Genomic DNA, 114,301 nt, shown 5'->3' on the forward strand with positions numbered 1-114,301 from the left:
CAATGACGGTGCGGGCAACCGCATGGAGCGGGCGGCCCCGGCGCGGTGCGAACGCCGGGGCCGCCCCTGGGGAGGGAGCTCAGGAGTGGTCCCTACCCCAACAGGCGACGGTGCGCCTGAGAACGTTACGGGAGAGTAAGCTCCCGGACACTCAATTCGCCCCCGGCGTACCGGGAACGCACCACCTTCTTGTCGAACTTGCCCACGCTGGTCTTCGGCACCGCGTCGATGACGGCCCAGCGCTCCGGCAACTGCCAGCGGGCCACCGACCCGGCGAGGAACTCCCGCAGCTCCTCGACCGACGCCGCCACCCCCTCTCGGAGCACCACCGTGGCCAGCGGCCGCTCACCCCAGCGCTCGTCGGGCACCCCCACCACGCAGGCCTCCAGCACCGCCGGGTGGGCCATCAGGGCGTTCTCCAGCTCGACCGAGGAGATCCACTCGCCGCCGGACTTGATGACGTCCTTGGCCCGGTCGGTGAGCGTGATGTAGCCGTCCGGCGAGAGGGTGCCGACGTCGCCGGTTCGCAGCCAGCCGTCGCGGAACTTCTCCTCGTCCGGCACGTCGTCGCCGACGTACCGCGCGGTCACCCACGGCCCACGGACCTCGAGCTCGCCGACGGACGCCCCGTCGGCGGGCAGCGGCTCGCCCAGCGGGCCGACGATCCGGGCCTCCACCCCGGCCGGCACCCGGCCCTGCGTGTAGCGGTAGCGCCAGGCCTCCTCGCCGGTCGCGCCGGCCGGCGGCCGGGAGACCGAGCCCAGCGGGGACATCTCGGTCATCCCCCAGGCGTGGATGACGTCGACGCCGTGCCGGTCGGCGAACGCGTGCATCAGCGCCGGCGGGCAGGCGGAGCCGCCGACGATCACCTCCCGTAGCGAGGAGCTGTCCACGTCGTGGGCGTCCAGGTGGGCGAGCAGGTCGTTCCAGATGGTCGGCACCGCCCCGGCCAGGGTGGGGCGCTCGGCGGCGATCATGTCGGCGATCGGCGCGGCCTGGAGGAACCGGTCCGGCATGATCAGCGACGCCCCGGAGAGGAAGGCCGCGTACGGCAGGCCCCAGGACATGGCGTGGAACATCGGCACGATGGCCAGCTCGCGGTCGGTCGGGCCGAGGCCGAACCCCTCCGGCATGCAGACCTGGAGCGAGTGCAGGTAGATCGAGCGGTGCGAGTAGGCGACGCCCTTCGGGTTGCCGGTGGTCCCCGAGGTGTAGCAGAGGGCGGCGGCGTCACGCTCGTCCACCTCGGGCCAGTCGAAGACGTCCGGGCGGTCGGCCAGCAGCGCGTCCCAGTGGTGCACGGCGATCCGGTCGCCGGCCGCCGCCGTGAGCGGAGCCGGGTCGCCGCCGCCGACCACCACCACGTGCCGCACCGTCGTCATCTCGCCGATGACCCGGGCCAGCAGCGGGATGAGCGTCGAGTCGACCAGCACCACCCGGTCCTCGGCGTGGTTGGCGATGTAGGCGACCTGGTCGGGGAAGAGCCGGATGTTGAGGGTGTGCAGCACCGCGCCCATGCTGGGCACCGCGAAGTACGCCACCAGGTGCTCGGCGTTGTTCCACATGAAGGTGGCGACCCGCTCGTCGCCGGTGACACCGCACTCGGCGCGCAGCGCGTGGGCCAGCCGGGCCGCCATCCGCCCGACCTCGGCGTACGTCATCCGGCGCGGCTCGCCGCCCGTCCAGGTGACCACCTCCGCCGTGCCGTGCACGGTGGTGCCGTGGTGCAGGATCCGGGAGACCTGGAGCGGGGCGTCCATCATCGTGCTACGCATGGGTAACAAAGTAGTGTCGGCGGTCACACGTTGGGAACCCTGGAAATCCGGTCGCCCCCGGACGGGCCCCGTAAATTGTCCGGGTGAGCATCTCCTGGGCCGATTCGTACGTGGGACAGCTGCGCGCGCTCGCCGGTGACCGGACGCTGATGTTCGTCGGCGCCCGCGCCGTGGTCCGCGACAACGCGGGGCGCCTCCTGCTGATCCAGCGCTCCGACAACGGGCAGTGGGCCCTGCCCGCCGGGGCGATGGAGCTGGGCGAGTCGATCGCCGACTGCGCCGTCCGGGAGGTACGCGAGGAGACCGGGCTGCGCGCGCTGCGGGTCAGCGCCTTCGCCCTCTACACGGGCCCGGACCGCACCCACACCAACATGTACGGCCACACGTACCAGATCTTCACGACCGCGTTCCGGGTCGACGAGTGGGACGGCGAGCTGACCCGGGTCACCGACGAGACGACCGACGCGGGCTTCTTCCACCGGGCGCAGCTGCCGGCCCCGCTCTCCGCGAGCGTCGCCGAAACCGTCGCCGACCTGGACGTCTTCGAGCAGACCAACCGGCTGATCCTCAAGTAGGCCGGGCGGCGTCTCACGGCCGGCCCCGCCGGCCCGGCTCAGAGCATCGTCTGGCTCTTCGCCTCCATCTCGGCGGCGGCCTCCTGCTTCGACTCCTTGGACAGGGGCTTGCCGCCGGGCGCCGGGCCCTCGCCGCCGAGGCCGTCCGTGCCGCCCGTGGCGCCGCCCGGGCCAGCGCCGCGCAGCTTCTCGTTCGGCAGCGCCAGGGTGACCAGCACCGCCACGATCGCGATCAGGCCGGTGGTCAGGAAGACCAGGTGCAGCGACTCGACGAACGCCGCCTGGACGGCCGCGCGCACCGGGGCGGGGAGCGCCAGGATGGTCGCCGGGTCGTTGACCGAGACGTCCGCCCCGCCGCTCGCCGCGACAGCGGCCTGCTGCTCCGGCGGCAGTACGGCGATCGCGCCCGGCAGCCGGTCGGCGAGTTCCGAGGTGAGCCGCGACGACAGCACCGCGCCGAGGATGGCGACGCCGAACGAGCCGCCCAGCGACCGGAAGAACGTCGCCGACGAGGTGCCGGCGCCCAGGTCACGCATCGACACGGAGTTCTGCACGGCCAGGATCAGCGACTGCATGCAGAGCCCCAGCCCGACCCCGATCACGACCATGAAACCGAAGGCCACCCAGAGCGAGGTGTCCACCTCCAGCCGGGTGAACAGCAGCATGCCGACCAGCAGCACCGCCGCGCCGGACACCGGGAACCACTTGTACCGCCCGATCCGGCTCATCGCCCGGCCGGTCAGCACCGAGGTGACGATGATGCCGGCCATCATCGGCAGCATCAACAGGCCGCTGCGGGTGGGCGAGGCGCCCCGCACGATCTGGAGGTAGAGCGGGATGAAGATGATCGAGCCGAACATCACCAGGCCGAGCACGAAGCCTGCCGAGTTGGCCAGCGCGAACGTGGCGCTGCGGAACAGCCGCAGCGGCAGGATCGGCTCGGCCACCCGGGCCTCCTGGAGCACGAAGAGCACGCCGAGCACCGCGCCCGCGACGAAGAGGCCGATGATCACCCCGGAGCCCCAGGCGTACTCGTTGCCGCCCCAGCTCAGCGCGAGCAGCAGGCTGCTCACCCCGGCGACCAGCAGCGCCGCGCCGAGCCAGTCGATCGAGTGGTCGCGCCGGGTGAACGGGATCAGCCGCAGCACCCGGGAGCACACGATGATCGCCAGGATCCCCAGCGGCACGTTGATGTAGAAGATCCACCGCCAGTCGGTCTCGGCGAAGTAGCCGCCGACCAGCGGGCCGGCGACCGAGGAGAGGCCGAAGACCGCCCCGAACAGGCCCTGGTAGCGGCCGCGCTCCCGGGGCGACACCACGTCCGAGATGATGGTGAACGCGAGCGTCATCAGGCCGCCGGCGCCGAGGCCCTGGACCCCCCGGGTGACGATGAGCTGGGTCATGTCCTGCGACAGGCCGGCCAGCAGCGAGCCGAGCAGGAACGTGCCGATGGAGAAGAGGAAGACGGGGCGTCGCCCGTACAGGTCGGCCATCTTGCCGTAGAGCGGCGTCGAGGCCGTGGAGGCGAGCAGGTACGCGGTCACCACCCACGAGTAGTGGTTGATCCCGCCCAGCTCGCCGACGATGGTCGGCAGCGCGGTGCCGACGATGGTCTGGTCGAGCGCGGCCAGCAGCATGCCGGTCATCAGGCCGAACATCAGCAGCCGGATCTGCCGCCCGCCGAGCGCCGGGGCTTCCGTGGTCATCCCGCCTCCTTTCCCCGCTCACCCGAAACATGCGTGCGGACCGGCGGGCACCTCGTCGGTCGTGAGGCCGGTGGCGGCCACCGACCTCACGACCAACGATCGGTCAGCGGGACGAGTGCGGGCCCTCGGCGAACTCTTCGACGATCTTGGCACAGAAGGCCGGCAGATCGTCCGGTTTACGGCTGCTGACCAGACCGCCGTCCGTGACGACCTGCTCGTCGACCCAGTCCGCGCCGGCGTTGACCAGGTCGGTGCGCAGGCTGGGCCAGGAGGTGAGCCGGCGGCCCCGCACCACGTCCGCCTCGATGAGCGTCCACGGCCCATGGCAGATCACCCCGACCGGCTTGCCGGCGTCGAAGAACGCCCTGACGAAGCGCACCGCGGCCGCGTCGGTCCGCAGGAAGTCCGGGTTCGCCACCCCGCCGGGCAGCACCAGCGCGTCGTAGCCGCCGGCGTCCGCGTCGGCCACGGTCACGTCCACGTCGTACGTCTTGGACTGGTCCAGGTGGTTGAAGGACTGGATGGTGCCGGGCTTGAGCGAGACCAGCTCCACCGTGGCGCCGGCCAGCTCCACCGCCTCGCGGGGCTGGACGTACTCGACCTCCTCGACGCCGTCGGCGGCCAGGAACGCGATCCGCTTGCCCTGAAGTGTCGTCGCTGCCATCTCGGTGTCTCTCCTCTCCGGGGGTACCGTCCGTCCCTTCCCGGGGCCCGGTGCCCGAAACCCCTCCCCGGCGGCGGCAGGTTTGGCCCGGATGCCCCGGGGGACCCGGGACGGCATGGCAGGAGGAGCAGCGGAACAGCGCCGGCTCGCCACGGTGGTGGAGGGCTGGCTGGGTCGTCCCGTCCTGGTGGTCGGCGACGCCATGCTCGACGAGTGGCGCTTCGCCGAGTCCGACCGGCTGTGCCGGGAGGCACCCGCCCCGGTCCTCACCCTGCGCCGGCGGATCTCCGCGGCCGGCGGGGCGGCGAACACCGCCGTCAACGTCGCCGCGCTCGGGGGTCGGGCGGTGCTGGTGGCGCCGGTCGGCGCGGACGTCGCCGGCGACGAACTGCACGACTGCTTGGACCGGGCCGGCGTCTGGGACCGTACGGTCAACCAGCCCGCACGCCCGACGCCGGTGAAGCGGCGCATGCTGGCCGGCAACCAGATCCTGCTCCGGGAGGACTCCGGCGACGCCGACGACGCGCTCGACGCCGACGGGGTGGGCCGGTTGCTCACCGCGCTGGACTGCGCCACCGAGGAGCTGCGCGCCGCGGGCGGCGAGGCGCCCACCCTGGTGGTCTGCGACTACGGGCTGGGCGCGCTGCCCGCACCGGTGCGCGCCTGGCTGGTGACGCACCGGGAGCGGTACGCGACGGTCGCGCTGGACGCCCACGACCTGGCCGACTGGCGTGGCCTGGCCCCGACCGTGGTGACCCCCAGCTTCGCCGAGGCGACCCGGCTGCTCGCCCGGGCCGCCGGTGCCCGCCCGGCAGCCGGTGCGGGACTGCACCTGGACCACCCGGACGGCGACCCGGCCGACGGCCCCTCCGAACTCACGGTGGGCGTCGCCCCGGGCGGCGGGCCGCACCAGGACGCCCACCGCTCCGCCGCGTCCGACCCGACCGACAACGCAGCGGACCCGGCCGGCGGCGCAGGCGACACGACGGGCCGCACCGGCGACACGGCGGGCCCGACCGACGGCGCAGCCGGCCTGACGGCGGGCCCGGCCGCGCTCGGGGCGACCGGCGAGCCGACGGCCGGCGAGGGCCGGGTGGCGATGACCGGGGACGGGCTCACCGTGACCGGTACCGGCGTCACCGTGAACGCCACGGCCGGCGCGGGCGTCGACCGGGCCGTGCTGGCCGAGTCCCGCCTCGCCGAGCTGCGCGCGCACACCGGCGCGGACGTGGTGGCGGTGACCCTGGACACCGACGGCGCGGTGGTCGGTGGGGCGGACGGCGAGCCCCGGCGCAGCCACAGCACCCCGGTGCCGGCCAGCCACGCGGTCGGGGCGGGCGACGCGTACCTGGCGGCGATGACGCTGGCGCTGGCCGCCGACGCGCCGCTGCCCACCGCCGCCCAGCTGGCCCAGCTCGCCGCGACCATCACCGTCTCGGACACCGGCACCTGCGTGTGCCGCCGGGAGGACCTGCTCGTCGCGCTGGACGCACCGGTCGACGGGGCGGGCCACCGGGCACTGGTCGGCACCGACGAGCTGGCCGCGCTCGTCGCGGAACACCGCCGGGCCGGCCGCGCGATCGTCTTCACCAACGGCTGCTTCGACGTGCTGCACCGCGGCCACGTGCGCTACCTGGAGCAGGCCCGCGCGCTCGGCGACCTGCTGGTGGTGGCGGTCAACTCCGACGGCAGCGTACGCCGGCTGAAGGGCCCGGACCGGCCGGTGAACCCGGTCGAGGACCGCATCGCCCTGCTCGCCGCGCTGGCGTGCGTCGACCACGTGGTGGTCTTCGAGGAGGACTCCCCGGCGGGGCTCATCGAGACGGTCTGCCCCGACGTGTACGTCAAGGGCGGCGACTACCCGCCGGAGATGGTGCCGGAGGCGCCGCTGGTACGCCGGCTCGGCGGGCAGGTACGCACCCTCGGGTACGTGCCCGACCGGTCCACCTCGGCGATCATCGACCGGATCCGGGCGCACGGCCAGGAACCCCAGGAGGACACCTCCCTGACGAGCAAGCCGTCGTGAGCCGCCCGCTCGACCTCGGCGCGGCCGGGGGGTTCCGCGCGGACCGGCTGCTCGACGTGCTGATCCCGACCCGCAACCGCCCCGCCGAGCTGGCGGTAACCCTCTCCGGGCTGGCCGCCCAGGAGGGCGTGCCCGGCTTCGGGGTGGTCGTCAGCGACCAGTCCGACGGCGACGCCACGTACCGGCACCCGGCGGCGGCCACCATGGTCCGGGTGCTGCGCCAGCGGGGGCACCCCGTGCTGCTGACCCGTCGGCTGCCCCGGCGCGGGCTGGCCGAGCACCGGGCGTACCTGCTGGCCGCGTCCGCCGCCCGGTACGTGCTCTGCCTCGACGACGACGTCTGGCTGGAGCCGGGGACGCTGCGCCGGCTGGTCACCGCCATCGAGGAACTGGGCTGCGGTTTCGTCGGCAACGCGGTGCACGGGCTGTCGTACGCCGACGACGTCCGGCCGGAGACGCACCGGCACTACGAGGAGTGGACCGGGCCGCCCACCCCGGAGCGGATCCGGCCGGGCACCCCGCAGTGGGACCGGGCGTCGATCCACTCGGCGGCGAACCTGCTGCACGTCACGCGCGAGCGGAACCTGCCGGCGGGTGCCTGGCGGGCGTACAAGGTGTCCTGGATCGGCGGTTGCGTGCTCTACGACCGGGCGAAGCTGGTCGACTCCGGCGGGTTCGACTTCTGGCGGCGGGTGCACGAGAAGCACCAGGGCGAGGACGTCGCCGCCCAGCTCGCCGTGCTGGCGCGCTTCGGCGGCGCCGGCGTCCTGCCCAGCGGCGCGTACCACCTGGAGTCGCCGACCACCGTGACCGACCGGGACGTGGAGGCGTGGGAGGTCGTGCTCGCCGAGGAGGAGACGGCCCAGCCGGCCTGAGTGCGGCGGCGTGGCGGCCCCGGAGCAGGCGGCGCGGCGTGCCGGAAGGCGCGGCGCGGCGGCTTGGAGCACGCGGCGCGGCGGCGCCGGGGGACGCGAGGCGTTCAGGGGGCGCCGGGCTCCGGGCGGAGCAGCTCGCGGGCCGCCTCCAGGACCTCGACCACCGGCACGTCGATGACGAAGGAGTCCCGGTGCGGGCACTCGCCGTCGCCGGGGCGGTGCGGGTAGATGCCCGGGGTGCAGTCCACCCCGCAGACCGGGCAGAGCACCGTCCACGAGCTGATCGGCCGGTGCCGGCCGCGCAGCAGGTTCGCCACCGTGATCAGGTTGCCGACCCAGTAGACGCCGACGGTCGCGGTGCCCACGGCGGCGGCCAGGTGCAGTGGCCCGGTGTCGTTGGAGACCACCAGCTCGCAGCCCGCGTAGCAGCCGGCCAGCCCGCCGAGGCTGAGCGTGCCCACCTGCGGCCGGACCGGCACCCCGGCCGCCGCGACCACCCGGTCCACCACCTCCTGCTCGGCGGGGGTGCCCGTCACCAGCACCTCGTACCCGTCGCCGACCAGCTCGCGGGCCACCTCGGCGAAGCGTTCGGCGGGCCACCGCCGGCGGGTGTCCGTGGCGCCGGGGTGCAACGCCACCCTCGGCCGCTCCGCCGGGCCGAGCACCTCGGCCGCCTCGGCCCGGTCGGCGTCGGTCACGGTCAGCGCCGGCACGATCGTGGTGGCGCCCGCGCCGACCAGGCCGACCACCTCCAGGTAGCGGATCACCTCGTGCTGGTAGTAGACGTACCGGATCCAGCGGTCCAGCGGCGGCGCGTCCTCGGCCCGCAGCCCCGCGGTGACCCGCGCGCCGAGGGCACCGACGAACGGGTTGGAGTTGGCGCCGCCGCCGTGCAGCTGCACCGCCAGGTCGAAGCGCTCCTCGCGGGCTGCGGCGAGGAAGTCGTCCGGCGCCGACTCCGGCTCGCCCGGATCGGGACCCCGGATCCCCGGCGCGGGCGGCACCACCAGCACGCGGTCCACCGGCCCGGGCCGGTCGCGCCAGAGCTTCGCGTGCCACGGCGCGCCGAGCAGCACGATCTCCGCTTCCGGGTACGCGGCCCGCAGCGCGTCCAGCGCCGGCAGGACGAAGATGAAGTCCCCGAGCGCGTTGGCGCGCAGCACGGCGATCCGCTCGACGCCGGGCACGCGCCCGGTGGCCGGGCCGAGCAGGTTCGGGGTGCCCACGCGGCTCGTTACGGCCGGTCGGTCTCGCCGACGGCGATGTCCGGGTGGTGCATCTCCCGGTCCGCGGCCGGGTCGACGACGCTCGGCGTACCACCGTCGGGGCCGGCGGATCGGGGGCCGGTGCGGCCGACGGTGATGGTGCGCGGGGCGGGCCGGGCGGCCCGCGGCAGCCGCACCCGGAGCAGGCCGTGGTCCATGACCGCGTCGATGCTGCCGGGGTCCACCCGGGACGGCAGGTCGACCCGGTACTCGAAGCCCCGGGTCTCGAAGCCGCCGGGGATGCCGTGGTCGGCGTTGACCTCGGCCTCGGAGCGGGCCCGGACGCAGAGTTCGCGGTCGTCCACTTCGACGGCCACCTCCTCCGGCGCCACCCCGGGCAGCCGCACGACGACCTCCCAGCCGTCGGCGGTCTCGGCCATCTCGACGTCCGGCGGCCCGGTCCGGCCGCCGACCAGCCGGCGTAGCTCCGAACGCAGGGACTGGAGTTCGCCCATCGGGTCCCAACCCTGCTGCCGGCCGCGCCAGCCCCGGCCGGCCCCGCCGCTCTGCTCGCTCATGCCGATCCTCCGCTGCGCTCGCTCATGCCCCGCCGAGTTCGATGATCCGCCCGCCGCGCTCGCTCATCGCGCCTCCCCGATCCGGTGGGTGGCCGCCGGGGGACGCAGTGAGCTGGGCGCGTCCAGCCCGGCCTCCCGGTCCACGCCGACGCCGAGCCGGTCGACCAGTTCCCCGCCCAGCCAGGCGCTGACGCCGAGGATGGCCAGCGCGACCACCTCGATGGCGATCAGCGCGCCCCCGGCGGCCCGGGAGTCGGCGTTGAGCCGGACCACCCAGATCGCGGCGAAGAGCAGGATCACCGCCACGTTGGCGGCGGCATGGGTCAACGCCACCCGCTTCGCGCGGGTGGCCGGCGGGATGGCCAGCAGGTCGAACGTCCCGGCCGCCGCGGCCAGCAGGCCGCCGATCAGACCGACGGTGATGTTCCAGTACGCGACCTCGCCGAGGAATTCCGGCCCGCCGACGGTGTCCACCAGGTCGAACAGGACCGCGGTGACCAGCAGGCCGACGGGGAACATGACAAGCATCGGGTGGACGGGATGACCCAGCACCTTGAGCCGGCTCTCCATCGGGCCTCCACTGCTCGGTCTCTCCGGGCGGGTCGGATGAGGCGGTACCCCCGCCCCGGAGGGACAAACCTCGCGCTGGTCGCGCTCTACGCTCACTGATGGCGGACACGCCGCCACCGGAGTCAACGCACGGGGGAGGATCACGTGACGGTGGAGATCACCTCGCACGAGGAACTGCGCGAGCTGCTGGGGGCGCCGATGCCGCGCGCGCTGACCAAGGAGCGGCCCGTCCTGCACGCCCGGGACCGGGAGTGGCTGGCCGCGTCGCCGTTCTGCCTGGTGGCGACGGCGGGCCCGGACGGCAGTTGTGACGTCTCGCCGAAGGGCGATCCGCCCGGTTTCGCGATGGTGCTGGACGAGCGGACCATCGCCATCCCGGAGCGGCCGGGCAACAGGCGCGCCGACGGCTACCGCAACATCCTGGACAACCCGCACGTCGGGTTGATCTTCCTGATCCCCGGCCGCACGGACACGCTGCGGATCAACGGCCGGGCCCGCCTGGTCCGCGACGCGCCGTGGTTCGACGACATGGTGGTGAAGGGGCACCGCCCGGTCCTCGCCGTGATGGTGGAGATCGAGCAGATCTTCTACCACTGCGCGAAGGCGTTCCTGCGCTCGCAGCTGTGGCAGCCGGAGAGCTGGCAGCCGGACGCGCTGCCGTCCCGGGCCCGGCTGATCAAGGAGGTCGAGAACCCGGCCGAGAGCCTGGCCGACCTGGAACGCCACTACGGTCCGCAATACGCCACCACCATCTACACCTGACGCCCCGCCCGCCCCGGGGCCTCGCCGCCGACGCCTGAGGCTGCCCCACCCGCTTTGGGGCCTCGCCGCCAGAGCCTGAGGCTGCCCCCGCCCGCCCGGGGCATCGCCACCGGCGCCTGAGGCCCCTGCCGCCGCCCCCGCTCCGGACCAATCCCCCTGGCTGCCCGCGCGGGTGCCCCGGGGCCACCCCGCTGCCCCCGCCAGGCGCCCTTTCCCGGCGATTTCCCTGGTGATCAGAACGCCATGGACGCTACCGGGCGCTCTTGACGTCCATGGCGTCCTGATCACCTTTGGCTGATGCCTCCGGAACGGCGTCGCGCGGGTGGGTGGCGCAGGCGTCGTCCTTCGTGGTGCACCCTGCGGCATTGCTAAAGACATCTTTATAAAGATAGCTTTAGCGTATGTCGCTGCCCGAGGTGAAGCTCTCCGACCCCAAGGCCCTGCGCGGCTACGCGCACCCGCTGCGGATGGCCCTCATCGGGCTGCTGCGCCAGCACGGCCCGCTGACCGCCACCCAGACCGCCGAGCGGCTCGGCGAGAGCGTGCCGAACTGCTCGTTCCACCTCCGGCAGCTCGCCAAGTACGGGCTCGCCGAGCGGGTGCCCGGCGCCGACGCCCGGGAGCGGCCCTGGCGGGCCACCGCGCACAACACCTCCTGGGACGACGCCTCCGACGACCCGCAGGTACGTGCCGCCACCGACGCCCTGAGCGCGACGCAGCTCGCCCTCTACACCCGCCGTGCCGAGGAGTTCCTCGCCCGGCGGGCCGACGAGCCGGTCGCCTGGCGGGCGGTCACCGGGTTCACCGACCGGCCGCTGTACGTGACCGCCGACGAGATGGGCCGGCTGACCGAGCGCATCGAGGCTCTGCTCGCCGAGTACGACGACCGGGTCACCGACCCGACGAAGCGACCGGCCGACAGCCGGAAGGTCACCCTCGTGCAGCTGGCCGTCCTCACCGACCCACCACCGACGGAACCCCCCGCCGAACCGCCTGCCGAGACGGCGTCCCCGCACTCCGGGACCGCCGGCCTCACCGCCGCCGGGACGGGCGCCCCGCGCGCCGGGTCCGCCGGCGAGGAGCCGGGCGACCAGCCGTGAGCGGCGGGGCCACCGTCGCCCCGGGCGCCGCCCCGCCCGGCGGCCCGACCCGACGCGGTCCGCTGCCGCGGCTGCTGCGCGAGCGCGTGTTCCGCCGGTACTGGTCCGCGCAGTCGGTGTCGTACTTCGGCGACGAGATCTCCACCCTGGCCCTGCCGCTGCTGGCCGTGCTGGTGTTCGACGCGACGGCCGCCGAGATGGGCTACCTGACCGCCGCCGCGCTCGCCCCGAACCTGCTCTTTCCGCTTCTCGCCGGCGCCTGGGTGGACCGGTACCCGCACAAGCGCCGGGTCATGATCCTCACCGACCTCGGCCGCGCGCTGCTGCTCGTCGCGGTGCCGGTCGCCCACCTGCTCGGCGTGCTCACGATGGCTCAGCTCTACGCGGCGGCCTTCGCCGTCGGCACGCTCGCCGTGTTCTTCGAGGTCGCCCGGGGGCCGCTCTTCGTGTCCATCGTGGCCCGACCCGACTACGTGGAGGCGAACACCCTGGTCAACGGCAGCCGGGCGATGTCCCTGGTGGCCGGGCCGAGCATCGGTGGCGTCCTCGTGCAGGTGCTCACCGCCCCGATCGCCCTGGTCGCCGACGCGCTGTCGTACGTGGTGTCCGCGTACTTCCTCGGGCGGATCCGGCCGACGGAGCCGGCGCCCGCGCGCGGCGGTGGCCTCGCCCTCGGCGCGGGGCTGGCGTTCATCGTGCGGACGCCGATGATGCGCGCGATCCTGCTCGGCACCACCACCGTGAACCTGTTCAACTTCATGTTCATCGCGCTCTTCGTGCTCTACGCGACGCAGGAACTGCACCTCGCGCCCGGCCTGCTGGGCGCGGTGCTGGGCGCGGGCGCGGTCGGCGGGCTGATCGGCGCGACCGTCACCGGTCGGCTGGTACGCCGCTTCGGCGTCGGCCCGGCGCTGGTCGCCTCGTTCGTCCTCTTCCCCGCTCCCCTGCTGCTCGTCCCGCTGGCCGGCGGGCCGACCCCGCTGGTGCTCGGGATGCTCTTCGGCGCGGAGTTCCTCTCCGCCGTCGGGGTGATGATGCTCGACATCGTGGGCGGCTCGGTGCAGACCGCGCTCACCCCGCAGGCGCTGCTGGCGCGGGTGACCGGGGCGCGGCGCACCGTCAACTACGGCATCCGGCCGATCGGCGCGCTGCTCGGCGGCGCGCTCGGCACCGCCCTCGGCGTACGGCCGGCGCTGTGGATCGCGACGGCGGGCGCACTCGCCGGGGTGCTGTGGGTGGCCTTCTCGCCGGTCCGCCACCTGCGTGGGCTTCCCGAGCAGGCCGACTGACCGGCCCCGGTCCCGGTGCCTGGTCGCCGTCCGATGTGGCGTCCCGGCAGGTCCGGCGGTTGAGGGCCCTCGCCGGGGGTAGGAGTCCTATTGACGAGGACGGCTCTCCCACCGACGAGAGCGGTTCGACCTGACGAGGAGGATTGCCCATGACCACGAAGGTCGAGAAGTCCATCGAAGTACAGGTTCCGGTCAGCACCGCGTACAACCAGTGGACGCAGTTCGAGGAGTTCCCCCGCTTCATGGGGGGCGTGCGTGAGGTGCGCCAGCTCGACGACAGGCGAATGCACTGGGTCGCCGAGATCGGTGGCGTCCAGCGCGAGTGGGACGCCAAGGTGCTGGAGCAGGTGCCCGACCAGAAGGTGGCCTGGGCGGCCACCGAGGGCGTGACCAACGCCGGCGCGGTCTACTTCCAGCCCGTCGACGCGGACCGCACGATGGTCCGGCTGCACCTGGAGTACGAGCCCGAGGGCCTGCTCGAGAAGGCCGGCGACAAGCTCAACATCATCGAGCGGCAGGCCGAATCCGACCTGCGGAAGTTCAAGACGTACATCGAGGAACGGGGCGTGGAGACCGGCGCCTGGCGCGGCACGGTCGACAGCGGCGTCGGTGTCGGCACGCCGGGCGTCGAGCACGCCGCCGCCACCCGCGGCGACAGCGGCAGCGCCGGCGTGTCCGGCAAGGCCGTGGCGGCGGGCGCCGCGGTGGCCGGGGCGGCGGCGGCCGGAGCCGCCGTGGCCGCGAAGCGGCGCTCCGACACCGACGAGGACGGCCGGCCGACCACCGCCACGACCGACACGGAGTACGTGGTGACCGAGGTCGAGGTCGTCCCGGAGCCCGGCACCGCCGGCTACCCGCACCGCACCCTCTGATTCAGCTCTCGTACGCCTGCCCCTGTCAGCGGACGGCCCGGGTCCTCGCGACCCGGGCCGTCCGCTCGTCCGCGACCTGGCGCACGCCCTGCCATCCGACCTGGCGCACGCCCTACCCCTTGAACCCGGCGCATGCCCTGCCTCCCCGGGCCCGGCGTGAGGTCGGGCCGGGTGGCCGTCAGTGCGCGTCCGCGGACGCCGTCCAGAGGTGACCGTCCGGGTCGGCGAAGGTGCCCGTGTAGGCCCACGGCTGCTGACCCGGCTCGACGACGACCTCCGCGCCGGCGGCCCGGGCCCGCCCGACGATCTCGTCGACCTCGGCCGGCGTCGCGGCGGGAAGGTTGACGACGCACTCGCTCTGCCCGCGCCCGGCCACCTCGCGGCCACCGATGGCCCAGCCGAAGCCACCGGTGGGCACCAGCATGACGCGCAGACCGTCGTTGACGGCGTACTGCAAGGGCTCGGGGACGCCGTCGTCGGCCAGCTCGCCGACGGCCTCCAGGCCGAGCCCCTCCGAGTAGAAGCGGTACGAGGTCCGGCGATCGGCGATCGGCAGGGCGACGACGACGGGTGCGTACTGCATGGGGCTACCTCCGGAGGGTTGACGACTGCGTACGGTCAGTATTCATTCCGTCGGCCGCAACTCGCGGTTCCCACCCGACGGTGGGCGCGTGAGTCGGGCGCTCCAGCCGGCCGGATTGTGCCGGACTCCCCCGACAGGAAACCGTGGACCGTCGGTGTACCCGCAGCTCCCGGCCCCGGTCGCAGCCGCCACCGGGCGGATCGCGTCACCGCCCGGTCGGCCCCTGTGCGGGGTCAGCGGCGGTCGTCGCGGGCGTGCCGGCCACCCGCCGGAACCTCAGCCTGCTCCGTGTGCCGGGCGGCCCGCTCGGAGATCAACTGCCCGAACAGCCCGCTGGGCCGGCCGCAGTCGCCGCACAGGAAGTTGTCGTCCAGCCGCCCGCCGCCGCAGTGGTCGCAGCGGCCCCGGTCGCGCGGGTCGTGGTACGCCCGCAACGCCTCCACCAAGGCGCGGGCGACGGGGGCGCTCAGCGCCAGCCGCGACTCGGCGCCACGCAGGCCGATCACCACTTCGCCCTGCGGCGGAGCGCCCGGATCGAGCGCGTCGACGCGGGCCACGAAGTCGCGGAGGGCAGCCAGGACGTCATCGGGTGCGGGCATGGCTCGACCGTACGACACCCGGCCGGCCGACGTGCGCTCCCCCGGGAGCCGGCCGGCCCGTCCCCGCGCTCACCCGCCCGGCGGGGAACATCCGAGTTGGAGCGGCCGATCTCACGCAGGTGCAGCGCCCCCGACCGCGATCGTCCCGCCTCAGGATCCCCTCCAGGACGCCGTCCGGTCGCTCACGCGCGTTAATGTGCCCCGTGATCGTATGGCTCAACGGCACCCACGGAGCGGGCAAGACGACGACCAGCGTCCTCGTGCAGCAACTGATCCCGGGTTCACGGGTCTTCGATGCCGAGAAGGTCGGCGAGACACTCATGGACATCACGCCGGGGCTGCCTGAAACTGACAACTTCCAGCACTGGCCGCCGTGGCGGCAGCTCGTCGTCGAGACGGCTCGTCGGGTGCTCGACTACACCGGCGGCACTCTGGTGATGCCCATGACTGTCCTGGTCGAGCAGTACTGGCGTGAAATCAGTACGGGCCTCGCCCGACATGACATCCCGGTAAGGCACTTCGTCCTCCACGCCGACGAAGACACCCTCCGCGGGCGTATCGAGGGGGAACACCCCGTTCCGTCCCCGTTCCGTCTCAAGTACCTTGAGCCCTACGCCGAGGCGGCCCGCACGTGGCTGCATGCCGAGGCCGAGGTCGTCGACACCACGCACCTCACTCCCGCCCAGGCTGCCCTGCAGATCGTCCTCCGCGCTACCGGGGGAAGCTCAGGCCCTGTCCTGCCGAGACCTGAAGACGGTTGCTGACGGCTGTTACCGCGGCGGTCGCGGCGCGGGATGCGGACCAGCACCAGGCCCCCTGATTTGTTTCACCTCCCCGCCGGACCGGGGCGCTGGCGGCGATGCAGGTGGCGGTGGGAACTAGTTTCAAGCGGCCCGCGAACGCAGATCGTCAGTTTGGAAGTCGGTTGCTGCCCGCCCTGGTCCGATGCCGCCACAGGGCCACGGCGACCAATCCGGCGGCGAGGACGGTCAGCATCGCACCGGTCGCGAGCCGCCAACGGCCCGGCCACTGCTCAGGCGTAGGTGCTGCTGTGGCAGGCGTCGGGGCCGCTGCGGGAGCGGACGGCGTATCCGGCAACTGGCGTATCCCGATACACAGCCCCGTGGCGCCGTCGATGGAATTCACCCGGTACCGGGTGCCAGCGCGGAAGTCGTAGCCGCAGCTGGCCTCGCCGCGGCTCACGGCCAGCCTGAGCGTGGCATCTGCCCCGGGATTACCCTTCTCGACCGACTCGACCGCGAGTTGGACGGCCCTGTCCGTCACCCCCGTGACAGTGCCGACGACGATAAGGTCCGCCCGCTCGTCCTCCTGATCGGGCCGCAAGGCGCACGAGCAGGCCCAAGCTGGCTTCACCGGTGAGGCGAGCACGGCGAGGCCGAGGCTGAGGGTGGCCAGGGCAACCAGAATCGTGGCGCGCAGCTTCATACGATCACCGACGTGCGTGAAGCCGTAAGCGTTCCATGCTGGCGTCTACGTTGACGGGATCTCCTCGTCGGTCTGGCCGTGGCGGCGGGCGCCAACGTCAAGGCGGTGCAGCGGATGCTCGGGCACGCCTCGGCGTCGATGACGCTGGACGTGCACGCCGGGCTGTTCGGTGACGACCTGGACGCGGTCGCCAACCGGCTGGACGAGGCGGTCGCGGTGCGGACCATCTGCGGACCGGCACCGTGATCGACCTCCGGGAAACGGCGAAGCCCAGGTCGTTGACCTGGGCTTCTTCACCGAGCCGCCTGACGGAATCGAACCGTCGACCTACGCATTACGAGTGCGTCGCTCTAGCCGACTGAGCTAAGGCGGCAACGATCGTCAAGTGTACGGCACGACCCGCCCGGCGGCCGAACCGGATCCCCATCCGGACATCGGGCCCCGAACCGTCGTCCGCCGGACAGCGTCCTCCGCCGGCCGGGACTACGCTGCGGCGGGTGAACGACGATCGCGTCCCCGACGTGGATCCGCAGGACGGCGCGGCGGAGAGTGCGCACACGAGCGAGGCGGCCGGCGGGCGGGCGGCGCGCCGGCCACGCGGCATCGACCCCCGGGAGCTGGGCTTCACCCCGCGCAAGCCCGTGCCGTGGCTCGCGCCGTTCCTGCTGATCAGCACCGGCATCCGTACGCTGCTGGCGATGCTCTTCGGGGCGTACCTGGACAAGCGGGAGCTACAGAACTCCCTCGACGCGGGCATCGCCCGGCAGGTCGGGCCGGACGGCGGTCTCTGGCTGGACTACGTGGCCGACCTGGGCGACGGCTTCAACGCCACCTACTCGGTCGCCTACCTGCTCGCCCAGCCGGAGCTGGAGGTCGACGGGCACCGGCTGCCCCGCGCGCAGACCCTGGTGATGGGCGGCGACCAGGTCTACCCGTCGGCGGCCTTCGAGGCGTACGAGGACCGGTGCAAGGGGCCGTACCAGGCCGCGCTGCCGGTCACCCCGCCCGAGCGGCCCACGCTGTTCGCGGTGCCCGGCAACCACGACTGGTACGACGGCCTGACCGCCTTCCTGCGGCTCTTCGTCCGGTCCCGGGACCGGCACTTCGGCGGCTGGGAGACCGGGCAGTCCCGCTCGTACTTCGCGGTGGAGCTGCCCGCCGGCTGGTGGCTGCTCGGCCTCGACGACCAGTCCGGCTCGTACCTGGACGATCCGCAGCTCACCTACTTCGACCGGGTCGCCGAGCGGCTGGGCCCGGAGAGCCGGGTGATCCTGGCCGTGCCCGCGCCGACGTGGGTCAAGGCCGTCGACCACCCCACGGCGTACGACTCGATCGACTACTTCGTCCGCACCATCGTCGCGCCCACCGGGGCGCAGGTGCGGCTGCTGATCTCCGGCGACCTGCACCACTACGCCCGGTACGCCGGCCCGGACCGGCAGCTCATCACCTGCGGGGGCGGCGGCGCGTACCTCTACCCGACGCACAGGCTCCCGGAGCGGATCGAGGTGCCGCCGCGCGACACCCTCGCCCGGCGGGCCAGCGTCTCCCACCCGTACGAGCTGGCCGGCCGCTACCCGGAGAAGGCCCGCTCCCGGCGGTACGCCTGGGGTATCTTCCCCCGCCTGCCGCTGCGCAACCCGGGCTTCACCACCCTGCTGGGCACCCTGCACACGCTGCTGATGCTGGCGATGGCCGGCGTCGTGACCAACCCGAGCGGGACGGACCAGCGGCTGTTCAGCGTGCCGCTGATGGCGATGCTGATCGTCACGATGCTCGCGGCGGCGTTCTTCGCCAAGCCGCCCAGTTCCGGCGGCAAACGGCACGCCCGGCACTGGATCCTCGGCGTGGGCCACGGGCTGGCCCAGATCGCGCTTGGCGCCGCCGGCACCTGGGCCTGGCTGGCCCTGCCGTTCTACGACTGGCCGTGGCCGCTGCCGGCCGTCGCGGCGGCGGTGCTCTACGGCCCGGTGAGCGGGCTGGTGGCGAGCCAGTTGGTGGCCGCGTACCTGCTGGTGGCCGGGGCGTTCGGGGTGAACCTCAACGAGCTCTTCGCGGGCCAGGGCATCGAGGACGCGAAGGCGTTCCTGCGGCTGCGCATCGACCCCGACGGCACCCTGACGATCTACCCGATCGCCGTCGACCGGGTGGCCCGCGACTGGCAGATCAACCCCGACCAGTCCCCCGGCTCCTCCTGGCTGGCTCCGAAGCAGCCGCTGCGCCCCCGCCTGGCCGAACCCCCCACCACCCTCCCCTGACCCCCCTCTCCCACCCCACCCAACCCTGCCCCCAGGGGGCAGGGCGCGTCGATCATGAGGTTGGCGGCACCGTTCGCGATCAACTCGCCGCCAACCTCATGATCGACGCGGAGAGGCCCGGGAGAGGGAGAGGGAGGGGAGGGGGCGCGGGAGGGTGGGGTTACGGGGGCGGGGACAGCGTTACCTGGCGGAGGATTTCGTCGACGACGTTCGTCAGAGGTGCGGTGGCGTCGATTGCGGTGCCGGTTTTCGGGGTGTCTGCCTTCGTCCGGTGCAATCGACTGATGAGTTCGCGTTCGGCCGGTCTTCCGCCCCACTCGTCTTCGGGTCGCCCGTCAAGCCGCCGGTTCAAGGTGTCCCAGTCGAGTTCGAGGACGAAGACGCCGTCGAACAAGTCGATAAACTTGTGAAAGTTCCGTGAGCCACCGCAGAAGAAGGTCACCGGCTCGTCGTGGTTGGCGACCAGGGCCCTCACGTCGTCCACGCGCCAGATGTGGTGCTCGTGCCCGAGACCGTCCAACGGTTCACCGGTCTCCGGATCGCCCTGATAAGCCAGTTCCCGGTCAGCGTTGATGGCGTGGTAGCCGCGCCGCTGCAGTTCCTTGCAGACCGAGGTCTTGCCCGTGCCGGAGACGCCTTCGATCAGATAGTTCCTCAGGCCCATCGCCGGATGGTAACGAGCAGGGTGAGACGAGTGCTGTCCCTCATGGTTGCTCGGTCATCTGAGGGATCGCCGCCATGAGCGGGAGGCACGCCGGTCATCGCGCTGCCCCCTCCGGGCCGGACAGGTCACGGCTCTCGTAGGCGCGGCGGGAGCCGCAGACGTCGGCGCGGGAGCACATGGAGCGCGAGCCGTCGGCATCCAGGCGGACGGTCACCGCGTCTCTCGGGACGCTGTGGCCGACCACGCGGCCCTCCCCCTCCGGCGTGGTGACGCGGGCGCCGATGGCCGGAGCTGACTCGGCAAACTTCGCGTACAACGGATGTTCGTACTTCAGGCAGCACATCAGCCGGCCGCACGCGCCGGAGATGCGCAGCGGGTTGAGCGGCAGGTCCTGGTCCTTCGCCATCCGGATGGTGACCGGCTCGAAGTCGGTGAGGAAGGTGGCGCAGCAGAGGTCCCGGCCGCAGGAGCCGATGCCGCCCTGCACCCGTGCCGAGTCCCGGGCGGAGAGCTGGCGCAGTTCCACCCGGCAGTGCAGGGTGGCACCGAGGTCCCGGACCAGCGCGCGGAAGTCGACCCGGTGCGGGGCCGTGAAGTAGATGGTGCTCCGCTCGCCGCCGCCCTCGGCGGCTCCCAGCACGTGGTCGATCGCCACCACCTTCATCGGCAGGGCGTGCTCCCGGATCAGCCGCTTCGCCGCGACCTTCGCCTCGGCCTTGCGGCGGCGCACCGTCTCGTCGCGGCGCAGGTCCTCCTCGCCGGCCAGGCCGGCCAGCCGGGGGAAGCCCTCGGTCTCCTCGGTGACCCACTGCGCCGCCCAGACGCACTCGGCCACCTCGGGCCCGTCGTCGGTGGGCACCAGCACCTTGTCGCCGACCTGGGGACGCAGCTCGCCCGGGTCCAGGTAGTAGAGGCGCCCGTACCGCTGGAAGCTGACCGCGCAGAGCATGCCCATGTCTCACACCCTACGACGCGCGGGCCGGGACGACCGGGCCGGCAGTCGCCGACCGACTACTGCACGTCCACACCGGCGCGTCACCAGCCGACCCGGGTGGGGGTGTCGTAGCGGGGGCGGTCGACCACCGGCGCCCGCCAGCGGGACTCGGCGAGGCTCGGCGCCCACTGGCGCAGCAGGGTCTCGGCCCCGTCGTACGCGACGCAAAGCACCGCCAGCACCCGCGCGGCGATCTCGGCGGCCGCGGTCCCGCCCGGACCCGCCGTTGACCGGTGCCCCGGTGCGCCGGCCGGCATCGACGTCGCGGCGACCACGGTCACCGCCTCGGCGCAGCGGAGGACGTCGGCGAGCGCCCGGGCCAGTGCGAGCCGGCTGCCCTCCACCCAGTCGGCGAGCGCGTCGGCGTAGCCGGCCGTCGACTCGAGCCGCCCGACCAGGCTCTCCGGCCCCTCGTCGAGGTGGCGCAGCAGGGCCCCCCGGGCCTGCCCGTACGACGACGCGGCCGGGCCGGACCAGAGCACCGGGTCGGTCAGCGCGGCGCAGGCGTCGTCGTAGCCCCGCATCAGGCGGCGCGCGGTGTGGCCGGCGGCGGCCAGCGGTGCCGGATGCAGGTCGAGGAAGTTGCGGACGGCCTCGCCGGGGAGCACCTGCATCCGGCGCAGCAGCGGCCACACGCGGTGCCCCTCGGGCGCCCCCGCGGCGAGCAGCGTGTCGACCCGGCGGAGCAGGTCGAGCCCGGGCTCGGCGAGCCGGTCCAGCGCGTCCATCACGCCTCCCCGGTCAGCCGGTGGCGGGCGTCGCGGTCGACGTCGGCGTAGTGGTCGGCGGCGGCCCGCACCGCCGCCGCGGCGGCGGCCAGCCGCTGGGCGGCGACGTGCGCCTCCCGGGCCCGGTCGCCGGTGGCGGCGGTCCACTGCCGGTGCAGGGCCCGCCCGATCTCGCCGGGCCGGCCGGGGGCGTCGACGCCGAAGGCGGCCTGCGCCGGATCGCCGGCGGTGACCGTGCGGGACACGGCGGTCATGGTCTCGCTCGCCTCGTCGAGCCGGGCGGCGAGGGCGCGCAGGCTCTCCATCTCAGGCTCCCGCCAGCGGCCGGTAGGCGGCGAAGGTCTCGTTGTGCAGCTTCTCCCGGGCCCACTGGGCGGCGTCGGCCGCCGCGGTGACCGCCGCCTGCACCGAGCCGGCGACGTCGCGGGGGTTGCGGGTGTGCAGCGGGCCGAGGAAGCGCACGTCGGTGATCCGCCCGCCGGCGGTGACCACCACCTCGACCAGCCCGTCGGGCGATCGCACGGTGACCTCGACGGTCGACACCGCCTGGTCGAACTCGGTCTGGAGGGACTCGATCCGGCGGTAGCGCCGCACCGCCTCCTCGATCCAGGCCTCGTCGATCTCCCCCCGCGGCATCGGCGGACTCCTCCCGGACCAGGACATCACTGTGCGTGCCGCCACCGTCACCGCGGCACACCGGACCGTACCGCACAGCAATTGCGCCTGTCGATGCCTGTGGACAACCGGTCCGGCCGGGGGGACCTCCGTGGGGTGGGTCGACCACCGAAGGCCCGGCTCGGGCGGGCCGCTCGGCGGGCTCAGCCCTTCCAGAGCGAGAGCATCATCGCCTCGACGGCGATCCGGGGCTTGACGTTCGCCTCGATCGCCGCCCGGCACTCCAGCACCGCCTCCAGGCGGCGCAGCGCCCCCTCGGCGTCCCACTTCTGCGCGCCCGCCCCGGCCAGCGCGGCGGTGTCGGTGTGCACCGGTGCCACGGGGGCGCGCAGCGCCATGGTGAGCGCGTCGCGGTAGAAGCCGGCCAGGTCGACCAGGGCCCGGTCCAGCGCGTCGCGCTGCGCCCGGGTGGCCCGGGACCTCTGCCGCTTCTCCAGGTCCTTGAGCTGCCCGGCGGCGCCCCGCATCGCGCCGGCCGCCCCCCGCCCGGTGCCGCCGGCGCCGAGCGCGGTCTCCAGCGCCGCCCGCTCGGCCGCGTCGGCCTCCGCGACGGACGCCTCGGCCTCCGCCTCAGCCGCCTCGATCAGCGCCGACGCCGCGTCGAACGCGGCACCCACGCCGGTCAGCCGGCGCGGCACCGCGAGCACGGCCTCCCGGCGCTTGCGCGCCTCCGGGTCGCGGGCCAGCCGGCGGGCCCGCCCCACGTGCCCCTGCGCGGCCGCCGCCGCCCACCGCGCCACGTCGGGCGCGACGCCGTCGCGGCGGACCAGCACCTCGGCCACCGCCTCCGGCGCGGGCTGCGCCAGCGGTACGACCCGGCAGCGCGACCGGATGGTCACCGAGATGTCGTCCGGGTGGGTGGACGGGGCGCAGAGCAGGAAGACCGTGCGCGGCGGCGGCTCCTCGATGGCCTTGAGCAGCGCGTTGCCGGCCGCCTCGGTGAGCCGGTCGGCGTCCTCAATCACCACCACCTGCCAGCGCCCGCCCGACGGGGTGCTGGCGGCGCGCAGCACCAGCGCCCGCATCTCGTTGACGCCGATGGAGAGCCCCTCCGGCACCACCATCCGGACGTCGGCGTGGGTGCCGGTCATCGTGGTGTGGCAGCCGGGGCACTCGCCGCAGCCGATGCCGTACGCGCACTGGAGGGCGGCGGCGAAGGCCCGTGCCGCCACCGACCGGCCCGACCCGGGCGGCCCGGTGAAGATCCAGGCGTGCGTCATCCCCGCCCCCGGGTCGACGGCGGCCGTCGGCTGGCCGCCGTCGGACTCCTCGGCGAGCGCGTCGGACCCGTCCCCGGCGGCGTCGGTCGTGGACGGGGCGGCGGCGCGCAGCACGGCGGACGCCGCGGCGGCGGCGCGGCGCAGCGTGTCGACCGCCTCGTCCTGCCCGACCAGGTCGGCGAAGACGTCGGGCATCAGGTCCGGTGCTCCATCGGTACCAGCTCCGATTCGGATAACTCCGGCTGCACCGAGGTGTCCGGCCCGTGCGCGGGGCGGGGGTGCACGATGCCACCGGGGGTGCCGAACATCTCCTCGATCCGCCGGGCCACCTGTCCGGCGATCTCCTCGACCGGGCGGGACGCGTCGAGCACCAGGTAGCGCTTCGGGTCGGCGGCGGCGAGGTCGAGGAAGGCGTACCGGACCCGCTCGTGGAAGGCGACGGACTCGGCCTCCAGGTGGTCGGCCGCCTCGGCGCGGGCAGCCACCCGGGCCAGGCCGGTGTGCGGCTCGACGTCCAGCAGCACCACCAGGTCGGGCTTGAGCCCACCGGTGGCCCAGGACGAGAGCCAGGAGACCTCGTCGGCGGGGAGCGTCCGCCCCGCACCCTGGTACGCCAGGGACGAGTCGACGTACCGGTCGCTGATCACCACCGCGCCCCGGACGAGCGCCGGCCGGACGACGGTGGCCACGTGGTGCGCCCGGTCGGCGGCGTAGAGCAGCGCCTCGGCGCGCGGCGACGGCACGTCGGAGCCGGGCGCGCCGAGCAGCAGCGACCGGATCCGCTCGCCAACGGCGGTGGCGCCCGGCTCGCGGGTGACCACCACGTCGCGCCCCTGCCCGCGCAGCCGCTCGGCGAGCGCGGCGAGCTGGGTGGACTTGCCGGCGCCCTCGCCGCCCTCGAAGACCACGAAGAGGCCGGCGGAGACGAACGGCTCGGCCGGCATCAGCGGGCGGCCCCGGATCGAGCCCCAGAGGTCGGCCAGGACGGGAACGCCCTTCTTGTCGTCCATCTGCCCGAACGCGCTGATCCCGGCGAAGATACCGGCGGCTCCGGCGGCGAGCAGCAGCATTCGGGTGGACGAGATCGAGATGCCCAGGTCCGCCAGCTCCAGCCGGCGCGAGCCGCCGACGCCGGCGAGCAGGCTGCTGAGGCCGATCGCGAGGATCAGCACCAGCCGGGTGCCGATCTGCACCACCGCGAAGACCCGGCCGCGCACCTCGTCGGCGATCTCCCCGCCGAGCAGGGTGGTGCCGGAGAGGAAGGCCATGCCGGCGCCCGCGCCGACCAGGATCGCGCCGACCATCGCCATGGAGAGGTGGATGGCGAAGGCCAGGGCCATCACCGAGGCGCTGGCCAGCACGATGCTCATGCCGAACCAGCGCCGCCGGGACATGTCCTTGACGATCATCGGGCCGAGCCCGATGCCCAGGGCGAGGCCGATGAAGATGGCACCGAAGAGCAGGTAGAAGGCGGCGTCACCGGCGCCGAGCGAGGTGGCGAAGAACTTGGCGGTGCCGATCACGATGCCGCCACCGGCGAACGCGCCGAAGATGCCGAGCACCAGGCCGCGGACCAGCGGGGTCTGGCCGATGTAGCGCCAGCCCTCCTTGAACTGGCGCAGCATGCTCTGCTCGGCGCCCTCCCGCTCTGCGGACTGCCCCTGGCTGATCTCCTTGATGCCGTACGCCACCACCAGCGCGGTGGCCAGCCGGGAGAACGCGTTGAACCAGAGCGCCAGGTCGGCCGGCGCGGCCCAGTCCGGCGTCGAGCCCCCCGTGGCCGCCCGCACGATGCCGTCGAGCGCGGCGAGGACCAGCGCGGCGAGGACCGGCGTGAGGCCGTACGTGGTGATCAGCGTGAGCTGGTTGGCGGCCTCCAGCCGGGCGCGCGGGATCAGGTTGGGGACCGCGGCCTCCTTGGCCGGGATCCACAGCAGCGTGAGCGACTCGATCAGGAAGGTGGCGATCGCCGCCCAGAGGACCACCGCACCGCCGGGGGCGCCGAGCAGCGCGGCGAGCGGGATCGAGGCGAAGAGCAGGAACCGCAACACGTCGCAGATGACCATGGTCCAGCGCCGGTCGAAGCGGTCGGCGAACACGCCGGCGATCGGACCCAGCACCAGCGCCGGCAGCAGCCGGATGGCGATCACACCACCGAAGGCGGCGCCCTGGGCGGTGCTCCCCTCGACCTGGGAGGCGGCGAAGACCGACGTGGCGAGCAGGCCGAACCAGTCGCCGAAGGAGGCCGCGCCGAGCACGATCCAGAGCCGGCGGAACGGGGTGATCCGCAGCACCGAGCGGATGGCGGCGTAACCGGAGTGGTCCGCGCCGGGCTTCTCGGCGGTGCCGCCGGGCTTGGACGAGGACGACGACACGCCGGGCGACTCGCCGTTGAACTGGCTTTCGATGGCCGTACCTCCACGTGCCGGCCCATCGCTGGGCAGTCCCGGTGGAACACTCTAGACCCGGCGGGGACCCACCCCGCCGCGACATTCTCCTGTTCGCCGAGCCTAGGCCGCCGCGACCACCGCCCGCAGCCCGGACAGACGCGAGGGTATTTCGCATTGCCTCCCAGACAGTTAGCGTGCACACGTGGCCATCGAAAGCGACAAACTTCGTGAGCGCCTCGACCGGGCGACCGCGCACCTCGACCCGCCGTACGCCGTCGTGGACCTCGCGGCCTTCGACGGCAACGCCGCCGCGCTGGCCGAACGGGCCGACGGCAAGCCGGTCCGGATCGCCAGCAAGTCGGTCCGCGCCCGGGACCTGATCGGCCGGGCGCTGGCGCGACCCGGATGGCGGGGCGTGATGGCCTTCACCCTGCCCGAGGCGATCTGGCTGGTCCGCGCCGGCGTGACCGACGACGCGCTGGTGGCGTACCCCACGGCCGACCGGGGGGCGCTCGCCGCGCTCGCCGCCGACCCGGCGCTCGCCGGGGCCGTCACGCTGATGATCGACGGCACCGACCAGCTCGACCTCGTCGACGCCGTGTGCCCGCCCGGGCGCCGCCCCGAGCTGCGGGTCTGCCTGGACCTGGACGCCTCCTGGCGACCGCTGGGCGGGCGGGTGCACGTCGGGGTGCGCCGGTCGCCGGTGCACAGCGCCCGGGCCGCCGGCGCGCTCGCCGCCACCGTCGCGGCCCGCGCGGGCTTCCGGCTGGTCGGGCTGATGGCGTACGAGGCGCAGATCGCCGGCCTCGGCGACGCGCCGCCCGGGCGGGCGGTGCTCGGCTCCGCGATCCGGCTGGCCCAGCGCGGGTCGTACCGCGAGTTGCTGGCCCGCCGGGGCGCGGCGGTGGCCGCCGTACGCGAACACGCCGACCTGGAGTTCGTCAACGGCGGCGGTACCGGCAGCGTGGCCGCGACCAGCGCCGACCCCGCGGTCACCGAGGTCACCGCGGGATCGGGCCTGTACGGGCCGACGCTGTTCGACGCGTACCGCGCCTGGCGCCCCACCCCGGCGGCGTCCTTCGCCTGCGCGGTGGTCCGCCGCCCGGGGCCCGGCCTGGCCACCGTGCTCGGCGGCGGCTGGATCGCCTCCGGCCCGGCCGAGGACAGCCGGCTGCCCCGGCCGTGGCTGCCGGAGGGCCTGAAGTTCATCGGCACCGAGGGGGCCGGCGAGGTGCAGACCCCGCTGGCCGGCGCGGCGGCCGGCGCGCTGCGGGTCGGCGACCGGGTGTGGTTCCGGCACGCGAAGGCCGGCGAGCTGTGCGAGCGCGTCAACGAGTTGCACCTGGTCGAGGGGGATGCGGTCGTGGCCACCGTGCCCACCTACCGGGGCGAGGGCCACGCCTTCCTCTGATCCACCGGCCCGGCGCACCCCGGGCCACCTCCGCCCTGTCCGGCCGCCCGGCGCACCCCGGGCCGTTCGCGCCCCGGCCGCCACCCGGCCCCAAGCGCCGGCACGGTCCCGGTCAGCCGGGCTGGTCGGCGCCGGCCGGGGCGTCGACCTGACGGTGCAGGTACTCCCGGATCAGTGCCTTCGCCTCGACCAGCACGCGGTCGTCGCCCTCGGGCAGCCGGCGGAACGCCAACTTGATCAGCGCGTCGGCCGCCTCCACGGCGATCTCCAGGTGGAAGCGGAGGTCGGGCACGTCCAGCCCGAAGCGCTCGGCGAGCACGCGGGCCAACTGGTCCGCGATCACTCCGTTGTTGTCCCGCTGCTCGTCGAGCAGGTGCAGGTCGACCACGTCGCCGAAGTGCAGGGTACGGAAACCCGGAACGGTGCGGTGCATCGTGATGTACTCGTCGATGCCCGCGTCGACCCCGTCCCACCAGTGGGTCAGGTCGTCGGAGGCGAACCGCTCGTCGAGCCGCTGGAGGTAGGACTCCATCGTGCGCAGGGTCAGCGCCTGCACGATCGCCCGCTTGTCCGGGAAGAACTGGTAGACCGACCCGATCGCCACCTCGGCACGCTCGGCGAGCAGGGTCGTGGTCAGACCCTCGTACCCCACCTCGTCGACGAGTTCGGCACAGGCGTCCAGCATCCGCTGGACCCGTGCGACACTTCGACCCTGCACCGGTACGCGGCGCAGCGGCCCGGCTGTGGCGGCTGGTGTGGACACTCGCCACCCCCCTTCGACGGATGAACATATCTGCACGTCACGGGTTCGTGACTACCGGTACAACGAGCAAACCTCGATTGCGGTATTTACCTGCGACAACGTTGCTGATATGAAGTCACTTCACATTCATGTCAAGGAGTGCGCATGGCCGGTACCGCACCGCCAACCCTGACAGCCTGGTCCAACTGGGCCGGCAACCAACGCGCCAACGCCAGCGCCATCCTGCGCCCCACCTCCCTCGCCGACGTCACCGAGGCCGTCCGCGCCGCCGCGACGACCGGGGACCGGATCCGGGCGGTGGGCAGCGGCCACTCCTTCACCGGCGTCGCGGTCACCGACGGACGACGCATGGAACTGACCGACCTGCACACCGGGGTACGCGTCGACGTCGATCGCCGACTGGTCACCGTACCGGCCGGGATCACCCTGCGCGCGCTGAACGAACTGCTCGCCGCACACGGCCTGGCCCTACCCAACCTGGGCGACATCGACGCGCAGACGATCGCCGGCGCGATCTCCACCGGCACCCACGGCACCGGCGCCGGGTACGGCTGCCTGTCGACGTTCGTCGAGGCGCTCACCCTCGTCACCGGCACCGGCGAGGTGCTGCGCTGCTCCGCCGACGAGCACCCCGACGTCTTCGCCGCCGCCCGGGTGTCGCTGGGCGCCCTCGGCGTGCTCGTCGAGGTGACCCTGCGCTGCGTGGACGCCTTCGTGCTGCGCGCCCACGAGCGGCCGGCGCCACTGGCGGCCGTGCTCGACGAGTTGCCCTCGCTGATCGACAGGCACGACCACGTCGAGTTCTACTGGTTCCCGTACACCGAGCGCGTGCAGGTCAAGGCCAACGACCGGGTGGCCGTCGACGACCGGCCGCTGCCCCGGTGGCGCGGCTGGCTGGACGACGAGTTCCTCTCCAACACCCTCTTCGCGGCGGCCTGCCGCCTCGGCCGCGCCGTGCCGGCGCTCGCCCCCCGCATCAGCGCCGTCTCCGCCCGCGCGCTCACCGAGCGCCGCTACACCGGCCGCTCCGACCGGGTCTTCTGCACCCCGCGCCGGGTCCGCTTCACCGAGATGGAGTACGCGCTGCCGCGCGACGCCCTGCGCGAGGCGCTCGACGCGCTGCGCCGGATCGTCGACGGGCTGCCGTTCAAGGTGCTCTTCCCGGTCGAGGTGCGCTTCACCGCCGCCGACGACATCTGGCTCTCCCACGGCTACGGGCGCGAGTCGGCGTACGTGGCCGTCCACCAGTACGTCGGCATGCCGTACGAGCCGTACTTCCGGGCCTTCGAGCAGGTCGCCGCGAGCCTCGGCGGCCGGCCCCACTGGGGCAAGCTGCACTGGCGCGACGCGGAGTCGCTCGCGACGGTCTACCCCCGCTGGGCGGACTTCCAGGCGCTGCGCGCCCGCCTGGACCCGCACCACCTCTTCACCAACCCCCACCTGACCCGAGTCCTGGGCTGATCCCCCTCCGCGCTGCCCGCGCGAAGCGCACTCGCCGCGATCTTGGTACGAATCGGCCCCTGCGGGGGCGCGCTCGTACCAAGATCTGTCCGTCGTCCACAGGGGCGGACGCGGGCGGTGCGGGGTGGGCAGAGTGCGGGTGTGGTCAAGTCTTCCAGGTCGTTGGCAGGGTTGGGGCGGGCGCTGCCGGCTGACGACGCCGACGAGTTGACCTGGTTGCTGTTCCGTCAGGAAGACGTGATCAGCCTCGACCAGGCACGGCGCCACCTGTCGCCGAAGGCGATCCGACACCGGGTCGCCACCCACCGTTGGCGCCAGGTGCACCGTGCCGTCCTCGTCGCCCACAACGGTCCGGTCGGTCCGGCACAGCATCGATGGATCGCCGTGCTCGCCGCCGGGCCGGCCGCGGTGCTCGGCGGGCTCACCGCGGCGCAGGCCTGGGGACTACGCGGCTACGACAGCCGGATCGTGGACGTGCTCCTGCCGGCCGCACACCAGAGCCGCGCCCTGCCGCCCGGCGTACGCCTGCACCGGACCACCCTGCTCGGCGACGAGGACGTGCTGCACGTCGGGCAGCCGCCCCGCACCATGCCGGCCCGGTCGCTGGTGGACGCGGCACAGTGGGCGGCGACCGACGAGCAGGCTCGGGCGGTCATCGCCGCCGGTTTCCAACAACGCCTCGTCGGCGGCGACGACCTGCACCTGATCCTGGACGGGATGCCCCGGGTCCGGGTTCGCAACCTGATCCGGCAGACCGCTGCGGACGCCGCCGGTGGCGCGCACTCCCTGGCCGAGCTGGACTTCCTCGACCTGATCCGGCGAGCGGGGCTGCCCGAGCCGTCCCGACAGGCCGTCCGGCGTGACACCTGTGGGCGCCGCCGCTACCTCGACGTGTGGTTCGGGCAGTGGCGGGTGCACGTGGAGATCGACGGCGGGCAGCACCTCGACCCGGGCACCGCCTGGGCGGACATGCGCCGGCAGAACGCCCTGTAAATCGACGGCGACCGGGTACTCCGCTTCCCCGCCTGGGCGGTACGCAACGATTCTCGGACCGTCCTCGCCCAGGTCCGGGCAGCCCTGCAAGCCGCCGGTTGGCCGGGCCAGTCCTGACCCGAATCCGCCCAGCTGCGCCGGATCTTGGTACGAACACGCCCTCCGCGGGGCACGCTCGTACCAAGATCTCTGGCGGCAGCAGTTGCCGGCTGGCGAGCCGGGCGGTCAGTCGGTGCTGGTGGTGGCCTTTCGGGGGGCCGCCTTCTTCGCCGGGGTCTTCCTGGCGGTGGTGGCCTTGGCCGTCGTGGTCTTCTTGGCCGCCGTCGACTTGGTCGCCGCAGCCGTCTTCTTCGCCGCTGTGGCCTTCTTGGCGGGCGCCTTCTTAGCGGCGGTCTTCTTCGCGGCGGTCTTCTTCGGCGCCGGCCCCTTCGCCCGCTTCTCGGCGAGCATCTCGGAGGCCTCCTCGATGGTCAACGCCTCCGGGGTCTGGCCGCGCCGCAGCGACGCGTTCGTCTCGCCGTCGGTGACGTACGGGCCGAACCGGCCGTCCTTGATGACCAGCGGCTTCTCGGTCAGCGGGTCGACGCCCATCTCCCGCAGGGGCGGCGCGGCGGCCCGGCGCTGGCGGGCCTTCGGGGCCGACAGCAGTGCCAGCGCCTCGTCCAGCGTGACGGTGAACATCTTCTCTTCGGAGTCCAGCGAGCGGAACTCGTCACCCTGCTTGACGTACGGGCCGTAGCGGCCGTTGTTCGCGAAAACCTCGGTGCCGTCCGGGGCCACCCCGACCAGCCGGGGCAGGCTGAGCAGCTTCAGCGCCTCGTCGAAGGTCAGCGAGTCCGGCGACTGCGAGCGCAGCAGCGACGACTTGCGCTCGCCGCTGGCCACGTAAGGGCCGAAGCGGCCCGACTTGAGCAGGATCGGCTCACCGGTGGCCGGGTCGTCGCCGAGCTTGCGCTCGCCCCCGCCGCCGAGGAACAGCTCGTGCACCTTCTCCGGGGTCAGCTCGTCCGGCGCCAGCCCCTCGGGGATCGGTGCCCGGTCGCCCTGACCGCCGCCCTCCTCGCCCTCGGCGGCCGGCGCCTGCTGCTCGCCCGGCACCGCCCGCTGGAGGTACGGCCCGTAGCGGCCCACCCGTACGACGACCTCGCGGCCCTCGTCGTCGGTGAACAGCGGGATCGAGTTGACGCTGCGCGCGTCGATCTCGTTGAGGTTCTCGGTGACCAGCTTCTTCAACCCGCCCGAGCGGGCGATGTCCTGGTCACCGGCGCCGTTGGCGCTGCCGAAGTAGAACGCGGTGAGGAAGTCGACGGCGGCGTGGTCGCCGCCGGCGATCTCGTCCAGCTCGTTCTCCATGCTGGCGGTGAAGTCGTAGTCGATCAGGCGCGGGTAGTGCCGCTCCAGCAGGCCGATCACGGCGAAGGCCAGGAAGGTCGGGATCATCGCCTGGCCGCGCTTGGTCACGTACCCGCGGTCCTGGATCGTCTGCATGATCGACGCGTACGTCGACGGGCGGCCGATGCCCAGCTCCTCCAGCGCCTTCACCAGCGACGCCTCGGTGTAGCGCGACGGCGGCTGGGTGTGGTGGCCCTGCGCGGCCAGCTCGTCGGCGGTGAGCGGCTGGTCCTTGACCAGGTTGGGCAGGCGACGCTCGGCGTCCTCGGCCTCGGCGTTCTCGTCGTCGCTGGACTCGACGTACGCCCGCAGGAAGCCCGGGTCGGTGATGGTCTTGCCGGTCGCGCCGAAGTCGGCCTCCTCCTGGGCGGAGGAGACGGCGCGGATGCGCACCGAGACGCTGGAGCCGACGGCGTCGGTCATCTGCGAGGCGATGGTGCGCCGCCAGATCAGCTCGTAGAGCTTGAACTCCTCGGCCGACAGCTCCTTTGCCACGTCGCCCGGGGTGCGGAAGTTGTCCCCCGCCGGGCGGATCGCCTCGTGCGCCTCCTGCGCGTTCTTCACCTTGCCGGTGTAGCGGCGCGGCTCCGGCGGCACGCTGCGCTCGCCGTACAGCTCGACGATCTGCCGGCGGGCCGCCGCGATGGCGGTCTCCGACAGGTTCACCGAGTCAGTACGCATGTAGGTGATGTAGCCGTTCTCGTAGAGCCGCTGCGCCGTGCGCATCGTCTGCTGCGACGAGAACCGCAGCTTGCGGGCCGCCTCCTGCTGGAGGGTCGAGGTGATGAACGGCGCGTACGGGCGGCGGCGGTAGGGCTTCTCCTCGACCCGGGTGACGGTGAACGGCCGCCCCTCCAGGCGGGCCGCGAGACCCCGGGCGCCGCCGGAGTCGAGGTGCACGACGCCCGCGCCGGCCCTCACCCGGCCGGTGGTCGGCTCGAAGTCCTTGCCGGTGGCGATCCGGTCGCCGTTCAGCGCGACCAGGGTGGCGTTGAAGGTGCGCGGCCCCTCGCCGGCGTTCGTAACGGCGAGCGTGGCCAGGATGTCCCAGTATTCCGCCGTGCGGAAGGCCATCCGCTGCCGCTCGCGCTCCACCACGATCCGGGTCGCCACGGACTGCACCCGGCCCGCCGAGAGCTTCGGCATGACCTTCTTCCACAGCACGGGCGAGACCTCGTAGCCGTAGAGGCGGTCGAGGATGCGCCGGGCCTCCTGGGCGTCGACCAGGTCCCGGTCGATCTCGCGGGGGTTGGCCACCGCGGCCTGGATGGCCGGCTTGGTGATCTCGTGGAAGACCATCCGCTTGACCGGCACCTTGGGCTTGAGCGTCTCCACCAGGTGCCAGGCGATCGCCTCGCCCTCGCGGTCCTCATCCGTCGCCAGGAAGATCTCGTCGACCTCCTTGGCCAGCTTCACCAGCTTGCTGATCTGCTGCTTCCGGTCGGCGGAGACCACGTAGAGGGCGTGGAAGCCGTTGTCGACGTCCACCCCGAGCCGGGCCCACGGCTCGCCCTTGTACTTGGCCGGCACGTCGGCGGCGTTGCGCGGGAGGTCCCGGACGTGGCCGAAGCTGGCCTCCACGACGTACCCCGGGCCGAGATAGCCCGAGATCGTCTTGGCCTTCGCCGGTGACTCGACGATGACCAGACGGGTGGTTCCAGCTCTGCTCGGCACGTCTCTCCCCGACCTCACTCCTGCTCGTAGCCACCGGCGCCCGGTTCGGGCCACTTTCGGCCCGCCGACCCCCGGCGGTCCGGATGTCCAACGTAACGCGCCGCCCGCGTTTCGGGTTTCGCGGGCGGCAAACCGTCCCGGCGGGGCGGCCTATTTCTCCGCCGACGGCGGGGCGTGCCGGACGGCGCCACCGTACACCGTGCGTGTGCCGCCGGGCGGGACACTGTGACGATGGCGGACCCTCGGCCGAGGCGCCACCCGGCCGTTTTCCAAAAATTGCGCACTTGCTGTCCCCCATCGGACAGGGCGCGACCGGCTCGACGGGGCGGGCGCCGACGGGCGGTCAGGAGCGGGCCGGCCACTCCGTCGCGGGGGCGGCGGGCGGCGGGTCGCCCACCAGCTCGGCCAGGCGGGCGAGCCGCCGTCGGCCGGTGATCCGGTACGCGGGCCCGCCCTCGCCGGGCCCGAGCAGCGCCCCGGAGACGCCGACCGCGTCGAGCGCCCCGCCGACCGGTGCCCAGCACTCCTCGTCCGCGGCGCCGAGCCGGAGCAGGAAGCCGGACGGCTCGACGGCCCCCGCGGCGGCGAGCCAGAGCCGCAGCCGCCGCCCGTTGAGGTGGAAGCCGGCGGGCGGGCGCTTGCCCGCACCGCGCAGCCAGGCCACCGCGAGCGGCTTCAGCGAGCGGGCGTACGAGGTGCGCACCGCGTGCCGCCCGTCGGTGGTCGCCTCCCAGGTGGCCGCCACCCCGCGCAGCGCCAGCTCGGCGACGAGGACGTGCACCCGCCAGGCCGCGTCGACCACCACCGAGAGCCGGGCCGTGCCACCCATCCGGACCGCCTCGCCCGGGCCGGCCAGCAGCCCGGCGAGATCGGCGACGGACGGATCCGCCGCCTCCGCGCCGAAGAAGGTCAGCTGCCGGGCGGATTCGTCGGCGTCGGCCGGCGGGGGCGGGGCGGCCCGGCGGGCGACCGGCGCGACCCGGTCCGCAGGCGCCGGGAAGAGCACCGGCAGCGCTTCGCCGCCCGACGGGTCACCGGTCCCGCTCAGCGACACTCCGGCACCTCGTCGAAGGCGCGTTTCAACTCCTCGGAGTTGAGCCGGCTGGTGTCGAGCGCGCTGGCGTCGTACTCCTTGTTCAGGGTGTCCACGGCGGCCCGGACGCCGTCGTAGAAGACGGTGGGCTGGCCGGTGCCCAGCCCGTCGATGGTGTCGCGGGCCCTGCCGTACGCGTCGCGCACCTTCGCCAGCGAGGCCCGGAAGCCCGCCGACACCTCCTCGCCCTGCTCGGCGTCGGGGATGCCGGCCTCCTCGACCTTGCGCCGGGCGGTCTCGCTGGCCTGCTCCGCGCCGCCGAAGAGCCGCACCAGGTTCTCCTTCGCCTGCGCCGGGGTGGTCTGGGCGGTCATCTGCTGGTCGGTGCTGCTGGTCAGCTTGCTGATCTCGGCCCGCCACGGGGTGAGCGCGGAGCAGACCGACGCCGCCCACGCCCGCGGGCTGGGGCCGCCGCCACAGCCGGCCAGCACGAGTACGAGCGTGGCCAGGACCACCGTGAGCTTTCCGGCGGCTGCCGCCCGGCACGTGCGCATGCGTTGCAGCGTACGGCCTCTGTCGAGTCCGGGCACCGGACAGGTTTGCCGGGTGTACGGGTGGTCCCCGGCCGGCCGCGCGGGCCGACCGGGGACCGGGATGCCGGACGGATCAGGCGTTGACCGTCTCCGGCCGCTGGTCCGGGCTGCCCGCGCCGCTGCCGGAGTCGGAGTCGGACATCGCCACGCCCTTGCGCTTGCTGAACACCACCGCCGCGGCGATGATCAGCGTCGCGGCGACGGCGATCCCCACCCGCAGGGCGGTGTTCCGCTCGTCGCCCACGCTCCAGGCCACCACGGCCGGCGCGATCAGCAGCGAGACCAGGTTCATCACCTTGATCAGCGGGTTGATCGCCGGGCCGGCGGTGTCCTTGAACGGGTCGCCGACGGTGTCGCCGATGACCGTGGCGGCGTGCGACTCGGAGCCCTTGCCGCCGTACGCGCCGTCCTCGACGAGCTTCTTGGCGTTGTCCCACGCGCCGCCGGAGTTCGACAGGAAGACCGCCATCAGCGTGCCGGCGCCGATCGCACCGGCCAGGTACGCGGCCAGCGCGCCCGGCCCGAGGCCGAAGCCCACCGCGATCGGCGCGAGGATGGCGAGCAGACCGGGGGTCATCAGCTCGCGCTGCGCGTCCCGGGTGCAGATGTCGACGACCTTGCCGTACTCGGGGCGCTGGGTGCCGTCCATGATGCCGGGCAGCTCGCGGAACTGCCGGCGTACCTCCATCACGACCGCGCCCGCCGAGCGGGAGACCGCGTTGATGGCCAGGCCGGAGAAGAGGAACACCACCGCCGCGCCGATGATCAGGCCGACCAGGTTGCGCGGGTTCGCCACGTTCAGCGAGTTGAGGATCTCGGCACCGACGTCGCCCACCCCGGCGTCCGCGTACGCCGTGCGCAGCGTGTCGGTGTACGAGCCGAACAGCGCCGTCGCGGCGAGCACCGCCGTGGCGATCGCGATGCCCTTGGTGATCGCCTTGGTGGTGTTGCCGACCGCGTCCAGCTCGGTGAGCGTCCGGGCGCCGTGCTCGTCGATGTCGCCGGACATCTCCGCCACGCCCTGGGCGTTGTCGGAGATCGGGCCGAAGGTGTCCATCGCGACGATCACGCCGACCGTGGTGAGCAGGCCGGTGCCGGCCATCGCCACGGCGAACAGCGAGAGCGTGATGGAGCTGCCGCCGAGCAGGAACGCGCCGAACACGCCGGCGCCGATCAGCAGCGCCGAGTAGACCGCCGACTCCAGGCCGACGCTGATGCCGGCGAGGATGACGGTGGCGGCGCCCGTCTGGGAGCTCTTGCCGATGTCCTGCACCGGGCGCCGGTTGGTCTCGGTGAAGTAGCCGGTCAGCGCCTGGATGGCCGCCGCCAGCACGATGCCGATGACGACCGCGCCGATGGCGACCACCCGCGGGTTCTCGTCGACGTCGGTCAGCCCGCCCTCCAGCTCGGCGAAGGTGGCTGGCAGGTACGCGTAGGTGGCGATCGCCACCAGCACCGCGGAGAGCACCGCCGAGATGTAGAAGGCCCGGTTGATCGCGGTCAGGCCGCTGCGGTCGGAGGCGCGCAGCCGGGTGATGAAGACGCCGACGATCGCGATGAGCACGCCGATGGTGGAGACGATCAGCGGGAAGACCAGGCCCTCCTCGCCGAAGGCGGCGCGGCCGAGGATCAGCGCGGCGACCAGGGTGACCGCGTACGACTCGAAGAGGTCGGCGGCCATGCCGGCGCAGTCACCCACGTTGTCGCCCACGTTGTCGGCGATCGTGGCGGCGTTGCGCGGGTCGTCCTCGGGGATGCCCTGCTCGACCTTGCCGACCAGGTCGGCGCCGACGTCGGCGGCCTTGGTGAAGATACCGCCGCCGACCCGCATGAACATGGCGAGCAGCGCGGCGCCGAAGCCGAAGCCCTCCAGCACGGTCGGCGCGTCGCTGCGGTAGAACAGCACGACCAGCGCGGCACCAAAGAGGCCGAGGCCGACGGTGAGGAAGCCGACCACGCCGCCCGTACGGAAGGCGATCTTCATCGCGGCCTCCCGGCCGCCCTCGCGCTCCCGGGCGGCGGCGGCGACCCGCAGGTTGGCCCGGGTGGCCAGCCACATGCCCGCGCCGCCGATGAACGCGCTGAACAGCGCGCCCACGACGAAGAAGACGGACCGGCCGATCTTCACCGCCGTCTCGCTGCCGTCGGTGCCGTGCACCGGCAGCAGGAAGAGCAGCACCACGGCGATGACCACGAAGATCGCCAGGGTCCGGAACTGCCGGAGCAGGTAGGCCGAGGCGCCCTCCTGGACCGCGCCGGAGATCTCCTGCATTTTGTTGGTGCCCTTGCCGGCGGCCAGTACGGCCTTCGTCAGCGCGCCGGCGAAGGCGAGCGCCACCAGCGCGATGACCGCGGCGATGACGACGTACGTGACGTTGTTTCCGGTGAGGGAGATCCCGCCGCCCTCGGCGGCCAAGGTGTCGGACATCTGTGTCCTCCTGTACCGAACGCTCGCGCCGGCCGGTGGAGACGCACCGGCCCGGCGCCTGGATGCGGAGTCGCAAGCGCGCGCCATCCCACCCCGAACGGACCAGCGAGGAACGACAGTTCGCGCTGGGTGCGGGATGGATCACTTGCTGACAACTCGCGTACTGTAGCCCTCCACAGTGTTGGAGGTCACATCGAGGGGGCACCGCGCCGCGATGATCTTCGTCGCTGTGTTATGAGGAAAAATCTGATATAGGAGCCCATCCATGCCGAAGAGGCCGCGCCCCGGTGGGACGCGGCCTCTCACGGCGTACGACGCCCTCGGCGAGGGCGGTGGAAGATCAGCTCAGCGGCCGACGGGCCAGACCATCCGCACCTCGGTGCCGATGCCCTCGTCGACCGGGCGGACCTGGAGGTCCTCGACGAAACCGGCCAGCAGCGCGAAGCCGACGCCGGTGGTGAGGTCGTCCTCGTTGAGCGACTCGTTGGCGAGCTGGTCGGCGTTCAGCGCGGCCAGGCCGAGACCGGCCTCGATCGGCGCGCGGTCGACGACGCGCACCGCGTACGCCCCCGTGTCGGACATCTCGACGAGCACGGGCTCGGACACGCCGTACTGGCGGTGCAGGGCGACCGCGCGGGTGCACGCCTCACCGATGGCCAGCCGCACCTCGTCGAGCAGCTCCTCGCGGACCCCGGCCCGCCGGGCGACCGCCACGCCGACCAGGCGCGCGGTGCGCACGTGCACCGGGGCCGGCGAGAAGGAGAGCTTGACCGTGGCCATCAGACGCCGGTGCCGGCCGAATCGGTGCCGATCGCCGCGTCGACCGTGGGATGCAGCGGGAAGACCTGGTCCAGGGCGGTGATCCGGAAGATCTTGAGCAGCGGCTCCTTGTCGCAGACCAGGGCGAACGAGCCGCCGGCCGCGCGCAGCCGCTTGAGCGCGCCGACCAGCACGCCCAGCCCCGTGGAGTCGAGGAAGTCCACCCGCCCCAGGTCGACCACGACGTGGCGGGCCCCACCGTCGATCAGCTCGAGGAGCCGCTCCCGTAGCCGGGGCGCGGTGTAGACGTCCACCTCACCGCCGACCTCGAGCACCGTGTGCTCGCCCACGGTGCGGGTCGCCAGCGACAGCTCCATCGGTCCTCCCTCGCAAGAGCCGTAAACTCTCCTGGGCATCTAACCATCCCCGCCGGATACCGGCTCTGCTCGGCGGCGGAGGCCTCCCCTTACCCCCGCCCCCCGCTTTCCATCTCCGAACACCAGTGCGAGAGTGCAGGACGTGACCTCCGAACCGGCGCGCCGCAACCCGGGGCCGTCGTCCGCAGCCACCGTAGTCGCAGGTGGCGGGCCCGGGCGAGCGCCGGCCGACCTGCTGGGCCGGCTGCGAGCCCGTACCGGCGCCGACCCGGTCACGCACGTCGAGCGGGTGCCGGCGCGGCCCGGCGAGCCCGCCCCGTGGCCGGACTGGGCACCGGAGGAACTGCGCGCGGCGTTCGCCCGGCGCGGCGTGGTCGCGCCCTGGCGGCACCAGGCGGAGGCGGCCACCCTGGCGTACGACGGCCGGCACGTGGTGGTGGCCACCGGCACGGCGTCCGGCAAGTCCCTGGCCTACCAGCTTCCCGCGCTGGCCACCCTGCTCGCCGACCCTCGCGCCACCGTGCTCTACCTGGCGCCGACGAAGGCGCTCTCCGCCGACCAGTTGCGCGCCGTCGCCGCGCTGGAACTGGAGGGGGTACGCCCCGCCTGCTACGACGGGGACACCCCGCGCGCCGAGCGGGAGTGGATCCGCAAGCACTCCCGGTTCGTGCTGACCAACCCCGACATGCTGCACCACGGCATCCTGCCCGGGCACGCCCAGTGGTCCGGCTTCCTGCGCCGGCTCACGTACGTGGTGATCGACGAGTGCCACACCTACCGGGGGGTCTTCGGCTCGCACGTCGCGCACGTGCTCCGCCGGCTGCGGCGGCAGTGCGCCCGGTTCCGGAGCACGCCCGTCTTCGTACTGGCCTCGGCCACCTCCGGCGACCCGGCGACGGCTGCCGGGCGGCTCACCGGGCTGCCCGTCACCGCCGTCACCGAGGACACCTCGCCGCGGGGCGGGGTGACGTTCGCGCTCTGGGAGCCGCCGCTGCTGCCGCCGGACTCCGCCGCCGACCAGCAGGCGGACCTCACCCAGGTCCGCCGCTCTGCGCTGCGGGAGACGGCCGACCTGCTCGCCGACACGGTCGCCGAGGGGGTACGCACGCTGGCCTTCGTACGCTCCCGGCGCGGCGCCGAGGTGGTCGCCGCGAACGCCCGCCGCGCCCTCGACGAGGCGGTGCCCGGGCTCGGCGACCGGGTGGCCGCCTACCGGGCCGGCTACCTGCGCGAGGAGCGACGGGAACTGGAGCGGGCGCTGCTGCACGGCGACCTGCTCGGGCTGGCCTCGACCAACGCGCTGGAGCTGGGCGTCGACCTGGTCGGCCTCGACGCGGTGCTGATCTGCGGCTACCCGGGCACCCGGGCCTCGCTGTGGCAGCAGGCCGGCCGGGCGGGGCGCTCCGGGCAGGAGGCGCTCGCCGTGCTGGTCGCCCGGGACGACCCGCTGGACACCTATCTCGTGCACCATCCCGAGGCGGTGTTCGGCCGGCCGGTGGAGGCGACCGTGCTCGACCCGGCCAACCCGTACGTGCTGGCGCCGCAGCTCGCCTGCGCGGCGGTCGAGGCGCCGCTGACCCCCGACGACCTGGCGCTCTTCGGCGACGGGGCGAAGGAGGCGGTGGACCAACTGGTGGCGGCGGGGGCGCTGCGGCAGCGGCCGACCGGCTGGTACTGGCGGCACCGGGAGCGGCCGGAGGTGGACCTGCGCGGCGAGGGCGGCGCACCGGTCTGCGTGGTCGAGGCGGCGACCGGGCGGCTGCTCGGCACCGTCGACGGCGGCTCGTCACACTTCCTGCTCCACCCCGGCGCGGTCTACCTGCACCAGGGCGTCTCGTACGTGGTCGACTCGCTCGACCTGGCCGACGGGTGCGCGCTGGTGCACCCCGAGGAGCCGGACTGGTCCACCCACGCCCGCGACGTCACCTCGCTGTCGGTGGTGTCGGTCCGCTCGTACGTGGACGCCGGTCCCGTCGGGCTCTTCCTCGGCGAGGTCGACGTGACCAGCCAGGTGGTGTCGTACCAGCGACGGCGCATCGCCACCGGAGAGGTCATCGACACCCGCCCGCTGGACCTGCCGGCCCGGGAACTGCGTACGGTCGCGGTCTGGTTCACCCTGTCGCCGCAGTCCCTGACGGCCGCCGGGGTGGAACCCGCCGACGTGCCGGGCGCGCTGCACGCCGCCGAACACGCCGCGATCGGCCTGCTGCCGCTCACCGCGACCTGCGACCGCTGGGACATCGGCGGGCTCTCCACTGCGGTGCACCCGGACACCGAGGCCCCGACGGTCTTCGTCTACGACGGGCACCCGGGTGGGGCGGGCTTCGCCGAGCGCGCGTACGGGACGGCGGCGGCCTGGCTGCGGGCCACCCGCGACGCGATCGCGGAGTGCGGCTGCGAGACGGGCTGCCCGTCCTGCGTGCAGTCCCCGAAGTGCGGCAACGGCAACAACCCGCTCTCCAAGCCGGACGCGGTCAGGGTGCTGGACGTGGTGCTCGCCAACCTGCCCGACGGCGTACCGGCCCCCCGCACGTCCGGCGACTCGTCCGGCGGCTCCTCCAGCGACTCGTCCGACCTTCGGTCCGGCGGTTCGTCCGGCGTTCCGTCCGGCGGCTCCTCCAGCGGCTCGCCCGGCGGTTCGTCCGGCGGTTCGTCCGGCGGCGATGTCGCGGTCCCGGGCCGCCGCGCGGTTCGAGGCGCCGTCCTGCCGGGCGGCCCTCCGGTTCCGGGGGAACGCGTCGCTCCGGACGACGTCGCCGCGGGCGGCCCCGGGGGTTTGGGTGGCTCCCCGTCCCGGGTGGTGGAGACCGGTTCGGGGGAAGCCCCGGTCCCGGGTGGTGGAAAGCAGGCATAGAACCCCTCCTCTCGGGGCAACGAATACGTGGGAGCGCTTCCATTTCTGCTCGCGGATCCTTGCCGTGTTTCCCGTCGAAGGAGGAGTCGTGGCCGACACCATCGCCGAGACCGTCGACCTGCTCTACACGATCGACCAGGAGAAACTCACTCCCGACCAGCAGATCGCCCTGGGCACCGCGCTCGCGAGCCTGGCGCAGGCCGAGCGCCTGGAACAGATCAACGAGCGGCTGCGCAGCATCCACCAGGTCCTCAACGCGTGGGCGCTCAAGGCCACCGTCGACGGAGGCCGGTGACCCCGCTCCGCACGGCCCAGCACGGCTGCGGCGGGTTCCGGTCGTGGCGGGGCTGCGGTGGCGGGCTGCGGTCGTGGCGAGGTCGCCCGTCGCGGGAGGGGTTCGGTCGCGACAGGGTTGGCGGGTTGCCGGTCCGGGGAGGGGTCGACCGTGGCGGGGTTGCGGGTCGATGCGGGGTCGCCGGTCGGACGGTACCGCCGGGCCGGCACGGTAGCGGGTCGGGCAGCGCGGCAGGGTCCGGATGGGGTGGCGGGGCCGGCCGGAACCGCCGTGTTCTGGCAGGTCGGGCCGCGTAGCCTGCGGGGAGGGACGCGTGACCTGTCGGCGGCGGCACGGGTGAAGCTGTGCGACACTCCGGCGACCCCTCGAAGGAGAATCATGCAACTCGACAACTTGCAGGCTCAGCAGCAGTTCCACATCCGGCAGCGGCTCCGGATGATGGTCAACCAGTACGAGGTCCACGCCGTGGCACCGGACGGCTCCGAAGGTGGCCTGCTGGCGTTCGCCCAGCAGAAGCGGCTCGCCTTCAAGGAGCAGGTGACGATCTACACCGACGACACGAAGCAGCAGCCGCTGCTCGGGTTCAAGGCCCGCCAGCGCCTCGACATCGGCGCCACGTACGACGTGACCGACCACGCCGGCAACCCGATCGGCCTGTTCCGCAAGGACTTCGCCCAGTCCCTGCTGCGGTCCACCTGGCACGTCGAGCAGGCCGGCCTGCCGCAGGTCACCGGCCAGGAGCGCAGCATGCCGGTGGCGCTGCTGCGCCGGTTCGTCGACTCGCTGTCCTGGCTGCCCTACCACTTCGACTTCGTCGCCGGCGGTCAGCCGGTCTTCTCCGTCATCAAGCAGTGGGGCCTGCGCGACCGGTACGTCGTCCAGATCCAGCACCCGCAGGTCGACCGCCGCCTCGTGATCGCGATGGCCGTGGCCCTCGACGCTCTCCAGGGACGCTGATCCGCCCGGGTCGGGGTGCCGGCTTCCGTCGTCCCGACCCGGTCGCGTCCTGCGCGGCCCTCGCCGTCGACCTGGCCCGAGGCTGGGCCCGCCACGCTGGTGGAGGCGATGTTCGGCCGGGCGGTCCCGGTCGAGCTGCGCCGCCTGCCGCTCAGCCGCGGACCGGGCCGGCGCGGGCGGTGGCCGACGCGACCCGCGCCAGGCCGGGCAGCGGAGTGACGGCCACCTCGGCGGTCACCAGGACGTCGAGTCCGTCGAGTCGACAGGCGAGCAGCCGACCACCGTTGGCGGCGGTGATCTCGGCAGCCCGGCCGCAGGCCGCCGGCTCGCCCAGGAGGGCCTGGCCGGCACCGGCCAGCGCGCCGAAGTCCGCCGCCACCCGGGCCTGCTGCCGGGCCGTCCGGGCCGCGCCGACGGCGGCACCGAACAACCCGACCATGACGAACGCCAGTCCCACGGCGAGCAGGCAGACGGTCGCCCCACCACGCTCCCCCGTCTGCCCCGCCGCGCTCCCCCGCACCTCCACCCCGCTCTCCCGCACCTGCACCGCGCCGCCGCCCTGCCGGTCACGGCCGCCGTCGCCCCGCCAGCCAGGGCCGCCGTCGCCCCGCCGGTGAGAGCCACCGCCGCCCTGCCGGTCGACGCCCCCGATTCGCCCGCTCACGATCCGCCCTCCGGCGGCTCGACGCCCGGGGTCGCGGGCTCCGCGGCACCGGGCCCCAGGGGGTCCGTTCCCACGACACCGGGTTCCACCGCCGCGACCGCCGTCGCGGTCACGGAGATCCGGGGCAGCCGGGAGCCGAGTGCGCGTACGGGCGCCCGGACGGTGGCGACTACCCGTTGGCCGTCGACGGTGACGGTCACCTCCGCTCCCGGCGGGGCCGCCCGGCTGGCCGCGTCCGCCCCGTCGGCGCCCCGGGAGGCGGCCAGCGCCGCCTCCCGGGCCGCGTGCAGGCAACCCGCCCTCGTGCCGACGGCGTTGACCGCCGACAGCCCGGCGAGCAGGAGCAGCAGGAGCGCCGGCAGGCCGGCCGCCAGTTCGGCCGTAAAGGAACCCCGGTCACGGCCAACCGACCGGCGCTCGGTCACTTGAGCGCCCGGTCGATGACGGCGGTCAACGCGGACTGCACGTTGCCCGAGGTCAGCACCTTCAGCAGGATCCCGGCGAAGGCGACCGCGGCCAGGGTGCCGACGGCGTACTCGGCGGTGTTCATTCCGGCGTCCCCGCGCAGGCGGGCGAGCAGTTTGCGCACGTTCTTGTCCTTTCTTGACGATGATCAGAGCACGTCGCCGAGGACGGCGACGATCACCGGCACCAGGCCGGCGAGAATGAAGGCCGGCAGGAAGCAGAGCCCCAGCGGCAGGACGATGAGCACGCCGGCGCGGCGGGCTGCCGCCTCCGCGGCCGTGGACCGGTCGGCACGGAGGTCATCGGCGAGTCGGGTCAGCGCGCCGGCCAGCGCGGCTCCGCTGTCGGCGCTGCGAAGCACGGCGGCCGTCAGCCGCTCGGCCCCCGGCACCGCCGCGAGCGGAGCCCACGCCTCCTCGGGGCCTCCGCCGAGCCGCAGCAACCGGCCGACCCGGGCGAGCCGGTCGGCGAGTGGCCCGTCGAGCGCCCCGGCTACGGCCAGGATCGACCTGTCCACGGGCGCTCCCGCCCGCATCGCCGCCGCCAGCAGGTCGGCGGCGAGCGGAAGATCGGCCGCCTCGCGCAGCCGCCGGTTCCGCACGGCCGGCGGCTCGATCCGACGAAGCAGCCGGTCGAGCAGCAGCGTCGTCGGCACGGCCGCCACCACCCCGGGCCAGCCGCCGACGATGACGGCCACGGCCACGCCGCCCAGAGCCGCGGCGACCCGGATGGCGTCCGGCCGCCGCCGAGGACGGACGTCGTCGGTCGTGTCGTCGTCCGGACCGACCGGTCGTCGGGGCGTGGCGGCCGGGTGCACGCCGACCGGTGCCCTGCGCAGCGCGCGCAGCCGGCGCAGGGGCCGCCGGCCCGCCGCGAGCATCGCGACGAGCAGGGCCACCGCAGCCACGAAGCCCACTGCCAGCGCCGTCCGAGGCATCAGTTCGCCCGTCCCGGCGACGCGCCGAGCCGCTCGGCCCAGAACAGTCCCGCGACCTGGAGCGCGATGGCGACGACCGCGCACGCACCACCGACGGGGGTGTGCAGCAGCACCGCCACCGGGTCGACGCCGATGCCGTAGCCGAGCCCGATACCGCCGAGCGGCAGGGCGGCGAGCAGCAGAGCGGTGGCCCGGGCCCCGGCCGCCTGGGCCTCCGCCGCGGCCAGTCCACGGTCGGTCGAGCGGGCGTCCGCCTCGATCCGCTCCAGCAGCTCCGCCAGCGGCGCGCCCGTCTGGTCGGCGAGGCGTACGGCCGCGCGGGCCAGTCGGTCCAGGCGCCCCGCCCCGCCCCGCTCGTCGCCGGCCCCCGCGTCGCCGTGGCCCCGGCTTCCGGCTGCCGCCGACCCGTCTTGTCGCTCGGGGGATCCGCGGTCGGTCCCCGTCGGGCCGGGGGTGAGGCGCTCGGCGGCGACCGGTACCGGCAGGCCGGCCCGCAGATCCGCGGCCAGCCCGCAGAGCTGGTCCAACCGGTGCCGCCGGGCCCGGACGGCGTACCGGCCGTCCCTGCGTCGGAGCAGCGCGCGAGCAGCCAGCGTGCCGTAGGCGCCGACGGCCACCGCCGCGACCGGGCCGCCCAGCAGCAGGCCGGCTCCGATGCCGGCCGACGCGGCGAGCAGCAGGGTGCGCCTGGGGGACGCCGCCAGTACGTCCGGTCGGAGCCACCTCGGTCGCCGGGCCCCGCCGGGCGGATCGGTCACCGTGCCGGGCCGACGCGCCGGGGCAGCCGCCGGGGCGGGCGTTCCGCCGGGGCGCCGGGCGTCCCGCCGCCCGGGCGGCCGGACCCGACCGGGGTCTCCGCCCCCGCGCGGCGCGTCCCGGTGGTCCAGGTGGCGCACGGGTCGGGCCGGGCCCGCGGGTCGCGTCAGCCTAGGGTCGCCGTCTCCTCCTCGTGCAGCGCCAGGGTCGTCTCCGGCCGGCCAGGGCCAGGGCGACCGGTCGACCACGTCCCGCGACGCCCACCGAGCCCCGCCCTCCGGCTCGCGTCCGCTCCCGGGAGTGCCGCTGACCGGGGCGTCCGGGCCTGCCGGCGGCTGCCGGAGGCGAACCCGGGACTCGACGCGCGGGTCGCGGCGGTCGACAGCCTGCGGGCGCGAAACGCCGCCGGCGGTGCGCGCGGTCGTGCCGTGCGCGTCCTGCCCGGCTGTCCGGCGCAACTCGGTGATCCAGGCGACGAGCGGGTCCTCCGCGCCGGCACGCGCGCTCCCGCCGACGCCAGCGGCCAGCACGCCCCGCCGGCTCCGGCCACCACGCACCGCCCCGGCCACCAGCACCGCCGCCAGGACAGAGAGCAGCGCCACCAGCGCGTACGGGGCGGTCACCTGGGCCCCGCCGATCCGGGCCACGGCTCGGTCAGGACCGGCGGCACCGGTACGCCCCGCTCCCGCAGCAGCTCGGCGAGCGCCGGTGCGGCGAGGTCGGGCCCACGCCCACGTACCCAGGCGGGAACCGCCGTGACCAGCCGGTCCGGGCCCTCCGGCAGGAGCAGGCAGACCGATTCCAGCACGCGCCCCTCGGTGCTGCGGCGCACCTGGAGCAGCACCTGGAGTGCGGCGGCCACCTGGGCGTGCAGCGCGGGACGGGGCAGCCCGCCGAGCATCCCGAGGGCCTCCAGCCGCGCCGGCACGTCCGACGGGGTGTTGGCGTGCAGGGTGCCGGCACCCCCGTCGTGGCCGGTGTTCAGGGCGGCGAGCAGATCGACCACTTCCCCGCCCCGGCACTCGCCGACCACCAGTCGGTCGGGCCGCATCCGCAGGGCCTGCCGCACCAGGTCGGTCAGCCCGACCGCGCCGGAGCCCTCCACATTGGCCGTCCTCGCCTGCAACCCGACGACGTGCGGGTGCCGGGGATGCAGTTCGGCCGCGTCCTCCACCAGCACGATCCGTTCGGTGGCGGGGACCAGTCCGAGCAGCGTGTTGAGCAGCGTCGTCTTGCCGGATCCGGTGCCGCCCGTCACCAGGTACGCCAGCCGGGCCGCCACCACGGCGGAGAGCACCGGCGCCACCGGTCGGGGAACCGTCCCCCGGCTCACCAGCTCGTCGAGGGTGAAGGGCCGCTGCCGGAAGGTACGCAGGGACAGGTAGGGCCCGTCGGTCGCCACCGGCGGCAGCACAGCGTGCAGCCGGGTGCCGTCGGGAAGCCGGGCGTCCGCGTACGGGGAGCCGTCGTCGAGCCGCCGGCCCGCGCTGGCGGTGAGCCGCTGCGCGAGCCGGCGTACGTCGTCGACCGTGCCGAGCGGCACCGCGACCTGGTGCAGGCCCCGCCCCCGGTCGACCCAGACCCGGACGCCGTTGACGAGCACGTCGGTGACCTCCGGATCGGCCAGCAACGGGGCGAGCGGGCCGGCTCCCACCAGGTCGTCGTGCACCTGGTCGGCCATCCTCAGCACGGCGGTGTCGCCGAGGACGGCGGCGGTGGGCTCCGCCCGTACCGCCGACACGATCGCGGCGGGGGTGACCGGGGCCGCGGCGGCCGCGATGCGCTGTCGCACCCGGGCGGCCAGGGTCTCGCCCTCGGACGACCCGGTCATGCCGCACCCGCCGCCGGGGCGCCGGTCAGCTCGGCGACGATCCGCTGGCAGAGCGCGGCCAGCGGGCCCCGGCCGTGCGCGGCCGGGGCCTCGCCCCGCTCCAACCCGCGAGCCAGCGCCGGTTCCGGGCGCAGCGTGCCGGCCAGCGGCAGCCCGAGCGCCCTGGCCACCTCCGCCGCTCCGAGGCGGCCCGGTGCCGGACCGCGCACGATCACCGACATCGCGGCGCAGTGCGGGGCGGCGGCCGCCACCACACGGGCCGCCGCGGCGGTGGCCCGCAGCTCCGCCGGAACCACCACGTAGACCTGGTCCGCCGCCTGCAGCGCCGTCACGGCCGCGTCGTCCAACTGTCGGGGCAGGTCCACCACCACGAAGTCCCGGCCCCGCCGACCGGCGTCGACGGTCGCTGCCATGGCCTGGGCGGGAAGGGCGAGCAGGTCGCCCCGGTCCCAGGAGAGGACCACCAGGTCGCCCCGGCTCGGCAGGGCCCGCACCAACGCCGGCGCGTCCACCCGACCGTCGGCACCGGTCAGCGCCGGCCAACGCAGCCCCTCCAACTGCTCCCAGCCGAGCACCAGGTCGAGCCCGCCGCCGAGCGGGTCGGCGTCGACGAGCAGGGTGCGCAGCCGGGCCCTGGCGGCGGTGACGGCAAGCCCGCCCGCCAGGATGCTCGCCCCGGCGCCGCCGCGCCCACCCAGGACCGCGACGATCCGGGCGCCGCCCCGCTCGACGCCCTCCGGCCCGCACTCGGCGAACCGGTCGACCAGCCAGGGCTCGGCCGCCGGGAGCGTCGCCACGTGTTCCGCGCCAATCAGCTCGGCGACCTGCCAGCCGGGGTCGAGCTCCCCGGACCGCCCGACCAGCACCATCCGTGGCCGCTGCGGCAGCCGCGCCCGCAGGCAGGGCTGGGCCTGGTCGGCGCCGACCAGCACCAGCGGGGCCGGCAACCAGCGGGTGCGGGCCGCGGCGGGGTCGGCGGCGAGTTCCACCTCGACGCCGCCCGCCGCGGCGAGCCGGAGCAGGTCGTCGAGCAGGTCGCCGTCCGAGGTGACGAGCAGCGGCAGGGGCCGGTGCGGCGGGACGGAGGTACGGGGTGGCATCGCGGCCTCCAGCGGTCGGGCTCGGGGTTGCTGACCCGAGACCCTGCTCCGACGCCAGCCGGAACGTCGCCCCGTCCCCACAGCCTGTGGACAACCGCGCGCCCTGTGGACAACGCCCGCCGAGCGAGTCGATCTGCTATGGACTCCGGCGGGCCGCGCGCGCCTCCAACTCCGGAATCACCCCGGCTACCGCGACGGCGGCGAGGGCTCCACGCGGGGCCGCACGGATCGATAGTCTGCGCTGCATGCATCGCAGTCGCGTGTACGCCGTCCTGATCGACACCCCTCGCGCGGAGGCGGCCCGGGCGGTGGCCTTCTGGTCGGAAGCCCTGGGTGCTCCAACCGAGTCCGACCCGTCGTATCCGCAGTTCATCGACCTGCACGACGCCCTGCCCGGACTGGTCATCGCCGTGCAGGAAGTCGACGACGAGCCCCGCTTCCACCTCGATTTCGAGACCGACGACGTCGAGGCCGAGACCGCTCGCCTGGTCGCCCTCGGCGCCACGCAGGTCGCGCAGTGGCAGGAGTGCCGGGTGCTGCGCGTACCCGGTGGGCATCTGGTCTGCGTGCTGCCGGTGGAGAGCCGGCCTGAGGTCTTCGACGCCGAGGCCAGAACCTGGCCGTGACACCTGTGCCGGCACACCGAGAGCCGCCCGGTGAGCCGGCCCGTCAACGAGCTGGTGCCGGACTTGGTTGGTTCACGGGATCGAACTGCAGCTACGCTTCCACTGCCTTCCTGACGCCTCGTTCACAAGCTGCGGGCGCTTCGTCCGGCGGCGTCCCTCGTATCGGCCTCGGGCGTCTGTCCGCGCTCGGCGTCCGAGGGCCGTCCATGTCCGGCCCTGCTGCGTCACTGTGGCTGTCGACAGCCGCCCACGCCGCGCCCGTACACGAAGATCAGGCTTGGTTGGCGGCTTTAGGATCATGTAATGACGCCCGCCTTCGTAGGTTGTCGGCTGTCGTCGGCTGGGCCGCTCTACCTCGCAGCGGGCATCGGGCTGTGGCTGCGCTGGGGTCTCGCAGTCTGGCTCCTCACGGGCGCAGGGATGCTCGCCATCCAGTGGTCCTATGGTTTCGGCCGGCGCGAGTCCTCCCCGCACGATGGGCGGGGAAGGGGACGACGATGGGCAGGAAACAGAAGTAGCCAGAGCCGCGGAAAAGGTTCTGAGGTGGTACCCGAAGTGGTGGTAGGTCAGAGCGTCGTTTCTGGCTGCCCTCGCCGGTGCGCTCCGGGCTGCTCGGGTCAACGACGCTCAATCGTTATACGCACACCCCGGACGACTATGCCGCCCGCGCCCTGGCGGCCTTCGACGGCTCCGCTGCCTCCCTGCTGCCTCCGGCCGAGAAACCGCCTCCGGAGAGCGTCCTCCATGGGGACGGAGACGACCTGCGACCTGGGTAGAAGCGCTCCGGGGGAAAGGGACGACCCCCGTCGGGGGGAGACGGGGGTCGTCGAAGGTTCGGCTCCGGGGGGGTCGAGCCGAACCCACTCAGCGGTCACGGGGGGTGCGACCGCCGAGGGTCTGCCAGTTGTACGAGATGTGAACACTCGTCGCATCAACAAGTCTGCCTGAGTGAACCTGTATACGTCGAGTGGTGCTGCCTCCACTCCCTGCGAAATAATGTTCGCAGAGTGTGACCATCATCACGATGAGCGAGGGTGGCGGAGGGCCGGCCCGCAGGTCCGAGGGGTCGCCGGGCCCCGGGCACCCGCCGACCATAGACCATCCGGCTAGACTTTCGCGCCGTGGGCCGAAGTGCCGCTTTCTTCGATCTGGACAAGACCGTCATCGCCAAGTCGAGCGCCCTGGCGTTCGGTCGGCCGTTCTACCGGGACGGTCTGATCACCCGGCGTGACGTGGTCAAGTCGGCGTACGCGCAGCTGATGTTCCGGCTGGGCGGCACCGACGAGCAGACCATGGCCAGGACCAGGGACTACCTCGCCGCGCTCTGCAAGGGCTGGCAGGTGGAACAGGTCCGCCAGATCGTCGCGGAGACGCTGCACGAGCTGATCAATCCGTACGTGTACGCCGAGGCCGCCGCCCTGATCGAGGAGCACCAGGCCGCCGGCCGGGACGTCGTCCTGGTCTCCGCCTCCGGCGAGGAGATGGTCCGGCCGATCGGCGTTCTGCTCGGCGTCACCGACGTGATCGCCACCCGGATGGGCGTGGTGGACGGCCGCTACAGCGGCGAGGTCGAGTTCTACGCGGCCGGCCCGAGCAAGGTCGACGCGGTCGGCGAGCTGGCCGCCGAGCGCGGCTACGACCTGGCCGACTCGTACGCCTACTCCGACTCGTACAGCGATCGGCCGCTGCTGGAGTGCGTCGGCCATCCCTCGGTGGTCAACCCGGACCGGCAGCTGCGCAGGCTCGCGGTCGAGAACTCCTGGCCGGTGCTGGAGTTCCGGCACCCGATCCCACTGGGGCGGCGACTGCGCGAGCGCCCGGCCGTTCCGGTCGCCGCCGCGGCGCTGGGCGTGGGCGTGGGCGTCGCCATCGGCATCGCCTGGTACGGCCGCCACCGTCGCACCCGCACCGCCCCCGCGCCCGCCTGAGCCTGCGAGACGACCGGCTGCCAGAGGCGGCCGCCAGGCTCAGGCCGCCGCGAGGACCTCGTCGCCGATCGTGGTGAGCTGGTCGGCGCCGACCTCCACCGCCGCCATGTAGTGGCGCAGCCAGGAGCGCAGCCCGTCCGGGGTGCCGGTGGCGAAGGCACCGGCCGAGCCGACGTACTCCGGCTCGCGCTCGTGGTGACCCACGTCCACGGCGAGCAGGCCGCGCGGGTCCAGCCCGCTGGACAGCAGCACCAGGCGGGCGGCGCCCCGGGCCACCACCCCGGACGGCCCGGCGAAGGGGCGCAGGTTCAGCAGCTCGCCGTGCACGACCGCGGCCAGCACCAGCGGCGAGACCTTCGTGCCGCCGGCGACGAGCCCCGCCAGCCCGTCCAGCCGGGCGGCGACGACCGGGTCGACCACCGGCCGGCCCAGCTCGGCCTCGCCGACGACGTCGCGGGCGGCGAGCACGTGCAGCCTGGCCAGCGCTTGCCGGGGCGCCTTCGGCCAGAGCTCGGACAGCCCCGGCAGCGCCCCGGCGACCCGCAGCGCGCCCTGCACCACCGGCTCGGTCACCGTCCCGGCGCGGACGGCTTCGCGCTCGCGGGCGTACCCCTCCAGGGCGGCGCTGGCCACCGCGGAGCGGAGGCTGACCTCGGCCGCGACCTGGCCGCCGTGCCGGCGCAGCGCGCGGTGCCCCAGGGCCCGGTCGAACCGCTCGCGGGCCCGCTCCACGGCGGGGGCGACGTCGGCGAGCGCGAGCAGCGGGGCGAGCGGGTCAGCGGTCACCCCGTCACGCTATCGACTGCCCGGCGCGACCCGCCGACGAGCCGCCCGGAAGCGACCACCGCCACCCCGCGATCCGTCGAACCGACGGGCCCGCCCGGACAAATGGCGTCGACGCGACGGCCCGCGTCGCCGTCCGGCGCGCGGTGGAGGCCGCTCGGCGCGCGTCGGCCGGACCGGCGGTCGCCCGTGCCGGCCGCCCCGACTAACCTCGTGCCCTAGAGAGACGCAGGTCACCCGAGCGACGAGGGAGCACGGCATGAGCGAGGCATTGGCCAATCTGCTGAACGAGACACGCCAGTTCCCGCCGCCGGCCGAACTCGCCGCGAACGCCAACGTCACCGCCGACGCCTACGCGGACGCGGACGCCGACCGGTTGGCGTTCTGGGAGCGGCAGGCCGGGCGGCTGACCTGGGCGCGGCAGTGGGACCAGGTGCTCGACTGGTCGAAGCCGCCGTTCGCGAAGTGGTTCGTCGGCGGGCAGCTCAACGTGGCGTACAACTGCCTGGACCGGCACGTCGAGGCCGGCCTGGGCGACAAGGTCGCCATCCACTGGGAGGGCGAGCCGGGCGACACCCGGACCATCACGTACGCCGACCTGCACCGGCTGACCTGCCAGGCGGCCAACGCGCTCACCGACCTGGGCGTCACCGCCGGCGACCGGGTGGCGATCTACCTGCCGATGGTCCCGGAGGCGGCGGTCGCGATGCTGGCCTGCGCGCGGATCGGCGCCACGCACAGCGTGGTCTTCGGCGGCTTCTCCGCCGACGCGCTGACCAACCGGATCCAGGACGCCAGCGCGAAGGTGGTGATCACCGCCGACGGCGGCTACCGCCGGGGCAAGCCGTCGGCGCTGAAGCCGACCGTGGACGAGGCGGTGGCGAACTGCCCGTCGATCGAGCACGTGCTGGTGGTGCGCCGCACCGGCGAGGAGGTGGCCTGGTCGGGCAAGGACCGCTGGTGGCACGAGACGGTCGAGACCGCTTCGGCCGAGCACGCCGCGCAGCCGTTCGACGCCGAGCACCCGCTGTTCATCCTCTACACCAGCGGCACCACGGCCCGCCCGAAGGGCATCCTGCACACCACCGGCGGCTACCTGACCCAGACGTCGTACACGGCGCACGCGGTCTTCGACCTCAAGCCGGAGACCGACGTCTACTGGTGCACCGCCGACATCGGCTGGGTGACCGGGCACTCCTACATCGTCTACGGCCCGCTCTCCAACGGCGCCACGCAGGTGATGTACGAGGGCACCCCGGACACCCCGCACAAGGGCCGGTTCTGGGAGATCGTCGACAAGTACAAGGTCAGCATCCTCTACACCGCGCCGACGCTCATCCGCACGATGATGAAGTGGGGCGAGGACATCCCCGCCGGCTACGACCTGTCCTCGCTGCGGCTGCTGGGCAGCGTGGGTGAGCCGATCAACCCCGAGGCGTGGATGTGGTACCGGCAGCACGTCGGCGGGGGTGCGCTGCCCATCGTGGACACCTGGTGGCAGACCGAGACCGGGGCGATCATGATCTCGCCGCTGCCGGGCGTGACGGCGACCAAGCCCGGCTCCGCGATGACGCCGCTGCCCGGCATCGTCGCCGACGTGGTCGACGACCAGGGCCAGTCGGTGCCGAACGGCGGCGGTGGCTACCTGGTGCTGCGCGAGCCGTGGCCGTCGATGCTGCGCACCATCTGGGGCGACGACAACCGGTTCATCGAGACGTACTGGTCGCGGTTCGAGGGCATGTACTTCGCCGGGGACGGGGCGAAGAAGGACGACGACGGGCACGTCTGGCTGCTCGGCCGCGTCGACGACGTGATGCTGGTGTCCGGGCACAACATCTCCACCACCGAGGTGGAGTCCGCGCTGGTATCCCACCCGTCGGTGGCCGAGGCGGCGGTGGTCGGCGCGACCGACCCGACCACCGGGCAGGCCATCGTCGCGTTCGCCATCCCGCGCGGCACCACGGACATCGCCGGCGACGCCGGCGAGAAGCTCATCGCCGAGCTGCGCAACCACGTGGCGAAGACGCTCGGCCCGATCGCCAAGCCCCGGCAGATCATGCTGGTGCCGGAGCTGCCGAAGACCCGCTCGGGCAAGATCATGCGCCGGCTGCTGCGCGACGTGGCGGAGAACCGCTCGCTCGGCGACGTCACCACGCTCCAGGACTCGTCCGTGATGGACCTGATCTCGTCCGGCATGGGCGGCGGCAAGTCCGACGAGGACTGACGCAGGCGTACGCCCCGATGGGTGGCGGTCCCACGCGGACCGTCACCCATCGTCGTTCTTACGGGTGTGCGACCGACCGGATGCGTGCTGTCACATCGGTCGGTCGGGTGAGCCGGGTGAAGCTGAACGGACACAGGCGGACGTCGACCCTGTCGTTCCCCTGTTTTCTGATTTAGGTTCACGCACGTCGGGTCGGTTCGATGGATGTCACATCGATGGAGGGCCGGCCGACTTCCTCCTCCCCCATGCCCGAGAAACGGAGCGGCATGAACAAAAACCCGCAATCCGGGTCGCGCCGACGCCTGCTCGTCGCGCTGCCCGCCATCGCCCTCGCCGCCACGTCACTGACCGTGACCGGTGGCGCGGCGGCGGCGGAGCCCGGCCCCGCCCGAGCCACGATCGGGGCGGACGAGCACTACATCAACTACGCCGAGCCAGCCGTCCAGCCGGACAGCGGCGGTCGCGAGGTCAAGGGCAAGGGCGGCGTCTACGCCCCGGCGGTCGAGGACGCGCGCGCGTACGACCGCAAGTTCGCCCGCGGCAACCCGGTCGCCGCCGAGCAGCTCGCGAAGCACGAGGCGAAGTCGATCAAGACGGGCAAGAGCCCGCGGCAGATCAAGAAGGCCCCGAGCACCCAGACCGCCAAGCTGCTGACCCTGCTGGTGGAGTTCAACGACCAGGCCAACGACGACTTCACCGGCGTCATGGTCCCCAGGACGGTCTTCGAGGACCGGACCTGCGTCCCCGGCACCGTGCAGAACGGGCCCAGGCACAACAACATCCCGAACCCGGCGAACCTGCCGCACGAGGACAACAACTCGATGTGGGTGCCGGACTTCTCGCCCACCCACTACGACAAGATGCTCTATTCGAAGAGGGGCATCACCGAGCGGGTCCGCAAGGACCTGAAGGGCCCGGACGGCAGGCAGGGCATCGACCTGACCGGCCGCACGATGCACAACATGTACCTGGAGATGTCCAAGGGCGCGTACACGGTCGACGGGCAGGCCAGCCCGTGGATCACCGTTCCGCACTCCGAGGGCTGGTACGCGGCCTCGCGCTGCTTCCAGGACGAGAACGGCAACTGGGTCCCCGGCCGTCAGCAGTCGATGAACGGCCACCCGGACAACCCGCAGGGCGCGGGCCGGCTCGCCACCGACGCGATCGACGCCCTCGCGAAGATGGACCCCAGCTTCCCGTGGGCCGACTACGACATCGAGGACCAGGCCGACCGCGACGGCGACGGCAACCTCTTCGAGCCGGACGGCGTGATCGACCACCTGGTGCTGGTGCACGCCGGGCAGGGCAAGTCCCGCGGCGGCGGCGCCGAGGGCACGTACGCCGTCTGGGCGCACTCGTCGACGGTGACCGGCGGCTACACCATCCCCGGCACCAACCTCCAGGTCTCGAACTACATCGTGCAGCCGGAGGACGCCGGCGTCGGCGTCTTCGCCCACGAGTTCGGCCACGACCTGGGCCTGCCGGACCTCTACGACACCTCCGGCAACGCCGACTCCGACGTCGACTTCTGGGACCTGATGGCCTCGGGCTCGCACTCGGGCGAGATCTTCCAGGCGCTGCCGACGCACATGGGCCTGTGGGACAAGTGGGTGCTCGGCTGGGCCGACCCGCTGACCCTCGCACCCGGCTCCGACCCGCGTTCCGTGCAGCTCGGCCAGACCTCGCGGACCCCGCGCGGCACCAAGGACGGCATCAAGATCGACCTGCCGGACAAGGTGATCACGCTGGCCACGCCGCACAGCGGCGCGAACATGTGGTACTCGGGCGCCGACCAGGACTGGGCGGACGTCAAGATCACCCGCCAGGTGGCCGTGCCGGCGGCGGCCGACGCGAAGTTCTGGATGTGGAACAACTTCGTCATCGAGGCCGACTGGGACTACGGCTTCGTCGAGCTCTCCACCGACGGCGGCACCACCTGGACCGAGCAGAAGGTCTACGACGCGGCCGGCAACCTCGTCACCACGAACGACGGCTACGCCGACCCGAACGGCCGGATGGTGGACTTCGGCAACAAGAAGTACGGCCTGACCGGTGACACGCACGGCTGGCGGCACGACTACGTCGACCTGTCGGCGTACGCCGGGCAGAACGTGCAGCTCCGGCTCCGCTACGCCACCGACGAGGCGTTCGCGGAGCGCGGCTGGTTCGCCGACGACTTCTCGGTGACCGGCGGCGGTACCACCACGTGGAGCGACGACGTCGAGGGCGGGGCCAACGGCTGGACGGCGACCGGCGGCAGCTTCGTCGACACCACCGGCCAGGGCTGGCACATCGACAGCGGCACCTCGACCCAGTCGCACTACTACCTGGCCGAGTGGCGCAACTTCGACGGCTTCGACAAGGGCCTGAAGTACACCTACGACACGATCTACTCGCGCGACGCGTGGAAGGTCGACCGGGTCGCCTACAACGCCCCGGGCATGTTGGTCTGGTACCGGGACACCGCGCTGGGCGACGTCAACCACACCACCGCGCAGATGACCGCGCTGCCCAGCTACGGCGCCAAGGGTGGTCTGCTGATCGTCGACTCGCACTTCGACCCGTACCGCCGCAAGGGCGAGGCGGCCGTCAAGGACCCGTCGGTGCTGGACAACCTGCCCAGCCGCCCGCAGTCCGCGAACGCGGCCTTCTCGCTGAACCCCACGTACCCCTTCACGGAGTGCCTGGAGGCGGCGGACGAGCCGTACAGCGAGTACTGCACGAGCTTCGGCCGGCAGGCGCCGGTGCGGGGCTTCACCGACGCGAAGGGCTGGTACCCGGGCATCGAGATGCGCGACGGCTCGCCGTACGCGCGGGACAACGACGCCTCCGTGGTCATCCCGTCGAAGGGCAACGCGCCGTACACGACCCGGGTCACCAACCCGGACGGTACGCCGGCGACGTCCTACTACGGGGTCAGCCTGGGCAGCGGCATCGTTCTGGGCACCGGGAACCCCGGCGACCAGGGCGTGTCCTACGGCGTCACCATCACCATCAAGCGCACCGCGCGGGACAACTCGTACGCCACGGTGTACGTCACCCCCGCGAGGAACTGACCCGAGGGTCGGCCGAGCGGTGACAGGCGGGGCCCGTCCGGGAGCACACTGCTCTCCGGGCGGGCCCCGCCCACGTGTTCGCGCAGGCCGCGCTCCCGCGGCCGGGGTCGAGCCGGCGGCCCGTCCCGTGACGGTTTCCGGGTTCCCAGCGCTCCCCTAAGGGGACCTCAGAATCACCATTACCGACAGTGATCGTGACCAAAACGTGACGTGAGAACGCGTCATCCGGGCGCGGCTTTTGGGCCTCATTTATGCGCATTTACGGGGCCCAGACGTGCGTTCTCCACCGGCAGTTGACCCGTGACAAGCACCCATGCGCTCTGTAAGGGTGAGTGCCGCATCACATGACTGGCACGGCTCGTACCGCGCTTGTCATGTAACAGATCCACAAAGGAGGAGGACCTTTGAGGAGACGAGTCACAGCCGGTCTGGCCTCGGCCGCGGCCGCGCTGCTGGCGGCGGGAGTCGTGTCGGCGCCGGCCTCCGGCGCACCGGCCGCGGACCCGGCCCCCGGTTCCGACAAGGCGAAGCACGGCAGGGACAACCTCCCCGATCCGAAGTCGGATCAGCAGCGGGAGCTCCGGAAGAAGGCCATCGCCGACCTGCTCTCCGGCAAGGCCAAGCTTCAGACGCGCAACGGCTCGAAGGTCATCCAGGTCAAGGACGACCTGTTCGTCGAGTACCAGCAGGCACCGAAGACCGACCCCATCTTCACGATGCTGGTCGAGTTCGGCGATCAGACCGACCCCCGGGCCGGTGGAGCTGCCGGCCCGGCGCGCAACCAGATCGCCGAGCCGGACCGCAACTGGGACGGCAACTCGACCGACGACAACAGCACCCTGTGGCGGCCGGACTTCAACCGGGCGCACTACCAGGACATGATGTTCGGTCCTGGCGAGTCGATGCGGGACTTCTACTACAAGCAGTCCGGCGGGCGCTACACCGTCAACGGCGACGTCAGCGAGTGGGTCAAGGTTCCGTTCAACGAGGCCCGCTACGGCAGCAACGCCATCCCCGAGTCCGACGGGTACTGGAACTTCGTCAAGGACAGCGCGACCGCCTGGTACCAGTCCCAGGTCGCGGCCGGCAAGACGCCGGAGCAGATCAAGCAGTACCTGGCCCAGTTCGACATCTGGGACCGGTACGACTTCGACGGCGACGGCGACTTCAACGAGCCCGACGGCTACGTCGACCACTTCCAGGCGGTGCACGCGGGCGAGGGCGAGGAGGCCGGCGGCGGCGCCCAGGGCGAGGACGCCATCTGGTCGCACCGCTGGGCGGCGTTCCCGAACCTGGCCGGCACCGCCGGTCCGGGCGCGAACAAGGCCGGCGGTGTCCAGATCGGTGACACCGGCATGTGGATCCGTGACTACACCACGGAGCCGGAGAACGGCGGCCTGGGCGTGTTCGCCCACGAGTACGGCCACGACCTCGGCCTGCCGGACCTCTACGACACCGTCGGCGGCGACAACGGCGTGGGCTTCTGGAGCCTGATGTCCTCCGGTTCGTGGCTGAGCCGCGGCAAGGACGACATCGGGTCGACCCCGGGTTACATGGACCCGTGGTCGAAGCTCTACCTGGGCTGGCTGAACTACTCGGTGGTCGAGGAGGACAGCGGCACCACCCGGGTCACGCTCGGCCCGGCCGGCGACAGCGACGGGCCGAAGGCCCAGGCGGTCGTGGTCAACCTGCCGGCGCAGACCCAGACCACCAGCTACAACACGCCGTTCGGCGGGTCGTACGAGTGGTGGGGCGGCAGCGCGGACGACCTGAACACCACGCTGACCCGTCAGCTGGACCTGACCGGCACGACGTCCGCGTCGATCACCGCGAAGGCCTGGTACGACATCGAAGAGGACTACGACTACCTCTACGCCGAGGTGTCGACCGACGGCGGTGCCACCTGGACGGCGCTGGGCAACTCGTCGGTCGACGCCGGTGAGACCGGGGTCGACGGCTCGACCAGCGGCGCCTGGGTGGACCTGGCCTACGACCTGTCCGCGTACGCCGGGCAGACCGTGCAGTTCCGTTACCGCTACCAGACCGACGGCGGCGTGCACCTCGCCGGCGCGTTCCTGGACAACGTGTCGCTGGTCAAGGGCGGCGCCGTCGCCTGGACCGACGACGCCGAGACGCTGGCCGCCGAGTGGACCGCCAAGGGCTTCACCCGGATGACCGGCGCGGTGACCGACTCGTACCCCCGCTTCTACATCGCGGAGAACCGGTCCTACGTCGGCTACGACGACACCCTGCGGACCGGCGGGTACAACTACGGGTTCAACAACACCCGCCCGAACTGGGTGGAGCGGTTCTCGAACCACCCGGGCATGCTGGTCTGGTACGTGAACTACGCGTACGGCGACAACAACACCTCGGAGCACCCGGGCTACGGCCTGAACCTCCCGGTGGACGTCCGACCGAACAAGATCACCGTCGACGGCCAGGGCACCATCACCAACCGGCGCAACGGCTTCGACGCCACGTTCAGCCTGTACGCCAAGCCGGCGCAGACCTTCCACCTCAACGGTGTCCCGGTCACGCTTCCGGCGCTCGCCCCGCAGCCGGTCTTCTCCGACAGCGGGCCGAACAAGTACTGGACGGCCGGCAACCCCTGGAACTCGGTGAAGGTGACCGGTTCCGGTACCCGGATCGAGATCCTGAAGCAGGGCAACAACCCGACCGACGACATGGTCGTCAAGGTCAGTAACTGACGATCGGGGCACTCGTGGGGCCGGTGGCGGTGACGCCACCGGCCCCACTTTTCGCGTACGCGATCACTCCTATCGAAAACCGTCTCTTTCTTCCACAGGGCGACCGTCCGCGCTGCTCACGCCGTGGATGAACGGCCGGGATGTGACGGTGAAAAGCATTCCCAACAAAAGTTTGCAACAAATCGACGCACGCATCTTCCCACGGGTCACACGAGTGTCTATGTTCACCATTGGTCCCACTAGTGGGACCGGTAGCACCGGCCCGTACCCCCGTTGGGCCGGTTCCCTCAAACCGGAGGTACCACGTGCGCAAAGTCGCAGTGGGTCTGCTCGGGCTTTCGCTGACGGCGACGGGACTGGCGTTCGGTTCGTCCGCCACCGCCGCGCCGCAGCCGAAGTTGCCGACGGCCGCTCCGTCGGTCGCCGAGCCAGCCCATGTCGACCACGACCTGCCGAACCCGCTGGAGGACAAGCGTCGCGCCCTGCGCCAGGAGGGCCTGAGCGACGTCCTCTCCGGCCGGGCCAAGCCGCAGAAGGTCAACGGCAGCACGGTCGTCAAGGTCGGCAAGACCCAGGCCGAGGGGGCTGCCGCCCGCTCGACCCGGGCCAACGCCGCCACCCAGACGGAGGACCAGTACGTCGAGCTCTCCCGGGAGAAGACGGACCGGATCTTCGTCATCCTCGCCGAGTTCGGCAACGAGCGGCACCCGAGCTACCCGGACCAGGACACCGACCCGGACACCGCGGGTCCGACCCGGTTCGACGGGCCGCTGCACAACGAGATCCCGCAGCCCAACCGGGCGGTGGACAACTCCACGGTGTGGCAGGCGGACTACAACGCCGACTACTACCGCAAGCTCTACTTCGGCACCAACCCCGGTGACGAGTCGGTGAAGCAGTACTACGAGGCCCAGTCCTCGGGTCGCTACAGCGTCGACGGCACCGTCACCGACTGGGTGAAGGTGAAGTACAACGAGGCCCGCTACGGCCGCTCCGGCGGCTACCCGTGCGCCTCGAACGTCTGCACCAACACCTGGGCGCTGGTCCGCGACGCCGCCAACCAGTGGGTCGCCGACCAGAAGGCCGCCGGCCGCACCGACGCCCAGATCGCCGCCGACCTGTCGGCGATGGACCAGTGGGACCGGTACGACCACGACGGCGACGGCGACTTCAACGAGCGCGACGGCTACATCGACCACTTCCAGATCGTCCACTCCGGTGGCGACGAGGCCGACGGTGACCCGTACCAGGGTGAGGACGCCATCTGGAGCCACCGCTGGTACGCCTTCGCGTCCGACCAGGGCTCGACCGGCCCGGTCGGCAACCCGCTCGGCGGCACCCAGATCGGCAACACCGGCCTCTGGATCGGCGACTACACCATCCAGCCGGAGAACGGCGGCCGGAGCGTCTTCTACCACGAGTACGGCCACGACCTCGGTCTGCCGGACGACTACAACGTCACCAGTGGTGGGGACAACAACAACGAGCACTGGACCCTGATGGCCCAGAGCCGGCTCGGCGCCAAGAACGACGCCGGCATCGGCGACCGTGGCGGCGACCTCGGCGCGTGGAACAAGCTCCAGCTCGGCTGGCTCGACTACGAGGTGGTCGTAGCGGGGCAGAAGCGGACCATGACCCTCGGCCCGCAGGAGTACAACAGCGACGAGGCGCAGGCCGTCGTCGTGGTGCTTCCGAAGCGTGACTACACGTTCGAGCACGGCGCGCCCTTCGAGGGCAGCAAGCAGTTCTTCTCCGGCAACGCGGACGACCTCAACAGCACGATGACCCGGACCCTGGACTTCACCGGGAAGTCGTCGGCGTCCCTGTCGATGAAGGGCCGCTACAACATCGAGGCCGACTACGACTACCTGTTCTTCGAGGCGTCGCTGGACGGCGGCCAGTCCTGGGTGACCCTGCCCGGCACGGCCAACGGCCAGCCGCTGAAGGAGATCTCGGCCGGCCGCTACGCGCTGGACGGCAGCAGCGGCGGCGAGTGGGTCGACGTCAACATCCCCATGGACGTGGCGGCGGGCAAGGTCGCGCAGTTCCGGCTGCGCTACCAGACCGACGGCGGCGTCTCCGAGGGTGGCTTCTACGGTGACGCGATCACCGTGACGGCCGACGGCCAGACCGTCCTCTCCGACGGCGCCGAGACCGGCGCCGCGGGCTGGACGCTCGCCGGTGGCTTCGAGACCGCCGAGAAGAGCTACACCAAGGCGTACGACAACTACTACATCGCGGGCACCCGGCAGTACATCTCGTACGACAAGTACCTGAAGACCGGCCCGTACTTCTTCGGCTACTCGAACACCCGCCCGGACTACGTGGACCACTACGCGTACCAGGAGGGTCTGCTGATCTCCTACTGGAACACCCGGTGGGCGGACAACGACACGTTCGTGCACCCGGGTGAGGGTCGCAACCTCATCATCGACGCGCACCCGCGGCCGATCTACAACCTGACCGGCCAGCCCTGGCGGGCCCGCGTCCAGGTCTACGACGCGCCGTTCAGCCTGAAGAAGGCCGACTCGTTCACGCTGCACCTCAACAGCCAGCCGCAGTACATCCGTGGCCAGGCCGCGCAGCCGCTGTTCGACGACACCCAGCAGTACTGGTTCCCGGAGCTGCCGAACCACGGCGTCAAGCTCCCGGCCACCGGCACCAAGATCAAGGTCCTGGAGAAGGACGGCGTCTACACCAAGATCCGTATCTCCTGATCCACTGATCACGCACCACCCGCACCACGCGATGCCCGGGCAGGTCACCTGCCCGGGCATCGCCCTTTCCCGGGCGGTCCCCGCCACCGGTGGGGTCGGCGTCGGGGGCGACCGGCGTCGGGGTCCTAGGCTGTCTGCCATGACCGAGCAGCGCGGCGGGCCCGTCGACGAGTCCTGCGTCCTCACCGAGGGGCCGTGGACGCACCGGTTCGTCGGCGCCAACGGCAGCCGCTTCCACGTGGTGGAGGCCGGCACCGGACCGATGGTGCTCTTCCTGCACGGCTTCCCGGAGCACTGGTGGGCCTGGCACGAGATGCTGCCGGCGATCGCCGACGCCGGCTTCCGGGCCGTCGCGGTCGACCTGCGCGGCTACGGCGCCAGCGACAAGCCGCCCCGGGGGTACGACGGCTACACCCTCGCGGCCGACGTCGCCGGACTGATCCGGGCCCTCGGCGAGCGCTCCGCCACGGTGGTGGGCACCGGCGTCGGCGGCATGATCGCGTGGACGGTGGCCTCGTTCCACCCGTCCCTGGTCCGCCGGCTGGTGGTGCTCGGCGCTCCCCACCCGCTGCGGCTCCGGGCCGCCATCTTCGCCGACCCGCGCGGGCAGTTCGCCGCCGCCACGCCCACCCTGAAGTTCCAGTTGCCCCGCTACGAGCACGTGCTGACCCGCGACGACGCGGCGGCCGTGGAGGAGATGCTGCGCCGCTGGGGCGGGCCGCGCTGGGTCGACGGGCCGGGCTTCGAGGCGTACGCCCAGCGGTGCCGGGAGGCCATGCGCATCCCGCAGGCGGCGTTCTGCGCCCTGGAGGGCTACCGCTGGGCGTTCCGCTCGGTGCTCCGGCTGCACGGTTACCGCTTCGTCCGGCTGATGCAGAAGCCGCTGATCACGCCGACCCTCCAGCTGCACGGCGCGCTCGACGAGGCCTCCCTGCCGCGTACCGCCCAGGGCTCCGGCCGGTACGTGGTGGCGCCCTACGAGTGGCGGCTCCTGGACGACATCGGGCACTTCCCGCACGTGGAGGCCGGCGACCTGGTGGTGGGCGAGGTCCTGCGCTGGGCGAAGTCCTGACTCAGACCCGCTGCTCGCGCAGGTCGGCGACCTCGGCGGCGGGCGCCCAGCCCTGGTAGACGCCGAAGTCGAAGACCTCCAGGCCCATCGCCCGGGCCACCGGCCAGCGTCCGCCCGTGTACTCCACCCGCAGCCAGCCGTCGTGCTCGCCGAGGACGATGAACGGCTGCCCCTGCCAGGTGCAGACGGTCCGCACGTACGCCAGGTCGTCGATCTCGGTGGCCGGCAGCACCCGGACGTACCGGCCGGGGCGGATCTCCTCGAAACCTTCGCCCGGCTCCGGCTGGTAGAGCCGGACGTCGTCGCCGTCCGGGCTCGCCTGGTATTCCCGGCCCTGCCAGCGGGCCACGTAACCGTCGCGCGTCACTGCTCACCGACCTGTCGCCACCGCAGCGCGTCCGTGTCGAGGATGGCGACCACCCGTTCGGTGCCGTCCGCGCCGATCCGCCACAGCTGCGCGCCGTGCGGCAGCCGGGCGCTGTCCACCTTGAACTCCGCCACCACGTCGCTGCTCTCGCCCGGCGCGAACCCGTTGCCCCGGAACGGCGGGCGCTCGATGACCCAGCCCTCCATGGCCCGCATGGCGGCCTCGTTCTGCCCGCCGTACGGGATCCGGTAGAGGCTCGGCCGATGCGCTGGCCAGCGCAGCACGTAGATCTCGCCGGCGTCCCGGGCGAAGGGGGAGTCCGGGTAGCCCAGGCCGAGCGCGTCGTGCAGCTGGGCCGGGGTGTTGAGGTGGGCCAGCTCGCCGGCACGGTGCACGAAGCCGGAGACCCGGTCGTAGCCCCGCTCCAGGTAGTACGCGAGCTGGCTGGGGGCGACCGCCTTCTGCATCACGATCGGGCGCGCCGGGTCGGGTGCGGGTGGGGCGTAGCGGGGGCGGCTGACCGGTTCCTCGGCGGCGGCCGGCTCGGCCTCGGCCCCGGTGTCGTCGCCGAGTCCCACCTCCGCCGCCCAGTTGGCCAGCCCGACGATCTGCTCACCGGGCAGCTTCGCCCCGACCGGGGTGCCCGGGTTGACCGCGAACGACCAGGACTCGTCCGGCCAGCGGCGGATCAACTGGACGAACTTCACCCCGATGGTCTCGACCGTCGCGTCGGTGTGGTCGGCGAGCCGCTCCGGCGAGGTGTGCACCACGACGAACGTCTCGCCGTCGAGTTCCTCCGTACGCCAGACGAAGCCGGGCTCGCCGGGCCGGCTGCCCGGCGCGGAGTCGGCCGCCACCGGCAACAGCACCCGGGCCAGCAGCAGGGTGGACAGGAACGTGTCGGTGCTGCCGGCGCCGGCGGCGTCGAGCAGGTTCTCCTCGACCTCGTTGGCCGGCTCGAAGTCGACCGGCCCGGGACCGGTGCCCGGCGACACGTCCCCGGCCCCGGTCAGGGGCGCGGTCGCCGGCTCGTCGGCGACCGGCTGACCGGGGTCCTCCGCCGGTCCGCCGCCGGGAACGGCGGCGTCGGTCGCGGACCCCTGCCGGACGGCCCCGTCCGTCTCCGGTGCGGGCGCGGCGACGCTGGTCGGCACCGTCGGATCCCCGGACCACGCGCCGGCGGGCGGCCCGGATCCGAGGGGCACGGTCGGGTCCCCGGGCCACGCCGCGTCGGCAGGCGGCTCGGGATCGAGGGGCACGGTCGGATCCAGGGACACCGTCGCATCGCCCGACGACACGACCGGCTGCGTCCGATCCAGGGACACCGTCGGATCCAGAGACACCGTCGCATCGCCCGACGACACGACCGGCTGCGTCCGATCCAGGGACACCGTCGGATCCAGAGACACCGTCGCATCGCCCGACGACACGACCGGCTGCGTCCGATCGAGAGACACCGTCGGATCCAGAGACGCGGTGGCGTCGCCGGACCACGACGGGGCGGTGGACCGCACGGTGTCGGCGGGCGACGACGGGTGGGCGGGCGCGGTCGGTGCGGGGTCGGCGGTGGCGGCGGTCACCGGTTCCCGGCGGCGCCGGACCGGCTCGAACAGCGAGACGGTCTCCTCGGCGGGCGGGGCCGGCTCGGGGGCAGGCGGTCCGGTGAGGTCCCGCGACTCGATGACGGTGCCCTCGATGACGATCGGCGTGAAGCCGCGCCGGGGAGCGGGCGGTCCGGACACCGGCTCCGCCTCCGCGACCGGCTCGGGCCCGACCGGTTCCGGGGTGGGCTGCCGGCGGGGCAGCGCCTGGGTGACGTCCTCGGTCGGCTCCGCTCGACGCCCGCCGTACGCCGGTGGTGGCGGCCCGGCCCCCGGGGCGGGGGCCCGGAGGTCCCGGGTGGCGTCCCCGTCGGGCCCGCGCGGCGGCAACACCTGCGTGGCCTCGCCCCCGGGCACCGTGAAGGCCCGGGTCGGTTCCCCGGCCGGCACCGTGAAGGCGTGGGTCGGTTCCGCGGTCGGCACTGTGAAGGCCCGGGTCGGCTCCCCGGCCGGCACCGTGAAGGCGTGGGTCGGCTCGGCGGCCGGCGCCGTGAAGGCGTGGGTCGGTTCCGCTTCGGTCGGGGCGCTCGGGATCGGGCGGGTCGGTTCCTCCGGTACCGGCTCGCCGAGCGGCCGGCGGCGGGGGAACGGCTGGCTGCCGGGTCCGAGGCGGGACGGCGGAGCCGCCCGCTCGCCCGAGCGCAGCGCCTCCTGCCGGTAGGCGGCCGCACGACCGGAGGCCGGCTCGAAGAACGACCGGTTCGGCCGCTCCGACGCCTCCCCCGCCGGGCGACCGTTGGTCGACGGCGAGGGGTGGGCGTCGGGCGTCGGCAGGCCCCGCGGGCGCTCGGTGAGCGGCGCGGGGCGCGGCGGCGGGAGCCGGTCGGGGGCCGCCACGGCGTCGAACCGGGCGGGTCCGCCGGCCGTCGGGTCGCCACGCCGCAGGTCCGGGTGCTCCGCCGGGAACGTGGGCGGGACGGACGGGTGGGCCGCGCCGGGTCGGGCGGGTGCGGGGATCCGGCCGGTGGCCGACGCGGCCGTGGGCTCGGGCCGGAGCGTGCCGTCGGGCCGGGCCACACGGGTGGTCGGCCCGGTCTCCGGCCCGCCCGGCGCGTCCTGGCCGGCGGTCTGGGCCCGCGCCCGGGCGGCCGTCTCCACGCGTTCCAGCCGGGCCCGCGCGCCCATGGTGCGGCCGGGCAGCCGGACGTCGCCCCGGGAGAGCTGGGCGACGAACCAGGCCGGCAGGTAGCCCTCGATGGGCAGCCCGGGATTCACGGCCAGCCACCACTCGTGGTTGGGCCAGCCGTCGGACAGATCGGCGTACGAGATGCGCCGGACGGCACCGCCGTGCTCGCCGAGACAGGCGCGCACCGCCGCTCCGGAGGTGAACGCCAACACGTGGGTGCGGCCGCCGGTGGTCCAGGTGCCCCAGCCCACCGGTGCCGTCCCCGCGAGCGCCTCGGCGGAGACCGGCAGCAGCAGTTCGCTCCGGGCCAGGACGCGGAAGTAGAGCTGTTGGTCGTTGGCGCGCAGCGCGTCCCGCATCGCCGCTTCGGCGTCGGTGGCCGGCTCCCACTCGGTCACGGCCACCCCTCCTCCCGCGAACAGGCCATAGGTATCGCGTACAACCTACAAGGTAGAAGCAAGATCACAATCGCTGGCCGGCGGCGGTCCGCCCGGTGCCGCCGGAGGCGCTAACATCCCGTTCCGGAGTCGACACGATACGGAGGCGGTCGATGTCCCGGTCCCCCTCGCGCCCGCTCCTCACCGCCCTGACGACGGCGTTGCTGACCGCCGTCCCGGCCGCCCCCGCGATCACCGGCCGCCCGGCCGGGCCCGCCCCCGGCCCGGTGCCGGCCGGCTGGTCCGCATCCGCGCCGACCGTCGCCCGCGCGACCCCCGGCTGCGCCTCGCCCCTCGCCCCGGTCCGGCCGGTGTCCGCGCGCCCCTGGCCCCAGCAGCGGTACGCCCCGGAGCGGCTGGCACCGCTCGCCACCGGCGCCGGGGTGACGGTGGCGGTGATCGACTCGGGGGTGGACCGGCGGCACCCGCAGTTGGCCGGCCGGGTGCTCGACGGCACCGACCTGCTCGACCCGGGCGGCGACGGCAGCCGGGACTGCGCCGGCCACGGCACCGGTGTGGCGAGCATCATCGCCGCCGGCCCCCGCGACGGTACGGCGTTCCGGGGGCTGGCCCCGGGTGCCCGGATCCTGCCGGTACGGGTCAGCGAGCAGCAGGTGGTCGAGGGCCGGGAGTCGGGGCGCACGGTCAGCGCCGGCGACTTCGCCCGCGCCGTCCGCTGGGCGGTCGACCACGACGCCGACGTGCTCAACCTCTCCGTCGTCCTGTACGCGGACGACCCGGCGGTGCGGGCCGCGATCGGCTACGCGGTCGACCGGGACGTGGTCGTGGTGGCCGCCGCCGGGAACCTGCACGACGCCGGTGATCCCCGGCCCTACCCGGCCGCGTACGACGGGGTGCTCGGGGTGGGCGCGATCGGGGCGGACGGGGCACGGGCGCCCTTCTCTCAGACCGGCTCGTACGTCGACCTGGTCGCCCCGGGCAGCGACGTGCTGATGGCCGCCCCCGGCGAGGGCCACCACCGGGCCGAGGGCACCAGCTACGCGGCGCCCTTCGTGACGGCCACCGCCGCGCTGCTGCGCCAGTACCGGCCGGAGCTGACCGCGGCGCAGGTGGCGCAGCGGATCGTGGCGACCGCCGATCCTGCCCCGGGCGACGGTCGGGGTGGCGGGTACGGCGCGGGGGTGCTGAACCCGTACCGGGCGGTCACCGAGACCGGGGGCGGGACGCCGGAGCGGGCGCCCCGGGTCAGCGCGCTCGCGGACGGCCGGCCCGAACCGGCGGTGCTGGCGCAGCGGGCCCGCCGGGCGACGGCCCGGGACCGGGCGCTGCTGGTGGCGGGGGCAAGCGGAACGGTGGTGGCCCTGGCGGCGCTGCTGGCGCTCGTCGTGCCGCGCGGGGCCCGGCGCCGCTGGCGGCCGGCCGACCACGCCTGACCCGGCCGGCGGTCGACAGCGAACCGGCCGACCGCCGCCGCCACCTCGACGACCTGCTGGTCAGCGCCCCACAACGGCCGGTGGTGGCGCCGACCGGCTCACGGTCGACGCCACCACCGGGTGGGCTCACTGGAACAGGCCGACGTTCTTCTTCTCCGTGTCGAGGTAGTCGGTGGCGGAGTCGTCCACCGCGAGCTTGATGTCGCGCAGCATGGCCTGGAGGTCCTGCGAGGCCGAACGCCAACGGCCCTGCCGCTGCTCGTAGGCCTGGCGGGCCTCGCCGGACCAGCTCGCCACGAGCGGGGCGGCGTCCCGTTCGAGCTGCCCGAGCTGCGAGTCGAGCGCGTTCAGCGCCTTCTGGATGTCCGCGCTCGCCTGTTGCAGGGCGGCGAAGTTGACGACCAGTACACCGTGGTCCATCGGATGTCTCCTCCCCCGAGACCGGGTCAGAGCGGCAGCTGGATGCCGCCGCGGTTGGTGGTGGACACCCGGCTGGCGGCCTCGGTGTCCGAGACGTCGTACTGCTGGCCGGCCCTGCGGACGGCGCCGGCGGTCTCCCGCAGGGCCCGCTGCAGCGCCGCCTGGTCCTGTGCCCACTGCTGCTTGACCTGCTCGAACGAGCGCCCGCCGGCACCGCGCCAGGCCTGCTGCAACACCTCCAACTCGGCCATCAGGCTGCTCAGCATGGACTGCAGGGACTGGTCGACCTGCTCGAACTTCGCGGCGGTCTGCTGCATCACCGCTGCTTCTGCCTGGGTCTGGGACACCCGGGACGTCACCTCGTCTCATCGATCGTGGCTGGCCGTCGGCTCGCGCCGCCCGGAGGTCGAACACGGCGGGCGCGGGGGTCAGCGAAACTCGTCGCTGACGGTAGCGGTCCGGTCGTGTTTCTGCTACCCCGTGGCCATCCCCTGTGGACGACCGCGGCCCCCACTGCGCGGGGTGCGCCCCCTACGATGGGCGTCGTCGATGTCGCGGCGAGTGACCGGTCGAGGAGGCGCGGTGACGGTGACCACCGGCGCGGGCCCGCACCGGCCGGCCCCGGGCCACGATCCCGGCCCGACCGCCGCGGCCCTCGTACCGGCACCGCCCGGGTCGGCCCGCCCGGCCGGCCCGATCGGCACCGTGGCCGGCGCACCCGCACCCCCGGTCGCCCTGTCGCCGTCGCGGCACCCGGCCGCCCGGCGGAGGGGCGCCGGTCTCCGGGCCGGTCAGGTCGTCGCCACGCAGGTGGCGGTGGCCGCCGTGGTCGCGGCCGCCGGCCGGGGCGTGCTGCTGACGTTGGCCGCCGTGGGGGTGGCCGCGCTGCTGCTGCCCCTGGCCTGGGTGCGGCTGCGGGGGCGGTGGCTCTTCGAGTGGCTCACCACGGGCCTGGGCTACGCCACCCGCCGCCGGGCCCTGCCTCCGGCCGCCGGCCCGGCGGCCCTGCTGGACCTGGTCGACCCGGGCGCGGTCGTGCGCCCCGCCGAGCTGGCCGGCACGCCGGCCGCCGTGCTGGACGACGCCGCCGGCATGGTGGCCGTGCTGGAGGCCGGCGATCCGGCCGACCTGCTCGGCGACGCTCCCCGCGCGCTGCCCGTCCCGGCGTCGCTGCTGCCGGCCGCCGCGCCGGACGGCCCCCCGGTGCGGCTCCAGCTCCTGCTGACGGGCTCACCGGCGCCGACCGTGGGCGCGGGTGGCGGTGCCGTCGCCACCTCGTACCGGCAGCTCACCGACGGGCGGATCGCCGGCCGGGAACGGGCCGTGCTCGCCGTGCGGGTGCTGCGCGTCGAGGGCTGGACGGCAGAGGAGCTGCGGCGGGCGCTCTCGGGAACGGTGCGCCGGATCACGCGCCGGGTCGGGCCCGTCACCGCCCGCCCGCTGGGCGAGCACGCGACGCTGCGGGTGCTGGCGGAGCTGGCCCACCACGACGACCATCCCGCGCAGGAGTCCTGGCAGGCGGTCCGGGCGGGCGACCTGCTGCAGACCACGTTCCGGCTGCGCCGCTGGCCCGACCCGCGTACCGACGCCGGCCGGCGGCTGGTGACCCGGCTGCTCGCGCTGCCCGCGACGGCGACCACCGTCTCGCTCGGCGTGGGGCCGTGGGCCGGTGCCGACCCCGCGTCGGCGCCGACCGAGCTGGCCGTACGACTGGCCGCCGCCACCCCGGCGGAGCTCTCGATCGCGGCGCAGGCGCTGCGCCGGCTGGTGGCCGAGGTGGGCGGCGAGGTGCACCGGCTCGACGGCGCGCAGCTCGACGGGTTGGCCGGCACGCTGCCGCTCGCGGCGGCGGGCGCGGCGGGTCCCGGTCCGGCGCCCGACGGCCTGGAGCTGACCCTCGGCGAGGCGGGACTGATGGTCGGCACGAACCGGCACGGCGGCGCGGTGACCGTCCGGCTGTTCCGGCCGGAGAGCACCCGGGTGATGCTGGTCGGCGGGATACGCGCGGCGCAGCTGGTGGCGGTGCGGGCGATGGCGCTCGGGGCCCGGGTGGTGGTGCAGACCGCCCGCCCGCGCGGGTGGGAGCCGTTCGTCCGGGGCGTCGGCACCCCCGGCGCGATGATCCCGGTGGTGCCGCCGGGCCGTCCGGTGGGCGAGCCGGGCTCGCCGCTGCGCCCGCTGCTGGTGGTGGTCGACGCCGGCCCCACGCCCGCCGAGACGGACCCGGGGTCCCCGTGGCGGACCACGCTGCTGGTGCGCGACGAGCTGACCCCCGCCGACGCCGACGCGTTGGGCCGCGCCGACCTGGCCGTGCTGCAACCGCTCGACCCGGCCGAGGCCGCCGTGGCGGGCGCCGCGCTGGGGCTGGGCGGGTCGGCGGAGTGGCTGACCCGGATCCGGGACGACATGGTCGCGGTGGTCAACCGCCGGGCGCTGCGCTGGGCGCTGCTCTCCCCCACCCCGATCGAGTCGCAGCTGGTCGGCCGCCCGTCCCGCCGCTGAGCACAGGCGACGGTCGCGCGCCTTCCGCACGTTGTCCGTCCGTGGCACGATCCCGGCCATGGGTTTCCTCAAAGGGCTGTTGATCCGGCTGGGCAGCACGGCGCTCGCCTTCTGGCTGGCCACGCTGCTCATCCCGGGCATCACGCTGGACTCGGCGTCCGCCGGCGAGGCGGTCGTCACGCTGGTTCTCGTCGCGGTGATCTTCGGCGTGGTCAACGCGGTGCTCCAGCCGATCATCAAGACCGTCGGCTGCGGCTTCTACCTGCTGACCCTCGGGTTGATCGCGCTGGTGGTCAACGGGCTGCTGTTCCTGCTCACGAGCTGGATCGCCGACCAGGCCGGGCTGCCCTTCCACGTCGACGGCTTCTGGCCGGAGGCGGTGCTCGGCGCGCTCTTCGTCGGCATCGTCACCTGGATCCTCGGCGCCGCTCTGGACCGGGACTGACCCGGACCGACCAGCGGGCGGGCCGCGAAGCAGGTGGGCGGGCCCGCGACCAGAGGGCGGGAATTGGCCACTGATCGGGCCGGGCGGCCGGGTTAGCGTCGCGGGCATGTTCACCCTGACCCGCGACGACGGCTACCTGCTCAGCACCGACCCCGCCCGGATCGACCTGGGCCTGGTGCACCACTGGCTCTCCACGGACGCGTACTGGGCGATCGGGCGGGACCGGGAGACGGTGGCGCGGGCGTTCGCCGGGTCGGTGCCGTTCGGCGTCTACCGCCCGGAGGACGGCCGCCAGGTCGCGGTCGCCCGGGTGGTCACCGACCGGGCCACCTTCGCCTGGCTCTGCGACGTCTACGTCGACCCCGGCGAGCGCGGCCGAGGGCTGGGCACCTGGCTGGCCGGGGCGGTCCGCGACCACCTCGCCGCCCTGGGCGTACGCCGGATCCTGCTGGCCACCGCCGACGCCCACGCGGTGTACGCCAAGGTCGGGTTCACCCCGATGACCGATCCGCACCGCTGGATGCAGCTCGACCAGCGCAACCAGCCGGTGAGCCCGGTCACCGGCAAGGAACCCGGCGGCCACCCGGCCCTTACGGTGGAGGCGTGACGCCACTCCGCCTCGGCTACCTCTACGGCTTCGTCGCGTACCTGCTCTGGGGGTTCTTCCCGCTCTACCTGCGGCTGCTGCGCCCGGCCGGGTCGATCGAGATCCTGGCCCACCGCATCGTCTGGTCGGTGGCGTTCGTCGCCCTGCTGCTGGCGGCGATGCGCAACGTCGGCTTCCTGAAGGCGCTGCTGCGCCGGCCCCGGGCGCTGGCCGGCATCGGCGTCGCCGCCGCGCTGATCGCGGTGAACTGGGGCACCTACATCTACGGCGTGAACTCCGACCGGGTGGTGGAGACGGCCCTCGGCTACTTCATCAACCCGCTGGTGGTGGTGCTGCTGGGCGTCACCGTGCTGCGCGAGCGGCTACGGCCCACGCAGTGGGTGGCGCTCGGCATCGGCGGGCTGGCGGTGGCCGTGCTGACCGTCGACTACGGTCGGCTGCCATACCTGGCGCTGGTCCTGGCGTTCAGCTTCGCCGGGTACGGCCTGGCCAAGAAGCAGCTCGGGCTGCCCGCCGCCGAGGGGCTCTTCGTCGAGTCGGCGGTGCTGGCGCTGCCCGCGCTGGCGTACCTGGGTTGGCTCACCGCCGCCGGCGACGGCACGTTCGGGCAGGTGTCGGTCGGGCACACCCTGCTGCTGGTGTCGGCCGGGGCGGCGACCGCGATCCCGCTGCTGCTCTTCGCCGGGGCGGCGAACCGGCTTCCGCTCACCGGTCTCGGCATGATCCAGTACCTCGCCCCGATCCTCCAGCTCGGCTGTGGGGTGCTGATCTTCCACGAGCCGATGCCGCCGGCCCGGCTCGCCGGCTTCGCCCTGGTCTGGGCCGCGCTGATCGTCTTCACCGTCGACGCCGTGCGCCACTCGCGCCATGCCCGCGCCGCCACCCTCGCCGCCCGCCGGGCCGAGGCCGCCGCCGCGCCCCGCTGACCCGCGCGGGTCAGCGGACGTCGTAGACGAGGACGGGGGTGCCGTCGGCGCGCAGCAGCTCCAGCCGGACCAGCTCCGCGTCGGTGAACCGGGTCGCGCCGGTGATCCGCAGGTCGTCGCCGGGCGCGGCGAGCCAGGACCCGACCTGCTCCGTCGCGCCGCCCGGGCCGTGCGCCACCAGCCGGAAGGTGTACGCCTTGGCGTAGCCGGCCTTCGCGTCGTACCCGCAGCGCATCTTCACCTCGGTGCCCCATTCGGTGCCGTTGAGGGCGATCTCGGCGTGCACCGGCACCGTCCCGGCGACCGGCTGCATGGCGACCATCCGCACCTCGACCGGGGTCGGGCCGGCCGCCTCCCGGGGCAGCAGGACGGCGGTGCCGGCGCCGACGACCAGGGCCAGCGCGACGGCCGCGAGCGCGGTGAGGGCGTACCGGCGGCGGGTGGCCGACCGCTCCCGGCGGCGGCGCTCCCGCGCGGCGGCGAGCAGTTCGGGCACCCTGGGATCCTCCGGCGGCGGCAGGAACTGCTCCAGCCCGGCCGGGTCGAGCCGGCCGAGCAGCCCGGGCAGGACGGCGATCTCGGCGACCGCCTGCCGGCAGGCGGCGCAGCCGGCGAGGTGCCGCTCGTAGGCCACCCGGTCGGCGGGGGCCAGCGCACCCAGCACGTACGCGCCGTCGTCGTGCGCGAACTCGCACCGGGTCATTCCGTCACCCCCATCTCGGCCAGGACCAACCGTAGTGAGCGCAGGGCGTAGTGGGTTCGGGACTTGACCGTGCCGGGCGGTACGCCCAGCCGGGAGGCCGCCTCCGCCACCGACCGTCCCTGGTAGAAGCACTCGACCAGCACCTCCCGGTGGGTGGGGCTGAGCCGGTTCAGCGCCTCGGCGACGGTCCACGCCTCCACCGCGCGTTCCGCCTCGTCCACGGCCTCGGGGGGCTCGGGCAGCTCGTCGGTGAAGATCTCGCCGACCCGGGCGGAGCGGCGCCGCCAGGCGTCGATGGCCAGGTTGCGGGCGGTGGTGAAGAGCCAGGACCGGACCGAGCCGCGCGTCGGGTCGAGCGACTCCGGGTGCCGCCAGGCCCGCAGCAGCGTCTCCTGCACCAGGTCCTCGGCCCGCTGCCGGTCGCCGTTGACCAGCCGCAGGGCGTGCGCGTACAGCGCCTCGGCGTGCTCGTCGTGCAGCGCGCGGAGCAGGTGGGCGTCGTGGTCGCTGATGGCGGTCTCCTCGCTGTCGGCGCGAGTCCGGCGGTGGCGTTCGCACGGGAATACGCGCCGCCGCCCCGAACGGTTCAGCCGCAGGTCACCGTGGGATTCCCGGCCGAGGTGTTCACGCCCGGTTCACGCCGCCGCCGACGCTCGCTCACCGCGCCCTCCTAGCGTCCGGCGGGTATGCACGCCAGCGGCTGGTCCGGCGTGCACCGACCCCATCAGGAGGCTCCTTCCATGAGCGACCGTCCCCGGCTGCTCCCGTTGCTGGGCGCCACCCGCCACGGCAGCCGCGACGCCATGACCTGTCTCTACCGGTGCGGCAACGCGTGCGACCACCCGGTGCCCAACACGTCCGACAACGCGTACTTCGGAGACGTGGTCAACGCGGAGGTGTCCCGGCGCGGCGTGGTCCGGGCCGGCGCGGTCGGCGCGCTGGTCCTCGGCTTCGGCGGCGCGGTGGCCGGCGCCGCCCCCGCCGCGGCCGCCCCCGCCACCCCCGTGGTCCCGGGGGCGGCCGGCTTCGACCGCCCCGCCGGTGGCGTCGGCAGCGGCGCGCTGACCTTCAAGCCGGTCCCGCCGAACACCCTCGACAGCCTCGTCGTGCCCAACGGGTACGACCACGCGGTCGTCCTGCGCTGGGGCGACCCGGTCGTGCCGGGCGCCCCCGAGTTCGACGTACGCGCCCAGACCGCCGCCGCCCAGGCCGGGCAGTTCGGCTACAACAACGACTTCGTCGGGGTGCTGCCACTGGACGGGCGCCGCCGGGCGCTGCTCGTGGTCAACCACGAGTACACCAACGAGGACCTGATGTTCCCCGGCTTCACCAGCCAGGACGCGCTGAGCGTCGAGCAGCTGCGGATCGCGATGGCCGCGCACGGCATGTCCGTGGTGGAGCTGGAGCGGGTCGACGGCACCGGGCAGTGGCGGCCGGTCACCAAGGGCCGGCGGCAGTACAACCGGCGGGTCACGGCGCTGGCCACGAAGTTCGAGCTGACCGGGCCGGCCGCCGGCTCGGCGCACCTGCGGACCGCCGCCGACCCGAAGGGCCGTACGGTCGTCGGCACGCTGAACAACTGCGCCGGCGGGGTGACCCCGTGGGGCACCGTGCTCTCCGGCGAGGAGAACTTCAACCAGTACTTCGTCGGCGGCGACGCGGTCGCCGAGGAGGTCAAGCCGAAGCTGGCCCGGTACGGCATCACCACCACCACCCGTTACCCGAGCGGCAGCCGCAAGTGGGAGCGCGCCGACGAGCGGTTCGACCTGGCGAAGCACCCGAACGAGGCCAACCGGCACGGCTGGATCGTGGAGATCGACCCGTACGACCCGGAGAGCCGCCCGCGCAAGCACACCGCGCTGGGCCGGTTCAAGCACGAGGGCGCGAACGTCATCGTCGCCAGGAGCGGGCACGTGGTCGCGTACATGGGCGACGACGAGCGGTTCGACTACCTGTACAAGTTCGTCTCCGACAAGAAGTTCATGAAGGGCAACTCCTGGGTGGCCCGCCGGCACAACCTGACGCTGCTGGAGTCGGGCACGCTCTACGTGGCCAAGCTCGACGAGACGAGCGCCGGCGAGATCGACGGCTCCGGCAGGCTCCCCTCCGACGGGGCGTTCGACGGCCGGGGCCGGTGGATCAGGCTGGTCAGCGGCAACCGCTCGTACGTCGACGGGATGACGGCCGCCGACGTGCTCACCTTCACCCGGCTGGCCGGCGACAAGGTCGGGGCGACCAAGATGGACCGCCCGGAGGACGTCGAGCCGAGCCTGCTCACCGGCAAGGTGTACGTGGCGCTGACCAACAACACCGACCGGGGCAAGGCCGGCAAGCCGGCCGCCGACGAGGCCAACCCGCGCAACCTGAACAAGCACGGTCAGGTGCTGGAGCTGGTCGAGGACCGCGGCGACAACGCGGGCGAGACCTTCGCCTGGTCGCTGCCGATCGTCGCCGGTGACCCGGCGGACCCGTCGACCTTCTTCGCCGGGTACGACAAGACGAAGGTCTCCCCGATCTCCTGCCCGGACAACGTGGCGTTCGACGCCACCGGGAACCTCTGGATCTCCACGGACGGCAACGCGCTGGGCAGCAACGACGGCCTCTTCGCCACGGCCGTCGAGGGGCCGGAGCGGGGCCACCTGAAGCAGTTCCTCACCGTGCCGGTGGGCGCGGAGGCCTGCGGCCCCTTCATCACCGGGGACAACCGCTCGGTCTTCGTGGCCGTGCAGCACCCGGGCGAGCTCAGCGGCGCCTCCGTCGAGAAGCCGGCCTCGAACTGGCCGGACGGCGACTACGCCAAGCCGGGCGTGGTGGTGGCCTGGCGCCTGGACGGCGGGCCGATCGGCAGCTGACCACTCCTCGGGCGGTCGGCGCCGGACCGCCGCCGGGGCCCTCTCCCAGCCGGGGAGAGGGCCCTCGGTCGTTGCGACCCGACGTGACCGGCGCCGGGGCAGCGGGGCACCGGGCAGCGGGACACGGCAGCGTGCCCCGGAGCGGCCCGCCCGGCCGGTGGCGGGCGGGTCAGCTGTCGGCGGCCAGGTTGTCGGCGATCGTCCGGGCGACGGTGAGCAGCTTCGCCCGGACCACGCGGGCGGAGGTCATCATCTCGCCGGCCGGCAGCGCGCAGGCCAGCACGACCCGCCGCTCCATGTCCTTGTCGGGGCTGACCAGCACCGCCGCGCAGGCCACGCCCTGCCGGAACTGCCCCAGCTCCAGCTGCATGCCCCGCCGGTCCCCGGCGGCCAGGTCGACCTCGAACGCCTCGGCCGTGGTCAGGGTGGCGGAGGTGAACGGACGCATGCCGTAGTCGCGCAGGTAGCGGAAGCGTTGCTCGGCGGTCAGCGTGGCGAGCAGCGCCTTGCCGAGGGCGGTCGCGTGCGCTCCCTCGTCGAACCCGGGCACCATGTCCTCCAGGTACGGCGAGCGCGGGCCCTCGGCCACGGCCGTGACCGCCACCTGGCCACCCACGAAGCGGCCCAGGTAGTGGCTGTAGCCGGTGTCCAGGGCGGCCCGGCGCAGGCTCTCCCCGACCGCCGGCGGCCCCCGGAAAGCCGTCACCAGCTCGCGGTAGCGGTCGGCCACCTCCAGACCCACGATGTACGTGCCGTCCTCGCGCCGGATCACGTAGCCCTCGTAGGCCAGGGTGCGGACCAGGTGGTAGGTCGTCGCCACGGTCAGCTCGCAGCGCCGCGCGATCTGCTTGACGGTGAGCCCCTTCGGGGCGCGACCGACCGACTCGAGCACGCGTAGCGCGCGGGACACACTCCGGATGAGATCCGAAGGTTCCGCCAAGGGGTCGCGCACAACCACCTCCGCCGCCGGGGACTTACACCATATGAAAAACAGGCCCGGTGCGAAATGCCTGTTCGGGTGGAGGATGCCAGATCGTCATGAACGCGGCGTTGCTCGACAGGCACGTTCCGTGACGCAAACGGCGCTCGCGTAGGTTTGCCGGACCATGACCGACATCGCGTTGCAGCCCGCCCCGGGCGTCACCCCGCCCCGGCCAGGCCGGGCCGTGACCGGGGCCGTCGCCGTCACCATCGCCTGCGTCCTGCCGGTCTTCCTGCTCGGCGGGCTCGCCGTGCAGATGGGCGAGGACCTGGGCTTCTCCCCGGCCGGGCTGGGCCTGGCCGTGTCGGTCTACTTCGGGGTGGGCGCGCTGGCCTCGGTGCCCTCCGGCGTCCTCGCCGAGCGGCACGGGCCGACGGTGGTGGCCCGCGCCGGCATCCTGCTCTCCGCCGCCTGCCTGCTGGCCGTGGCGGGGCTGGCCCGTTCGTACCCGGTCCTGCTCGGGCTGCTCGCGCTCGCCGGCACCGCCAACGCCCTCGGTCAGCTCGCCAGCAACGCCACGCTCGCCCGGCACGTGCCGGCCCGCAGACAGGGGCTGTCGTTCGGGGTGAAGCAGGCCGCCATCCCCGTTGCCACCCTGCTGGCCGGGGCCGCGGTGCCGACCGTGGCGCTGACGGCCGGCTGGCGCTGGGCGTTCGTGGCGGCGGCCGGCGCGGCCCTGGCGGCGCTGCCGGCCGTACCCGCTCGGGAGCCGCGCCCCGCCCGGACGGCCGCCCCCACCCGCGCCGGCCGCGCCACCGCGGCCCTGGTCGTGGTCGGTGCGGCCGGGACGTTCGCCGCGGCCGCCGCGAACGCGCTCGGCACCTTCGTCGTCGACTCCGCCGCCGGCCGGGGGCTGTCACCCGGGCTGGCCGGGCTGACCCTGACCCTGGGCAGCGCGGTCTGCGTGGCGGCCCGGATCGTCGTCGGCTGGCTCGCGGACCGCCGCGCCACCGGACACGTCGCCCTCATCGCCGGCATGCTCGTGGTCGGCGCGGCCGGGCTCGGCCTGCTCGCGGCGGCCGGGCCGGTGCCGCTGGTGGCCGGCGTGCTGCTCGGCTTCGGTCTGGGCTGGGCGTGGCCGGGCCTGATGACCTTCGCGGTGGTCCGGCTGCACCCGCAGGCCCCGGCCGCCGCCACCTCGGTCACCCAGACCGGGGTGTACGCGGGCGGCTGCCTCGGCCCGCTCGGCCTCGGTGCCGTGGCCGCGCACGCCGGCTACCCGGCGATGTGGCTCGTGGCCGCCGGGTCGATGCTGCTGGCCGCCGCCCTGATGCTCGCCGGCAGCCGGCTGCTCGCCCGCCGCTGAGCCCTGCCGGGCCGACCTGTCGGCACCGGGGGCTAGTTTGCCTGTCATGAACTCCTGGCACCACGCCCAGTCGGCCGCGCGCAAGTGGGGAGGCATTCCGGAGGACTACCTGCCGATCGAGGAGTTCATCGACTCCTCCAAGCAGATCATCGGCGACGTCCGGCACCGCGCGATGTACCACCACACCGCGGGCATCTACCTCTGCCAGCGGATCTTCGGCGACACGTTGCAGGTCGGCCGCAGGCGCGTACCGGTCCGTCTGATCGCCGAACGACACGTGCTGGAGGACCTCGGCTGGCTGCCCAGCCCTGCCGACTACTTCTCGGGAATGCCGATCCGTCCCTGGATGTCCGGCGCCCAGCGTAAGAACCTGCCCCTCTCCACCCTGCTCGGAGACGACACGTGAGTCACATCAGCTTTCTCGGCATTCCGGTCGAGGGCGACATCACCCCGGCCCGCCGGGTTACGCAGCGCCCCCTGGAGGAACTGCGGCCCCTGCTGCGAGCCCTGCTCGACGACGACGTCGTCACCGAGTTCGGCTGGCGGCAGTACTCCCCCTACTTCAACGACGGGGACACGTGCGACTTCAGCGTCGAGGGGTTCTGGATGCGCACCACCGGCGACGGGCCTCGGGTCGACCCGAAAGACCTCAGGGTAGGCAAGTACGCCGAACCCCACCCCAGCCTCGGGGGTTCGCGGTGGGTCTCCGGTAGGCGCGGGCCCTACCAGGGCCGCGACGAGGCCCGCCACCAGCGCGCGTACGCCCTCGCCGTGGCGCTCGAGGAGGGCTACTTCGACAACGTCCTGCTGGATGCCTTCGGCGACCATGCCGAGGTGACGGTGCGCCGGGAGGGGATCCAGGTCCGGTACTACGTGCACGAGTGAGCGACCGACGGGCCGCCCCCGCAGCGGGACGGTCCCCGGGGTGTCAGCTGGTGCGGTCGGCGATGTAGTCGCAGAGGGATTCGAGGGCGCGGCGGGCCGGGCCCTGCGGAAGCGGCGAGAGCTGCTCCCGGGCGTCCTCGGCGTAGCTGCGGACCGTCTCCCGCGCCCGCTTGAGCGCCGGGCTCTCGCGCAGCAGGCCGAGCGCCTCGGCGTGCAGGTCGTCGTCGGTCAGCGGGCCAGTCGCCAGGATCTCCCGCAGCCGCACCGAGGCGGCGTCGGCGTCGTCCGAGCCGAGCGCGTAGAGCACCGGCAGGGTCGGCACGCCCTCGCGCAGGTCGGTGCCGGGTGTCTTGCCCGACTCCACCGACTCCGAGGCGATGTCGAGCAGGTCGTCGGAGAGCTGGAAGGCCACGCCGATGGTCTCGCCGTAGCCGGCCAGCGCCTCGATGTGCTCCGGGGCGGCACCGCCGAACATGCCGCCGAAGCGGGCCGACGTGGCGATCAGCGAGCCGGTCTTGCCCGCGATCACGTCGAGGTAGTGGGCCACCGGGTCGTCGCCGGGGCGGGGGCCGACGGTCTCGGCGATCTGGCCGTGCACCAGCCGGGCGAAGGTGCGCGCCTGGAGGCGTACGGCCTCGATGCCCAGGTCGGCGGCGATGTCGGCGGCGCGGGCGAAGAGGTAGTCGCCGACGAGGATGGCGACCGAGTTGGTCCACCGGGAGTTGGCGCTCGGCGCCCCCCGGCGCACGGCGGCCTCGTCCATCACGTCGTCGTGGTAGAGCGTCGCCAGGTGGGTGAGCTCCATCACCACGGCGGCCGGTACGACCTGCGCCCTGGTCGGGTCGCCGAACTGCGCGCCCAGCGCCACCAGCAGCGGCCGGAACCGCTTGCCGCCGGCCTCCACGAGGTGCCGGGCGGCCTCCGTGACGAACGGGTCGGCGCTGGCCACGCTCGCCCGCAGCTCGGACTCGACGCCCTCCAGCAGACCCAGCACGGACGCCTCGACGCGGGGATCGGCGAGATAGAGGCCGAGCGCGCCGAACTGACTCGTGCTCACCCTGGTCCGACGGCCGCCGGACCCGGAGGCACCTGAACGCTCGCCAGCCGGATTCACCACGCCATCAACCATGCCACACCCCTCCGACCTGCCCGGGACGGGGGATACGGCGCGGGGGCCGGCACGCCGTGGCGTACCGGCCCCCGCGGGCGTGAGCGTCGGTCATCTGACAAATTCGGCGGCGCCGGTGGCCAGGTCGAGCAGCGGCGCGGGCGCGACACCGAGCACCAGCGTGGCGAGCACGCCGATCATCAGCGCGGCCGAGGTCAGCCCGCCGGGCACCGCGACGGTCGGCGTCGACTCGCCCGGCTCGGAGAGCCACATCATCACCACGACCCGCAGGTACGGGAAGGCCAGCACCATGCTGGTCAGCACGCCGGCGATCACCAGCCACGCCTGCCCGCCGTCGAGCGCCGGGCCGAAGACCGCGAACTTGCTCGTGAAGCCGCTGGTCAGCGGAATTCCGGCGAAGGCCAGCAGGATGAAGGTGAAGATCCCCGCGTAGAACGGCGAGCGCCGTCCCAGCCCGGCCCAGCGGGACAGGTGGGTGGCCTCCCCGTCGGCGTCGCGCACCAGGGTCACCACGGCGAACGCGGCGAGCACCGAGAAGCCGTACGCGACCAGGTAGAACATCGTCCCGGAGATCCCGTCGGCCCCCGGCGCCAGCACGCCGACCAGCAGGTAGCCGGCGTTGGCGATGGAGGAGTACGCCAGCAGCCGCTTGATGTCGGTCTGGGTGACCGCCAGCACCGCGCCGACCAGCATGGTCAACACCGCCACCACGCCGAGGACCGGGGTGAAGTCCCACCGGGCCCCGTCGAAGGCGACGTGGAACACCCGCAGCAGGGCGCCGAACGCGGCGACCTTCGTGCAGGCGGCCATGAGGCCGGTGACCGGGGTCGGCGCGCCCTGGTAGACGTCCGGGGTCCAGACGTGGAAGGGGGCCGCCGCCGCCTTGAAGAGCAGGCCGATGGCGAGCAGCGCCATGCCGGCGAAGAGCAGCACCGGGCTGGCCGGGGAGTTCGCCACGGCGGCGTCGATGGTGGCGAAGTCGACACCCGCCTGCCGACCCGGGACGCCCGACGTGAAGCCGTAGATCAGGGCCACGCCGAACAGGAAGAAGGCCGAGGCGTACGCGCCGAGCATGAAGTACTTCAGCGCGGCCTCCTGGCTCAGCAGGCGCCGGCGGCGGGCCAGCGCGCAGAGCAGGTACAGCGGCAGCGAGAAGACCTCGAGCGCGATGAACATGGTCAGCAGGTCGTTCGCCGCCACGAAGATCAGCATGCCGCCGATCGCGAACGTGGTCAGCGGGTAGACCTCGGTGAGGCCGTTCTTGCCCTCGGCCTGCCGGCGGTCGTCGGCCGACTCGGCGGTGACCGCGGCCTGGGCGACGAACGCCCCGCCCCGCTCCACCGAGCGCTCGCCGATGAGCAGCAGCGCCATCGCGGCGAGGACCAGGATCGCGCCCTGGAGGAAGAGCGTCGGCCCGTCCACCGCGATCGCCCCACCGATCGTGATCTTCCGCTCGTCGGCCGCCAGCACCACCATGGTCAGCGCGGCGAGCACCGCCAGCAGGGCCATCGACAGCTGGACCACGTGCCGGAGCCGGCGGGGCACGAACGCCTCGACCAGCACGCCCAGCAGCGCGGCACCCAGCATGATCAGGGTCGGAGCGAGCGCCGCGTAGTCGATCGACGGCAGTTTCAGCTCAGTCACTGCGCAAACCTTTCGTTCGCGACTGCGGGGCTCGCAAGCTCACTCCTCGCGCTCACTTTGCCGCCTCCTGGACGGTGCCGCCCGAGGTCGGGGCGGGGTCGGTCCGGCCGACGTCCTGCATGGTCGCCTGCACGGCCGGGTTGATCACGTCGGTGACCGGCTTCGGGTAGAAGCCGAGCAGCACGATCAGCGCGATCAGCGGGGCGACCACGACCTTCTCGCGAAGGTTCAGGTCGCGCTTCATGCCGTCGATCTGGGTCAGCGCCGGGTTGAGCGTGCCCTGGGTGGTGCGCTGCACCATCCACAGCACGTACGCGGCGGCCAGGATGATGCCGAGCGTCGCGATCACCGCGACCGGCTTGTTCACCGTGAACGTGCCGATCAGCACCAGGAACTCGGAGACGAACGGCGCGGTGCCGGGCAGCGCCAGCGAGGCCAGACCGGCGAAGAAGAGCACCCCGGCCAGGAGCGGCACCAGCTTGCCGGCGCCGCCGAAATCGCTGATCAGCGCCGAGCCGCGCCGGGCGATGAGCATGCCCACCACCAGGAAGAGCAGGCCGGTGGCGAGCCCGTGGTTGACCATGTAGAGCACCGCGCCGGTGCCGGCCTGGGTGGTGAAGGCGAAGATGCCCACCCCGATGAAGCCGAAGTGCGCGATCGAGGTGTACGACACCAGCCGCTTCAGGTCGTTCTGGCCGACCGCCAGCAGCGCGGCGTAGATGATGCCGATCACGCCCAGCGCCAGCGCCCACGGCGCGAACCACTTGGCCGCGTCCGGGAACAGCGGGAGGCAGTAGCGCAGGATGCCGAAGGTGCCGACCTTGTCGAGCACACCGACGAGCAGCGCCGCCGCGCCCGCCGGGGCCGCGCCACCGGCGTCCGGCAGCCAGGTGTGGAACGGGAAGAACGGCGCCTTGATCGCGAAGGCGAGGAAGAAGCCGAGGAACAGCCAGCGCTCCGTGCCGGTGGAGATGTCCACCTGGGACAGTGCCTGCCAGTCGAAGGTCTTCCCGCCGACGACCCAGAGGCCGATCACCGCGGCGAGCATGAACAGACCGCCGACGAGCGAGTAGAGGAAGAACTTCACGGCCGCGTACTGCCGCTGGTGACCGCCGTAGCTGCCGATGAGGAAGTACATCGGCACCAGCATGACCTCGAAGAACACGTAGAACAGGAAGACGTCGGCGGCGGCGAAGACGCCGATCATCGTGCACTCGAGGACGAGCAGCAGGGCGAAGTAGACCGGCACCGACCGCTTGGACGACTCGGCGTCGTGCCAGGACGCCAGGATCACCAGCGGCACGAGCACCGCGATCAGCATCAGCATCACCAGCGCGATGCCGTCGGCGGCGAAGGTGAAGTTGACGCCCCAGTTCGGGATCCACGCGTAGGACTCGCGGAACTGGAAGCGGTCACCGCCGACCTTGAAGGTCACCCACATGACCACCGACAGCGCCAGCACCAGCAGCGACCAGCCGAGCGCCACCTGCTTGGCCAGCTCCGGCCGGCTGCGCGGCAGGAAGGCCACCACGAGGGCGCCGACCAGCGGTGCCACGGTGAGCACCGAGAGGAACGGGAAGTCGGACATTATGCGGCCTTACCTCCGTCGTCACTGCGCGGTCCGCCGGTGACGGCCGCCTGGAAGAGGTCGATCACGCCAGCCACCCCGCCTCGACGGCCAGGAACGCCGCCAGGACCAGCAGCGCGCCGGTCAGGATCGAGGTGGCGTACGACCGGACGAAGCCCGTCTGGAGCCGCCGGAGCCGGCCCGAGCCGCCACCGATCCCCGCCGCGAGGCCGTTGACCAGCCCGTCGACGCCCCGGTTGTCCAGGTAGACCAGTGCCCGGGTGAGGAAGATACCCGGCTTCTCGAAGACCGCCTCGTTGACCGCGTCGGTGTAGAGGTTCTTCCGGGCGGCGGTGACCAGCACGCCGGCCGGCTGCGGCGCGGTGGCCGTGCCGTTGCGGAACAGGAACCAGGCCAGGCCCGCGCCGAGGACGGTGACCAGCAGCGAGAGCACGGTGATCACCGTGTGCGAGAGCACCGCGTGGTGCCCCTCCTCCTGCGCGCCCAGCCCGGCGGTGGCCTCCAGCCAGTCCGGCACCGACGTGGCGAGCAGGAAACCGGCCCCGACCGAACCCGCGCCGAGCAGGACCAGCGGGATGGTCATCAGCTTCGGCGACTCGTGCGGCTGCTCGATGTCCTCCGTCCAGCGCTTCGGCCCGTGGAAGGTGAGCACGAAGAGCCGGGTCATGTAGAACGCGGTGAGCCCGGCGCCGAGCAGCGCGGCCATGCCGAAGAGCCAGGCCGTCCAGTCGTCCCGCTCGAACGCGGCCACGATGATCGGCTCCTTGGAGAAGAAGCCGGAGAACGGGAACATGCCGATGATGGCGAGCCAGCCCATCATGAAGGTGATCCAGGTGATCTTCATGTGCTTCGACAGCCCGCCGAAGCGGCGGATGTCGACCTGGTCCTTCATGCCGTGCATGACCGAGCCGGCGCCGAGGAACATGTTGGCCTTGAAGAAGCCGTGCGCCAGCAGGTGCACGATCGCCAGCGCGTACGCCGCGCCGCCGAGACCGACGCCGAGGAACATGTAGCCGATCTGGCTCACCGTCGACCATGCCAGCACCCGCTTGATGTCGTCCTTGGCCGCGCCGATGATGCAGCCGATCAGCAGCGTCAGCGCGCCGACGCTCACCACCACCAGCTGGAGGGTGGAGTTGGCCGAGAAGATCGGGTTCGAGCGGGCGATCAGGTAGACGCCGGCGGTGACCATGGTGGCGGCGTGGATGAGCGCCGACACGGGGGTCGGGCCCTCCATCGCGTCCGGCAGCCACGCCTGGAGCGGGAACTGGCCAGACTTGCCGGTCGCGCCGAGCAGCAGCAGCAGGCCGAGCACCAGCACCGTGGTCGCGCCCAGTGCGCCGACGGAGTTGAAGACCTCGTCGTACTGGGTGGTGCCGAGGGTGGCGAACATGATGAAGATGCCGATCGCCAGGCCGGCGTCGCCGACCCGGTTCATCAGGAACGCCTTCTTGCCGGCGGTGGCGGCGCTGGGCCGCTCGTACCAGAAGGAGATCAGCAGGTACGACGCCAGACCGACGCCTTCCCAGCCGAAGTAGAGCATCACGTAGTTGTTGCCGAGCACCAGCAGCAGCATGGCGGCGACGAACAGGTTGAAGTAGGCGAAGAACCGCCGACGTCCCGCGTCGTGCGACATGTACTCGACCGCGTAGAGGTGGATCAGGAAGCCCACCCCGGTGATCAGCAGCACGAAGACGGCGGCCAGCGGGTCGAAGAGCAGACCGAAGTCCACCCGCAGGTCGCCGACCGTGATGAAGTCCCACAGGCTCAGTTCGACCGACTTGTTCTCCAGTCCACGCAGCTGGAGGAAGTAGGTCAGGCCCAGCACGAACGCGGCGCCGATGGCGGCCACCCCGAGCCAGTGCCCCCAGCGGTCCGCCCGCCGGCCGAGCAGCAGCAGGACCGCTGCGCTGACCAGCGGAATCGCCACCAGCAGCCAGACGCTGCCCAGCAGCCCGTCCGCCGTCGCGTAGGCGACGGTGCCCACCGGCTCAGCCGGGGCGTTCGTCAGAATCGTTCCCACCGCAGGACCCCTCAGTACTTCAGCAGGTTGGCGTCGTCGACGCTCGCGGAGCGCCGGGTCCGGAAGATCGCCATGATGATCGCGAGCCCGACCACGACCTCGGCCGCCGCCACCACCATCACGAAGAACGCCATGATCTGGCCGTTGAGGTCACCGTTGATCCGGCTGAAGGTGACCAGGGTCAGGTTGGCCGCGTTGAGCATCAACTCGACGCACATGAACAGCACGATCGCGTTGCGCCGGATGAGCACACCGACGGCGCCGATGGTGAAGAGCACCGCGGCCAGCACCAGGTAGTAGTCCGGCGTCACTTGTCCGTCCCCTTCAGGGTGGTCTCCCGGTCGGTGAGCTCGCGCACCGGCAGGATGTCCGGGGTGCTCCGCTCGCTCAGCCGGCCGTCGGGCAGGCGGGCCGGGGTGGCCACGGAGGAGGAGGTCGCGAAGACACCCGGGCCGGGCTTCGGGCCCGGGTAGTTGCCCGGGGCGAAGCGCGCCCGCATCGTCGTCGGCTGGTCCCGCTTGTCCTCCTTGCGCCGCTCGACGTGGGCCAGCACCATCGCACCGACCGCGGCCGTGATGAGCAGCGCCGAGGTCAGCTCGAAGGCGAAGACGTACTTGGTGAAGAGCAGCCGGGCGATGCCCTGCACGTTGCCCTCGGCGTTGGCCTGCTCCAGGCCGACCGCCGTGGTGCCGTCCAGCGCGCGCCACAGCCCGCCGCCGACCAGGCCGGCGAAGCCGAGCCCGAGCACCGCCGCCGCTACCCGCTGGCCCCGCAGCGTCTCGATCAACGAGTCCGAGGAATCGCGGCCGACCAGCATCAGCACGAACAGGAACAGCATCATGATCGCGCCGGTGTAGACGATGATCTGCACCATGCCGATGAACGGCCCGGCCTGGAGGACGTAGAACACGCCCAGGCAGAGCATCGTCAGCACCAGCCAGAGGGCCGAGTGCACGGCGTTGCGCGCCGCGACCATTCCGATCGCGCCGATCAGCGCCAGGGGGGCCAGGATCCAGAACGTCACCTGTTCCCCACCGGAGACCCCGCCCGCCGCGGCGAGCACCGTCTGCGTGGTCATGCTCCGTCCCCCTTGGCGGCCGCTGCCCGCTGGGCGTGCTGCTCGGCGCCGGGGAAGGTCACACCGGGGTGCTCCTCCACCTGGTACCGGCCCGGGTTGTTGGCCGAGTGCTCCGCGCCGGCCGAGGTGCCCGGGTTGGTCAGCGCGCCGACGTAGTAGTCCTTCTCGCTGTCGCCGAGCCGCATCGGGTGCGGCGGCTGCTCCATGCCGGGCAGCAGCGGCGCGAGCAGCTGCTCCTTCGTGAAGATCAGATCCTGCCGGCTGTCCCGGGCCAGCTCGTACTCGTTGCTCATGGTGAGCGAGCGGGTCGGGCAGGCCTCGATGCAGAGCCCGCAGAAGATGCAGCGCGCGTAGTTGATCTGGTAGATGCTGGCGTACCGCTCACCCGGCGAGAAGCGCTGCTCGTCGGTGTTGTCGCCGCCCTCGACGTAGATCGCGTCCGCCGGGCAGGCCCAGGCGCACAGCTCGCAGCCGATGCACTTCTCCAGCCCGTCCGGGTGCCGGTTGAGGATGTGCCGCCCGTGGTAGCGCGGCGCCGACACCGGCGGCTTGAACGGGTAGTCGGTGGTGACGACCTTCTTGAACATGTGCGAGAAGGTGACACCGAATCCCTTGAACGTTCCGGTGATCGCGCCCACGTCACACCTCCCTGGAGTCCGGGCCGGCGGCGATGTTGGCCGGCTCCCGCTCGGCGACCACGCGCCTCGTGCGCGGGCTCGGTGGTACCTGCAGGTCCATCGGGGGCAGCGGGAAGCTGCCGTACGGCCGGTCGTTGACCTGCTCCTGGACCGTCGGCTTCGGCTGCGGCTTGCGGCTCGGCCAGAGCAGCGTGGCGAGCAGCAGGATGCCGGCGGGGATGCCGACGGCGATCAGCTTGCTGCGCGAGTCCCAGTCCTCGATCGAGCGCAGGCCGGCCAGGACCAGGATCCAGACCAGGTTGATCGGGAGCAGGACCTTCCAGCCGAGGCGCATGAACTGGTCGTAGCGCAGCCGGGGCAGCGTGCCCCGCAGCCAGACGAAGACGAAGACGAGCATGACGACCTTGGCGAAGAACCACAGCATCGGCCACCAGCCGGAGTTGGCGCCGGCCCAGATGGTGGTGATCGGCGCCGGGGCCCGCCACCCACCGAGGAAGAGCGTCGTGGTGACCGCGGACATCGTGACCATCGCGACGTACTCGCTGAGCATGTAGAGCGCGAACTTCAGCGAGCTGTACTCGGTCATGTAGCCCGCGACCAGCTCGGACTCCGCCTCGGGCAGGTCGAACGGCGCCCGGTTGGTCTCGCCGACGGTGGAGATGAAGAAGATGATGAAGCTCGGCAGCAGCAGGATCGCGTACCAGCCCGGGGCCGGGACCTCGAGGCCGGCGATGCTCAGCCGGGTGCCGTCCCCCTGGGCGGCGACGATCCCGCTCGTCGACATCGTGCCGGCGGTCATGAAGACCGCCACGATGCTCAGGCCCATGGTGACCTCGTACGAGATCATCTGGGCGCTGGAGCGCAGGCCGCCGAGCAGCGGGTAGGTCGAGCCGGAGGCCCAGCCGCCCAGCACGCTGCCGTAGACGCCCAGCGACGAGCAGGCCAGCAGCACCAGCACCGCCACCGGCACGTCGGTGACCTGCAACGGCGTCCAGTGGCCGAAGATGCTCACCATCGGGCCGAACGGCACCACCGCCAGCGCGGTGACCGCGCAGATCACCGAGATGGTCGGGGCGAAGAAGAAGACGACCTTGTCGGCCGCCCTCGGCAGGATGTCCTCCTTGAATGCCATCTTGAGACCGTCGGCGAGGGTCTGGAGCAGGCCGAACGGGCCGGCCTGGTTGGGGCCGGGCCGCACGGCCATGCGGCCCACGACCCGCCGCTCGAACCAGACGCCGAGCAGCGTGGCGAGCAGGCCGAAGACGAAGGCGAAGACGACCTTGATGAGGACCAGCCACCACGGGTCCCGGCCGAAGTCGGCCAGCGTCGGGTCCTGGGCCAGGTAGACCGCGTTCACTGGTGTACACCCCCTGCGTTGAGGAGCGGGCCCGGACGGTCGGCCACGTCGGCGGCGACCGCGGCGGCGGAGATCCGCACGACCGCTCCGGACGTCGCGCCGAGGCTGCGTCGCACGGTCGCGCCGGGCGAGTTGGTCGGCAGCCAGACGACGCCGTCCGGCATCTCGGTGATCGCCGCCGGCAGGGTCAGCGCCCCCCGGTCGGTGCCCACCGTCACCGGGTCGCCGTCGGCGACGCCGAGCGCCTCCGCGGTGCCCTTGCCCAGCCGGACCACCGGCGGGCGGGCGGTGCCGGCGAGGTGCTCGTCGCCGTCGGTGAGGCTGCCCAGGTCGATCAGCTGGTGCCAGGTGGCGAGCACCGCCTCACCGGCGCCCGGCTCCCGCACCGTGGCCGGCTCCACCGACGGGGCGGCGGGACGGTCGGTCCGGGTCCGCGGCAGCGCGCCCAGCTCGCGGCGGACGCTGAGCACGTCACCGGTGCCGAGCTGCACGTCGAGCTGCGCGGCGAGCGCGTCCAGCACGCGGCCGTCGGTCATCGCGGCGGTGTGCAGCACCGCCTCGAAGGTGCGCAGCCGGCCCTCCCAGTCCAGGAAGCTGCCGGCCTTCTCGGCCACCGGGGCGACGGGGAAGACCACGTCGGCCCGGCGGGCCACCGCGCTCATCCGCAGCTCCAGGCTGACCAGGAACGGCACCTCGTCCAGGGCCGTCTCGGCCAGCCGGGGGTCGGCCAGGTCGGCCGGGTCGACCCCGGCCACCACCAGCGCGCCGAGCTGACCGCCGGCGGCGGCGGCGAGGATCGCGTCGGTGTCCCGGCCGGCCTGGCTCGGGATCACCCCGGCGGGGATGTCCCACGCCTCGCCCAGCTCGGCCCGGGCGGCCGGCTCGTTGACCAAACGGCCACCCGGCAGCAGGTTGGGCAGGCAGCCCGCGTCGACCGCGCCGCGGTCACCCGCGCGCCGCGGCACCCAGGCCAGCTTCGCGCCGGTACGCCGGGCCACGTCGGCCGCCGCGGAGAGGCCGCCCGGCACGCTGGCCAGCCGCTCGCCGACGATCAGGATCGCGCCCTCGGCGCTGAGCGCCTCGGCGACCGTCGCGTGCTCGGCGAGCACGGTCGCCTCCTCGCCCGGCACCACCCGGGCCAGCTTGGCGCCGAGCTTCTCCAGGCCGCGGGTGGCGAACGGCGCGATCGCGTACACCGTGAGCTTCTTCTTCAGGTACGCCTTGCGCAGCCGCAGGAAGAGGATCGGGCACTCCTCCTCCGGCTCCAGCCCGACCAGCACCACGGCCGGCGCCTTCTCCACGTCGGCGTACGTGACGTCGGTGACCCCGGCGACCGAGCTGGCCAGGAAGTCCGTCTCCTCGCGGGAGACCGGCCGGGCCCGGAAGTCGATGTCGTTGGTGTTCAGCGCGACCCGGGCGAACTTCGCGTACGCGTAGGCGTCCTCGACGGTCAGCCGGCCGCCGGTGAGCACCGCCGTGCCCCGTCCGCCGTCCCGCGCCGCGCGCAGCCCCTCGGCGGCGACGGCCAGCGCCTCGCTCCATGCCGCCTCACGCAGCTCGCCGGTCTGCGGGTCGCGGACCAGCGGGGTGGTGAGCCGGTCGAAGGCGCGGGTGTACTGGAAGCCCCACCGCCCCTTGTCGCAGTTCCACTCCTCGTTCACCGCCGGGTCGTCGCCGGCCAGCCGGCGCAGCACCTTGCCCCGCCGCCAGTCGGTGCGCTGGGCGCACCCGGCCGAGCAGTGCTCGCAGACGCTCGGGGAGGAGACCAGGTCGAACGGCCGGGCCCGGAACCGGTACTGGGTGCCGGTCAGCGCGCCGACCGGGCAGATCTGCACCGTGTTACCGGAGAAGTACGAGTTGAAGGGCACGTCGCCGGAGTCGGCCGCGGTGTCGGCGTGGCCGGGGCAGCCCGCGTCCGGGCCGGCGCCGTAGTCCTCGTCCCGGTAGATGTTGATCTCCTCGGCGGACGACCGGCCCATCAGGTCGATGAACTTGTCGCCGGCGATCTCCTCGGAGAACCGGGTGCAGCGCTGGCAGAGCACGCAGCGCTCGCGGTCGAGCAGCACCTGCGTGCTGATCGGCAGCGGCTTCGGGTACTCCCGCTTGTGCTCGTGGAACCGCGAGTCGGCGCGCCCGGTGGACATCGCCTGGTTCTGCAGCGGGCACTCGCCGCCCTTGTCGCACATCGGGCAGTCGAGCGGGTGGTTGAGCAGCAGCAGCTCCATGACCCCCTCCTGCGCCTTCTTGGCGACCGGGGAGGTGAGCTGGGTGCGCACCACCATGCCGTCGGCGACGGTCTGGGTGCAGGAGGCGACCGGCTTGCGCTGCCCCTCCACCTCGACCAGGCACTGCCGGCACGCGCCGGCCGGGGCCAGCAGCGGGTGGTCGCAGAACCGGGGGATCTCGGTGCCCAGCTGCTCGGCGACCCGGATCAGGAGCGCCCCCTTCGGGGCGGTGACCTCGACGCCGTCGATGGTGAGCGTGACGGTTTCCGGGGCCTTGACGACGTCAGTCATTAGTGGGCTCCCACCAACTGCTTGTCGGACAGCTTCGGCGCCGTGCGCCCCTCGATGTAGTCGAGGTAGTCCTGCTTGAAGTACTTCAGCGACGAGGTCACCGAGCTGGTCGCGCCGTCACCCAGACCGCAGAACGAGCGGCCGAGGATGTTGTCGCAGGTGTCCAGCAGGGTGTCCAGGTCCTCGTGGGTGCCCTGACCGGCGAGGATCCGCCGGTAGACCCGGACCATCCAGTAGTTGCCCTCGCGGCACGGGGTGCACTTGCCGCACGACTCGTGGTGGTAGAACTCCAGCCACCGGTAGGTCGCGTAGACCGGGCAGTCCTGGTCGGAGAAGATCTGGGTGGCCGTGGTGCCGAGGATCGAGCCGGCCGCCGCCACCCCCTCGAAGTCCAGCGGCACGTCCAGGTGCTCGGCGGTGAGCAGCGGCGTCGACGAGCCACCCGGCGTCCAGAACCGCAGGTTGTGGCCAGGCTGCATGCCGCCGGCCAGCTCGATCAGCTCCCGCAGGGTGACGCCCATCGTGCACTCGAACTGGCCCGGGTTGGCGATCCGGCCGGAGAGCGAGTAGATCATCGGGCCGGACGACTTCTCCGTGCCCATGGTCTTCCACCAGTCGGCGCCGCCCAGCACGATGTAGGGAACGCTCGCGATGGTGCCGACGTTGTTGACCACCGTCGGGCTCGCGTACAGGCCGTGGGTGGCCGGGAACGGCGGGCGCAGCCGGGGCTGGCCCCGGAAGCCCTCCAGGGAGTCCAGCAGGGCGGTCTCCTCGCCGCAGATGTACGCCCCGGCGCCCGAGTGCACCACCAGCTCCAGGTCGAACCCGGAGCCGAGGATGTTCCGGCCGAGGTAACCCTTGGCGGTCGCCTCCCGCACGGCGTTGCGCAGCCGGCGCGCGGCGTGCACCGCCTCGCCCCGGATGTAGATGTAGGCGCGGTTGGCCCGGATCGCGTACGACGCGATGATCACGCCCTCGACGAGGGCGTGCGGGTCGTGCGTCATCAGCGGGAGGTCCTTGCAGGTGCCCGGCTCCCCCTCGTCGGCGTTGACCACGAGGTAGTGCGGCTTGCCGTCACCCTGCGGGATGAAACCCCACTTGAGACCGGTCGGGAAGCCGGCGCCGCCGCGACCGCGCAGGCCGGAGTCCTTGATCAACTGGATCAGGTCGTCCGGGTGCGCCTTGAGCGCCTTGCGTAGGGCCGCGTAGCCGTCGAGCTTCTCGTAGGTGCCGATCCGCCAGGCGTCCGGCGACAGCCAGCGCTTGGTGAGTACCGGCGTCAGCTTGGCCAGGGTCTCCGGCCGGGGAGTGGTCACTTCTGGACCCCCGTCTCGCTCGCGACGGCGGAACCGGCGCCACCGGTGCCCGTTCCCGCCTCGGCTTCCTTGAGGTTGCGCTCCTGCGACCCGGCCTCGTCGCCGGCGGGCTTGCCGTCACCGGCAGGCGCGTTGGCCGCCACGCCGGCGGCCTCCGCCTCCTGCGCGTCGCGGGGGGCCGGCGCCGTGGTGTCCACCGGAACCTTGGTGCCGGGCGCGTCCGGCACGGCGGTCGCCGCGTCGGGCTGCCGGGTCTCGGCGGCCCGCACCTCGGGCGACTTGGCGTCCGGCGCCTTCACGTCCCGGGTGGTGCTGCCGGCCGCCTGCGCCGGGGTCGCCGGCTCGCCGGTGCCCGCGTTGCCGGCGGCACCCGGGCGCGCGGCGCCACCGTTCGACGGGGCCGGCGGGGTGCCGGCCGGCTTCGCGGCGGCCTTGTCCGCCTCGCTGCGGGCCTTCGCCTCGGCGGCGGCCTTGTCGGCCTCGGCCTTGCTCCGGATCGGGGTGTTCGGGTCGAAGCCCGGCACCGAGATGCCGTGCTCCTGCGCCAGCCGCAGTCCCCGCAGGGTGGGCTCCCCCGGCCCGCCGTCGGCGACCGCGCCCTCCCGTTCGTCGGCGAAGCCGGCGAGCTGCACCGCCATCTCCTTGAGGGTGCAGAGCCGGGCGCCCCGGGTCGGCATCGGCCGGCCACCGGCGCGCAGCTCGTCGACAACGCCGCGCGCGGTCTGCGGGTCCACCCCGTCGAAGAAGTCGTAGTTGACGGTCATCACCGGGCCGTAGTCGCACGCCGCCAGGCACTCGGCGTGCTCCAGGGTGATCTTCCCGTCGGCGGTGGTCTCGTCGTGCCCGACGCCGAGGTGCTCGGCGAGGGTGTCGTAGACCTCCTGGCCGCCGAGCACGTTGCACATGGTGTTGGTGCAGACGCTCACCAGGTAGTCGCCGGTCGGCCGGCGCTTGTACATGGTGTAGAAGGTGGCGACCGCCCCCACCTGGGCCTTGTTCAGGCCCAGCACCTCGGCGCAGAACGCCACGCCGGCCGGGGACACGTAGCCCTCCTCGGCCTGCACGAGGTGCAGCAGCGGCAGCAGCGCCGACCGGGACCGGTCGGCCGGGTAGCGGGCGATGATCTCCCGTGCCCGCTCACGGGTCTCGTCAGTGAAAACGCTCATCAGCGTCGCCTTCCGTTCACGACCGGGCACGCCTCTGCCCGCGACTGCGGGGCTCGCTCCGCTCTCTCCTCGCGCGGGCGACTGGGGCTCGCAAGCTCACTCCTCGCGCTCACCGGTCACACCCCCCCATGACGGGGTCCAGCGATGCCCCACCGGCGATCACGTCGGCGATCAGGCCACCCTCGGCCATCGCCGGGAGGGCCTGGAGGTTGACGAAGCTCGGCTCCCGGTAGTGCACCCGGTAGGGCCGGGTGCCACCGTCGGAGACGGCGTGCACGCCCAGCTCGCCGCGGGGCGACTCGATGCCGACGTAGACCTGGCCCGGCGGCACCCGGAAGCCCTCGGTGACGAGCTTGAAGTGGTGGATCAGCGACTCCATCGACTGACCCATGATCTTCGCGACGTGCTCCAGCGAGTTGCCCATGCCGTCGACGCCGATGGCGAGCTGCGCCGGCCAGGCGATCTTCTTGTCGGCCACCATCACCGGGCCCGGCCTGAGCCGGTCCAACGCCTGCTCAACGAGCTTGAGCGACTCCCGGATCTCGGCGAGCCGGACCAGGTAGCGGCCCCACACGTCGCCGTCGGTGTGCGTCGGCACGTCGAACTCGTACGTCTCGTAGCCGCAGTACGGCATGGTCTTGCGCAGGTCCCAGGCGAGGCCGGCGGAGCGCAGCACCGGGCCGGTCACGCCGAGCGCGAGACAGCCGGTCACGTCGAGCACCGCGACGTTCTTCGTCCGCTCGAGCCAGATGGGCTGCCCGGAGAGGAGGTTCTCGTACTCCTTGAGCCGCTTCGGCATCAGCTTCAGGAACTCGCGGATCTTGACGATCGCCTCGTCCGGCACGTCCTGCGCCACGCCGCCCGGCCGGACGTACGCGTGGTTCATCCGCAGACCGGTGATGATCTCGAAGATCTCCAGGACGTACTCACGCTCGCGGAAGCCGTAGAGCATCATGTTGATGGCGCCCAGCTCCATGGCGGTGGTGGCCACCCAGACCAGGTGCGAGGAGATCCGGTTCAGCTCCATCATCAGGACCCGGATGGTGTTCGCCCGCTCGGTGATCTGCTCGGAGACCCCGAGCAGCTTCTCCACCGCCAGCGCGTATCCGGTCTCGTTGAAGATCGGGGCGAGGTAGTCCATCCGGGTCACGAAGGTGCTGCCCTGGACCCAGTTGCGGTATTCGAGGTTCTTCTCGATGCCGGTGTGCAGGTAGCCGACGACCGAGCGGGCCTCGCGGACCGTCTCGCCCTCCAGCTCCAGGATCAGCCGGAGCACGCCGTGCGTCGACGGGTGCTGCGGACCCATGTTGACGACGATCCGCTCGTCGTTGATCGGGTCGGTCCCCGAGACGACGCTGTCCCAGTCGCCACCGGTGACGGTGAAGACCTTCCCCTCGGTGGTGTCGCGCTCGGTGGCGTAGTTCGACGTGGTCACTGGTAGGACCTCCTCCGGTCCGGCGGCGGGATCTCAGCGCCCTTGTACTCGACGGGTACGCCGCCGAGCGGGTAGTCCTTGCGCTGCGGGTGCCCCTCCCAGTCGTCCGGCATGAGGATCCGGGTCAGGTTGGGGTGACCGTCGAAGACGATGCCGAACATGTCGTACGCCTCGCGCTCCTGCCAGTCCGCCGTCGGGTAGACCGACGTGACGCTCGGCAGGTGCGGGTCCTCGGCGGAGACCGCGGCCTCCAGCCGTACCGTGCGGCGGTAGGTCATCGAGGTGAGCTGGTAGACGACGTGCAGGCGGCGGGCGTCGGCGCCGAGGTAGTCCACCCCGGAGACCGAGGAGCACAGCTCGAAGCGGAGCGCCATGTCGTCGCGCATCACCTGGCAGACCTCGGCGATCCGCTCGGGGCGGATGTGCAGGGTCAGCTCGCCCCGGTCGACCACGACCTTCTCGACGGCGTCGGCGAAGGCCGGGTACGCCTCCTCCAGCGCGTCGCGGACCTCGTCGAAGTAGCCCCCGTACGGCCGGGGCGCGTCCTCGATGGTCCGGCGCTGGCGGACGAGGCCGCCGAAGCCGGACACGTCCCCGGAGCCCTGGTTGCCGAACATGCCCCGGCCGGCCGGGCTGGCCGGTGGGTACTCGGCGGGTGCGGTGCTGCTGGCACCGGCCGGCGTGACCGGCACCGGCACGCCGCCGTCGTCTTTCCTGTCCTGAGGCGCGGTCACTTCTGGACACCCCCGTGCTGGTGCAGGTGGTTCTGGGCCTTCATCCAGTTCTCGATCCGCAGCTGCTCCTCGCGACCCTCACGGACCGCCTTGGTCCACTCGGCCCGCCGGGCCTTGTCGCTGCGGTACGACGACGGCATCGAGCCGTAGGGGACGACCGGGACGTCGCCGCGCTCCCGACGCGCCTCGAGCATCTTGCGGCCGTTCGGGCCGAGCGGCTCGTGCCCGATCTTCTCGCGCAGCTTGAGGACCGCGTCGATGAGCATCTCGGGCCGGGGCGGGCAGCCGGGCAGGTACATGTCGACCGGCACGATGTGGTCGACGCCCTGCACGATGGCGTAGTTGTTGAACATGCCGCCGCTGCTGGCGCAGACGCCCATCGAGATGACCCAGCGGGGCTCCGCCATCTGGTCGTAGATCTGGCGCAGCACCGGGGCCATCTTCTGGCTCACCCGGCCGGCCACGATCATCAGGTCGGCCTGCCGGGGCGAGGCCCGGAAGACCTCCATGCCCCAGCGGCCCATGTCGTAGTGCGGACCACCGGCGGCCATCATCTCGATCGCGCAGCAGGCCAGACCGAAGGTGGCCCCCCAGACCGACGTCTTCCGCGACCAGTTGACCAGCTTCTCCACCGAGGTGAGCAGGACACCGGCGGGAAGCTTCTCCTCGATACCCATCTGAGGTTCCTCCCTCAGTCCCAGTCCAGGCCGCCGCGCCGCCAGACGTAGGCGTAGGCGACGAAGACCGCGACGATGAACAGGACCATCTCCACGAAGCCGAAGATCGGCAGGGCGTCGAACGAGACCGCCCAGGGGTAGAGGAAGATGATCTCGATGTCGAAGACGATGAAGAGCATCGCCGTCAGGTAGAACTTGATCGGGAACCGGCCGCCGCCGACCGGCTGCGGGCTGGGCTCGATGCCGCACTCGTACGCCTCGAGCTTGGCCTTGTTGTAGCGCCGGGGACCGGCGAAGCGGGCAGCGCCCACGGAGAACAGCGCGAACCCCGCGGCGAGGGCGAACAGCCCGATGATCGGTGCGTAAGGCGAGAGCGACATCGTTTTCTCCTGCTCGTCCTTCCCTGCCCTGGTCCTTGTCAAAAATCACACTATTCACGTCCCTCGCGACGGTCGTCGGCGGGGGTCGATCTCCCCTGTCCACACCTGCGGTCATCACAGACCGTGGACGGGGCCGTCACACAGGGCTGCCTTCGTTCGCGACCACAGGGGCTCGCAGGCCCACTCCTCGCGTTACACGGCCGGTGCCACCTTCGTCATCGTGTTGATGACGCGGTCCATCGCGTCCCCGTCCCGGGGGTCGGTCAGGTTGGCCAGCAGCTTGAGCACGAAGCGCATCAGCATCGGGTGCGGCATGCCGTGCTTCGTGGCCATCCGCATGATCTCGGGACGGCCGATGAGCTTCACGAAGATGCCGCCGAGCCGGTAGTAGCCGCCGAAGCGGGTCTTCAGCTCCGTCGAGTACGCCGTCAGCGCACGCTCCCGGTCCGCGCCGGCCGGGCGCGCGAGCGCCTGCACGGCGACCTCCGCGGCCAGCTCGCCGGACTCCATCGCGTACGCGATGCCCTCGCCGTTGAACGGGTTGACCATGCCGCCGGAGTCGCCGACCAGCATCACGCCGCGGGTGTAGTGCGGCACCCGGTTGAAGCCCATGGGGAGGGCGGCGCCGAGGATCGGGCCCTCCGCGTTCGCCTCGTCGGTCATGCCCCAGTCGGCGGGCGTGTTGGCCAGCCAGTCGGTGAGCAGCCGGCGGTAGTTGGTCTTGCCGAACGCGGACGAGGAGTTGAGCACGCCGAGGCCGACGTTGACCCGGCCGTCGCCCAGCCCGAAGATCCAGCCGTACCCGGGCAGCAGGTTGTCGCCGCTGTCCTTGCTGCGCAGCTCGAGCCAGGACTCCAGGTAGTTGTCGTCGTGCTTGGCGGGCGAGCGGTAGTAGCGCCGGACGGCGACGCCGATCGGCCGGTCCTCGCGCTTGGCCAGCCCGAGGGCGAGCGGGAAGCGGCCGGAGACCCCGTCGGCCGCGACGACCAGCGGCGCGTGGAAGGTGGCGGGCTCCTTGCCCGGGCCGACCTCCGCCTCGACGCCGGTGACCCGGCCGTCCGGGCCCAGCACCGGGCCGGTGACGTTCACGCCGGTGCGCAGCTCCGCGCCGGCGTCGACGGCGCGCCGGGCGAGCAGGTCGTCGAAGTCGAGCCGGGTGCGCACCAGGCCGTAGTTGGGGAAGCTCGCCAGGTCGGGCCAGTCCAGCTCCAGCCGGACGCCGCCACCGATGACCCGCAGGCCCCGGTTGTGCAGCCAGCCCGCCTCGGGCGAGGTGTCCACGCCCATCCGGATCAGCTGCCGCACCGCGCGCGGGGTCAGCCCGTCGCCGCAGACCTTCTCCCGGGGGAACTCGGTCTTCTCCAGCAGCAGCACCCGTACGCCGTGCCGAGCCAGGTGGTACGCGGTAGCCGACCCACCGGGACCGGCGCCCACGACGATCACGTCGGCGTCATGTTCCACCGCGGCCATCCCGCGCCTCCTCCCGCATGCTCGTGAAATGCTTCACAAGCCAGACGGTGGGAGTCTATGACCGACGTCATGACCACGCCGGATCAGGGGTACCTAACTTGCCGGGGACACGTCGGCCGAGGTCGGAGGCGGGGTGCCGGGGCGGGCCTCAGTGCCGGGCGGAGGCGGCCGGGTCCAGGCCGGCGTCGTGCCGGATCGTCTCCGGCAGGTGCTCGCGAAGCGCGCCACCGGCGGCGCGGTCGAGGGCGGCCAGCACCTCGGCCACGACCTGACGGACGTCGGCGGGATCCGCGCCGGCCAGCTCCTTGAGCTGGGCGATGAGTTCGGTCGCGTCGTCGTCGGTGGCCTCCGCGCCGACCGCCTGGTGTCGTCCCGTCATGGGGGCGAGCTTACGGAACAAAGTGGAGCAAAAACGGATACTTGCGAAAAAGGTCCCGAATCGGCCTAGGCGCGGACCGCGCGGTGCAGCGCCGCGATCCCGCCGGTCAGGTTGCGCCAGGCCACCCGGCCCCAACCCGCCGCGCCGATCCGCGCGGCCAGGGCCGGCTGGTCGGGCCACGCCCGGATCGACTCCGCCAGGTAGACGTACGCGTCGGGGTTGCTGGAGACGGCGCGGGCCACGCTCGGCAGCGAACGCATCAGGTACGACAGGTAGACGGTGCGGAACGCCGGGTTCACCGGGGTGCTGAACTCGCACACCACCAGCCGGCCGCCCGGCCGGGTGACCCGGGCCAGCTCCCGCAGGGCGGCGTCGGTGTCGTTCACGTTGCGCAACGCGAAGGAGATGGTCACCGCGTCGAAGCTGGCGTCGGCGAAGGGCAGCTTCAACGCGTCCCCGGCCAGCAGCGGCACCTGGGGACGGGTGCGCTTGCCGACGCGCAGCATGCCGAGGGACAGGTCGGCGCCCACCGCGTACGCGCCCGACTGGGCCAGCTCCTCGGTGGAGACGCCGGTGCCGGCACCCACGTCGAGCACCCGATCACCCGGCCGCAGGTCGAGCGCGGTGCGGGTGGCCCGGCGCCAGAACCGGTCCTGCCCGAAGGAGAGGACGGTGTTGGTCAGGTCGTAGCGAGCCGCCACGCCGTCGAACATCGCGGCGACCTCGTGCGGCTGCTTGTCCAGGTTGGCGCGCTGGCCCTGCGGGGTACGGCTCACCCCTCCACTCTGCCAGCCCGGCCCACCCGGGCGGTGGGTGGGTCGACCGCCGGTCATGAACGCCACACGTGAGGCGGCGGCGGGGAAAGCCGGGCCGGACAGGCAAGGGGCGGGATGGTCGCCCATCCCGCCCCCTGTGTGGTCGTACGTCAGTCGGTCGACTTCTCGTCGCCGGGCGCCACCAGGACGACCCTGCGCCGCCGGGAGAGCAGCAGCAGTGCGCCGCCGGCCAGCAGCACGGCCACGCCGATGCCGCCGATCAGGCCGACCTGCACGCCGGTCACCGGCAGCCCGCCGTCGCCGCCACCGCCACCGCCGCCCGGGGTCGTGGTCGGGACCGCCGTGGGACCGCCGGTCGGGGTCGCCGTCGGCGCCACGGTCGGCGTCGGCGTCGGCGTCGGGCTCGGCTGCGCCGAGAGGTCGACGAAGGCCTCGAAGACCGTGTGGTTGTCTGCCATGTCGATCTCGGAGAAGGCCTTCCGCTGCGCCTGGCCGGCGACCCGCGGCTCCTCCTCCGGCTCGCCCTCGGCGACGTCCAGCCCGTACGCGAAGAGGTCGCCCTCGCGCAGCACCGGCTCGGTCACGTCGTCGCCCACCTTCACCGTCACGTCGGCGGTGTAGTACTGCCCACGGCGGACGATCGCCCCGGCGTCCTCGCAGAACGCCTGCTCCTTGCCGAGGAACACCTGCGTGACGCAGCCCTGCGGCAGCGTCACGAAGCTCACACCGGGCGGGAGGGTGATGCCGTAGAAGACGCCGGTCGCGGGCCGGCTGCCGTCGTTGTAGACCGCCCAGTCCAGTCCGACGGTCTCGCCCCGGCGCACCGGCTTCAGGTCCGGCTCGTCGGCCACCGCGCCGTTGACCACGACGCCTGCCTGGACGTCCTGCACCCAGGCGGTGAGGTCGTAGCCGGGCTTCGTGACGGTCACCGGCACCACGACCTTGTCGCGAACCTTGCCCCCGGGCGTCGCGGTGACGACGTGGACGACCAGCTTGCCGCCGTCGCCCCGGCCGCCCGTGCTGAACAGCGGAACGCCGAAGTCCTTGCTGGTGCCGGCGGGCAGGTCGCCGAGGGAGCACTGGTAGAGGTGGGCCTCGATGGCGCGGCACCCCTCGGGCACCAGGAAGCCGACGCGCTTGTCCTTGAGCTGCCGGGTGTTCACCCGGTACGAGACGTCCTCCGCCGTGGCCGTGCCGGCGTTGGTGACGGTGAACTTGAACGGCTTGCTCCGGGCCGCGTCGACACCCTTCGCGAGCTGGGTGCTGATCGGGATCACGGCGAGGTCCGGCCCGTCGGCGGCCTGGGCGGGAACGGCGACGGTGGTCAGACCACCCGCCGCGAGGAGTGCCACGGCACCGGCGCGGGCCAGGGCCGAGCGATGGAACAGGGTCATCGGTCCCCCGGGGGGTTAGGGAAGAAACGGATGGTTGCGGAACCCGGGCGGACGCTATCGAAGGTCGATGCGGCACGCCAGCAGGGAGATCGTGTTTCATCCGTCCGGCCGACCGGGTCGGACGGACGGGCCCCACGCACAGCGGGGGCGGGATGGTCACCCATCCCGCCCCCGCTGCCGTGCGTTATGTGAACGACCCTCGCGGGTCGGTGGAGGACGACCGTCAGGCCGTCGGCTTCTCGTCGCCCGGGGTCACCAGGACGACCCGGCGACGCCGCGCCACCATGAACATGGCCGCGCCCGCGACCAGGACCACCGCGCCGATGCCGCCGATCAGGGTGGTCTGCGCGCCGGTGACCGGCAGGCCGCCGTCGTCGTCACCGCCGCCGCCCGCGCCGCCCTTGGCCGCGACGATCACCGCGTAGCCGTCGGAGTTGTCGGTGGCGTCCACATCGGTGGCCTGCAGGCCGGTGACGTTCTGCGGCAGGGTCGCAGTCGCCCGCATCCGGCTGGGCGCGGTGCCGACCGGCTCGACGCTGACCAGGCCGCCCTTGAGGGCGCCCGGCTTCACGTCCGCCGCCACGTCGAACAGGTGGTAGAAGCCGTAGGCCGAGTAGAGCTTGTCGTCGTCGTTGGTGTCCTCGTCCTGCGGGATCAGGCCGAAGTTGGCGTAGGTGCAGGTGAAGGTGGACTTGTCGGCCGCGTACTCGCAGCTCGGCTCCACCTCGGTCGGGGTCACGCCCTTCGGCAGCTTGACGCTGATCTTGAGACCGGCGGCGGCCACGTCACCCTGGTTGCTGATGAAGTAGGTCAGCGCCGACCGGCCGCCCGCGTGCAGGTCGCCGGAGTAGACCGGATTGCCGTCGACGACCTTCACGGCCTGCTTGACGTCCTCGGCGACGACCGAGAGGTCCGGCCCGCTGGCGTCCGAGAGGTCCAGCGTGGCGGTCTTGGTGTTGTTCGCCGCGTTGGTGTCGTCCTTCGAGACGAGCTTGAAGGAGAGGGGGGCCTGGTAGGTGCCCTTCACCTCGTTCTTGAACAGGACGACCGGCAGGTCGGTGGTCTCGCCCGGGCCCGGCAGGCCCTTCTCCGTCGCGTAGCAGACGAAGGCGGTCGGCTTCTCGTCGGTGCCCTCCACGTCGCAGCCGTCCTCGACGGCCGGCCAGGCGATGACCTTGTCGAAGTCGACCTTGGACACGTCCACCCGCACGGCCAGCTCGCTCGGGGTGTTCTTGCCGAGGTTGGTCACCTTGGCGTAGGCCAGCTTGCCCTGCGCGTTGGCGGCGACCCGCGTGCCGGCCACGTCGATCGCGAGGTCCGTCTCCGTGCCCGAGGCGTGGGCCGGGCTACCGAGAGCGGTCAACGCGCCGGAGGCGAGCAGCGCGCCGGCGCCGATACGCGCCAGCGAGCGGTTACGGAAGATCATGGAAAGGTTCCCCCCGTTGGGGTGAAGGAAAGGTACGGCCGCGGACGTTAGCGGTAAGCGATCACGCTCGCCACCCCCCAGGTCGGGCGTGTTGAACAGTGCGGCTAAGAATCACTTAAGGAATGCCCGGATTGATATGTCTTGCTGGCCCGGCCACGTCGCAGCCGGCTCCGAATGGCAACTTAATTGAGATCAACGGCCCCCGGGAATTCACCCGATCGGTTAGCCGGCGAAGCCATTCACGGTCACGCTCCGTACGCTGACGATCCACACAGCGGCCGACGTACGGCGACACCCCACCGCCGGGCGACGGTGGGGTGTCTGGGTATTGCGGATGGCTGCGGACGCCCCGCTCAGCGGGCGTCGACCAGCGGCAGGGACTTCCCGGCGCCGCCGCCCGGCATGGCGATCGAGGAGAAGTGCGAGACGACCCGCTCGTCGGTCGGGTCGTCGGCCGGGGTGTGGTGCACGGCCAGTCGGTTGTAGAGAGTGTCGCGCTGGGCGGGGATCCGGTCCGCCGAGCGGATCATGCCGATCAGCTCGTGCAGGTTGGAGCGGTGCCGCGCGCCGGCGGAGGAGATGACGTTCTCCTCCAGCATGATCGACCCGAGGTCGTCCACGCCCATGTGCAGGGCGAGCTGCCCGACGTCCTTGCCGGTGGTCAGCCAGGACGCCTGGAGGTGCGGCACCGTCTCGAAGAAGAGCCGGGCGACCGCGACCAGTCGCAGGTACTCCAGGGTGGTGGCCTGGGTCCGGCCCTTGAGGTGGTTGTTCTCCGGCTGGTACGTCCACGGGATGAACGCCCGGAAGCCCCTCGTGCGGTCCTGCACGTCGCGGATCATCCGCAGGTGCTCGATCCGCTCGGCGGCGGTCTCGCCGGTGCCCATCATCATGGTGGCGGTCGACTCGACACCCTGCCGGTGCGCCAGCTCCATGACCTCCAGCCAGCGCTCGCCCGACTCCTTCAGCGGCGCGATCGCCTTCCGGGGGCGGGCGGGCAGCATCTCCGCGCCGGCGCCGGCGATCGAGTCCAGCCCGGCCGCCTTGATCCGGGCGATGGCCTCGTCGAGGCTGACGCCGGAGACCTTGGCCATGTGCAGGATCTCGCTGGGGCCGATCGAGTGGATCGCCAGCTGCGGGTAGGCCTTCTTGACCGAGGAGAACAGCTCCTCGTAGTACTCCACGCCGTAGTCCGGGTGGTGCCCGCCCTGGAGCATGACCTGGGTGGCGCCCAGCTCGACCGCCTCGCCGCAGCGGCGCAGGATCTCCTCGGTCGGGTGGGTCCAGCCCTCCCGGTGCTTCGGGGCCCGGTAGAACGCGCAGAACTTGCACGCCGTCACGCAGACGTTCGTGTAGTTGATGTTGCGGTCGATCAGGTACGTGACGACGTTGTCCGGGTAGCGCCGTCGGCGCACCGCGTCGGCGGCCTCGCCCAGGGCGTGCAACGGCGCCTCGGTGTAGAGCAGCAGGGCCTCCTCGGGCGTGATCCGCCCGCCGTCCGCGCCACGCTGCAGGATGTCGTCGATCTCCCGGCTCACACTCACCCCCCGAGCCTACGTCGCCCGCCCAGGCAGCCGGCCGATGGCCGCCGAACGGCCCGCCCGGCGGCCCGTCGGGTGTGACGGTGTTCACCCTCGCCGGTGGTGCGGCGCCGCCCGTCCGACGACGGACGACGCCGCACCCTCCGGTCAGAAGACGCGCGGGATGCTGCTGGGCGTCCAGCCGCTGCCCACGGCACTGGTGCTGGTGGCGTAGAGCTTGAAGTCGGCGCTCAGGTCCCCGGTCGACTGGAAGCCGAGCATGACGCCGGCGGAGTCCTGGCCGATCAGGTCGGTGCGGCCGTCGCCGGTGACGTCCCCGACCAGGATGCGGGGCCGGTTCGTCGTGCCCCAGTTCGTGCCCACGTACGGGTAGGGCCCGGAGAACAGCAGCCCCTCGCCGGTCATCGCCCCAGACGACCGGTACGCCCGCAGCCGTCCGTCCGCGAGCTGGGCGACCAGGTCGGTGGTGCCGTCACCGTCGAAGTCGGCCGGCAGAATCCGAGGAATCGAGGAACTCCGCCAACCGGTGCCGACCACCTTCGCCACGAGCGTCGTCGGGAAGAGCCTCATGTCCATGGAGAGATTCCCGCTGGACGGGTAGCCCTTCATGGTGCCGTCGGCGTGCTGGGCGATCAGATCGGTCCGCCCGTCGCCGTTGAAGTCGCCGGTCAGGATCCGCGGCACCTCCGTGGTGGTGAAACCGGTGCCGACATCTCTCGTCGCCCCGGCGAACAGCCGGGAGTCGGCGGAGAGATCGCCCGTTGACGTCCAGACCCGTAGCGTGCCGTTGGACAGTTGACCGAGAAGGTCGGTGCGGCCGTCGCCGTTGAAGTCGCCCGGGATGAGCCGGGGGATCGAGCCGATGCTGAAGCCGGTGCCGACGATCGCGGAAGCCCCGGCGAAGAGCCGGTAGTCGGCGGAGAGGTCGCCGGTCGACTCCCAGGCGGTCAGAGTGCCGTCGCCGCTCTGCGCGATGATGTCCGCCCGGCCGTCCCCGGTGAAGTCCCCGGTGAGCGCCCGCGGCCGGTTCGCCCCGCCCCAGTTCGTCCCCACGTAGCGGTAGGGCGACGGGAAGAGCGGGGCGGTGCCCGAGAGGTCCCCGCTCGAAGCGTAGGCCCGCAGCCGGCCGTCGGCGAGTTGGGCGAGCCCGTCGGTGCGGCAGTCGCCGGTCCAGTCGCCCAGGATCACGACACCTGCCTGGTCTGCCGGGCCGTGACTCGCGCCACCGGCACTGCAGTTGTTGGGCGTGTTCTGACGGATCCAGCCGGCCAGGTCGTCGGTGCGGGTCTCGGTGGCGTCCCGCCGGGTCTCCGTCTCGGCGAGGCAACCACCCTGCCAGGAGGTGGCATGTACGGCAACCAGCTCGGGACTTCCGTTCACCACCCGCACCGCCGGCCCTCCGGCGTCACCCTTGCAGGTGGTCGGCCCACCCTGCCCGTTGCTGATCGCGACCGAGGTGGCCGAGACGGTGCCGACCGTGACCGGCACACCGTGCAGCTTGTCGGGCACCCACTCGGTGGCGGTACGGCCGAAACCGAGCGCCTGCAACGTCTCGCCCGGCACGGGTGCCCCGGTGGCGAGCGCGACCGGGGTGACGCCGACCACCGGCAGCGTGAGCCGGAGCAGCGCGAGGTTCCGATCCGGGTGCGACACCACGAGGTTGGCACGCTGCACCCGGCCGTCGTTCGTGGTCAGGTCCAGCCGGCCCACGGTGACCGTGGTGGGCCACGCGGGCGCGCTCGCAGTCGAGCGCGGGCCCGCACCGGGGGGAAGGCACGAATGGGCCGTCAACACCCACTGGGGCGCGACCAGCGCCCCGGAGCAGGCACCCAACTCGCCGAAGCTGACCTTCGCCGCGAAGGCGTACGCGCTGTCCGTGACCGGGCTGCCCCCGCTTACCGCCCGGGCCGGCGCACCTGCGACGGCCCCTGCCGTCAACGCGGCAGCGACACCGATGACGAGGGCTCTTCGCCGTCGTCGTATCTGCTGATCCATCGACACTCCATTCCTCGGGCACGGCGGCCGGCCGCCCGCGTTGTGGCGCCGGCCATCTCGACCCGCCGGTCCGCCCGGGGCGCACCGGCCGGCCGCGTCACCTGCCAGTGACGGACTGGAATATAGATGTTGGGCGGTCGCCGCACCGCCCCGCTCGACCGCCGCGATCCGGCCCTCCCCGACGCGCCGATCGAACCATTAACATTCGTGGATGATTCTCAGAGCGCCTTCCCCCACCCGTCCTCCCCTACGTCGCCGGGTGCTGCTGGGCCTCGTACCGCTCGGCGCCGCCGCGCTGGCCGTCGCGACGGCGGGCCGACCGGCGCGGGCGGCGACGACGCCCCGGGCGCCGGAGTGCCTCGCCGACCTGACGGCGGCCTGATGGCCACCATCCCCTGGCTCGCCGACGTGCTCCGCGCCGCCGGCGTCACGGTGGTCGAGCACGGCAACTGGCTCGGCCGGGTGGCCGGCAGCTCGTTCAACCCGATCGGCGTGCTCTGGCACCACACCGCCGCCACCTCCAGCGCCGGCAATCCGCACCCCGCCCTGCACATCTGCATCAACGGCCGGTCCGACCTGCCCGGCCCGCTCTGCCAGGCCCTGGTCGACCACCACGGCGTCTTCCACGTCATCTCCGGCGGGCGGGCCAACCACGCCGGCGTCAGCCGCGGCAGCGGCCCCATCCCGGCCGGCGACGGCAACACCCTGATGATCGGTTGGGAGATCGACTACAACGGGGTCAACCAGGCCATGACCGGCGCCCAGTACAGCGCCTCGGTGCTCGCCACCGCCGCCGTGCTGCGGCGGCTCGGCCGGGACGCCAGCCACGCCCGGGGCCACCGGGAGACCAGCACCAGCGGCAAGATCGACCCGTCGTTCATCGACCTGGACTCGATGCGCGCCGACGTGGCCCGCCAGCTCACCGGCAACCCGCCCCTCGACCTCACGGAGAACGACATGAAGCTGATCCAGTCACCCGGCCGCGGCATCGCCCTCGTCGGCCCCGGCTACTTCCGCCAGCTGCGCAACGACGAGGAGGTGCACGCCGCCGTCGCGCTGGCCGGCAACCCGCTGGTCGGAAACGACCGCCAGTTCGACCTGTGGCGCAGCATCGCGTACGACGGCCAGGTCAAGGCCCCGAGCTGAGCACGGGAGTGTGGGGGTCGGCGGGTCCGACGCGGTGCCGGCGTCGAGCCCGCCGACCCGGTTCCGCCCCGCCGGACGGCGGGCAGACCGGTCAGGCGTCGTAGTCGACCGTGAGCCGGTCGGTGGTCGGGCTGGACTGGCAGGTGAGGACGTAGCCGGCGGCCACCTCGTCCGGCTCCAGCGCGTAGTTGCGGGCCATCGTGACCGCGCCGTCGACCACCTTGGCCTTGCAGGTCGAGCAGACCCCGCCCTTGCAGGCGTAGGGCAGCTCGCCGCGCACCTTCAGCGCCGCGTCCAGCACCCGCTCGTCGCGCCGCATCGTGAAGCTCGACGACCGGCCGTCCAGCAGGATGGTCACCTCCGCGCCGCCCCCCGGCTCGTCGGCCGGGCGTCGCGGCGGGGCCGGGGCCTCGGCGACGTGGAACAGCTCCGTGTGCACCGCCGACTCCGGCACGCCGCGCGCGGCGAGCACCTCCCGGGCGTCCACCACCATGTCGTACGGGCCGCAGAGGAACCACTCGTCGACGGTGTCGCCGGGCACGACGGTGTCCAGCAGCCGGCCCAGCCGGTCGGCGTCGATCCGGCCGGAGAGCAGCGGCGACTCGCCCTGCTCCCGGGAGAGCACGTGCACCAGGTGCAGCCGCGTCGGCCACCGGTCCTTCAGGTCGGCCAGTTCCTCGGCGAACATCACCGTGTTCGCCGTGCGGTTGCCGTACACCAGCGTGAACGTGCTGGCCGGCTCGACGGCGAGCGCCGTCGCGACCAGCGCGAGCACCGGGGTGATGCCCGAGCCGGCGACCACCGCGCCGTAGTGGCGGGCCCGGTCCGGCGCGAGGGCCGTGGTGAAGTGCCCGAGCGGCGGCAGCACCTCGATCGTGTCGCCGCCGCGCAGCGCGCCGCAGGCGAAGGCGGAGAACGCGCCGCCGGGGATCTCCCGCACGCCGATCCGCAATCGGCCGTGCCGGGCCAGGTCGTCGGGCGTGGAGCAGATGGAGTACGACCGCCGCACGTCCTCACCGGCGGCGCCGGGGCGGCGGACGGTGAGGTGCTGACCGGCGGAGAACGCGAACGTCTCCCGCAGCTCCTCCGGCACGGCGAAGGTGACCGCCACGGCGTCGTCGGTGAGCCGGTCGACGGCGGCGACGCACAGCGGGTGGAAGACCGGCCGGCGACGGACCGGGCGGGTGATGGTGACAGTCACAGCGCCTTCAGGTGGTCGAAGGGTTCACGGCAGGAACGGCAGCGCCAGAGCGCCTTGCACGCGGTCGAGCCGAAGCGGCTGACCTGCTCGGTCTCGGGCGAGCCGCAGCGCGGGCAGCGGACGGCGAGGGTCAGCGGCACCACGTTGTCGGCGCGCACGGGCGCCGGCGGGGCGATGCCGGCGGCGGCTAGCTTGGCCCGGCCGGCGTCGGAGATCCAGTCGGTGCTCCACGCCGGGCTGTAGACGGTCCGCACGTCGGCGTCGGGACGACCGGCGGCGGCCAGCGCCCGCCGGATGTCGGCGCGGATCACGTCCATCGCCGGGCAGCCGGTGTAGGTGGGGGTGATGGTCACGACCACCCGGCCGGTGGCCGGGTCCTCGTCGACCGCCCGCAGGATGCCGAGGTCGTCGATGGTGACCACCCGGATCTCAGGGTCCACCACCGCCGCCACGGCCTCCCGCGGAGTCACCGCTCTGGCCTTCCGTTCACGACCGCAGGGCTCCGCTGCGCCGCACTCCACGCGCTCACCAGTTGGCTCCGGGGTGGGCGCGGTGCAGCACCTGCATCTCGGCGAGCAGGTAGGACAGGTGCTCGGTGTGCACGCCGTCCCGCCCGCCGGCCGGCGCCCAGCCGGACTCCGGCCGGGACAGCGTGGCCTCGTCGAGGACGGCGGCGACGGTGGCGTCGAAGTCGGCCCGCAGGGTGGCCGGGTCGACCGGCGCCGCCGGGTCGGGGGCGAACAGCTCGTGCACGTACGGCCAGACCTGGTCGACGGCCGCCTGCATGCGCCGGCGCGACTCCTCGGTGCCGTCGCCGAGCCGCCGCACCCACAGCGAGGCGTGGTCGAGATGGTAGGCCGACTCCTTGCGGGCCTTGGCCCCGATGGCGGCCAGCCGCTCGTCGGCGCACCCGGCCAGCGCGGTGTAGAGCGGGAGCTGGTAGGCCGCGAGGAAGAGCAGCTTCGCCATGGTGACCGCGAAGTCACCGTTGGGCAGCTCCACCAGCAGGCAGTTGCGGAACTCGCGGTCGTCGCGGAGGAACGCCAGTGCGTCCTCGTCCCGGCCGGCGCCCTCCAGCTCACCCGCGTACGACAGCAGGAGCCGGGCCGCGCCGAGCTGGTCGAGGGCGATGTTGGCCAGCGCGATGTCCTCCTCCATCTCCGGCGCGCGGGTGGTCCACTCGGCCAGCCGCTGCGCCGCGACGAGCGCGTCGTCGCCGAGGGCGAGGGCGAAGTCGAAGGGGCCGTTCACGCCGCCACCTCGCTCCGCTCGGCGGCAGCGCGACGCGCCCCGGTGCTGAGCCGAATGGTTCGCTCGCTGCGCTCGCTCACAGGTGGGCCACCCCGTCCGGCACGTCGTAGAAGGTGGGATGGCGGTAGACCTTGTCGGCCGCCGGGTCGAAGAAGGCGTCCTTCTCGTCGGGGCTGGACGCGGTGATCGCGCCCGCCGGCACCACCCAGATGGAGACGCCCTCCTGGCGGCGGGTGTAGAGGTCCCGCGCGTTGCGCAGGGCCAGCTCGGCGTCGGGGGCGTGCAGGCTGCCGACGTGGGTGTGCGACAGCCCGCGCCGAGCCCGCACGAAGACCTCCCACAAGGGCGAAGGACCGCTCACGCCGCGCTGGTCCGTTCGCTCGCTGCGCTCGCTCACGCCGCTACCTTCTCCTTCTTCTCCACCCGCTTGGCGGCGTACGCCGCGGCGGCCTCACGCACCCAGGCGCCGCCGTCATGGGCGCGGCGGCGGTGCTCCATCCGCTGCCGGTTGCACGGGCCGTTGCCCTTGATCACCCGCATCAGCTCGTCGTAGTCGGGCTGGGTGAAGTCGTACGACTGCCGGGACTCGTTCCAGCGCAGGTCAGGATCCGGGATGGTCAGGCCGAGGATCTCGGCCTGCTGCACGCACATGTCCACGAAGCGCTGGCGCAGCTCGTCGTTGGAGAAGCGCTTGATCTTCCAGGCCATGGACTGCGCCGAGTGGGTGGAGTCGGTGTCCGGCGGGCCGAACATCGCCAGCGACGGGTACCACCAGCGGTCGAGGGCGTCCTGCGCCATCGCCTTCTGCTCGGGCGTGCCGTGCGCCAGCGTGTGCAGGATCTCGTAGCCCTGCCGCTGGTGGAACGACTCCTCCTTGCAGACCCGGATCATGGCCCGCGCGTACGGCCCGTAGGAGCAGCGGCAGAGCGGGACCTGGTTGACGATAGCGGCCCCGTCCACCAGCCAGCCGATCGCGCCCACGTCGGCCCAGGTCAGGGTGGGGTAGTTGAAGATCGAGCTGTACTTCTGCCGACCGTTCAGCAGCAGCTCGACCAGCTCGTCGCGGCTGATCCCGAGGGTCTCGGCGGCGGCGTAGAGGTAGAGGCCGTGGCCGGCCTCGTCCTGGACCTTGGCCAGCAGGATCGCCTTGCGCTTGAGCGAGGGGGCGCGGCTGATCCAGTTGCCCTCCGGCTGCATACCGATGATCTCGGAGTGGGCGTGCTGCGCGATCTGCCGGATCAGCGTCTTGCGGTACGCCTCGGGCATCCAGTCGCGCGGCTCGATCTTCTGGTCGGCGTCGATGACCTCGGCGAAGTACGCCTCGAGATCCTCGTCCGGGCCGGGGGCGCCGCCCCGGCGGCCACGTGCGGCGGCCTCCCGCAGGGCCGCCTCCGCCGCCTCGACCTCGCCGAGCAGGCCGCCGCCGGGCGCGTCGTCGGCGGAGAAGTCGTTGCCATACATGGGGTCAAGTGTTACAGCTCGCCTCTCGGGACACCAGAGGGTGTAACAGGTTTCCGGAGACACTTTCGGGACGGGGCGGAGACTCCGGCAGCCGGGCAAACTATGACTTGGGTCACTATGGAAAGGTGAATCCTCTCAACAGCCGCATAGCGGCTCGATATCCCGCCTACATGGCAAGTTGCCAGGTGTCGGGTTCTGGCGCGCCGCCGAACCGCACGTAGACTTCCCCCGTCACACCGATCGGCTGCCGACGATCGCCCGAGAAACACGGAGGGCGGATCCCCCGGCCCCCGGCGAGCCGCCGATCCGTCCGACAACCAGCCGGTCCCCCCGGCCTGACATCTGGAGCTCATCCACTCATGCGATCCCGCGTGACCCTGGTGCTCGCCGTCGTGGCGGTCCTCCTCGGTGGCGGCCTGCTCGTTCCGGCCGCGTACGCCCGACTCGCCGGCGACGACGCCGCGAGCGGTGGAAGCGGCGGCGGGAGCGTCGCGGCCCCCGCGCCCACCCCACCCCCGCCGCCGACCCTGGCCGCCGGCCCGGTCGCGGTGGACTTCAAGGGCGAGTTCTTCTCGTGGGCCCTGATGGACCGGGAGACCGGCGAGATCTCCGGGTCGAAGAACCTGGCCTCGACCAGCTCCACCGAATCGATGATCAAGGCCTGGTTCGCGGCGGACTACCTCCGCCAGCTCGGCGACAAGCCGCTGCCGGCCGAGCGCAAGAAGCAGATCACCACCGCCATCCGGGACAGCAACGACGACGCCGCCAACGCCCTCTACGGCGCGGTGGGCCGGGCCGCGACGATCAAGCGGATGGTCAGCACCTGCGAGCTCACCGACACCAAGCCGGGCAACGTGCCCGGCTACGTGGGCTGGTGGAGCTTCACCCGGATGTCCCCGCGCGACGCCGTCCGGCTCGGCGACTGCATCGCCGACGGCACGGCCGCCGGCCCCAAGTGGACGAAGCTCCTGCTGGACGAGATGAGCAAGGTCAGGGGCAGCACGGCCGCCAAGGACCAGAAGGCCCGCTCCGGCGGCGGCCGGTGGGGCATCATCGACGGCCTCCCCCAGTCGATCCTCAGCCAGGGCCCGGTCGGCATGAAGAACGGCTGGACCCCGCTCAACTACGACGGCAACTGGCACGTGAACTGCCTCGCGGTAACCGACAAATGGAGCCTCGCGGTGATGCTCCGCTACCCGCAGAAGAGCGGGCTGAACTACGGCGCGCAGGTCTGCGCCTCGGTCGCCAGCCAGCTCGTCACCCCGCAGCCGGGCGCCGCCCTCAAGGTGCCGCAGCAGCCCGCCGGGAAGCTCTGATGGCGCGACAGCGCCGGGCAGCCGAGCCCGCCGACGCCTCCCCCGGCAAGCTGATCGCCATCGCGGTGGTCCTCATCGGCCTGGTGCTCGTCTCGCTGCGGCTGCTGCCGGGCTCGCCGTTCGAGTCCCGCGCCGCCGCCGAGTGGGGCGCCCCCGCCGGCCCCGCCGAACGCGCCACGGGAGCCCCGGGCGACCGCAGCTCGCGGCCGTCGCCGTCGCCGAGCCCCACGCCGGAGCCGCTGCCGTTCCAGGCGAAGGACCTCGACCTGGACATCGAGGGCTGGTACTCCTGGAGCGTCCTCGACCGCCGCAGCGGCGAGATCGCCGGCTCGGACAACATGGACGAGACCAGCACCACCGCGTCGCTGATCAAGGCCTGGATCGTCGCCGACTACCTGCGCCGGGCAGACGTCGCCGGCCAGACCCCGAGCGACGCCAGACTCGCCGACGCCACGAAGATCATTCGGGACAGCGACAACACCCGGGCCGAGCAGTTCTACAACACCGTCGGCCGGTCCGCCTCGATCAAGCGGCTGATCTCCCTGTGCGACCTGACGGACAGCAAGGTCGCCCCGGACGGCGGCTGGAGCCGTACCGCCCTCTCGCCCCGGGACACCGCCCGGATGGGCGCCTGCATCGCCGACGGCCGCGCCGCCGGACCCGAGTGGACCAAGTGGCTGATCGACGAGATGCGGCTGGTCCGGGGCGCCGGTGACTTCGGCATCCGCAAGGCGTTCCCGGCCGCGGAGCGCAAGACCATCGCCATCAAGAACGGCTGGATCGACCGTACGCGCGAGCAGGAGATGCACATCAACTGCCTCGCCATCGGCGACACCTGGACGATGGGCGTGATGGTCCGCTACCCCATCGGCAAGGGCTACGAGTACGGCATGAAGAACTGCCAGAAGATCACCGAAGCCCTCCTCCGCCCCACCACCTAGACCCGCCGCCTCCGGTCGGCCAGCGGGTCAGCCCATGAAGAAGGCGGGGCCGGAGGCGGGCAGGGGCGGGGCGGCGTCGATGGCGGCGGCGCGACGCGCGAACTCGCGCAGACCGGCCACTTGGCGCTCGCCGAGGGAGAAGTCCAGCGCCCGGAAGTACGTCGCCAGGGTCGCCGCGTCGAACGGCTCCCAGCGCGCGGCCGCCTCGGCCACCTGGTCCAGTTCGGCCAGGCAGAGGTCCCGGGAGCGCAGGAACGCCTCGTGCACCTCCTTGACCAGGCCCGGGTGGGCGGCGGCGAAGTCGCGGCGTACCGCCCAGACGGCGAAGACCATCGGCAGGCCCGTCCACTCCCGCCACG

The 114,301-nt window shown here is 73.0% G+C and carries 100 protein-coding genes, 1 tRNA gene and 4 pseudogenes (1 of these 105 running past the window's edge); 38 read left to right on the forward strand and 67 right to left on the reverse strand.

Annotated features, from left to right (window positions below; translation table 11 throughout):
* Positions 1-125: 125 nt before the first annotated feature.
* Entirely contained in the window at positions 126-1,760 is a 1,635-nt protein-coding gene (locus DER29_RS09535; RefSeq protein ID WP_199729425.1) for a fatty acid--CoA ligase, read from the reverse strand.
* 98 nt (positions 1,761-1,858) lie between these two features.
* Here DER29_RS09535 and DER29_RS09540 point away from each other — a divergent pair, with 98 nt between their 5' ends.
* Entirely contained in the window at positions 1,859-2,350 is a 492-nt protein-coding gene (locus DER29_RS09540; protein WP_121397023.1) for an NUDIX domain-containing protein, read from the forward strand.
* Positions 2,351-2,388: 38 nt separating this feature from the next.
* Here DER29_RS09540 and DER29_RS09545 read toward each other — a convergent pair whose 3' ends face one another.
* The gene (locus DER29_RS09545; protein WP_121397024.1) at positions 2,389-4,056 is read right to left on the reverse strand and encodes an MDR family MFS transporter; all 1,668 of its coding nucleotides are present in this window, start codon (positions 4,054-4,056) and stop codon (positions 2,389-2,391) included.
* Positions 4,057-4,159: 103 nt separating this feature from the next.
* Entirely contained in the window at positions 4,160-4,720 is a 561-nt protein-coding gene (locus DER29_RS09550) for a type 1 glutamine amidotransferase domain-containing protein (protein WP_121397025.1), read from the reverse strand.
* A 115-nt stretch (positions 4,721-4,835) separates the two neighbouring features.
* Here DER29_RS09550 and DER29_RS36210 point away from each other — a divergent pair.
* The 3 genes and pseudogenes from DER29_RS36210 to DER29_RS09560 all read left to right on the forward strand — a co-directional run.
* Positions 4,836-5,645, forward strand: a pseudogene (locus DER29_RS36210) (PfkB family carbohydrate kinase); the annotation flags it as partial.
* Positions 5,646-5,756: 111 nt separating this feature from the next.
* Positions 5,757-6,746, forward strand: a pseudogene (rfaE2, locus tag DER29_RS36215) (D-glycero-beta-D-manno-heptose 1-phosphate adenylyltransferase); the annotation flags it as partial.
* The gene (locus tag DER29_RS09560) at positions 6,743-7,621 is read left to right on the forward strand and encodes a glycosyltransferase family 2 protein (protein WP_121397026.1); all 879 of its coding nucleotides are present in this window, start codon (positions 6,743-6,745) and stop codon (positions 7,619-7,621) included. The pseudogene rfaE2 and the gene DER29_RS09560, both read left to right, overlap by 4 nt.
* A gap of 104 nt (positions 7,622-7,725) precedes the next feature.
* On the opposite strand, the gene DER29_RS09565 is transcribed toward DER29_RS09560, so the two are convergent.
* The 3 genes from DER29_RS09565 to DER29_RS09575 form a co-directional block, all read right to left on the reverse strand.
* Positions 7,726-8,847: a glycosyltransferase family 9 protein gene (locus DER29_RS09565; protein ID WP_121397027.1), complete on the reverse strand. Its 1,122-nt coding sequence runs from the start codon at positions 8,845-8,847 to the stop codon at positions 7,726-7,728.
* Between the two features lie 8 nt (positions 8,848-8,855).
* Positions 8,856-9,404: an Hsp20/alpha crystallin family protein gene (locus tag DER29_RS09570; protein WP_121397028.1), complete on the reverse strand. Its 549-nt coding sequence runs from the start codon at positions 9,402-9,404 to the stop codon at positions 8,856-8,858.
* A 63-nt stretch (positions 9,405-9,467) separates the two neighbouring features.
* Positions 9,468-9,974 (reverse strand): DUF2231 domain-containing protein, encoded by a 507-nt coding sequence (locus DER29_RS09575; RefSeq protein WP_121397029.1) that lies wholly within the window; start codon positions 9,972-9,974, stop codon positions 9,468-9,470.
* Between the two features lie 144 nt (positions 9,975-10,118).
* Here DER29_RS09575 and DER29_RS09580 point away from each other — a divergent pair, with 144 nt between their 5' ends.
* The 4 genes and pseudogenes from DER29_RS09580 to DER29_RS35135 form a co-directional block, all read left to right on the forward strand.
* Positions 10,119-10,736 carry a pyridoxamine 5'-phosphate oxidase family protein gene (locus DER29_RS09580; protein WP_121397030.1) on the forward strand — a complete coding sequence of 206 codons (618 nt, stop codon included), beginning with the start codon at positions 10,119-10,121 and terminating at the stop codon, positions 10,734-10,736.
* A gap of 401 nt (positions 10,737-11,137) precedes the next feature.
* Positions 11,138-11,836: a helix-turn-helix domain-containing protein gene (locus tag DER29_RS09585; RefSeq protein WP_121397031.1), complete on the forward strand. Its 699-nt coding sequence runs from the start codon at positions 11,138-11,140 to the stop codon at positions 11,834-11,836.
* Complete coding sequence (locus tag DER29_RS09590) at positions 11,833-13,125, forward strand: MFS transporter (protein ID WP_370040055.1); 1,293 nt, start codon at positions 11,833-11,835, stop codon at positions 13,123-13,125. Before DER29_RS09585 ends, DER29_RS09590 begins: the two co-directional genes overlap by 4 nt.
* Positions 13,126-13,274: 149 nt before the next feature.
* Positions 13,275-13,724 (forward strand): annotated as a pseudogene (locus DER29_RS35135) (SRPBCC family protein); the annotation flags it as partial.
* Positions 13,725-14,175: 451 nt separating this feature from the next.
* Here DER29_RS35135 and DER29_RS09600 read toward each other — a convergent pair.
* Complete coding sequence (locus DER29_RS09600; protein ID WP_121397033.1) at positions 14,176-14,580, reverse strand: VOC family protein; 405 nt, start codon at positions 14,578-14,580, stop codon at positions 14,176-14,178.
* Positions 14,581-14,813: 233 nt separating this feature from the next.
* Positions 14,814-15,179, reverse strand: coding sequence for a hypothetical protein (locus DER29_RS09605; RefSeq protein ID WP_121397034.1), 366 nt, complete (start codon positions 15,177-15,179; stop codon positions 14,814-14,816).
* 203 nt (positions 15,180-15,382) lie between these two features.
* On the opposite strand from DER29_RS09605, the gene DER29_RS09610 reads away from it, so the two are divergent.
* A complete protein-coding gene (locus DER29_RS09610; RefSeq protein ID WP_121397035.1) occupies positions 15,383-15,943 on the forward strand; it encodes an AAA family ATPase in 561 nt (186 codons plus the stop codon).
* A gap of 145 nt (positions 15,944-16,088) precedes the next feature.
* On the opposite strand, the gene DER29_RS09615 is transcribed toward DER29_RS09610, so the two are convergent.
* On the reverse strand, positions 16,089-16,625 hold the full coding sequence (locus DER29_RS09615) for a hypothetical protein (protein ID WP_121397036.1): 537 nt from the start codon (positions 16,623-16,625) through the stop codon (positions 16,089-16,091).
* 78 nt (positions 16,626-16,703) lie between these two features.
* Between DER29_RS09615 and DER29_RS34115 the strand changes: the two genes are divergently transcribed.
* Positions 16,704-16,871 carry a hypothetical protein gene (locus DER29_RS34115; RefSeq protein WP_158618997.1) on the forward strand — a complete coding sequence of 56 codons (168 nt, stop codon included), beginning with the start codon at positions 16,704-16,706 and terminating at the stop codon, positions 16,869-16,871.
* Between the two features lie 53 nt (positions 16,872-16,924).
* Here the strand turns inward: DER29_RS34115 and DER29_RS09620 are convergent.
* Positions 16,925-16,998: transfer RNA gene (locus tag DER29_RS09620), tRNA-Thr, on the reverse strand.
* Positions 16,999-17,146: 148 nt separating this feature from the next.
* Here DER29_RS09620 and DER29_RS09625 point away from each other — a divergent pair.
* Positions 17,147-18,880: a metallophosphoesterase gene (locus tag DER29_RS09625; RefSeq protein ID WP_121399115.1), complete on the forward strand. Its 1,734-nt coding sequence runs from the start codon at positions 17,147-17,149 to the stop codon at positions 18,878-18,880.
* 160 nt (positions 18,881-19,040) lie between these two features.
* Here the strand turns inward: DER29_RS09625 and DER29_RS09630 are convergent, their stop codons facing one another.
* The 7 genes from DER29_RS09630 to tmk all read right to left on the reverse strand — a co-directional run bounded on the left by DER29_RS09630 (position 19,041) and on the right by tmk (position 25,419).
* Positions 19,041-19,544, reverse strand: coding sequence for an AAA family ATPase (locus DER29_RS09630; RefSeq protein ID WP_121397037.1), 504 nt, complete (start codon positions 19,542-19,544; stop codon positions 19,041-19,043).
* 94 nt (positions 19,545-19,638) lie between these two features.
* The gene (locus DER29_RS09635) at positions 19,639-20,499 is read right to left on the reverse strand and encodes a regulatory iron-sulfur-containing complex subunit RicT (protein ID WP_121397038.1); all 861 of its coding nucleotides are present in this window, start codon (positions 20,497-20,499) and stop codon (positions 19,639-19,641) included.
* Between the two features lie 80 nt (positions 20,500-20,579).
* Positions 20,580-21,266 (reverse strand): hypothetical protein, encoded by a 687-nt coding sequence (locus tag DER29_RS09640; RefSeq protein ID WP_121397039.1) that lies wholly within the window; start codon positions 21,264-21,266, stop codon positions 20,580-20,582.
* Positions 21,266-21,571: a hypothetical protein gene (locus DER29_RS09645; protein WP_121397040.1), complete on the reverse strand. Its 306-nt coding sequence runs from the start codon at positions 21,569-21,571 to the stop codon at positions 21,266-21,268. The genes DER29_RS09640 and DER29_RS09645 overlap by 1 nt, the downstream gene beginning before the upstream one ends.
* A gap of 1 nt (position 21,572) precedes the next feature.
* On the reverse strand, positions 21,573-21,902 hold the full coding sequence (locus DER29_RS09650; RefSeq protein WP_121397041.1) for a YbaB/EbfC family nucleoid-associated protein: 330 nt from the start codon (positions 21,900-21,902) through the stop codon (positions 21,573-21,575).
* A 182-nt stretch (positions 21,903-22,084) separates the two neighbouring features.
* Entirely contained in the window at positions 22,085-23,356 is a 1,272-nt protein-coding gene (locus DER29_RS09655) for a DNA polymerase III subunit delta' (RefSeq protein WP_121397042.1), read from the reverse strand.
* Positions 23,356-25,419, reverse strand: coding sequence for a dTMP kinase (tmk, locus tag DER29_RS09660; RefSeq protein WP_233600036.1), 2,064 nt, complete (start codon positions 25,417-25,419; stop codon positions 23,356-23,358). Before tmk ends, DER29_RS09655 begins: the two co-directional genes overlap by 1 nt.
* Before the next feature lie 334 nt (positions 25,420-25,753).
* Here tmk and DER29_RS09665 point away from each other — a divergent pair, with 334 nt between their 5' ends.
* Positions 25,754-26,962 (forward strand): alanine racemase, encoded by a 1,209-nt coding sequence (locus tag DER29_RS09665; protein ID WP_121397043.1) that lies wholly within the window; start codon positions 25,754-25,756, stop codon positions 26,960-26,962.
* A gap of 112 nt (positions 26,963-27,074) precedes the next feature.
* Here DER29_RS09665 and DER29_RS09670 read toward each other — a convergent pair whose 3' ends face one another.
* Positions 27,075-27,647: a TetR/AcrR family transcriptional regulator gene (locus DER29_RS09670; protein ID WP_121397044.1), complete on the reverse strand. Its 573-nt coding sequence runs from the start codon at positions 27,645-27,647 to the stop codon at positions 27,075-27,077.
* A 222-nt stretch (positions 27,648-27,869) separates the two neighbouring features.
* On the opposite strand from DER29_RS09670, the gene DER29_RS09675 reads away from it, so the two are divergent.
* Both DER29_RS09675 and DER29_RS09680 read left to right on the forward strand, forming a co-directional pair.
* On the forward strand, positions 27,870-29,186 hold the full coding sequence (locus tag DER29_RS09675) for a D-arabinono-1,4-lactone oxidase (protein WP_121397045.1): 1,317 nt from the start codon (positions 27,870-27,872) through the stop codon (positions 29,184-29,186).
* 141 nt (positions 29,187-29,327) lie between these two features.
* Positions 29,328-30,179 (forward strand): hypothetical protein, encoded by an 852-nt coding sequence (locus DER29_RS09680; protein WP_233599700.1) that lies wholly within the window; start codon positions 29,328-29,330, stop codon positions 30,177-30,179.
* Positions 30,180-30,404: 225 nt separating this feature from the next.
* Here DER29_RS09680 and topA read toward each other — a convergent pair whose 3' ends face one another.
* The 6 genes from topA to DER29_RS09710 form a co-directional block, all read right to left on the reverse strand.
* On the reverse strand, positions 30,405-33,245 hold the full coding sequence (gene topA / locus DER29_RS09685; protein ID WP_121397046.1) for a type I DNA topoisomerase: 2,841 nt from the start codon (positions 33,243-33,245) through the stop codon (positions 30,405-30,407).
* 343 nt (positions 33,246-33,588) lie between these two features.
* A complete protein-coding gene (locus DER29_RS09690) occupies positions 33,589-34,299 on the reverse strand; it encodes a hypothetical protein (RefSeq protein WP_199729200.1) in 711 nt (236 codons plus the stop codon).
* Positions 34,290-34,832, reverse strand: coding sequence for a hypothetical protein (locus tag DER29_RS09695; RefSeq protein WP_121397047.1), 543 nt, complete (start codon positions 34,830-34,832; stop codon positions 34,290-34,292). Before DER29_RS09695 ends, DER29_RS09690 begins: the two co-directional genes overlap by 10 nt.
* A gap of 112 nt (positions 34,833-34,944) precedes the next feature.
* On the reverse strand, positions 34,945-37,299 hold the full coding sequence (locus tag DER29_RS09700; RefSeq protein WP_121397048.1) for a sodium-translocating pyrophosphatase: 2,355 nt from the start codon (positions 37,297-37,299) through the stop codon (positions 34,945-34,947).
* A 345-nt stretch (positions 37,300-37,644) separates the two neighbouring features.
* Entirely contained in the window at positions 37,645-38,079 is a 435-nt protein-coding gene (locus DER29_RS09705) for an ATP-binding protein (protein WP_121397049.1), read from the reverse strand.
* Positions 38,079-38,435, reverse strand: coding sequence for an STAS domain-containing protein (locus DER29_RS09710; protein ID WP_121397050.1), 357 nt, complete (start codon positions 38,433-38,435; stop codon positions 38,079-38,081). Before DER29_RS09710 ends, DER29_RS09705 begins: the two co-directional genes overlap by 1 nt.
* A gap of 133 nt (positions 38,436-38,568) precedes the next feature.
* Between DER29_RS09710 and DER29_RS09715 the strand changes: the two are divergent.
* The 3 genes and pseudogenes from DER29_RS09715 to DER29_RS09725 all read left to right on the forward strand — a co-directional run.
* Positions 38,569-40,944, forward strand: a pseudogene (locus DER29_RS09715) (DEAD/DEAH box helicase); the annotation flags it as partial.
* A 433-nt stretch (positions 40,945-41,377) separates the two neighbouring features.
* Positions 41,378-41,584, forward strand: a complete 207-nt coding sequence (locus tag DER29_RS09720; protein WP_121397051.1) for a hypothetical protein — start codon at positions 41,378-41,380, stop codon at positions 41,582-41,584.
* 378 nt (positions 41,585-41,962) lie between these two features.
* Positions 41,963-42,541: a hypothetical protein gene (locus DER29_RS09725; RefSeq protein WP_121397052.1), complete on the forward strand. Its 579-nt coding sequence runs from the start codon at positions 41,963-41,965 to the stop codon at positions 42,539-42,541.
* Positions 42,542-42,692: 151 nt separating this feature from the next.
* Here the strand turns inward: DER29_RS09725 and DER29_RS09730 are convergent, their stop codons facing one another.
* The 7 genes from DER29_RS09730 to ssd all read right to left on the reverse strand — a co-directional run bounded on the left by DER29_RS09730 (position 42,693) and on the right by ssd (position 48,294).
* Positions 42,693-43,088 carry an Rv3654c family TadE-like protein gene (locus tag DER29_RS09730; RefSeq protein WP_121399118.1) on the reverse strand — a complete coding sequence of 132 codons (396 nt, stop codon included), beginning with the start codon at positions 43,086-43,088 and terminating at the stop codon, positions 42,693-42,695.
* A 113-nt stretch (positions 43,089-43,201) separates the two neighbouring features.
* A complete protein-coding gene (locus tag DER29_RS09735; protein ID WP_233599702.1) occupies positions 43,202-43,630 on the reverse strand; it encodes a TadE family type IV pilus minor pilin in 429 nt (142 codons plus the stop codon).
* Positions 43,627-43,755 carry a DUF4244 domain-containing protein gene (locus DER29_RS09740; RefSeq protein ID WP_208418639.1) on the reverse strand — a complete coding sequence of 43 codons (129 nt, stop codon included), beginning with the start codon at positions 43,753-43,755 and terminating at the stop codon, positions 43,627-43,629. The genes DER29_RS09735 and DER29_RS09740 overlap by 4 nt, the downstream gene beginning before the upstream one ends.
* Before the next feature lie 63 nt (positions 43,756-43,818).
* Complete coding sequence (locus tag DER29_RS09745; protein WP_370040056.1) at positions 43,819-44,607, reverse strand: type II secretion system F family protein; 789 nt, start codon at positions 44,605-44,607, stop codon at positions 43,819-43,821.
* Positions 44,607-45,611, reverse strand: a complete 1,005-nt coding sequence (locus DER29_RS36220) for a hypothetical protein (RefSeq protein WP_370040271.1) — start codon at positions 45,609-45,611, stop codon at positions 44,607-44,609. The genes DER29_RS09745 and DER29_RS36220 overlap by 1 nt, the downstream gene beginning before the upstream one ends.
* Positions 45,612-45,982: 371 nt before the next feature.
* A complete protein-coding gene (locus DER29_RS09755) occupies positions 45,983-47,194 on the reverse strand; it encodes a TadA family conjugal transfer-associated ATPase (protein ID WP_121397053.1) in 1,212 nt (403 codons plus the stop codon).
* Positions 47,191-48,294 carry a septum site-determining protein Ssd gene (gene ssd / locus DER29_RS09760; RefSeq protein ID WP_121397054.1) on the reverse strand — a complete coding sequence of 368 codons (1,104 nt, stop codon included), beginning with the start codon at positions 48,292-48,294 and terminating at the stop codon, positions 47,191-47,193. The genes DER29_RS09755 and ssd overlap by 4 nt, the downstream gene beginning before the upstream one ends.
* A gap of 245 nt (positions 48,295-48,539) precedes the next feature.
* Between ssd and DER29_RS09765 the strand changes: the two genes are divergently transcribed.
* Positions 48,540-48,920 carry a VOC family protein gene (locus DER29_RS09765; RefSeq protein WP_121397055.1) on the forward strand — a complete coding sequence of 127 codons (381 nt, stop codon included), beginning with the start codon at positions 48,540-48,542 and terminating at the stop codon, positions 48,918-48,920.
* 1,121 nt (positions 48,921-50,041) lie between these two features.
* Positions 50,042-50,848 carry an HAD family phosphatase gene (locus DER29_RS09770; protein WP_121397056.1) on the forward strand — a complete coding sequence of 269 codons (807 nt, stop codon included), beginning with the start codon at positions 50,042-50,044 and terminating at the stop codon, positions 50,846-50,848.
* Between the two features lie 39 nt (positions 50,849-50,887).
* On the opposite strand, the gene DER29_RS09775 is transcribed toward DER29_RS09770, so the two are convergent.
* Entirely contained in the window at positions 50,888-51,634 is a 747-nt protein-coding gene (locus DER29_RS09775; protein WP_121397057.1) for an oxidoreductase, read from the reverse strand.
* Between the two features lie 256 nt (positions 51,635-51,890).
* On the opposite strand from DER29_RS09775, the gene acs reads away from it, so the two are divergent.
* From acs to DER29_RS09800, 5 genes are all read left to right on the forward strand, one after another.
* Positions 51,891-53,855 carry an acetate--CoA ligase gene (acs, locus tag DER29_RS09780; RefSeq protein ID WP_121397058.1) on the forward strand — a complete coding sequence of 655 codons (1,965 nt, stop codon included), beginning with the start codon at positions 51,891-51,893 and terminating at the stop codon, positions 53,853-53,855.
* A 266-nt stretch (positions 53,856-54,121) separates the two neighbouring features.
* Positions 54,122-56,911, forward strand: a complete 2,790-nt coding sequence (locus DER29_RS09785; RefSeq protein ID WP_121397059.1) for an immune inhibitor A domain-containing protein — start codon at positions 54,122-54,124, stop codon at positions 56,909-56,911.
* Positions 56,912-57,315: 404 nt separating this feature from the next.
* A complete protein-coding gene (locus DER29_RS09790) occupies positions 57,316-59,622 on the forward strand; it encodes an immune inhibitor A domain-containing protein (protein ID WP_121397060.1) in 2,307 nt (768 codons plus the stop codon).
* A 320-nt stretch (positions 59,623-59,942) separates the two neighbouring features.
* Positions 59,943-62,339 carry an immune inhibitor A domain-containing protein gene (locus DER29_RS09795; protein WP_121397061.1) on the forward strand — a complete coding sequence of 799 codons (2,397 nt, stop codon included), beginning with the start codon at positions 59,943-59,945 and terminating at the stop codon, positions 62,337-62,339.
* Between the two features lie 139 nt (positions 62,340-62,478).
* Positions 62,479-63,411, forward strand: coding sequence for an alpha/beta fold hydrolase (locus DER29_RS09800; protein WP_121397062.1), 933 nt, complete (start codon positions 62,479-62,481; stop codon positions 63,409-63,411).
* 1 nt (position 63,412) lies between these two features.
* Here DER29_RS09800 and DER29_RS09805 read toward each other — a convergent pair whose 3' ends face one another.
* Positions 63,413-63,778 (reverse strand): hypothetical protein, encoded by a 366-nt coding sequence (locus DER29_RS09805; protein WP_121397063.1) that lies wholly within the window; start codon positions 63,776-63,778, stop codon positions 63,413-63,415.
* Positions 63,775-66,903 (reverse strand): SseB family protein, encoded by a 3,129-nt coding sequence (locus DER29_RS09810; RefSeq protein WP_121399121.1) that lies wholly within the window; start codon positions 66,901-66,903, stop codon positions 63,775-63,777. Before DER29_RS09810 ends, DER29_RS09805 begins: the two co-directional genes overlap by 4 nt.
* A gap of 152 nt (positions 66,904-67,055) precedes the next feature.
* On the opposite strand from DER29_RS09810, the gene mycP reads away from it, so the two are divergent.
* On the forward strand, positions 67,056-68,336 hold the full coding sequence (mycP, locus tag DER29_RS09815; RefSeq protein ID WP_121397064.1) for a type VII secretion-associated serine protease mycosin: 1,281 nt from the start codon (positions 67,056-67,058) through the stop codon (positions 68,334-68,336).
* Between the two features lie 126 nt (positions 68,337-68,462).
* Here the strand turns inward: mycP and DER29_RS09820 are convergent, their stop codons facing one another.
* Together DER29_RS09820 and DER29_RS09825 are read right to left on the reverse strand one after the other, a co-directional pair.
* A complete protein-coding gene (locus tag DER29_RS09820; RefSeq protein WP_121397065.1) occupies positions 68,463-68,756 on the reverse strand; it encodes a WXG100 family type VII secretion target in 294 nt (97 codons plus the stop codon).
* A gap of 26 nt (positions 68,757-68,782) precedes the next feature.
* Positions 68,783-69,103 (reverse strand): WXG100 family type VII secretion target, encoded by a 321-nt coding sequence (locus tag DER29_RS09825; RefSeq protein WP_121399122.1) that lies wholly within the window; start codon positions 69,101-69,103, stop codon positions 68,783-68,785.
* Positions 69,104-69,305: 202 nt separating this feature from the next.
* On the opposite strand from DER29_RS09825, the gene eccE reads away from it, so the two are divergent.
* From eccE to rarD, 4 genes are all read left to right on the forward strand, one after another.
* A complete protein-coding gene (eccE, locus tag DER29_RS09830) occupies positions 69,306-71,258 on the forward strand; it encodes a type VII secretion protein EccE (protein ID WP_121397066.1) in 1,953 nt (650 codons plus the stop codon).
* A gap of 58 nt (positions 71,259-71,316) precedes the next feature.
* Positions 71,317-71,703, forward strand: a complete 387-nt coding sequence (locus DER29_RS09835; RefSeq protein ID WP_121397067.1) for a phage holin family protein — start codon at positions 71,317-71,319, stop codon at positions 71,701-71,703.
* A 106-nt stretch (positions 71,704-71,809) separates the two neighbouring features.
* Entirely contained in the window at positions 71,810-72,310 is a 501-nt protein-coding gene (locus tag DER29_RS09840; RefSeq protein ID WP_121397068.1) for a GNAT family N-acetyltransferase, read from the forward strand.
* Positions 72,307-73,236 carry an EamA family transporter RarD gene (gene rarD / locus DER29_RS09845; RefSeq protein ID WP_121397069.1) on the forward strand — a complete coding sequence of 310 codons (930 nt, stop codon included), beginning with the start codon at positions 72,307-72,309 and terminating at the stop codon, positions 73,234-73,236. The genes DER29_RS09840 and rarD overlap by 4 nt, the downstream gene beginning before the upstream one ends.
* Positions 73,237-73,246: 10 nt before the next feature.
* Here the strand turns inward: rarD and DER29_RS09850 are convergent, their stop codons facing one another.
* Both DER29_RS09850 and DER29_RS09855 read right to left on the reverse strand, forming a co-directional pair.
* Entirely contained in the window at positions 73,247-73,939 is a 693-nt protein-coding gene (locus DER29_RS09850) for an anti-sigma factor (protein ID WP_121397070.1), read from the reverse strand.
* Complete coding sequence (locus tag DER29_RS09855) at positions 73,936-74,430, reverse strand: sigma-70 family RNA polymerase sigma factor (protein ID WP_233600038.1); 495 nt, start codon at positions 74,428-74,430, stop codon at positions 73,936-73,938. The genes DER29_RS09850 and DER29_RS09855 overlap by 4 nt, the downstream gene beginning before the upstream one ends.
* On the opposite strand from DER29_RS09855, the gene DER29_RS33845 reads away from it, so the two are divergent.
* Positions 74,404-74,613, forward strand: a complete 210-nt coding sequence (locus DER29_RS33845; RefSeq protein WP_148709998.1) for a hypothetical protein — start codon at positions 74,404-74,406, stop codon at positions 74,611-74,613. The genes DER29_RS09855 and DER29_RS33845 overlap by 27 nt on opposite strands.
* Before the next feature lie 66 nt (positions 74,614-74,679).
* Positions 74,680-76,791, forward strand: coding sequence for a PhoX family phosphatase (locus DER29_RS09860; protein ID WP_121397072.1), 2,112 nt, complete (start codon positions 74,680-74,682; stop codon positions 76,789-76,791).
* A gap of 169 nt (positions 76,792-76,960) precedes the next feature.
* Here the strand turns inward: DER29_RS09860 and DER29_RS09865 are convergent, their stop codons facing one another.
* On the reverse strand, positions 76,961-77,743 hold the full coding sequence (locus tag DER29_RS09865) for an IclR family transcriptional regulator (protein ID WP_121397073.1): 783 nt from the start codon (positions 77,741-77,743) through the stop codon (positions 76,961-76,963).
* A 154-nt stretch (positions 77,744-77,897) separates the two neighbouring features.
* Here DER29_RS09865 and DER29_RS09870 point away from each other — a divergent pair, with 154 nt between their 5' ends.
* Genes DER29_RS09870 through DER29_RS09880 form a run of 3 tightly spaced genes read left to right on the forward strand, consistent with a single transcriptional unit; the run spans position 77,898 to position 79,964 of the window.
* Positions 77,898-79,079: an MFS transporter gene (locus DER29_RS09870; RefSeq protein WP_121397074.1), complete on the forward strand. Its 1,182-nt coding sequence runs from the start codon at positions 77,898-77,900 to the stop codon at positions 79,077-79,079.
* Between the two features lie 46 nt (positions 79,080-79,125).
* A complete protein-coding gene (locus tag DER29_RS09875) occupies positions 79,126-79,485 on the forward strand; it encodes a hypothetical protein (RefSeq protein ID WP_121397075.1) in 360 nt (119 codons plus the stop codon).
* Complete coding sequence (locus tag DER29_RS09880) at positions 79,482-79,964, forward strand: hypothetical protein (protein ID WP_121397076.1); 483 nt, start codon at positions 79,482-79,484, stop codon at positions 79,962-79,964. Before DER29_RS09875 ends, DER29_RS09880 begins: the two co-directional genes overlap by 4 nt.
* A 43-nt stretch (positions 79,965-80,007) precedes the next feature.
* Here DER29_RS09880 and DER29_RS09885 read toward each other — a convergent pair whose 3' ends face one another.
* The 22 genes from DER29_RS09885 to DER29_RS09990 form a co-directional block, all read right to left on the reverse strand.
* Positions 80,008-81,093: a polyprenyl synthetase family protein gene (locus DER29_RS09885; protein WP_121397077.1), complete on the reverse strand. Its 1,086-nt coding sequence runs from the start codon at positions 81,091-81,093 to the stop codon at positions 80,008-80,010.
* A gap of 90 nt (positions 81,094-81,183) precedes the next feature.
* Positions 81,184-82,737, reverse strand: coding sequence for an NADH-quinone oxidoreductase subunit NuoN (nuoN, locus tag DER29_RS09890; protein WP_121397078.1), 1,554 nt, complete (start codon positions 82,735-82,737; stop codon positions 81,184-81,186).
* 52 nt (positions 82,738-82,789) lie between these two features.
* Positions 82,790-84,325: an NADH-quinone oxidoreductase subunit M gene (locus tag DER29_RS09895; protein WP_089002423.1), complete on the reverse strand. Its 1,536-nt coding sequence runs from the start codon at positions 84,323-84,325 to the stop codon at positions 82,790-82,792.
* Between the two features lie 64 nt (positions 84,326-84,389).
* Positions 84,390-86,348, reverse strand: coding sequence for an NADH-quinone oxidoreductase subunit L (gene nuoL / locus DER29_RS09900; protein WP_199729204.1), 1,959 nt, complete (start codon positions 86,346-86,348; stop codon positions 84,390-84,392).
* An 11-nt stretch (positions 86,349-86,359) separates the two neighbouring features.
* Positions 86,360-86,659, reverse strand: coding sequence for an NADH-quinone oxidoreductase subunit NuoK (gene nuoK, locus DER29_RS09905; RefSeq protein ID WP_089002424.1), 300 nt, complete (start codon positions 86,657-86,659; stop codon positions 86,360-86,362).
* Entirely contained in the window at positions 86,656-87,426 is a 771-nt protein-coding gene (locus DER29_RS09910) for an NADH-quinone oxidoreductase subunit J (protein WP_121397079.1), read from the reverse strand. Before DER29_RS09910 ends, nuoK begins: the two co-directional genes overlap by 4 nt.
* Complete coding sequence (gene nuoI / locus DER29_RS09915) at positions 87,423-88,064, reverse strand: NADH-quinone oxidoreductase subunit NuoI (RefSeq protein WP_121397080.1); 642 nt, start codon at positions 88,062-88,064, stop codon at positions 87,423-87,425. The genes DER29_RS09910 and nuoI overlap by 4 nt, the downstream gene beginning before the upstream one ends.
* 1 nt (position 88,065) lies before the next feature.
* Positions 88,066-89,421: an NADH-quinone oxidoreductase subunit NuoH gene (gene nuoH, locus DER29_RS09920; protein WP_121397081.1), complete on the reverse strand. Its 1,356-nt coding sequence runs from the start codon at positions 89,419-89,421 to the stop codon at positions 88,066-88,068.
* Positions 89,418-91,937, reverse strand: a complete 2,520-nt coding sequence (locus DER29_RS09925) for an NADH-quinone oxidoreductase subunit G (RefSeq protein ID WP_121397082.1) — start codon at positions 91,935-91,937, stop codon at positions 89,418-89,420. The genes nuoH and DER29_RS09925 overlap by 4 nt, the downstream gene beginning before the upstream one ends.
* Positions 91,937-93,253, reverse strand: a complete 1,317-nt coding sequence (gene nuoF / locus DER29_RS09930; RefSeq protein WP_121397083.1) for an NADH-quinone oxidoreductase subunit NuoF — start codon at positions 93,251-93,253, stop codon at positions 91,937-91,939. Before nuoF ends, DER29_RS09925 begins: the two co-directional genes overlap by 1 nt.
* Positions 93,250-94,419 (reverse strand): NADH-quinone oxidoreductase subunit NuoE, encoded by a 1,170-nt coding sequence (gene nuoE / locus DER29_RS09935; protein ID WP_121397084.1) that lies wholly within the window; start codon positions 94,417-94,419, stop codon positions 93,250-93,252. Before nuoE ends, nuoF begins: the two co-directional genes overlap by 4 nt.
* A 109-nt stretch (positions 94,420-94,528) precedes the next feature.
* The gene (locus tag DER29_RS09940; RefSeq protein ID WP_121397085.1) at positions 94,529-95,854 is read right to left on the reverse strand and encodes an NADH-quinone oxidoreductase subunit D; all 1,326 of its coding nucleotides are present in this window, start codon (positions 95,852-95,854) and stop codon (positions 94,529-94,531) included.
* On the reverse strand, positions 95,851-96,588 hold the full coding sequence (locus DER29_RS09945) for an NADH-quinone oxidoreductase subunit C (protein WP_121397086.1): 738 nt from the start codon (positions 96,586-96,588) through the stop codon (positions 95,851-95,853). Before DER29_RS09945 ends, DER29_RS09940 begins: the two co-directional genes overlap by 4 nt.
* Positions 96,585-97,265 carry an NADH-quinone oxidoreductase subunit B family protein gene (locus DER29_RS09950; RefSeq protein WP_121397087.1) on the reverse strand — a complete coding sequence of 227 codons (681 nt, stop codon included), beginning with the start codon at positions 97,263-97,265 and terminating at the stop codon, positions 96,585-96,587. The genes DER29_RS09945 and DER29_RS09950 overlap by 4 nt, the downstream gene beginning before the upstream one ends.
* Before the next feature lie 14 nt (positions 97,266-97,279).
* Positions 97,280-97,645: an NADH-quinone oxidoreductase subunit A gene (locus tag DER29_RS09955; RefSeq protein ID WP_091099323.1), complete on the reverse strand. Its 366-nt coding sequence runs from the start codon at positions 97,643-97,645 to the stop codon at positions 97,280-97,282.
* Positions 97,646-97,837: 192 nt separating this feature from the next.
* On the reverse strand, positions 97,838-99,115 hold the full coding sequence (locus DER29_RS09960; RefSeq protein ID WP_121397088.1) for a geranylgeranyl reductase family protein: 1,278 nt from the start codon (positions 99,113-99,115) through the stop codon (positions 97,838-97,840).
* Positions 99,116-99,263: 148 nt separating this feature from the next.
* Positions 99,264-99,494 carry a hypothetical protein gene (locus DER29_RS09965; protein WP_121397089.1) on the reverse strand — a complete coding sequence of 77 codons (231 nt, stop codon included), beginning with the start codon at positions 99,492-99,494 and terminating at the stop codon, positions 99,264-99,266.
* Between the two features lie 65 nt (positions 99,495-99,559).
* Positions 99,560-100,270, reverse strand: a complete 711-nt coding sequence (locus DER29_RS09970) for a demethylmenaquinone methyltransferase (protein WP_121397090.1) — start codon at positions 100,268-100,270, stop codon at positions 99,560-99,562.
* Between the two features lie 149 nt (positions 100,271-100,419).
* The gene (locus tag DER29_RS09975; protein ID WP_121397091.1) at positions 100,420-101,664 is read right to left on the reverse strand and encodes a cell wall anchor protein; all 1,245 of its coding nucleotides are present in this window, start codon (positions 101,662-101,664) and stop codon (positions 100,420-100,422) included.
* A 223-nt stretch (positions 101,665-101,887) separates the two neighbouring features.
* The gene (locus tag DER29_RS09980; protein ID WP_121397092.1) at positions 101,888-103,090 is read right to left on the reverse strand and encodes an LPXTG cell wall anchor domain-containing protein; all 1,203 of its coding nucleotides are present in this window, start codon (positions 103,088-103,090) and stop codon (positions 101,888-101,890) included.
* Positions 103,091-103,443: 353 nt separating this feature from the next.
* Positions 103,444-104,634, reverse strand: a complete 1,191-nt coding sequence (mqnC, locus tag DER29_RS09985) for a cyclic dehypoxanthinyl futalosine synthase (protein WP_121397093.1) — start codon at positions 104,632-104,634, stop codon at positions 103,444-103,446.
* 144 nt (positions 104,635-104,778) lie between these two features.
* The gene (locus DER29_RS09990; protein WP_121397094.1) at positions 104,779-106,626 is read right to left on the reverse strand and encodes an FG-GAP-like repeat-containing protein; all 1,848 of its coding nucleotides are present in this window, start codon (positions 106,624-106,626) and stop codon (positions 104,779-104,781) included.
* Positions 106,627-106,837: 211 nt separating this feature from the next.
* Between DER29_RS09990 and DER29_RS34480 the strand changes: the two genes are divergently transcribed.
* Together DER29_RS34480 and DER29_RS09995 are read left to right on the forward strand one after the other, a co-directional pair.
* Complete coding sequence (locus tag DER29_RS34480) at positions 106,838-107,008, forward strand: hypothetical protein (protein WP_199729206.1); 171 nt, start codon at positions 106,838-106,840, stop codon at positions 107,006-107,008.
* Complete coding sequence (locus DER29_RS09995) at positions 107,008-107,772, forward strand: N-acetylmuramoyl-L-alanine amidase (protein WP_233599703.1); 765 nt, start codon at positions 107,008-107,010, stop codon at positions 107,770-107,772. Before DER29_RS34480 ends, DER29_RS09995 begins: the two co-directional genes overlap by 1 nt.
* 91 nt (positions 107,773-107,863) lie before the next feature.
* Here DER29_RS09995 and paaE read toward each other — a convergent pair whose 3' ends face one another.
* From paaE to paaA, 5 genes are all read right to left on the reverse strand, one after another.
* Positions 107,864-108,973, reverse strand: coding sequence for a 1,2-phenylacetyl-CoA epoxidase subunit PaaE (paaE, locus tag DER29_RS10000; protein ID WP_121397095.1), 1,110 nt, complete (start codon positions 108,971-108,973; stop codon positions 107,864-107,866).
* Positions 108,970-109,443 carry a 1,2-phenylacetyl-CoA epoxidase subunit PaaD gene (paaD, locus tag DER29_RS10005; protein WP_121397096.1) on the reverse strand — a complete coding sequence of 158 codons (474 nt, stop codon included), beginning with the start codon at positions 109,441-109,443 and terminating at the stop codon, positions 108,970-108,972. The genes paaE and paaD overlap by 4 nt, the downstream gene beginning before the upstream one ends.
* Positions 109,444-109,498: 55 nt before the next feature.
* Complete coding sequence (paaC, locus tag DER29_RS10010) at positions 109,499-110,224, reverse strand: 1,2-phenylacetyl-CoA epoxidase subunit PaaC (protein ID WP_121397097.1); 726 nt, start codon at positions 110,222-110,224, stop codon at positions 109,499-109,501.
* 76 nt (positions 110,225-110,300) lie between these two features.
* Positions 110,301-110,621: a 1,2-phenylacetyl-CoA epoxidase subunit PaaB gene (gene paaB / locus DER29_RS10015; protein ID WP_121397098.1), complete on the reverse strand. Its 321-nt coding sequence runs from the start codon at positions 110,619-110,621 to the stop codon at positions 110,301-110,303.
* Entirely contained in the window at positions 110,618-111,685 is a 1,068-nt protein-coding gene (gene paaA, locus DER29_RS10020; RefSeq protein ID WP_121397099.1) for a 1,2-phenylacetyl-CoA epoxidase subunit PaaA, read from the reverse strand. The genes paaB and paaA overlap by 4 nt, the downstream gene beginning before the upstream one ends.
* 359 nt (positions 111,686-112,044) lie before the next feature.
* Here paaA and DER29_RS10025 point away from each other — a divergent pair, with 359 nt between their 5' ends.
* Both DER29_RS10025 and DER29_RS10030 read left to right on the forward strand, forming a co-directional pair.
* Positions 112,045-113,001 (forward strand): hypothetical protein, encoded by a 957-nt coding sequence (locus tag DER29_RS10025; protein ID WP_121397100.1) that lies wholly within the window; start codon positions 112,045-112,047, stop codon positions 112,999-113,001.
* A complete protein-coding gene (locus tag DER29_RS10030; RefSeq protein ID WP_121397101.1) occupies positions 113,001-113,942 on the forward strand; it encodes a hypothetical protein in 942 nt (313 codons plus the stop codon). Before DER29_RS10025 ends, DER29_RS10030 begins: the two co-directional genes overlap by 1 nt.
* A gap of 27 nt (positions 113,943-113,969) precedes the next feature.
* Here DER29_RS10030 and DER29_RS10035 read toward each other — a convergent pair whose 3' ends face one another.
* Positions 113,970-114,301, reverse strand: the 3' end of a protein-coding gene (locus tag DER29_RS10035) for a menaquinone biosynthetic enzyme MqnA/MqnD family protein (RefSeq protein ID WP_121397102.1). The gene runs 520 nt beyond the window's last position; 332 of the gene's 852 nt are visible here — the last part of the coding sequence; its start codon lies off the right edge, out of view — the gene reads right to left on this strand; it ends in the stop codon at positions 113,970-113,972.

Origin of the sequence: Micromonospora sp. M71_S20, from assembly GCF_003664255.1 — a bacterium.
Lineage (GTDB): Bacteria > Actinomycetota > Actinomycetes > Mycobacteriales > Micromonosporaceae > Micromonospora.

Excerpts from the sequence above, each read along its gene's own strand:
- DER29_RS09950 (WP_121397087.1), bottom strand. The coding sequence starts at position 97,265 with ATGGGTATCGAGGAGAAGCTTCCCGCCGGTGTCCTGCTCACCTCGGTG.
- DER29_RS09695 (WP_121397047.1), bottom strand. The coding sequence starts at position 34,832 with ATGCGCACGTGCCGGGCGGCAGCCGCCGGAAAGCTCACGGTGGTCCTG.
- ssd (WP_121397054.1), bottom strand. The coding sequence starts at position 48,294 with ATGCCACCCCGTACCTCCGTCCCGCCGCACCGGCCCCTGCCGCTGCTC.
- DER29_RS09860 (WP_121397072.1), top strand. The coding sequence starts at position 74,680 with ATGAGCGACCGTCCCCGGCTGCTCCCGTTGCTGGGCGCCACCCGCCAC.
- DER29_RS10030 (WP_121397101.1), top strand. The coding sequence starts at position 113,001 with ATGGCGCGACAGCGCCGGGCAGCCGAGCCCGCCGACGCCTCCCCCGGC.
- DER29_RS09645 (WP_121397040.1), bottom strand. The coding sequence starts at position 21,571 with ATGGAGAGCCTGCGCGCCCTCGCCGCCCGGCTCGACGAGGCGAGCGAG.
- DER29_RS09960 (WP_121397088.1), bottom strand. The coding sequence starts at position 99,115 with ATGGCCGCGGTGGAACATGACGCCGACGTGATCGTCGTGGGCGCCGGT.
- DER29_RS09710 (WP_121397050.1), bottom strand. The coding sequence starts at position 38,435 with ATGGAGCTGTCGCTGGCGACCCGCACCGTGGGCGAGCACACGGTGCTC.
- DER29_RS09980 (WP_121397092.1), bottom strand. The coding sequence starts at position 103,090 with ATGATCTTCCGTAACCGCTCGCTGGCGCGTATCGGCGCCGGCGCGCTG.
- DER29_RS34480 (WP_199729206.1), top strand. The coding sequence starts at position 106,838 with ATGATTCTCAGAGCGCCTTCCCCCACCCGTCCTCCCCTACGTCGCCGG.
- DER29_RS09605 (WP_121397034.1), bottom strand. The coding sequence starts at position 15,179 with ATGCCCGCACCCGATGACGTCCTGGCTGCCCTCCGCGACTTCGTGGCC.
- DER29_RS09630 (WP_121397037.1), bottom strand. The coding sequence starts at position 19,544 with ATGGGCCTGAGGAACTATCTGATCGAAGGCGTCTCCGGCACGGGCAAG.
- DER29_RS09990 (WP_121397094.1), bottom strand. The coding sequence starts at position 106,626 with ATGGATCAGCAGATACGACGACGGCGAAGAGCCCTCGTCATCGGTGTC.
- DER29_RS09650 (WP_121397041.1), bottom strand. The coding sequence starts at position 21,902 with ATGCCGCGGGGGGAGATCGACGAGGCCTGGATCGAGGAGGCGGTGCGG.
- DER29_RS09585 (WP_121397031.1), top strand. The coding sequence starts at position 11,138 with ATGTCGCTGCCCGAGGTGAAGCTCTCCGACCCCAAGGCCCTGCGCGGC.
- DER29_RS09975 (WP_121397091.1), bottom strand. The coding sequence starts at position 101,664 with ATGACCCTGTTCCATCGCTCGGCCCTGGCCCGCGCCGGTGCCGTGGCA.
- DER29_RS09550 (WP_121397025.1), bottom strand. The coding sequence starts at position 4,720 with ATGGCAGCGACGACACTTCAGGGCAAGCGGATCGCGTTCCTGGCCGCC.
- DER29_RS09655 (WP_121397042.1), bottom strand. The coding sequence starts at position 23,356 with ATGCCCGACGTCTTCGCCGACCTGGTCGGGCAGGACGAGGCGGTCGAC.
- DER29_RS09670 (WP_121397044.1), bottom strand. The coding sequence starts at position 27,647 with ATGCTGGACGCCTGTGCCGAACTCGTCGACGAGGTGGGGTACGAGGGT.
- acs (WP_121397058.1), top strand. The coding sequence starts at position 51,891 with ATGAGCGAGGCATTGGCCAATCTGCTGAACGAGACACGCCAGTTCCCG.
- DER29_RS09910 (WP_121397079.1), bottom strand. The coding sequence starts at position 87,426 with ATGACCACGCAGACGGTGCTCGCCGCGGCGGGCGGGGTCTCCGGTGGG.
- paaA (WP_121397099.1), bottom strand. The coding sequence starts at position 111,685 with ATGTATGGCAACGACTTCTCCGCCGACGACGCGCCCGGCGGCGGCCTG.
- eccE (WP_121397066.1), top strand. The coding sequence starts at position 69,306 with ATGTCGCGGCGAGTGACCGGTCGAGGAGGCGCGGTGACGGTGACCACC.
- DER29_RS09545 (WP_121397024.1), bottom strand. The coding sequence starts at position 4,056 with ATGACCACGGAAGCCCCGGCGCTCGGCGGGCGGCAGATCCGGCTGCTG.
- DER29_RS09535 (WP_199729425.1), bottom strand. The coding sequence starts at position 1,760 with ATGGACGCCCCGCTCCAGGTCTCCCGGATCCTGCACCACGGCACCACC.
- DER29_RS09895 (WP_089002423.1), bottom strand. The coding sequence starts at position 84,325 with ATGTCCGACTTCCCGTTCCTCTCGGTGCTCACCGTGGCACCGCTGGTC.
- DER29_RS09765 (WP_121397055.1), top strand. The coding sequence starts at position 48,540 with ATGCATCGCAGTCGCGTGTACGCCGTCCTGATCGACACCCCTCGCGCG.
- DER29_RS09820 (WP_121397065.1), bottom strand. The coding sequence starts at position 68,756 with ATGGACCACGGTGTACTGGTCGTCAACTTCGCCGCCCTGCAACAGGCG.
- DER29_RS09615 (WP_121397036.1), bottom strand. The coding sequence starts at position 16,625 with ATGAAGCTGCGCGCCACGATTCTGGTTGCCCTGGCCACCCTCAGCCTC.
- DER29_RS09870 (WP_121397074.1), top strand. The coding sequence starts at position 77,898 with ATGACCGACATCGCGTTGCAGCCCGCCCCGGGCGTCACCCCGCCCCGG.
- DER29_RS09740 (WP_208418639.1), bottom strand. The coding sequence starts at position 43,755 with ATGAACACCGCCGAGTACGCCGTCGGCACCCTGGCCGCGGTCGCCTTC.
- DER29_RS09700 (WP_121397048.1), bottom strand. The coding sequence starts at position 37,299 with ATGTCCGACACCTTGGCCGCCGAGGGCGGCGGGATCTCCCTCACCGGA.
- mycP (WP_121397064.1), top strand. The coding sequence starts at position 67,056 with ATGTCCCGGTCCCCCTCGCGCCCGCTCCTCACCGCCCTGACGACGGCG.
- DER29_RS09725 (WP_121397052.1), top strand. The coding sequence starts at position 41,963 with ATGCAACTCGACAACTTGCAGGCTCAGCAGCAGTTCCACATCCGGCAG.
- DER29_RS09755 (WP_121397053.1), bottom strand. The coding sequence starts at position 47,194 with ATGACCGGGTCGTCCGAGGGCGAGACCCTGGCCGCCCGGGTGCGACAG.
- DER29_RS09850 (WP_121397070.1), bottom strand. The coding sequence starts at position 73,939 with ATGACCCGGTGCGAGTTCGCGCACGACGACGGCGCGTACGTGCTGGGT.
- DER29_RS09835 (WP_121397067.1), top strand. The coding sequence starts at position 71,317 with ATGGGTTTCCTCAAAGGGCTGTTGATCCGGCTGGGCAGCACGGCGCTC.
- DER29_RS09785 (WP_121397059.1), top strand. The coding sequence starts at position 54,122 with ATGAACAAAAACCCGCAATCCGGGTCGCGCCGACGCCTGCTCGTCGCG.
- DER29_RS09925 (WP_121397082.1), bottom strand. The coding sequence starts at position 91,937 with ATGACTGACGTCGTCAAGGCCCCGGAAACCGTCACGCTCACCATCGAC.
- DER29_RS09885 (WP_121397077.1), bottom strand. The coding sequence starts at position 81,093 with ATGGTTGATGGCGTGGTGAATCCGGCTGGCGAGCGTTCAGGTGCCTCC.
- DER29_RS09705 (WP_121397049.1), bottom strand. The coding sequence starts at position 38,079 with ATGGCCACGGTCAAGCTCTCCTTCTCGCCGGCCCCGGTGCACGTGCGC.
- DER29_RS09995 (WP_233599703.1), top strand. The coding sequence starts at position 107,008 with ATGGCCACCATCCCCTGGCTCGCCGACGTGCTCCGCGCCGCCGGCGTC.
- nuoE (WP_121397084.1), bottom strand. The coding sequence starts at position 94,419 with ATGAGCGTTTTCACTGACGAGACCCGTGAGCGGGCACGGGAGATCATC.
- DER29_RS09570 (WP_121397028.1), bottom strand. The coding sequence starts at position 9,404 with ATGAGCGAGCAGAGCGGCGGGGCCGGCCGGGGCTGGCGCGGCCGGCAG.
- DER29_RS10025 (WP_121397100.1), top strand. The coding sequence starts at position 112,045 with ATGCGATCCCGCGTGACCCTGGTGCTCGCCGTCGTGGCGGTCCTCCTC.
- DER29_RS09675 (WP_121397045.1), top strand. The coding sequence starts at position 27,870 with ATGGCCGGTACCGCACCGCCAACCCTGACAGCCTGGTCCAACTGGGCC.
- DER29_RS09600 (WP_121397033.1), bottom strand. The coding sequence starts at position 14,580 with ATGCAGTACGCACCCGTCGTCGTCGCCCTGCCGATCGCCGATCGCCGG.
- DER29_RS09800 (WP_121397062.1), top strand. The coding sequence starts at position 62,479 with ATGACCGAGCAGCGCGGCGGGCCCGTCGACGAGTCCTGCGTCCTCACC.
- DER29_RS09745 (WP_370040056.1), bottom strand. The coding sequence starts at position 44,607 with ATGCCTCGGACGGCGCTGGCAGTGGGCTTCGTGGCTGCGGTGGCCCTG.
- DER29_RS09840 (WP_121397068.1), top strand. The coding sequence starts at position 71,810 with ATGTTCACCCTGACCCGCGACGACGGCTACCTGCTCAGCACCGACCCC.
- DER29_RS09875 (WP_121397075.1), top strand. The coding sequence starts at position 79,126 with ATGAACTCCTGGCACCACGCCCAGTCGGCCGCGCGCAAGTGGGGAGGC.
- DER29_RS09955 (WP_091099323.1), bottom strand. The coding sequence starts at position 97,645 with ATGTCGCTCTCGCCTTACGCACCGATCATCGGGCTGTTCGCCCTCGCC.
- DER29_RS09635 (WP_121397038.1), bottom strand. The coding sequence starts at position 20,499 with ATGGGCATGCTCTGCGCGGTCAGCTTCCAGCGGTACGGGCGCCTCTAC.
- DER29_RS09965 (WP_121397089.1), bottom strand. The coding sequence starts at position 99,494 with ATGACGGGACGACACCAGGCGGTCGGCGCGGAGGCCACCGACGACGAC.
- DER29_RS09640 (WP_121397039.1), bottom strand. The coding sequence starts at position 21,266 with ATGGACGCGCTGGACCGGCTCGCCGAGCCCGGGCTCGACCTGCTCCGC.
- DER29_RS09575 (WP_121397029.1), bottom strand. The coding sequence starts at position 9,974 with ATGGAGAGCCGGCTCAAGGTGCTGGGTCATCCCGTCCACCCGATGCTT.